General features: G+C 73.3%; 107 protein-coding genes and 2 pseudogenes (2 of these 109 running past the window's edge). 61 read left to right on the plus strand and 48 right to left on the minus strand.

The window, feature by feature from the left end; all coding sequences use genetic code 11:
- Positions 1-1,013 carry the 3' portion of an ABC transporter ATP-binding protein gene (locus ACU436_RS17065; protein ID WP_459026352.1) on the plus strand. The gene continues 748 nt to the left of window position 1, outside the view, so only the last 1,013 of its 1,761 coding nucleotides appear in the window; its start codon lies off the left edge, out of view; it ends in the stop codon at positions 1,011-1,013.
- 4 nt (positions 1,014-1,017) lie between these two features.
- Here ACU436_RS17065 and ACU436_RS17070 read toward each other — a convergent pair whose 3' ends face one another.
- Complete coding sequence (locus tag ACU436_RS17070) at positions 1,018-1,149, minus strand: DUF6766 family protein (RefSeq protein ID WP_459026353.1); 132 nt, start codon at positions 1,147-1,149, stop codon at positions 1,018-1,020.
- 157 nt (positions 1,150-1,306) lie between these two features.
- Here ACU436_RS17070 and ACU436_RS17075 point away from each other — a divergent pair, with 157 nt between their 5' ends.
- From ACU436_RS17075 to ACU436_RS17085, 3 genes are all read left to right on the plus strand, one after another.
- Positions 1,307-2,608 carry a phosphodiester glycosidase family protein gene (locus ACU436_RS17075; protein ID WP_459026355.1) on the plus strand — a complete coding sequence of 434 codons (1,302 nt, stop codon included), beginning with the start codon at positions 1,307-1,309 and terminating at the stop codon, positions 2,606-2,608.
- On the plus strand, positions 2,563-3,039 hold the full coding sequence (locus ACU436_RS17080; protein WP_459026356.1) for a hypothetical protein: 477 nt from the start codon (positions 2,563-2,565) through the stop codon (positions 3,037-3,039). The genes ACU436_RS17075 and ACU436_RS17080 overlap by 46 nt, the downstream gene beginning before the upstream one ends.
- A gap of 117 nt (positions 3,040-3,156) precedes the next feature.
- Positions 3,157-4,248, plus strand: a complete 1,092-nt coding sequence (locus ACU436_RS17085) for a hypothetical protein (protein ID WP_459026358.1) — start codon at positions 3,157-3,159, stop codon at positions 4,246-4,248.
- Between the two features lie 80 nt (positions 4,249-4,328).
- Here ACU436_RS17085 and ACU436_RS17090 read toward each other — a convergent pair whose 3' ends face one another.
- Entirely contained in the window at positions 4,329-5,285 is a 957-nt protein-coding gene (locus tag ACU436_RS17090) for a LysR family transcriptional regulator (RefSeq protein WP_459026359.1), read from the minus strand.
- 51 nt (positions 5,286-5,336) lie between these two features.
- Between ACU436_RS17090 and ACU436_RS17095 the strand changes: the two genes are divergently transcribed.
- Positions 5,337-5,513, plus strand: coding sequence for a hypothetical protein (locus tag ACU436_RS17095; RefSeq protein WP_459026361.1), 177 nt, complete (start codon positions 5,337-5,339; stop codon positions 5,511-5,513).
- A 7-nt stretch (positions 5,514-5,520) separates the two neighbouring features.
- Here ACU436_RS17095 and ACU436_RS17100 read toward each other — a convergent pair whose 3' ends face one another.
- Positions 5,521-8,079: a PEP/pyruvate-binding domain-containing protein gene (locus ACU436_RS17100; protein WP_459026362.1), complete on the minus strand. Its 2,559-nt coding sequence runs from the start codon at positions 8,077-8,079 to the stop codon at positions 5,521-5,523.
- A gap of 107 nt (positions 8,080-8,186) precedes the next feature.
- On the opposite strand from ACU436_RS17100, the gene ACU436_RS17105 reads away from it, so the two are divergent.
- A complete protein-coding gene (locus tag ACU436_RS17105; protein WP_459026363.1) occupies positions 8,187-8,486 on the plus strand; it encodes an MMPL family transporter in 300 nt (99 codons plus the stop codon).
- A 58-nt stretch (positions 8,487-8,544) separates the two neighbouring features.
- Complete coding sequence (gene hutH / locus ACU436_RS17110) at positions 8,545-10,092, plus strand: histidine ammonia-lyase (RefSeq protein ID WP_459026364.1); 1,548 nt, start codon at positions 8,545-8,547, stop codon at positions 10,090-10,092.
- A 1-nt stretch (position 10,093) separates the two neighbouring features.
- Here the strand turns inward: hutH and ACU436_RS17115 are convergent, their stop codons facing one another.
- Positions 10,094-11,572 carry an MFS transporter gene (locus ACU436_RS17115; RefSeq protein ID WP_459026366.1) on the minus strand — a complete coding sequence of 493 codons (1,479 nt, stop codon included), beginning with the start codon at positions 11,570-11,572 and terminating at the stop codon, positions 10,094-10,096.
- 85 nt (positions 11,573-11,657) lie between these two features.
- Between ACU436_RS17115 and ACU436_RS17120 the strand changes: the two genes are divergently transcribed.
- On the plus strand, positions 11,658-12,233 hold the full coding sequence (locus tag ACU436_RS17120; RefSeq protein ID WP_459026367.1) for a TetR/AcrR family transcriptional regulator: 576 nt from the start codon (positions 11,658-11,660) through the stop codon (positions 12,231-12,233).
- Positions 12,234-12,347: 114 nt separating this feature from the next.
- Positions 12,348-12,677 carry a hypothetical protein gene (locus tag ACU436_RS17125; RefSeq protein ID WP_459026369.1) on the plus strand — a complete coding sequence of 110 codons (330 nt, stop codon included), beginning with the start codon at positions 12,348-12,350 and terminating at the stop codon, positions 12,675-12,677.
- Position 12,678: 1 nt separating this feature from the next.
- Here ACU436_RS17125 and ACU436_RS17130 read toward each other — a convergent pair whose 3' ends face one another.
- Positions 12,679-13,821: an acyl-CoA dehydrogenase family protein gene (locus tag ACU436_RS17130; protein WP_459026371.1), complete on the minus strand. Its 1,143-nt coding sequence runs from the start codon at positions 13,819-13,821 to the stop codon at positions 12,679-12,681.
- A gap of 59 nt (positions 13,822-13,880) precedes the next feature.
- Between ACU436_RS17130 and ACU436_RS17135 the strand changes: the two genes are divergently transcribed.
- Positions 13,881-14,462: a TetR/AcrR family transcriptional regulator gene (locus ACU436_RS17135; protein WP_459026373.1), complete on the plus strand. Its 582-nt coding sequence runs from the start codon at positions 13,881-13,883 to the stop codon at positions 14,460-14,462.
- Here the strand turns inward: ACU436_RS17135 and ACU436_RS17140 are convergent.
- Positions 14,411-15,847, minus strand: a complete 1,437-nt coding sequence (locus tag ACU436_RS17140; RefSeq protein WP_459026375.1) for an MFS transporter — start codon at positions 15,845-15,847, stop codon at positions 14,411-14,413. The two genes, ACU436_RS17135 and ACU436_RS17140, sit on opposite strands and share 52 nt — an antisense overlap.
- 86 nt (positions 15,848-15,933) lie before the next feature.
- Between ACU436_RS17140 and ACU436_RS17145 the strand changes: the two genes are divergently transcribed.
- Positions 15,934-16,824, plus strand: coding sequence for a LysR family transcriptional regulator (locus tag ACU436_RS17145; RefSeq protein WP_459026376.1), 891 nt, complete (start codon positions 15,934-15,936; stop codon positions 16,822-16,824).
- A gap of 7 nt (positions 16,825-16,831) precedes the next feature.
- Here the strand turns inward: ACU436_RS17145 and ACU436_RS17150 are convergent, their stop codons facing one another.
- Complete coding sequence (locus ACU436_RS17150) at positions 16,832-17,341, minus strand: YbaK/EbsC family protein (protein ID WP_459026378.1); 510 nt, start codon at positions 17,339-17,341, stop codon at positions 16,832-16,834.
- A gap of 80 nt (positions 17,342-17,421) precedes the next feature.
- Between ACU436_RS17150 and ACU436_RS17155 the strand changes: the two genes are divergently transcribed.
- Positions 17,422-18,336 carry a LysR family transcriptional regulator gene (locus ACU436_RS17155; RefSeq protein WP_459026380.1) on the plus strand — a complete coding sequence of 305 codons (915 nt, stop codon included), beginning with the start codon at positions 17,422-17,424 and terminating at the stop codon, positions 18,334-18,336.
- On the opposite strand, the gene ilvA is transcribed toward ACU436_RS17155, so the two are convergent.
- From ilvA to ACU436_RS17180, 5 genes are all read right to left on the minus strand, one after another.
- The gene (gene ilvA / locus ACU436_RS17160; RefSeq protein WP_459026382.1) at positions 18,337-19,602 is read right to left on the minus strand and encodes a threonine ammonia-lyase IlvA; all 1,266 of its coding nucleotides are present in this window, start codon (positions 19,600-19,602) and stop codon (positions 18,337-18,339) included.
- A 42-nt stretch (positions 19,603-19,644) separates the two neighbouring features.
- On the minus strand, positions 19,645-19,917 hold the full coding sequence (locus tag ACU436_RS17165; RefSeq protein ID WP_459026384.1) for a hypothetical protein: 273 nt from the start codon (positions 19,915-19,917) through the stop codon (positions 19,645-19,647).
- 41 nt (positions 19,918-19,958) lie between these two features.
- Positions 19,959-20,966, minus strand: coding sequence for a Gfo/Idh/MocA family protein (locus ACU436_RS17170; RefSeq protein ID WP_459026386.1), 1,008 nt, complete (start codon positions 20,964-20,966; stop codon positions 19,959-19,961).
- Positions 20,967-21,065: 99 nt separating this feature from the next.
- Complete coding sequence (locus ACU436_RS17175) at positions 21,066-21,407, minus strand: UBP-type zinc finger domain-containing protein (RefSeq protein ID WP_459026388.1); 342 nt, start codon at positions 21,405-21,407, stop codon at positions 21,066-21,068.
- Entirely contained in the window at positions 21,404-22,642 is a 1,239-nt protein-coding gene (locus tag ACU436_RS17180; RefSeq protein ID WP_459026390.1) for an MFS transporter, read from the minus strand. Before ACU436_RS17180 ends, ACU436_RS17175 begins: the two co-directional genes overlap by 4 nt.
- 88 nt (positions 22,643-22,730) lie before the next feature.
- Here ACU436_RS17180 and ACU436_RS17185 point away from each other — a divergent pair, with 88 nt between their 5' ends.
- Complete coding sequence (locus ACU436_RS17185; RefSeq protein ID WP_459026392.1) at positions 22,731-23,600, plus strand: LysR family transcriptional regulator; 870 nt, start codon at positions 22,731-22,733, stop codon at positions 23,598-23,600.
- Here the strand turns inward: ACU436_RS17185 and ACU436_RS17190 are convergent.
- The 5 genes from ACU436_RS17190 to ACU436_RS17210 all read right to left on the minus strand — a co-directional run bounded on the left by ACU436_RS17190 (position 23,589) and on the right by ACU436_RS17210 (position 30,495).
- Positions 23,589-25,190, minus strand: coding sequence for a dipeptide ABC transporter ATP-binding protein (locus ACU436_RS17190; RefSeq protein WP_459026394.1), 1,602 nt, complete (start codon positions 25,188-25,190; stop codon positions 23,589-23,591). The two genes, ACU436_RS17185 and ACU436_RS17190, sit on opposite strands and share 12 nt — an antisense overlap.
- Positions 25,187-26,920 (minus strand): gamma-glutamyltransferase family protein, encoded by a 1,734-nt coding sequence (locus ACU436_RS17195; RefSeq protein WP_459027027.1) that lies wholly within the window; start codon positions 26,918-26,920, stop codon positions 25,187-25,189. Before ACU436_RS17195 ends, ACU436_RS17190 begins: the two co-directional genes overlap by 4 nt.
- Before the next feature lie 76 nt (positions 26,921-26,996).
- Entirely contained in the window at positions 26,997-27,878 is an 882-nt protein-coding gene (locus ACU436_RS17200; RefSeq protein ID WP_459026396.1) for an ABC transporter permease, read from the minus strand.
- Entirely contained in the window at positions 27,878-28,837 is a 960-nt protein-coding gene (locus ACU436_RS17205) for an ABC transporter permease (RefSeq protein ID WP_459026398.1), read from the minus strand. Before ACU436_RS17205 ends, ACU436_RS17200 begins: the two co-directional genes overlap by 1 nt.
- Positions 28,837-30,495 (minus strand): ABC transporter substrate-binding protein, encoded by a 1,659-nt coding sequence (locus ACU436_RS17210; RefSeq protein WP_459026399.1) that lies wholly within the window; start codon positions 30,493-30,495, stop codon positions 28,837-28,839. The genes ACU436_RS17205 and ACU436_RS17210 overlap by 1 nt, the downstream gene beginning before the upstream one ends.
- A 286-nt stretch (positions 30,496-30,781) precedes the next feature.
- Here ACU436_RS17210 and ACU436_RS17215 point away from each other — a divergent pair.
- Positions 30,782-30,835 (plus strand): annotated as a pseudogene (locus ACU436_RS17215) (hypothetical protein); the annotation flags it as partial.
- A gap of 157 nt (positions 30,836-30,992) precedes the next feature.
- Here ACU436_RS17215 and ACU436_RS17220 read toward each other — a convergent pair.
- Together ACU436_RS17220 and ACU436_RS17225 are read right to left on the minus strand one after the other, a co-directional pair.
- Positions 30,993-31,685, minus strand: coding sequence for a LuxR C-terminal-related transcriptional regulator (locus tag ACU436_RS17220; RefSeq protein ID WP_459026400.1), 693 nt, complete (start codon positions 31,683-31,685; stop codon positions 30,993-30,995).
- A gap of 30 nt (positions 31,686-31,715) precedes the next feature.
- Positions 31,716-32,789 carry a LacI family DNA-binding transcriptional regulator gene (locus ACU436_RS17225; protein ID WP_459026403.1) on the minus strand — a complete coding sequence of 358 codons (1,074 nt, stop codon included), beginning with the start codon at positions 32,787-32,789 and terminating at the stop codon, positions 31,716-31,718.
- A gap of 1,737 nt (positions 32,790-34,526) precedes the next feature.
- On the opposite strand from ACU436_RS17225, the gene ACU436_RS17230 reads away from it, so the two are divergent.
- The 7 genes from ACU436_RS17230 to ACU436_RS17260 all read left to right on the plus strand — a co-directional run bounded on the left by ACU436_RS17230 (position 34,527) and on the right by ACU436_RS17260 (position 42,352).
- Positions 34,527-36,305, plus strand: coding sequence for a reverse transcriptase/maturase family protein (locus tag ACU436_RS17230; protein WP_459026405.1), 1,779 nt, complete (start codon positions 34,527-34,529; stop codon positions 36,303-36,305).
- 298 nt (positions 36,306-36,603) lie between these two features.
- A complete protein-coding gene (locus ACU436_RS17235) occupies positions 36,604-37,800 on the plus strand; it encodes an MFS transporter (RefSeq protein ID WP_459026407.1) in 1,197 nt (398 codons plus the stop codon).
- Positions 37,801-37,856: 56 nt separating this feature from the next.
- Positions 37,857-39,335 (plus strand): aldehyde dehydrogenase family protein, encoded by a 1,479-nt coding sequence (locus ACU436_RS17240; RefSeq protein ID WP_459026409.1) that lies wholly within the window; start codon positions 37,857-37,859, stop codon positions 39,333-39,335.
- The gene (locus tag ACU436_RS17245; protein WP_459026411.1) at positions 39,332-40,888 is read left to right on the plus strand and encodes a GMC family oxidoreductase; all 1,557 of its coding nucleotides are present in this window, start codon (positions 39,332-39,334) and stop codon (positions 40,886-40,888) included. Before ACU436_RS17240 ends, ACU436_RS17245 begins: the two co-directional genes overlap by 4 nt.
- 30 nt (positions 40,889-40,918) lie before the next feature.
- Complete coding sequence (locus ACU436_RS17250) at positions 40,919-41,356, plus strand: MarR family winged helix-turn-helix transcriptional regulator (protein WP_459026413.1); 438 nt, start codon at positions 40,919-40,921, stop codon at positions 41,354-41,356.
- A 31-nt stretch (positions 41,357-41,387) separates the two neighbouring features.
- Positions 41,388-41,852 carry a hypothetical protein gene (locus ACU436_RS17255; RefSeq protein ID WP_459026415.1) on the plus strand — a complete coding sequence of 155 codons (465 nt, stop codon included), beginning with the start codon at positions 41,388-41,390 and terminating at the stop codon, positions 41,850-41,852.
- Positions 41,853-42,019: 167 nt separating this feature from the next.
- Entirely contained in the window at positions 42,020-42,352 is a 333-nt protein-coding gene (locus ACU436_RS17260) for a hypothetical protein (protein WP_459026417.1), read from the plus strand.
- 77 nt (positions 42,353-42,429) lie between these two features.
- Here the strand turns inward: ACU436_RS17260 and ACU436_RS17265 are convergent, their stop codons facing one another.
- The 3 genes from ACU436_RS17265 to ACU436_RS17275 all read right to left on the minus strand — a co-directional run bounded on the left by ACU436_RS17265 (position 42,430) and on the right by ACU436_RS17275 (position 48,428).
- The gene (locus ACU436_RS17265) at positions 42,430-45,597 is read right to left on the minus strand and encodes a BTAD domain-containing putative transcriptional regulator (RefSeq protein WP_459026418.1); all 3,168 of its coding nucleotides are present in this window, start codon (positions 45,595-45,597) and stop codon (positions 42,430-42,432) included.
- Positions 45,598-45,633: 36 nt separating this feature from the next.
- Positions 45,634-47,673, minus strand: a complete 2,040-nt coding sequence (betT, locus tag ACU436_RS17270) for a choline BCCT transporter BetT (RefSeq protein ID WP_459026420.1) — start codon at positions 47,671-47,673, stop codon at positions 45,634-45,636.
- Positions 47,674-47,945: 272 nt separating this feature from the next.
- A complete protein-coding gene (locus ACU436_RS17275; RefSeq protein WP_459026422.1) occupies positions 47,946-48,428 on the minus strand; it encodes a MarR family winged helix-turn-helix transcriptional regulator in 483 nt (160 codons plus the stop codon).
- 105 nt (positions 48,429-48,533) lie between these two features.
- Here ACU436_RS17275 and ACU436_RS17280 point away from each other — a divergent pair, with 105 nt between their 5' ends.
- The 8 genes from ACU436_RS17280 (at position 48,534) to ACU436_RS17315 (ending at position 57,008) form a co-directional block, all read left to right on the plus strand.
- The gene (locus tag ACU436_RS17280) at positions 48,534-49,193 is read left to right on the plus strand and encodes an FMN-dependent NADH-azoreductase (RefSeq protein ID WP_459026424.1); all 660 of its coding nucleotides are present in this window, start codon (positions 48,534-48,536) and stop codon (positions 49,191-49,193) included.
- 56 nt (positions 49,194-49,249) lie between these two features.
- Positions 49,250-50,254: a TIGR03557 family F420-dependent LLM class oxidoreductase gene (locus tag ACU436_RS17285; RefSeq protein ID WP_459026426.1), complete on the plus strand. Its 1,005-nt coding sequence runs from the start codon at positions 49,250-49,252 to the stop codon at positions 50,252-50,254.
- Between the two features lie 132 nt (positions 50,255-50,386).
- The gene (locus ACU436_RS17290) at positions 50,387-51,391 is read left to right on the plus strand and encodes a LacI family DNA-binding transcriptional regulator (RefSeq protein ID WP_459026428.1); all 1,005 of its coding nucleotides are present in this window, start codon (positions 50,387-50,389) and stop codon (positions 51,389-51,391) included.
- Positions 51,388-52,596, plus strand: a complete 1,209-nt coding sequence (locus tag ACU436_RS17295) for an extracellular solute-binding protein (protein ID WP_459026430.1) — start codon at positions 51,388-51,390, stop codon at positions 52,594-52,596. The genes ACU436_RS17290 and ACU436_RS17295 overlap by 4 nt, the downstream gene beginning before the upstream one ends.
- A 73-nt stretch (positions 52,597-52,669) precedes the next feature.
- Positions 52,670-53,776 (plus strand): ABC transporter ATP-binding protein, encoded by a 1,107-nt coding sequence (locus ACU436_RS17300; protein WP_459026431.1) that lies wholly within the window; start codon positions 52,670-52,672, stop codon positions 53,774-53,776.
- Positions 53,777-53,870: 94 nt separating this feature from the next.
- Entirely contained in the window at positions 53,871-54,779 is a 909-nt protein-coding gene (locus tag ACU436_RS17305) for an ABC transporter permease (protein ID WP_459026433.1), read from the plus strand.
- Positions 54,779-55,633 (plus strand): ABC transporter permease, encoded by an 855-nt coding sequence (locus ACU436_RS17310; protein ID WP_459026435.1) that lies wholly within the window; start codon positions 54,779-54,781, stop codon positions 55,631-55,633. The genes ACU436_RS17305 and ACU436_RS17310 overlap by 1 nt, the downstream gene beginning before the upstream one ends.
- Before the next feature lie 133 nt (positions 55,634-55,766).
- Positions 55,767-57,008 (plus strand): ATP-binding protein, encoded by a 1,242-nt coding sequence (locus ACU436_RS17315; protein ID WP_459026437.1) that lies wholly within the window; start codon positions 55,767-55,769, stop codon positions 57,006-57,008.
- An 18-nt stretch (positions 57,009-57,026) separates the two neighbouring features.
- Here ACU436_RS17315 and ACU436_RS17320 read toward each other — a convergent pair whose 3' ends face one another.
- The gene (locus ACU436_RS17320) at positions 57,027-57,920 is read right to left on the minus strand and encodes a LysR family transcriptional regulator (protein WP_459026439.1); all 894 of its coding nucleotides are present in this window, start codon (positions 57,918-57,920) and stop codon (positions 57,027-57,029) included.
- Positions 57,921-57,992: 72 nt separating this feature from the next.
- Here ACU436_RS17320 and ACU436_RS17325 point away from each other — a divergent pair, with 72 nt between their 5' ends.
- From ACU436_RS17325 to ACU436_RS17335, 3 genes are all read left to right on the plus strand, one after another.
- Entirely contained in the window at positions 57,993-59,144 is a 1,152-nt protein-coding gene (locus ACU436_RS17325; protein WP_459026441.1) for a M24 family metallopeptidase, read from the plus strand.
- Complete coding sequence (locus ACU436_RS17330) at positions 59,144-60,328, plus strand: mandelate racemase/muconate lactonizing enzyme family protein (protein WP_459026443.1); 1,185 nt, start codon at positions 59,144-59,146, stop codon at positions 60,326-60,328. Before ACU436_RS17325 ends, ACU436_RS17330 begins: the two co-directional genes overlap by 1 nt.
- 148 nt (positions 60,329-60,476) lie before the next feature.
- Positions 60,477-61,772, plus strand: coding sequence for an acyltransferase family protein (locus ACU436_RS17335; protein ID WP_459026445.1), 1,296 nt, complete (start codon positions 60,477-60,479; stop codon positions 61,770-61,772).
- Here the strand turns inward: ACU436_RS17335 and ACU436_RS17340 are convergent.
- The 3 genes from ACU436_RS17340 to ACU436_RS17350 form a co-directional block, all read right to left on the minus strand.
- Positions 61,729-62,508 carry a helical backbone metal receptor gene (locus ACU436_RS17340; RefSeq protein WP_459026447.1) on the minus strand — a complete coding sequence of 260 codons (780 nt, stop codon included), beginning with the start codon at positions 62,506-62,508 and terminating at the stop codon, positions 61,729-61,731. The two genes, ACU436_RS17335 and ACU436_RS17340, sit on opposite strands and share 44 nt — an antisense overlap.
- A gap of 17 nt (positions 62,509-62,525) precedes the next feature.
- On the minus strand, positions 62,526-62,831 hold the full coding sequence (locus tag ACU436_RS17345) for a hypothetical protein (RefSeq protein ID WP_459026449.1): 306 nt from the start codon (positions 62,829-62,831) through the stop codon (positions 62,526-62,528).
- Positions 62,832-62,922: 91 nt separating this feature from the next.
- Positions 62,923-63,846 (minus strand): LysR substrate-binding domain-containing protein, encoded by a 924-nt coding sequence (locus ACU436_RS17350; protein WP_459026451.1) that lies wholly within the window; start codon positions 63,844-63,846, stop codon positions 62,923-62,925.
- Positions 63,847-63,914: 68 nt separating this feature from the next.
- Here ACU436_RS17350 and ACU436_RS17355 point away from each other — a divergent pair, with 68 nt between their 5' ends.
- Positions 63,915-65,132, plus strand: coding sequence for an MFS transporter (locus ACU436_RS17355; RefSeq protein ID WP_459026453.1), 1,218 nt, complete (start codon positions 63,915-63,917; stop codon positions 65,130-65,132).
- Between the two features lie 7 nt (positions 65,133-65,139).
- On the opposite strand, the gene ACU436_RS17360 is transcribed toward ACU436_RS17355, so the two are convergent.
- From ACU436_RS17360 to ACU436_RS17375, 4 genes are read right to left on the minus strand one after another with little or no spacing between them, the layout of a single operon-like run.
- Positions 65,140-66,432, minus strand: a complete 1,293-nt coding sequence (locus ACU436_RS17360; protein WP_459026455.1) for an MFS transporter — start codon at positions 66,430-66,432, stop codon at positions 65,140-65,142.
- Between the two features lies 1 nt (position 66,433).
- Positions 66,434-68,068, minus strand: coding sequence for an amidohydrolase (locus ACU436_RS17365; protein WP_459026456.1), 1,635 nt, complete (start codon positions 68,066-68,068; stop codon positions 66,434-66,436).
- 3 nt (positions 68,069-68,071) lie between these two features.
- Positions 68,072-69,745: an urease subunit alpha gene (locus tag ACU436_RS17370; RefSeq protein WP_459026458.1), complete on the minus strand. Its 1,674-nt coding sequence runs from the start codon at positions 69,743-69,745 to the stop codon at positions 68,072-68,074.
- Positions 69,742-70,320, minus strand: a complete 579-nt coding sequence (locus ACU436_RS17375; protein WP_459026460.1) for an urease subunit gamma — start codon at positions 70,318-70,320, stop codon at positions 69,742-69,744. Before ACU436_RS17375 ends, ACU436_RS17370 begins: the two co-directional genes overlap by 4 nt.
- Before the next feature lie 152 nt (positions 70,321-70,472).
- Between ACU436_RS17375 and ACU436_RS17380 the strand changes: the two genes are divergently transcribed.
- The 10 genes and pseudogenes from ACU436_RS17380 (at position 70,473) to ACU436_RS17425 (ending at position 80,103) form a co-directional block, all read left to right on the plus strand.
- Positions 70,473-71,606 carry an FAD-dependent oxidoreductase gene (locus tag ACU436_RS17380; protein ID WP_459026461.1) on the plus strand — a complete coding sequence of 378 codons (1,134 nt, stop codon included), beginning with the start codon at positions 70,473-70,475 and terminating at the stop codon, positions 71,604-71,606.
- A gap of 129 nt (positions 71,607-71,735) precedes the next feature.
- Positions 71,736-72,188 (plus strand): annotated as a pseudogene (locus ACU436_RS17385) (xanthine dehydrogenase family protein molybdopterin-binding subunit); the annotation flags it as partial.
- Positions 72,185-72,925 (plus strand): 5-oxoprolinase subunit PxpA, encoded by a 741-nt coding sequence (pxpA, locus tag ACU436_RS17390; protein ID WP_459026463.1) that lies wholly within the window; start codon positions 72,185-72,187, stop codon positions 72,923-72,925. The pseudogene ACU436_RS17385 and the gene pxpA, both read left to right, overlap by 4 nt.
- A 71-nt stretch (positions 72,926-72,996) precedes the next feature.
- Positions 72,997-73,239: an acetyl-CoA carboxylase gene (locus tag ACU436_RS17395; protein WP_459026465.1), complete on the plus strand. Its 243-nt coding sequence runs from the start codon at positions 72,997-72,999 to the stop codon at positions 73,237-73,239.
- On the plus strand, positions 73,236-74,579 hold the full coding sequence (locus ACU436_RS17400) for an acetyl-CoA carboxylase biotin carboxylase subunit (RefSeq protein WP_459026466.1): 1,344 nt from the start codon (positions 73,236-73,238) through the stop codon (positions 74,577-74,579). Before ACU436_RS17395 ends, ACU436_RS17400 begins: the two co-directional genes overlap by 4 nt.
- Positions 74,576-75,469: a 5-oxoprolinase subunit B family protein gene (locus ACU436_RS17405; protein WP_459026468.1), complete on the plus strand. Its 894-nt coding sequence runs from the start codon at positions 74,576-74,578 to the stop codon at positions 75,467-75,469. Before ACU436_RS17400 ends, ACU436_RS17405 begins: the two co-directional genes overlap by 4 nt.
- Positions 75,466-76,434: a 5-oxoprolinase subunit C family protein gene (locus ACU436_RS17410; RefSeq protein WP_459026470.1), complete on the plus strand. Its 969-nt coding sequence runs from the start codon at positions 75,466-75,468 to the stop codon at positions 76,432-76,434. Before ACU436_RS17405 ends, ACU436_RS17410 begins: the two co-directional genes overlap by 4 nt.
- A gap of 612 nt (positions 76,435-77,046) precedes the next feature.
- Positions 77,047-78,192: a PucR family transcriptional regulator gene (locus ACU436_RS17415; protein ID WP_459026472.1), complete on the plus strand. Its 1,146-nt coding sequence runs from the start codon at positions 77,047-77,049 to the stop codon at positions 78,190-78,192.
- Between the two features lie 183 nt (positions 78,193-78,375).
- A complete protein-coding gene (locus tag ACU436_RS17420; protein ID WP_459026473.1) occupies positions 78,376-78,819 on the plus strand; it encodes a DUF5709 domain-containing protein in 444 nt (147 codons plus the stop codon).
- Between the two features lie 24 nt (positions 78,820-78,843).
- Positions 78,844-80,103, plus strand: coding sequence for an aminotransferase family protein (locus ACU436_RS17425; RefSeq protein WP_459026474.1), 1,260 nt, complete (start codon positions 78,844-78,846; stop codon positions 80,101-80,103).
- Positions 80,104-80,184: 81 nt separating this feature from the next.
- Here the strand turns inward: ACU436_RS17425 and ACU436_RS17430 are convergent, their stop codons facing one another.
- Positions 80,185-81,810 carry a glycoside hydrolase family 13 protein gene (locus tag ACU436_RS17430; RefSeq protein WP_459026475.1) on the minus strand — a complete coding sequence of 542 codons (1,626 nt, stop codon included), beginning with the start codon at positions 81,808-81,810 and terminating at the stop codon, positions 80,185-80,187.
- Positions 81,811-82,191: 381 nt separating this feature from the next.
- Here ACU436_RS17430 and ACU436_RS17435 point away from each other — a divergent pair, with 381 nt between their 5' ends.
- A complete protein-coding gene (locus tag ACU436_RS17435; protein WP_459026477.1) occupies positions 82,192-84,915 on the plus strand; it encodes a DUF732 domain-containing protein in 2,724 nt (907 codons plus the stop codon).
- Positions 84,916-84,922: 7 nt separating this feature from the next.
- Here ACU436_RS17435 and ACU436_RS17440 read toward each other — a convergent pair whose 3' ends face one another.
- The 9 genes from ACU436_RS17440 to ACU436_RS17480 all read right to left on the minus strand — a co-directional run bounded on the left by ACU436_RS17440 (position 84,923) and on the right by ACU436_RS17480 (position 90,391).
- Positions 84,923-86,512, minus strand: coding sequence for an alpha/beta fold hydrolase (locus ACU436_RS17440; protein WP_459026479.1), 1,590 nt, complete (start codon positions 86,510-86,512; stop codon positions 84,923-84,925).
- Between the two features lie 193 nt (positions 86,513-86,705).
- Entirely contained in the window at positions 86,706-87,365 is a 660-nt protein-coding gene (locus ACU436_RS17445; RefSeq protein WP_459026480.1) for an alkaline shock response membrane anchor protein AmaP, read from the minus strand.
- Entirely contained in the window at positions 87,362-87,901 is a 540-nt protein-coding gene (locus ACU436_RS17450) for a DUF6286 domain-containing protein (protein ID WP_459026481.1), read from the minus strand. The genes ACU436_RS17445 and ACU436_RS17450 overlap by 4 nt, the downstream gene beginning before the upstream one ends.
- 31 nt (positions 87,902-87,932) lie before the next feature.
- Complete coding sequence (locus tag ACU436_RS17455) at positions 87,933-88,304, minus strand: Asp23/Gls24 family envelope stress response protein (RefSeq protein WP_459026483.1); 372 nt, start codon at positions 88,302-88,304, stop codon at positions 87,933-87,935.
- Positions 88,301-88,480 carry a hypothetical protein gene (locus ACU436_RS17460; RefSeq protein WP_345605492.1) on the minus strand — a complete coding sequence of 60 codons (180 nt, stop codon included), beginning with the start codon at positions 88,478-88,480 and terminating at the stop codon, positions 88,301-88,303. The genes ACU436_RS17455 and ACU436_RS17460 overlap by 4 nt, the downstream gene beginning before the upstream one ends.
- A gap of 9 nt (positions 88,481-88,489) precedes the next feature.
- Complete coding sequence (locus tag ACU436_RS17465) at positions 88,490-88,729, minus strand: hypothetical protein (RefSeq protein ID WP_459026485.1); 240 nt, start codon at positions 88,727-88,729, stop codon at positions 88,490-88,492.
- Entirely contained in the window at positions 88,726-89,052 is a 327-nt protein-coding gene (locus ACU436_RS17470; RefSeq protein ID WP_459026487.1) for a hypothetical protein, read from the minus strand. Before ACU436_RS17470 ends, ACU436_RS17465 begins: the two co-directional genes overlap by 4 nt.
- A gap of 26 nt (positions 89,053-89,078) precedes the next feature.
- On the minus strand, positions 89,079-89,561 hold the full coding sequence (locus ACU436_RS17475; protein ID WP_459026489.1) for an Asp23/Gls24 family envelope stress response protein: 483 nt from the start codon (positions 89,559-89,561) through the stop codon (positions 89,079-89,081).
- 107 nt (positions 89,562-89,668) lie between these two features.
- On the minus strand, positions 89,669-90,391 hold the full coding sequence (locus ACU436_RS17480) for a pyrimidine reductase family protein (RefSeq protein WP_459026490.1): 723 nt from the start codon (positions 90,389-90,391) through the stop codon (positions 89,669-89,671).
- A gap of 16 nt (positions 90,392-90,407) precedes the next feature.
- Between ACU436_RS17480 and ACU436_RS17485 the strand changes: the two genes are divergently transcribed.
- From ACU436_RS17485 to ACU436_RS17500, 4 genes are all read left to right on the plus strand, one after another.
- Positions 90,408-91,499, plus strand: a complete 1,092-nt coding sequence (locus ACU436_RS17485; protein WP_459026492.1) for a FecCD family ABC transporter permease — start codon at positions 90,408-90,410, stop codon at positions 91,497-91,499.
- Positions 91,499-92,587, plus strand: a complete 1,089-nt coding sequence (locus ACU436_RS17490) for a FecCD family ABC transporter permease (protein ID WP_459026494.1) — start codon at positions 91,499-91,501, stop codon at positions 92,585-92,587. The genes ACU436_RS17485 and ACU436_RS17490 overlap by 1 nt, the downstream gene beginning before the upstream one ends.
- Positions 92,584-93,429: an ABC transporter ATP-binding protein gene (locus ACU436_RS17495; protein ID WP_459026496.1), complete on the plus strand. Its 846-nt coding sequence runs from the start codon at positions 92,584-92,586 to the stop codon at positions 93,427-93,429. Before ACU436_RS17490 ends, ACU436_RS17495 begins: the two co-directional genes overlap by 4 nt.
- 64 nt (positions 93,430-93,493) lie before the next feature.
- Positions 93,494-94,291 (plus strand): Uma2 family endonuclease, encoded by a 798-nt coding sequence (locus ACU436_RS17500; protein WP_459026498.1) that lies wholly within the window; start codon positions 93,494-93,496, stop codon positions 94,289-94,291.
- 190 nt (positions 94,292-94,481) lie between these two features.
- On the opposite strand, the gene ACU436_RS17505 is transcribed toward ACU436_RS17500, so the two are convergent.
- From ACU436_RS17505 to tgmA, 3 genes are read right to left on the minus strand one after another with little or no spacing between them, the layout of a single operon-like run.
- Entirely contained in the window at positions 94,482-95,648 is a 1,167-nt protein-coding gene (locus ACU436_RS17505; RefSeq protein ID WP_459026500.1) for a methyltransferase domain-containing protein, read from the minus strand.
- Positions 95,645-96,601 (minus strand): ATP-grasp ribosomal peptide maturase, encoded by a 957-nt coding sequence (gene tgmB, locus ACU436_RS17510; RefSeq protein WP_459026502.1) that lies wholly within the window; start codon positions 96,599-96,601, stop codon positions 95,645-95,647. Before tgmB ends, ACU436_RS17505 begins: the two co-directional genes overlap by 4 nt.
- 3 nt (positions 96,602-96,604) lie before the next feature.
- Positions 96,605-96,925, minus strand: coding sequence for a putative ATP-grasp-modified RiPP (tgmA, locus tag ACU436_RS17515; protein ID WP_459026503.1), 321 nt, complete (start codon positions 96,923-96,925; stop codon positions 96,605-96,607).
- 670 nt (positions 96,926-97,595) lie between these two features.
- Here tgmA and ACU436_RS17520 point away from each other — a divergent pair.
- Positions 97,596-98,708: a helix-turn-helix domain-containing protein gene (locus tag ACU436_RS17520; RefSeq protein ID WP_459026504.1), complete on the plus strand. Its 1,113-nt coding sequence runs from the start codon at positions 97,596-97,598 to the stop codon at positions 98,706-98,708.
- A gap of 96 nt (positions 98,709-98,804) precedes the next feature.
- On the opposite strand, the gene ACU436_RS17525 is transcribed toward ACU436_RS17520, so the two are convergent.
- Entirely contained in the window at positions 98,805-99,032 is a 228-nt protein-coding gene (locus ACU436_RS17525; protein WP_459026505.1) for a hypothetical protein, read from the minus strand.
- Between the two features lie 296 nt (positions 99,033-99,328).
- Here ACU436_RS17525 and ACU436_RS17530 point away from each other — a divergent pair, with 296 nt between their 5' ends.
- On the plus strand, positions 99,329-99,529 hold the full coding sequence (locus ACU436_RS17530; protein WP_459026507.1) for a hypothetical protein: 201 nt from the start codon (positions 99,329-99,331) through the stop codon (positions 99,527-99,529).
- Here ACU436_RS17530 and ACU436_RS17535 read toward each other — a convergent pair.
- Positions 99,503-99,931 carry a hypothetical protein gene (locus ACU436_RS17535; RefSeq protein WP_459026509.1) on the minus strand — a complete coding sequence of 143 codons (429 nt, stop codon included), beginning with the start codon at positions 99,929-99,931 and terminating at the stop codon, positions 99,503-99,505. The two genes, ACU436_RS17530 and ACU436_RS17535, sit on opposite strands and share 27 nt — an antisense overlap.
- A gap of 173 nt (positions 99,932-100,104) precedes the next feature.
- Here ACU436_RS17535 and ACU436_RS17540 point away from each other — a divergent pair, with 173 nt between their 5' ends.
- The 4 genes from ACU436_RS17540 to ACU436_RS17555 are packed head-to-tail and all read left to right on the plus strand — an operon-like array spanning position 100,105 to position 104,338.
- Positions 100,105-101,424, plus strand: a complete 1,320-nt coding sequence (locus ACU436_RS17540) for an MFS transporter (RefSeq protein ID WP_459026510.1) — start codon at positions 100,105-100,107, stop codon at positions 101,422-101,424.
- Complete coding sequence (locus ACU436_RS17545) at positions 101,421-102,311, plus strand: dihydrodipicolinate synthase family protein (protein ID WP_459026512.1); 891 nt, start codon at positions 101,421-101,423, stop codon at positions 102,309-102,311. Before ACU436_RS17540 ends, ACU436_RS17545 begins: the two co-directional genes overlap by 4 nt.
- Before the next feature lie 11 nt (positions 102,312-102,322).
- On the plus strand, positions 102,323-103,444 hold the full coding sequence (locus tag ACU436_RS17550) for a mandelate racemase/muconate lactonizing enzyme family protein (protein ID WP_459026514.1): 1,122 nt from the start codon (positions 102,323-102,325) through the stop codon (positions 103,442-103,444).
- 48 nt (positions 103,445-103,492) lie between these two features.
- Positions 103,493-104,338 carry a PPK2 family polyphosphate kinase gene (locus ACU436_RS17555; RefSeq protein ID WP_459026516.1) on the plus strand — a complete coding sequence of 282 codons (846 nt, stop codon included), beginning with the start codon at positions 103,493-103,495 and terminating at the stop codon, positions 104,336-104,338.
- Positions 104,339-104,453: 115 nt separating this feature from the next.
- On the opposite strand, the gene ACU436_RS17560 is transcribed toward ACU436_RS17555, so the two are convergent.
- A complete protein-coding gene (locus ACU436_RS17560) occupies positions 104,454-105,596 on the minus strand; it encodes an acyl-CoA dehydrogenase family protein (protein ID WP_459026518.1) in 1,143 nt (380 codons plus the stop codon).
- A gap of 116 nt (positions 105,597-105,712) precedes the next feature.
- Between ACU436_RS17560 and ACU436_RS17565 the strand changes: the two genes are divergently transcribed.
- The 6 genes from ACU436_RS17565 to ACU436_RS17590 all read left to right on the plus strand — a co-directional run bounded on the left by ACU436_RS17565 (position 105,713) and on the right by ACU436_RS17590 (position 112,499).
- Complete coding sequence (locus ACU436_RS17565; protein ID WP_459027029.1) at positions 105,713-106,726, plus strand: alpha/beta hydrolase; 1,014 nt, start codon at positions 105,713-105,715, stop codon at positions 106,724-106,726.
- 97 nt (positions 106,727-106,823) lie between these two features.
- Complete coding sequence (locus tag ACU436_RS17570) at positions 106,824-108,167, plus strand: FAD-binding oxidoreductase (RefSeq protein WP_459026520.1); 1,344 nt, start codon at positions 106,824-106,826, stop codon at positions 108,165-108,167.
- 13 nt (positions 108,168-108,180) lie between these two features.
- Positions 108,181-109,407, plus strand: coding sequence for a class I SAM-dependent methyltransferase (locus tag ACU436_RS17575; protein ID WP_459026522.1), 1,227 nt, complete (start codon positions 108,181-108,183; stop codon positions 109,405-109,407).
- Positions 109,408-109,434: 27 nt separating this feature from the next.
- Positions 109,435-110,829 carry a WS/DGAT/MGAT family O-acyltransferase gene (locus tag ACU436_RS17580; protein WP_459026524.1) on the plus strand — a complete coding sequence of 465 codons (1,395 nt, stop codon included), beginning with the start codon at positions 109,435-109,437 and terminating at the stop codon, positions 110,827-110,829.
- 23 nt (positions 110,830-110,852) lie between these two features.
- The gene (locus ACU436_RS17585) at positions 110,853-111,512 is read left to right on the plus strand and encodes a GNAT family N-acetyltransferase (protein WP_459026526.1); all 660 of its coding nucleotides are present in this window, start codon (positions 110,853-110,855) and stop codon (positions 111,510-111,512) included.
- Between the two features lie 60 nt (positions 111,513-111,572).
- The gene (locus ACU436_RS17590; RefSeq protein WP_459026528.1) at positions 111,573-112,499 is read left to right on the plus strand and encodes a GNAT family N-acetyltransferase; all 927 of its coding nucleotides are present in this window, start codon (positions 111,573-111,575) and stop codon (positions 112,497-112,499) included.
- A 2-nt stretch (positions 112,500-112,501) separates the two neighbouring features.
- Here the strand turns inward: ACU436_RS17590 and ACU436_RS17595 are convergent, their stop codons facing one another.
- Positions 112,502-113,329: a fructosamine kinase family protein gene (locus ACU436_RS17595; protein ID WP_459026530.1), complete on the minus strand. Its 828-nt coding sequence runs from the start codon at positions 113,327-113,329 to the stop codon at positions 112,502-112,504.
- The gene (locus ACU436_RS17600) at positions 113,326-113,805 is read right to left on the minus strand and encodes a low molecular weight protein-tyrosine-phosphatase (RefSeq protein ID WP_459027031.1); all 480 of its coding nucleotides are present in this window, start codon (positions 113,803-113,805) and stop codon (positions 113,326-113,328) included. Before ACU436_RS17600 ends, ACU436_RS17595 begins: the two co-directional genes overlap by 4 nt.
- 123 nt (positions 113,806-113,928) lie before the next feature.
- On the opposite strand from ACU436_RS17600, the gene cobC reads away from it, so the two are divergent.
- Positions 113,929-114,007: the 5' end (the start) of an Rv2231c family pyridoxal phosphate-dependent protein CobC gene (cobC, locus tag ACU436_RS17605; protein ID WP_459026531.1), read on the plus strand. It continues 1,025 nt past the right edge of the window; only the first 79 of its 1,104 coding nucleotides appear in the window; the start codon lies at positions 113,929-113,931; its stop codon lies off the right edge, out of view.

The raw sequence follows: 114,007 nt of genomic DNA on the forward strand, positions 1-114,007 counted from the left end.
GGTCCGGGATCCAGCTGGCGATCATCCTGATCCTCGGCGTCGGCGCGTGGCGCGTGGAGCTCGGACTGTTCGAGGTCTCCACGTTGATCGCGTTCCTGCTCTACGCGTTCGGGCTGATGGAGCCGATCATGGAGCTCAGCCAGAACCTCACGGCGCTCCAGGCCGGCATCGCCGCGGCCAAGCGCATCCGGCAGGTCGAGGGGCTCGAGCAGGAGCCGGCCGGGGGAGCGGTGGCGAACGCCGAGCTCCGGCGGGCGGTCCCGGGGCCAGTGCTGGAGCTGCGCGGCGTCACGGCCGCCTACGGCCCGGGCCGCGTCCCCGCCGTGCAGGACGTCGACCTCGTGGTGCCGGCGCGCGGCCACACCGCGATCGTCGGCCCGTCGGGCGCGGGCAAGACCACACTGTTCGCCCTGTTCCTGCGGTTCCTCGAACCGCAGGCTGGCGAGATCCGGCTCGCCGGACGCCCGTACCGCGAGCAGACGCCCGACGAGGTGCGCGCCCGCCTCGCATACGTCGAGCAGGAGACGCCGGTCGTTCCCGGCACGATCGCCGACAACCTGCGCTTCACCCACCCCGACGCCACGGACGACGAGCTGTGGGCGGCGCTCGAGGGCGTGCGGCTGCGGGAGGCGGTGGAGCAGCTCGACGGCGGGCTCGACGCGCAGCTGACCGCGTCGTCACTCTCCGGGGGCCAGCGGCAGCGCATCGCGCTCGCCCGCGCGCTCGTGCGCACGCCGGAGGTGCTCCTGCTGGACGAGGCCACCGCGCAGGTCGACGGGCTCACCGAGGCCGCGGTGCACGACGCGATCCGGGAGCAGGCCCGCATCGGCGCTGTGGTCACCGTGGCGCACCGGCTCTCCACCGTGGTCGATGCCGACACGATCGTCGTGATGGAAGGTGCCCGCGTCCGGGCCCGCGGCACCCACGACGAGCTGCTGGCCTCCGACGACCTGTACTGCAACCTCGTCGCGGCCCTGCGCGTCGACCGGCAGCCGGTGTCAGTCGTGGGATGAGGGGTCAGCCGCTCTCGCTCGTGTCCCCGGGTGCCGAGCCGACCGGCTTCGACCCGGGCGAGCCGTGCTCGCGCAGGTAGGTCGCGAGCACGGTCATGGACCCCACGGCGAGCAGGGACGCCCTGGACACGTGCATGATCGGTGCCACCACGCGCGGGCCGTGGGAAACCGCGGCGCTCACCGGATCGGATGCCGTCTGGGACTCCTGAGGGTGAACCGCGCCGTGGCGAGCCGCCTCCCGCGCGGCCGTCCATGATCCCATCCGCAGCAACGGGATGGGGGGGTGACCTGCGGTGTTGGCAGCGGTTCTCGCCGCGGTGCTGGTCTTCAGCACCGGCATCGGCGAACCGCCGCCGCCCGGGAACGGTGCCGAGCGAGCACTCGCCGAGCTGGGCGCGCGGACCCAGCTCGCCCGCGGCGTCACGCACCGCGGGCTCAGCACGAGCGCGGCGGCCGGTGCGGTGCTGGGCGACGTCGTCGAGGTCGACCTCACCGATCCCACCGTGCGCGCCGGCCTGCTCATGCCGGAGGCGATCGCGGCCCGCAGGCCAGTTGCGGAGATGGCTGACCGCGCCGGAGCCACCGCGGCGATCAACGGTGACTTCTTCGACATCGGCCGCACCGACGCACCGGCCGGCCCCGCGGTGGCCGAGGGCCGCCCGCTGAAGGCCGCGGTGCCACCCGGGCGCCGGATGGGTCCCGTCGTACCCGGCGCCGAGATCGACTACGTCTTCACCGTCGGAACCGACCGGGTGGCCCGCATCGACCGCCTGCGGCTCGAGGCGCGGGCGAGCGGGCCGTCGGAGACGCACGAGATCGTCGCGCTCAACCAGTACGCCGTGCCGGAGAACGGGATCGGCATCTTCACGCCCGCCTGGGGCGACGTCGACCGGTCCCGCACGCTGTGCGGCACCGACGCCGACCGCAACGCGCCGTGCGCGGACGAGCAGGCCGAGGTGCTGGTGCGCGACGGCGTCGTCGCCGAGTCCGGGAAGCCCGGCGGCGGCCGGATCCCCGGCGGCGAGCTCACGCTGACCGGGCGGGACGACGGCGCCGCCGCGGTGCGGTCGCTGGAGGTCGGGGACCGCGTCGACGTCGAGTACGAGCTGGTCCCGCAGAGCGGGCACACACCGGAGTTCGCCGTCGGCGGCAGCCCGATCCTGCTCGACGGCACCCCGGTGGCCGGCCTCGACGACGGCGAGCGCGCGCCCCGCAGCGCGGCCGGAGCCAGCGAGGACGGGCGCCGGATGTGGCTGCTGACCCTCGACGGGCGCCAGTCGGACAGCATCGGCGCCACCCTGCACGAGCTCGCGAAGCTGCTGCGCGAGATGGGTGTGGACGACGCCGTCAACCTCGACGGCGGTGGCTCGTCGACGCTCGTGCTCCGCGACCCGGGTGCCACCGCGGTGACGGTCGTCAACGATCCGTCGGGCCCGTCCCCGCGCGACGTGCCCAACGGGATCGGGATCTACACCGGATCGAGCGAGCTGGCCTTCAGGCCTACCGGGTACATGTCGTTGACGAGGGGTGGAGGTGAACGAGGGTGTCCATGCGAGCGTCGAGTCGCACCGAACCGGTCCGGGCCGTGGGCATGACCTGGCAGCGCGCCCGGTCGCGTTCTGAGGACCGCGCGGCGCGGCTGCTGCAGGCCGCCGAGCGGGACGCCGAGGCGGCCGCCACCCGCTACCGCGCGCTGAAGGAGGCGGCTGCCGCCCCGACGTCCGGGGAGGGTGCATGGCGGCCGATGCCCAGCTGGCAGCAGATGCTGCTGCTCGTCGTCGGCGGTGGAATCCTGACGGGGCTGCTCATGATGTGGCTGCTCACGACGGCCTACCTCGGCCCTCTCGCGCTGCTCGCCCTTCCCGCCGGTGCGGGTCTGGTGGCCGGCCTCATCGCGCTGCGCCGGCGCAGGCTGCCGCCGGCGGCCCCGCGGCGTCGCCCCCTCGTGGTGGACCTGGTGCGTGCCGCCCAGGAGATGCACGAGGCCGAGGCCGCGCTGCAGCGGATGCGCCAGGAGTGCTCCTGACCGGTGGCACTGGACGGGGACTGGACACGATGAGTTAGATTCACCCCGCACGAATGCCCCGTTCGGGCCCTGACCATCACCCGGTCAGGCGTCTCCGCTCCCCGGGAGAGTGCAAGGGTGGACACGCACGGTAACGAATCGGCAACGCCGGGCGCCTCTCGGTCCCGGCGTTCGCGCCGCGACGGAGTCAGCGTCGAGTCGCTGACGAGCCGCGATCCGGGTGGCGACGCCGGCCGCCCCGCGGGCGCCCACCGGCGCGGGCCCACGCGAGGCATCGCACCGGCCCCGCTGCTCGCCGCCACCGCCGTGGCCGGTGCCGCCGCGGCCAGCGTCTCCTCCGTGGTCGTGCTGTCCACCGGCGGCGCACCCGTCGACCTCGTGCACGGCGACGTGCAGGAGGCCGGGAACGTCACCGACGACCGGTACCCGCGCCTGTTCGCCGCCGACGACGCCGACGCGGGCGCGGGCGCCGACCACGACGTGACGGACGGCAGCCGCATCGCCGCGCTCGCGCAGCTCGCCGCAGGCGCCCCCACCGTGCTCGCCTCCGCCGCGTTCCCGCAGGTCCTCCCCGGCGCCACGCAGCCGCTCGCGGCCGCGCCCGCGGCGGCCCCGCTGCCCGTCACGCCGCCCGCGCCCGTCAGCGACCCGACGATCGCGCCGACGAGCACGCCCGGCAACGACCACCACTCCTCGTCCGGGTCCGACCACGACTCCGGCGGGGACCACCACTCCGGCAACGATCACTCCGACGGCGATCACTCGGACAACGACCACTCCGACCACGACTCGCACCCGGATCCCACCCCGACGCCCGATCCGGACCCCAGCGACCCGCCGACCCAGGATCCTGACGACCCGCCCACGCAGGATCCCGACGACCCGCCCACGCAGGATCCCGACGACCCGCCGACCCAGGACCCCGATGACCCGAACCCGCCGGACGACGGCGGCGCGGGTGACGGCGGATCCGACGGTGGCGGCGGTTCCGATGACGGTGGTGGCTCGCACGACGGTGGTGGCGGTTCCGGCGACGGTGGCGGTTCCCACGACGGTGGTGGTTCCGGCGACGGTGGTGGTTCCGGCGATGGTGGTGGTTCCGGCGATGGTGGCGGTTCCCACGATGGTGGCGGCTCCGGTGATGGTGGTGGTTCGGGCGACGGCGGTTCCGGCGGAAGCGGCGGCTCGGACGGCGGAAAGCGCGGCTAGCAGGACCCGCAGGGGTTCAGGAATGTGGCTTTCCTGTCCTCCACGTTCAGGAATGTGGCTTTCCTGAACTTCTGGGTGCCTCAGCTCGCCGGCCGGATCCGGGGCGCGGCCGCTGTGGCCGCAGCGGTCGCCAGCGCGTCGAGACCGGCCGCGATGTGCGGCTGGGCCCGGCTGGCGCGGCGGGTGCAGGTGAGCAGGCGACGGTGTGGGGTCGCCGGGCCGGCGAGCGGCACCGCCATCACGGGCAGCTCGGCCGGGACGCGCACGAGCCGCGGCTTGAGACAGACCCCCAGCCCGCAGGCGACCATCGTGGCGACCGCCGGCCAGTCCATGGCCTCGTGCGCGACCTTCGGGGTGAAGCCCGCCGCGGCGCAGGCGGCCGCGCTGATCTCCTGGTGGTCGCACGTGCCGGGCCTCGGCAGGATCCACGCCTCGTGCGCGGCGTCCTCAAGCGCCACGGGGCCGGCGCCCGCCAGCGGGTGGTCGCGCCGCACGAGGAGGTCGAGGGGCTCGTCGAGCAGCGGCTCCTGCTCGAAGCGCGGGTCGTCGAGCGGGGGACCGCCCTGGTTCGGGAGCGTCACGGCGATGTCGATCTCGCCGGTCAGCAGCTGGCCGAACGCCGAGGCCGTCTCCACCTCCATGACCCGGACGGTGAGGCCGGGCTCCCGCCCGCGCAGGTGCTCCACGGCGGGGACGACCAGTGTCCGCAGGCTGGAGGTGAACCCCGCCAGCCGCAGGGTGGCGGGGACGCGGCCGGTCCCGGCCTGCAGGTCGGCGCGGGCGGCCTCCCACCTGGCGGCGATCTCGTCGGCATGGCCGAGCAGCCTGATCGCGGCCGGGGTGAGCCGGACGCGGCGGCCGTCGGGCTCGAGCAGCGGGACGTCCAGATCGTGGGCGAGCTGACGCAGCTGCTGCGAGACGGCCGACGGCGTGAGGTGCAGCGAGCCCGCGGCGGCCGTGATCGTGCCGAGCTGGTGCACGACGCGGAGGACGTGCAGGCGGCGCAGGTCGAACATGTAGCAGGATTGTACGGTCACCTGAAAGAACGTGAAATGGACCTGACGGGTCGGCTGGGCCACCCTGGACGGATGGAACGCCCAGCCCACGACGTCTGCCCGGTCTGCGGGTGGCCCACCACCGAGCCCTACCAGGTGGTCTCGCGGCACCGCACGTCCGAGGGAATGATCGTCTGGAGCAGGTGCGCGTGCGGGAGCCTGCAGGTTCACAGGGACGACACACTGGTGCTCCGCGCCGCCCGGCCCTGAAGCCGCGTTATGGCTCCATACTGCTGATCGTTACTACGCCTGCTGCTCCGTCCACCGTCAGCGTCTCGCCTGTTCTGATCCTCGTCGTTGCTCCTGGTACGCCTACCACCGCTGGGATGCCGTACTCGCGCGCCACCACCGCGCCGTGGGAGTTGGGGCCGCCCATCTCCATCACGAGCCCGCCCGCCGTGAGGAACAGCGGGGTCCAGCCGGGGTCGGTGGACGGGGCCACGAGGATCTCGCCGGGCTCCAGGCGGGCGCCGACCGGGTCGAGCACCACCCGGGCCGGGGCGGTGACGGTGCCGGCGGATGCGGCGGTTCCGACGAGCGCGCCCTCGTCCCCGGCGCCGGGGCGGGCGACCGCCTCCGGCTCCGTGCCGTCCGACAGCAGCACCCGTGGGACGTGCCGGCGGCGCAGCTCGCGGTCGTACTCCGCGCGGCGGGCAGCGACGAGACTCCGCTGGTCGGTGCCGGCGAGGGCGGCGCGGACTTCGGCGAGGTCGAGGAAGAACACGTCGTCCGGGTGCTCGAGCGGCCCGCGGGCGGCGAGTTCGGTGCCGACCGCCGTCAGCAGCGCCCTGGCGTGCGCGAAGATCCGGATGAGGTAGTCCTTGTGCTCCTCGCGCAGCCCGGCGAGGCGGCGCACCCGGTCCAGGGCGAATCCCAAGGCGGCGGCGCGCAGTCGCGAGCGGGTCCGCACCCGGGCGACCGCGGCGGTGACGGCCGCGCCGGCCGCCTCCGCGCCCCGGGCGAACACGGCGTCCGGGGCGAGCGAGGGGTCGTCGAGGCGCAGGTAGTTGGCCAGCACGCCGAGCACGTGCGTGGGGTCCTCCGACCAGCGCGGCATGCCGATGTCGATCTCGGCGACCGCGCGGTGGCCGTGCCGCAGGAGGAATGCGGCCAGGCCGCTCTGCAGCGCGGGCGGCAGCAGGCCGCCCCGGTAGCGGCGGGCCAGCTCGTCGGGTGGGGTGTCGCGCAGCGCGCGGGCGGCCGCCGGGTCGCCGCGCAGCTTGCGGGCGAGCGTCCAGAGCCGCAGGTCCATCTCGGTGGTGCTGTTGTGCGGCAACGACCGCAGCACCTCGTGCACCGCGGCGGTCTCCAGGTCGTGGCCCGCGATCTTCCGGGCGGCTCCGAGCATGACGAAGCCGGCGCCGGCGGCGGGCACCGTCAAGGGCAGTACCGGGAAGGCCTGGCGCAGCACGTGCATCGCGCGCTCGAGCCGCTCGTCGGCCGTGAGCCCCGGGGGCGCGGACGTGAGCGCGCGCACCTTGTCGCCGACGCGTTCGACGCGCCGCCGCGCGGCATCGGGCCGCAGCAGCGCCAGCCCCAACAGCACCGGCACCCGGAAGCGGGCCAGCGTGCGCAGCAGCCGGTGGACGAACGGCACCCAGGACGTGGTCGTGAGCGACAGCCGCGGGTCGTCGAGCAGCCCGCGCAGGACGACGGCGGAGCGTGACTCCATGACGTCGAGGATCCGCGGGAGGATCGCGCGCCCCGGCGCGCTGCGCAGGGCGGGTGTGACGTCGATGAACGCGCGCCCGCCGGCCGTCCGGAAGGCGGGCGGGCCGCCGACCGGGTCGGCGACCGGCGCGCCGAACGCGAGCGTGGACGCGGTGGAGGCGAGTACCCGGAACCCGGACAGGCCCATCGGCGTGACCGGCCGGGTGAGGCCCTGGGCCAGGCTCGCGCAGAACAGGACCCGCAACCCGTCGCCGGACGGGGGCGGCAGCGGGTGGAGCGTGGTGATCGGGCGCGCCTGGGTGAGCCACAGCTCGCCGCCGCCGTCGAGCGCCCACTCGATGTCCTGCGGTGCGCCGAAGTGGGCCTCCACCCGCCGCCCGACGTCGGCGAGCACGGTGGCCTGGGCCTCGGTGAGGCAGGGCCCGGCCGGGTCGGTGACCACCACCTGCTCGACGCCGCCGGCGTCGACGACGATGTGGTCGGGGTTCACGGCGCCGGACACCACGGCCTCGCCGAGGCCGGGGCTCGCGTCGATCACGGCCCGGTCGCGGGTGCCGGTGACCGGGTCGGCCGTGAACAGGACGCCGGCCACCTGCGCGTCGACCATCCGTTGCACGACCACCGCGATCTGGACGTCCCCGTGGTCGATGCCCTGCGTCTCCCGGTAGCTCACCGCGCGTTCGGACCACAGGGAGGCCCAGCACCGGCGCACGGCGTCCAGCACGGCGTCGGCGCCGACGACGTTCAGGTAGGTGTCCTGCTGACCGGCGAAGCTCGCCCACGGCAGGTCCTCGGCGGTGGCGGAGGAGCGCACGGCCACCGGGACGTCGACGCCCAGTCCCGTGTACGCCGCCCGGACGGCCTCGGCAACCGGTGTGGGCAGCTCCGCGGCGGCGAGTGCGCCCGCCGCGCGCTGCGGGTGGGAGAGGTCGAGGTCGAGGTCGGCCGCCACACCTGCGTACGCGGCGGTGGTGACGGCGAATCCCGGCGGCACCGGGAAGCCGGCGGCGATCAGCTCCCCGAGGTTCGCGGCCTTGCCGCCCACCGACGGGAGCGTTTGCGCGTCGAGGCTCTTCAGTGCGACGACGAGGTCCGCGCTGGCCATGAGCGCACGGTAGCCGGGTTCGGCGGATAACTCAACATCTGATGAATATCGACTGGACGATGCGAGCTGCTGCTCGTAATCTTGGAAATGCGAGAGCTTGCTCGTATTTGTCGGGCGACGTCGCCCGCTCCGTGCCGCTGGTCACGGCCGCGGCGCTCCTCCTCGCCGCGTCCTTCGCGGTGTACGCCACCAGCGAGGTGACGATCCTGCAGCAGCTGGGGATCGGCATGGCGCTCTCGGTGCTGGTGGACGCCACGGTGATCCGCGGCGTGCTCGTCCCGGCCGCGATGCGGCTCGCCGGGAGCGCCAACTGGTGGGCGCCCGCGCCGCTGCGCCGCCTGCACGAGCGGGTCGGACTGCGGGAGGACGCAACGCGGTTCCAGCCAGCAGGAATTCGCGCAGCGTGATCGGGCTTTCCACGGGTGGCCGCTGGTGACGAGGGGTCGATGGGTGTCAGATTGTGAGATGCTCCCACCGGCTCCCCTCGTCATCGGCCTCGTTCCGCTCACCCAGCGGGAGGTCGTCGCGGTCGCCCGGGACGGCGTACCGGTCGTCCTCTCGACGGATGCGCTCGCGGAGATCGCGGCGAGCCGCAAGGTGATCGAGTCGCTCGCCGACGACGTGGAACCGCACTACGGCGTCTCCACCGGGTTCGGGGCGCTCGCCGTGCGCCACATCCCGGCCGAGCGGCGGGTCCAGCTGCAGCGCAGCCTCGTCCGCTCCCACGCGGCCGGGAACGGTCCCGAGGTCGAGCGCGAGGTGATCCGGGCACTGATGGTGCTGCGGCTCGCGACGCTGGCCACCGGCCGCACCGGCGTGCGCACCGAGACCGCCGTGGCGTACGCGGAGATGCTGTCCGCCGGCATCACCCCGGTCGTGCACGAGTACGGCTCGCTCGGGTGCTCGGGTGACCTCGCCCCGCTGGCGCACTGCGCCCTCGCGCTCATGGGGGAGGGTGAGGTCCGCGACGCCGGCGGGGTGCTGCGACCGGCGTCCGATGCGCTCGCCGCCGCCGGGATCGCGCCGGTGGAGCTGGCCGAGAAGGAAGGGCTCGCGCTGATCAACGGCACGAGCGGGATGCTCGGCATGCTGCTCCTGGCCTCCGTGGACCTGCATCGGCTCCTCGCCACCGCCGACCTCGCCGCCGCGATGAGCGTCGAGGGGCTCCTCGGTACCGACGCGGTGTTCGCGGCGGACCTGCAGGCGCTGCGCCCGCACCCGGGACAGGCCGACAGCGCCGCCAACCTCCGCGCGCTCCTCGCGGGCTCGGCGATCATGGCCGGGCACCGCACGGACGCCACCACGCGCGTACAGGACGCCTACTCGCTGCGCTGCGCCCCGCAGGTGCACGGTGCCGCCCGCGACACGCTCGCCCACGCCGACGCGGTCGCCGGGCGGGAGCTGGCCGCCGCCGTCGACAACCCCGTCGTCACCCCGGACGGGCGGGTGGAGAGCAACGGCAACTTCCACGGCGCCCCGCTCGGCTACGTGCTGGACTTCCTCGCGATCGCCGTCGCGGACCTCGCCTCGATCAGCGAGCGGCGCACCGACCGGTTCCTCGACGTGGCCCGCAACCAGGGGCTGTCGCCGTTCCTCGCCGACGACCCTGGCGTCGACTCCGGGCACATGATCGCCCAGTACACGCAGGCGGGCATCGTGTCGGAGCTGAAGCGGCTCGCAGCGCCCTCGTCGGTCGACTCGATCCCGTCCAGCGCGATGCAGGAGGACCACGTCGCGATGGGCTGGGCGGCGGCCCGCAAGCTGCGCCGGGCCGTCGACGGGCTCACGCGGGTGGTCGCGATCGAGCTGCTCACCGGGGCCCGGGCCCTCGACCTGCGGGCCCCGTACGCGCCGGCTCCCGCCACCGGTGCGGCGCGCGACCGCCTGCGTGCGGCCGTCGCCGGCCCCGGCCCCGACCGCCGGCTCGCCCCGGAGATCGAGGAGGCCGTCCGGCTGGTGGCGTCGGGCGAGCTGCTCGCTGCGGCGGAGTCGGTCACGGGCCCGCTGCGCTGACTCACGACCGCCGGAGGCGGACCGTCACCACCGCTGCCGTGATCGCCAGCAGCGCCGCCATCACCGTCGCCGCCGTCGTGAAGCCCGAGGTGAAGGCGCGCTGCGCGTCGACGATCAGCGCGTCGGCGAGCGCGTCGGGGAGCGCCTCGGCTGCGGTGATCGCGCTGCTCAGGGTCTCGGTCGCGCCCGGCGGTAGCTCGCCGGGCGCGAACTCGCCGCGGTAGACCGCAGCCGCGATGCTGCCGAGGACGGCGATGCCCAGCGCGCCCCCGAGCTCGCTGCCCACCTCGCTCAACCCGGCCGCGGCGCCCGCGCGGTGCGGCGGGGCGGCGCCGACGATCAGGTCGATGGCCAGCGGCACGAGCATCCCGGTGCCGAGCGTCACCACGGAGTAGGCGGCCATCATCACCGCTGCCGCGGTGTCGACCTCGACCTGGGCGACGAGGAGGAAGCCGACCGCGGCGACGAGGAGCGCGGCGCCGGCGAGCACCGCGGGGCGCACCCACCCGACGAGCGTCGTGGTCAGGACGATGCCGACTCCGGTGGCGGCGACGGTCGGCAGCTGCCACAGCGCGGCGGTGAACGGCCGGATCCCCAGCACGACCTGCAGGTACTGGACGGCGAGGTAACCGAGCCCGGCGCTGCCGAGGATCATCACGACGTAGCCGCCGAACGCCGCGCTGAACCCGCCCTCGCGGAAGAGCCGGACGTCGACCATCGGGTCGGGCAGCCGCAGCTGCCGCCGGACGAACAGCGCGCCGACCGCGAGCCCCGCGAGGACCGCGGGCCATCCGCTGCCCCCCGAGTGCACGAGCTCCTTCACCCCGTGCACGACCAGCAGGACCGCCGCGATCGACAGCAGGGCGCTGACGAGGTCGAACCGGCCACCGTCCGGATCGCGCGACTCGGTCAGGAGGACCGGCCCGAGCGCCAGCAACATGGCCATGACCGGCAGGTTGATCAAGAAGACCGAGCCCCACCAGAAGTGTTCGAGCAGCAGCCCCCCGACGATCGGGCCGGCCGCGATCCCGCCGGTGAACGCCCCGGCCCAGATCCCGATCGCGACCCGGCGCTGCGCGGCGTCGCTGAACATGCCGCGCAGCAGCGCGAGGGTCGACGGGGCGAGCGTCGCGCCGCCGATGCCGAGCAGCGCCCGCGCCAGGATGAGGAGCTCGGCGGTGGGGGCGTAGGCGGCGAGCACGGAGGCGGCCCCGAACGCGGTGGCCCCGATGAGCAACAGCCTGCGGCGGCCGATCCGGTCACCGAGCGCGCCCATCGCCAGCAGCAGACCGGCCATGAGGAACCCGTAGGCATCCATGATCCACAACAGCTGGGGGCCGGTCGGGGCGAGGTCGGCGGCGAGCCACGGGGCCGCCATGAACAGCACGGAGAGGTCCATCGAGGCCAGCAGTGCCGGGAGCGTCAGCACGGCGAGGCCGAGCCACTCCCGGTGCCCGGCTCGGGGGTCGGTGCGAGTCACGGGGGCGAATGGTACGGACGTCAAGGACGTACGTCTATGACGGTCGTCAAGGACGTGTGTCCCATGAGTCGACTACCCTGCGCGCATGGGGAATCGCGAGGCGCTCCTGGCCGGGGCGAAGCGCTGCATCGTCGAGAAGGGGTACGCCCACACGACGGCGCGCGACATCGTGGCCGCATCCGGCACCAACCTGGCGTCCATCGGCTACCACTTCGGCTCCAAGGACAACCTGCTCGACGCGGCCATCCTCGACTCGTTCGACGACTGGGACGACGACATCGAGGCGGCGCTGCGCGACCACCCGGACGGTCCGGCCGCCGACCGCCTCGCCGCGTTCCTCGACGTCCTGGTCGACAAGGTGCGCACCGACCGCGCGGTCGTGGCGGCGAGCGTGCAGTGGGTGGCGCAGATCGAGTTCTCCACCACGGTGCGCGCGGAGCTGGCGCAGGCCTACACCCGAGCGCGGCGGGGGTTCGCGGCGATGCTGCTCGGCATCGCGGACGACGAGGTCGACGACGGCACGGCCCGCCGGGTCGGCTCCCTCGGGCTGGCCCTGGTCAACGGCCTGGTGCTGCAGGTCCTCGTCGACGCCGAGCGAGCGCCGTCGGGGCCGGACATCGCGGCCGCGCTACGTGCGCTCGTCCCGGCCGCCGCCCGGTGAGCCGCCGCGGCCGTGGCGAGTTCCCGCCATCGACCGGGTTATCGAGCCCCTTTCTGATCTGATTCGGCGCGCCGGGTGCGACCGGCCTGGATCGACGAGACCCGGAAGGTGGCCGTGAGACACATCTCGCTGCGCAGGTGGGCGGTGCTTGCCGCATCGACGCTGGCACTCGCGGGTGCGGGGGTCGGACTGGCCGGCCCCGCCGCCGCGGACGCGGACTGCTCGGCGGACCGCGTCAACGACCAGCTGATCGTCGCCGGCTGTCACAACATGTACGCGGGTCAGGAGGTCCGGGTCGTCGGCAGGTGCCGGGGCACGATCGTCTTCCCCTACCAGATCTCCGGACCGTGGAAGTCGCGCAACGGCAACCTGAGCAACGCGCGTTGCTCGTTCCCGACCGATCACGTCGAGGACTGGCGGTACGAGCTCCGCACGCACGTCTGAGCTAGCGGCCGGCCATCGAGCGCGCGATCACGAGCCGCTGGATCTGGTTGGTGCCCTCGAAGATCTGCATGACCTTGGCCTCGCGCATGTAGCGCTCCACCGGGAAGTCGCGGGTGTAGCCGTAGCCGCCGAGCACCTGCACGGCATCGGTGGTGACCTTCATCGCCGCGTCCGTGGCCACCAGCTTGGCCACGCTCGCGGCGCGCCCGTACCCGCGGCCGGCGTCGCGGCGGCGGGCGGCGTCGAGGTAGGTGGCCCGGGCGGAGTCGACGGCGGCGGCCATGTCGGCGAGCAGGAAGCCCAGGCCCTGGTGGTCGATGATCCGGCGGCCGAACGCGGTGCGCTCGTTCGCGTACGCGGTGGCGGTGTCGAGGGCGGCCTGCGCGACGCCGGTGGCGACGGCGGCGATGCCGAGGCGTCCGGAGTCGAGGGCGGCGAACGCGATCTGCAGGCCCTGGCCCTCGGCGCCGATCAGCCGGTCGGCGTCGAGCACGGCGCCGTCCCAGTGCGCGGCGGTGGTGGGGATCGCGTGCAGGCCCATCTTCTCCTCGGGCCGGCCGAAGGAGAGCCCGTCGACCTGCCCCGGGGCGAGGAAGCAGGAGACGCCACCGGTGCCCGGCGCGGTGCGCGCGAACAGCGCGTAGCAGCCGGCCCGGCCGCCGTGGGTGATCCAGGCCTTGGTGCCGGTGATCCGGTAGCCCGCGGGGACGCGTTCGGCCTTGCACGCGAGCGCCGCCGCGTCCGAGCCCGCCTGCGGCTCGGACAGGCTGTAGGCGCCCACCACCTCGCCGGCGAGCATGTCGGGCAGCCGGTGCTGCCGCTGCTCGGGTGTGCCGAACGTCGCGACCGGGAAGCAGGCGAGCCCGTGCACGCTCACGGCGACGGCCACGGCGGCCCAGCGCGCGGCGAGCTCCTCGAGGACCTGCAGGTAGACCTCGTACGGCTGGGCCCCGCCGCCGTGCTCCTCGGGGTAGGGGAGCCCGAGCAGGCCGGCCGCGCCGAGCGTGGCGAAGAGCCCTTCGGGGTAGGTCTCGGCCCGCTCGTGTTCCTCGACGCGCGGGCCGAGCTCCTTGTCGGCGATCTCGCGGGCGAGCGCGAGCAGGTCCTCGGCTTCGGTGGTGGGCAGCAGGCGCTCGACGGCCATGGCCGCTCCCTTATATCGGTACTGAGATAGACACGTCAGTACCGGATAGAATAACCGATATGGGCGTGGTGCGGCGTGGAGTCGTCCGTCGGGAGGAGCTCTTCGACGCCCTCCTCGCGTTGCTGCTGGCCGAGGGCTTCGCCCACCTGACCCTCGACGACGTCGCCGCCCGCCTGCACTGCTCGAAGCGCACGCTGTACGCGCTGGCGAGCAGCAAGGAACAGCTGGTCCGTGCCGCGGTGGTGCACTTCTTCCGCGGAGCCACCGAGCGGGTCGAGGCCGTCGTCACCGCACGCGCCGACGCCGCGGAGCGGGTGGGCGCGTACCTGCACGCCGTCGCCACCGAGCTCGCGCCCGCCTCCGCGCGGTTCTTCGACGACGTCGCCGCGTTTCCCCCGGCTGCCGAGGTGTACGAGCGCAACACCCGCGCCGCGGCGGCCCGCGTGCAGCAGCTCGTGGCCGACGGCGTCGCGGCGGGCGCCTTCTGCGACGTGCACACCGGCTTCGTCGCCGACGTCGTGACGTCGGTGATGGTGCGCATCCAGCAGCGGCAGGTCGCGGCGTCCACCGGCCTGGACGACGCGGAGGCCTACTCGCGCCTCGCCGAGCTGCTCCTGCACGGGCTGGCCACGCGCGGCTGACGCGGCACCCCGAGCCACGCCACGAGACCGCCCAGCACGAACATGCCCGCGCAGATCAGCACGGCCCCGTCGAAACCCGCGTCGAGCGCGGCCGGATCGTCCGCGACGTCCTGCGGCAGCCCGGCCAGCAGCGGCAACGCGGCCACGACGACGAGACCGGCGGCGCGGGCGACCCCGTTGTTGACGGCGCTGGCGATGCCGGCACGCGCGTCCGGAACGGCGCTGAGCACGGCGGTGGTGACGGGTGGGGTGATCAGCGGGATCCCGATGCCGAGCAGGGCGACGACCGGGAGCACGTCCGCCGCGTAGGACGACTGGGCGCCGATCCGGGCCGCCAGGAGCGTCGCCGCGGCACAACACAGGGAGCCGGCCGCCAACGGAACACGCGGACCGATCCGGGCCGTGATCGCGCCGGCCCGCGCCGACAACGCCAACGTCAGCCCGGTCAGCGGGAGCAGCGCCAGCCCGGCTGCCAGCGGGGTGTAGCCGACCGTGAGCTGCAACTGGATCGGCAGGAAGAAGATGAACCCGGCCAGCGCGCCGTACAGGAAGAAGCTGGCGAGGTTGGCGGCGCTGAACTGACGCGACGCGAACAGCCCCAGCGGGAGCATCGGGGCCGCGCTGCGCCGTTCGACCCCGACGAAGCCGGCGAAGGCGATCAACCCGACCGCCGCGGCGGCCCACCCCGCGGCCGCCGGCTGGATCAGCGCGTAGGTCACCCCACCGAGTCCCACCGCTGCCAGCAGCGCTCCCGCCACGTCGAACCGGTGCCCCGCCCGGCCGTCGCGGCTCTCCGGCACGTGGCGGGCCAGGAGCGCCGTGATCACGACCGCGATCGGGACGTTGACCAGGAACACCCACCGCCAGCCCGCCGCGTCCACCAGCGCACCACCGACCAGCGGGCCGGCCGCGCCGGCCATCCCGCTCATCCCGGCCCACCAGCCCACCGCCCGGGCCCGATCGGCGGGGTGGAACGACGCCTGGATCAGGGCCAGCGAACCCGGCACGATCAGCGCCCCGCCGATGCCCTGCAGGGCCCGCGCCGCGATCAGCGACTCCACGTCGGACGCGAGACCGCACAGCAGCGACGCGGCGGCGAACCACCCGACCCCGACCAGGTAGACCCGCCGCCGACCGAACCGGTCGCCCAACCCGCCGCCCAGCAGGATCAGCGCGGACAAGGTCAGCGTGAACGCGTTCACCGTCCACTGCAGCTCGGCCAGCGACGCGTCCAGGCCGTGCTGAAGCGCCGGCAGGGCCACGTTCACCACCGTCGTCTCCAGCAGCACCAACCCGGAGCCGAGCGCGGTGACGGCCAGCAACCACCTGCCGGCCGGGTCGGACAACCGGACGCCGGCCGGCACGGCACGAGCGTCGTCTGCCATGGACCGATCGTTCTGTGCCAGTTCGGCCCGATCAACGGAGGACGTCGCTACAGTCGATTCGCCAGACGAATCAATCAGGGCCGGTCATGGAGCTTGATCAGATACGCATCGCGCTGGTGCTCGGCGAGGAGTTGCACTTCGGGCGCACCGCGAGCCGGCTGCACATCTCCCAGCCCCGGGTCTCCCAGCGGCTGGTCGCGCTGGAACGCGAGCTCGGCGGAAGGCTGTTCGACCGGACCAGCCGCCGGGTCCGGCTGACCCCGCTGGGCGTGCGGTTCCGCGACGAGGTCGGCGCGGCGTACGAGCAGTTGCTCGCCGCCGGTCGATCCGTGCAGAACGCCGGCAGGCGGCTCGCGGGGGAGATCCGGATCGGGTTCACCCCCACGACCGGTGGCCGTGCGCTCGCCCGCTTCGTCCGTGCGTTCGAGCGCCGCCACCCCGACGTCTCCGTGATCCAGCGGGAAGTCTCCTTCGCGCGACCCTACGACGACCTGCGGACCGGTGAGCTCGACATCCTCCTGATGTGGCGCACGGGGGCCGCGGGCGGCGACCTCACCGAGGGGCCGGCGATCGACCGTCAGGAACGGGTGGCCGTGATGGCCGCCGACCACCCGCTGGCCGGGCGGCGGTCGATCTCGACCATGGAGGTCGACCGCTGGGTACAGATGATCAACTTCGCGCCGCCCCAGGTCCTCGACACGATCATGCCGCCGACGAACGTCGAAGGAACCCCCATCCCGCGAGTGCGGATCGAAACCCCGATCACCACGATCGCCGAGTACGTCGCCCACGTCGCGAAGGGCTCGTTCGTGCACCCCACCGTGCGCTCCCTGTCCGAGCTGGTGAACCGCGACGATCTGACGTACGTCCCGATCGACGACCTGCCGCCGGTGGACCTGTGCCTGGTCTGGTGCACGTCCCACGAGAACGCCACCGTCCGCGCTGCTGCTGCGGTCGCGGGGGCGCTGCCCTCCTAGGGTGGAGTCATCCTCGGGCATCGGCCGCGATGGGGTGTATCCGAGGCCGCGCGACGCGCTCGAAGTCCCGGGTGGCGAGGCTCATCGACCGATCGAGCCGGGCCGCGTTGAAGAAGAGACGGGGCTGGCCGAGCACGGTCGGGTCCACGACGAGTTCCACGGCCGGGTCGAGGGCGAACGGCAGGACGGTACCGGGGGCCGACCCGGCCAGGCGCTCGGTGGTCCCGGCGTCGCAGAACCCGGCGTAGCGGGCGCTGTACAGGGAAGCGACGGCCCCGAGGTCGACCTTCCGGTCGCCCGGCACCACGGCCAGGACGTACCGGCGGATCTTCCGGTCGACCCGCACCAGGAGCATCAGGCACTTCGCGGCCTGCTCCAGCGGGTGGCCCCGCAGGGCGCTCACCACGTCGGTGGTCCCGACCGCGGCGTGGTCGATGAGTTCGTAGTCGGCGCCGGCCGCATCGAGCATGGCGACGAGTCGCGAGTACGTGCCGGTCTCCGTCGGGGCGTCTGTCACGCGGCCAGTCTGCGCGCGACCAATTCTGTAGCCAAGGAGCATCATCTACATTCGCAATTCAGTTTCCCTACACTCCGTTCATGGACGCCCGCCAGCTGAGGATCTTGCGTGAGCTCGGCGAGCTGGGGAGCGTCAGCGCTGTCGCGGCCGCCCTCCACATCACCCCGTCGGCCGTCTCCCAGCAGCTGAAGGCGTTGCAGCGCAGCGCCGCGGTCCCCCTGACGCGACGAGCAGGCCGCTTCCTCCGCCTGACGGAGGCGGGTGAGCGGCTGTCACTCGCGGGCGCCGAGGTCGAGACGGCACTCGCCCGCGCCCGCGAGATCGCGCAGGCACTGGGGGAGGATCCACAGGGCACGGTGCACGTCTCGGCGTTCAACAGCGCGGCCATGGCGTTCTTCCCGCCACTCGTGGCGGCCTTCCCCGCCGGCGCCGCCGTCGAGGTCAGGATGGCCGACGAAGACGTCGCCCAGGCGGAGTTCCCCAAGCTCACCTCGACCTACGACGTCGTACTGGCGCACCGCTTCGCCCACACGCCACCGTGGCCGGCTTCGGTCCACGGGGTAGCGCTCGTCGAGGAACCACTCGACGTGGCGCTGCCCATCGACCACCCGCTCGCCGACGAGGCGCGGATCACCGCCCGCCGGGCCGCTGCCGAGCCGTGGATCACCACCCACGCCGGGTTCCCGGTCGGCGCGATCGTCGACGCCCTGTCGGCGGTCACCGGTCACCCGGTCGACGTGGTCCATCGCGTCAACGAGTTCACCGTGGCCGGCGAGCTGGTCCGGGCCGGGGCAGGCATCGCTCTGATGCCTCGCTGGACCTCGCCCGGACCTCCGGGGGTCGTGCTCCGGCCACTCGACGGCGTCCGGTCCGTCCGGCACATCGACGCGCTGGTACGGCCGGAGAACATCGCCCGGCCCGCCGTCCGCGCCGTCCTCGACACCCTGCGCGACACGGGCCACCGGCTCCGCGCAGGATCGGTCCGGACGCCCTAGTCACACCAGGAAGCGGTACGCCGTGGTCCCCGGGGCGACGTGCTGGATCTTCAGCGGGCTGGCCTCCATGCGCTTCCACAGCGGCTCGTAGCCGTCGCGGTGGGCCAGCTCGATGCCGACGAGCGCGGCGCCGGTCTCGCGGTTGTCCCGCTTGACGTACTCGAACAGCACGACGTCGTCGTCCGGGCCGAGGACCTCGTCGAGGAACCGCCGCAGCGCGCCCGGCTCCTGCGGGAACTCCACGAGGAAGTAGTGCTTCAGGCCGCGGTGCACGAGCGAGCGCTCGATCACCTCGGCGTAGCGGCTCACGTCGTTGTTGCCGCCCGAGAGCAGGCAGACGACGGTGGCGCCGGCTTCCAGCTCGATCCCGTCGAGCGCGGCGGCGGCGAGCGCCCCCGCGGGCTCCGCGATGATCCCGTCGACCTGGTAGAGGTCGAGCATCTCCGTGCAGACGCGGCCCTCGGCCACCGTCATGAGCTCGGCGCCGCTGTCGCGCACCAGCGGGTAGCTCACGTCGCCGACGCGGCGCACCGCGGCACCGTCGACGAACGAGTCGAGCTCGGGCAGCGCGACGGGCTCGCCCGCGGCCAGCGCGGCCGTCATGCTCGCGGCGCCCGCCGGTTCCACCCCGATGATCCGGACCTGCGGGTACCGCGCGGCGAGGAAACCCCCGACCCCGGCGAGCAGGCCGCCCCCGCCCACCGGCACCACGACGACGTCCGGCGGGCCGTCCAGCTGGGCGACGATCTCCGCGGCCACCGTGCCCTGCCCGGCGATCGTGCGCAGGTCGTCGAAGGCCGGGACGACGGTGGCCCCGGTGCGGTCCGCGTGCTCGGCGGCCGCCGCGGCGGCCTCGTCGTAGGTGTCGCCGCCGACCACCAGCTCCACAGCATCGCCGCCGAGCGCGGTGATCCGCTCCCGCTTCTGCCGCGGCGTGGTGCGCGGCACGTGCACGCGGCCGCGGATGCCCAGCCGGCGGCAGGCGTACGCGACGCCCTGGCCGTGGTTGCCCGCGCTCGCGCACACCGCTCCGGCCGCCCGCTCCTCCGCGTCGAGCTGGGCCAGCAGGTTGTACGCGCCCCGCAGCTTGTACGAGCGCCCGACCTGCAGGTCCTCCCGTTTCAGCCAGACCTGCGCACCGGTGCCGGCCGAGAGCCGGTCGCTCGGCCGCAGCGGGGTCGGGAGGGCAACGCCTTCGAGCCGTGCGGCGGCGGCGCCGACGGCGTCGGCGAGGGTGCGGGCGTGCGGAGCCGTGCGGGAGACCACCCATCGATACTGCACCCGCCGGGCGCCGCGGCCCGATCCGGGTCACCGGCGCTCGAGGATCTCCAGGATCCGGTCGAGCTTCGTGCCGTGCCCGGCGAGGGTGGCGGTGTGCCCATCCTGGGTGGCCGCGAGCTCGTCGAGCCGGTTGCCCTGGCGGTCGACGATCGCCGCCAGCCGGCGGACCTGGGTGCTGACCTCGTCGAGCCGGTCGCCCTGGTGTCGCTGGGTGTCCGTGATCGTGTCGAGCTTCTCGTAGATCGCCAGCACGTCGTCGGTCAGCCGGCGGATCTTCCGGTCCTCCGGCGCGGCGGTCACGGGGGAGAGCGTAGCGGGCCCCCGACCGCCGCGGACCGGGTTCAGGAAACCGGTGCGCTACGTGGCCGCACGTCGAATCCCGCGGCCCGGTAGCAGTCGTCGAGCAGCTCGGCGGTGGCCACGGCGTCGTCGGCGTCCGTCGGCACCGGCGCCCCGTCCCGGACGGCGGCGGCGAACGCCTCCAGCTGGTAGGCGTACGACGGGCGCAGGCCCGGCCGCTCCTCCCGCTCGACGCCGCCCGCCGTGACCCACACCCGGTCGTCGCGGTGGGGGAGCACGAAGTTCGCGGCGCGCACCTCGCCCGCGTCTGCGACGAGGCGGGCCGTCATCCGCAGCTCCTCGGCGGCCATCGAGCTGTGCAGCACACCGGTGGCCCCGCCGGGGAACGCGAGGTCGGCGCGCACCCACTCGTCCACACCCGGATGCCCGGCGCGCTCGCGGCCCTCGGCGCCGGTGACCCGCGGGGCGCCGCCCGCGAACCGGCCCAGCATCCGGTGCAGGTGGATGCCGTAGCAGCCGACGTCCATCAGCCCGCCGCCCGCGAGCGGGAGCGACCAGCGCGGGTCCCCGTCCGGCGGGGGAGCGATCTCCATGTGCACCTCGACGTGGCGCAGCTCGCCGATCTCGCCGGAGCCCACGACCTCCAGGAGCCGCTGGGCCACCGGGTGGTACAGGTAGTGGAAGGCCTCCATGAACACCAGGCCCGTCCCCGCGGCGGCATCGCGCACCTCCCGGGCCTCGCCCGCGTCGCTCGCCGAGGGCTTCTCCGTGAGCACGTGCTTGCCCGCGGCCAGCGCGGCGACGTTCCACGGGCCGTGCAGCCCGTTGGCGAGCGGGTTGTAGACCGCCTCCACCTCGGGGTCGGCGAGCACGTCGGCGTAGGAGCCGAGCACCCGCTCGACGCCGTGGTCGGCGGCGAAGGTCTCGGCCCGGCCGCGGTCGCGGGCCGCGACGGCGACGAGCCGGGCCCCGGTGAGCTGTGCGGGGGCGACGATGGCGTTGACGGCGATGCGCGAAGCGCCGAGCACTCCGATCCGAAGAGGTTCCACGGGGACGATCCTGCCCTGCCGGGGCCCCCGGATTGCACCATGGCCACCTTCCTGCAGCGAGGTTGCGTGAAGGTGGCCATGCTGCAATCGCGGGACGGCTCAGTGGATGTGGGCGCGCCAGTCCTCCGGGACCCGGCCCGCGGGGCCCGGGACCGGCTGGTCCTCCGGGCGGTGCTGGGGGCCCGCCAGGTCGGGTCCCTCCCGCAGCGTTCCGGCGCGGTAGTCCCAGAACCAGCTCTCGCCCGGCTCGAAGCTGCGGACGAGCGGGTGCCCGGTGGCGCGGAAGTGCGCGGTGGCGTGCTGGGCGGGTGAGCTGTCGCAGCAGCCGACGTGGCCGCACTGGGCGCACCGGCGCAGGTGCACCCACCAGCCGCCGTTCTGGTCGCACTCGCTGCAGCCGGCCCCGCTGGGCGCGGCCGTGGGGTCGATCCCGTCCGTCATGAGCCCATCATGGCGCTTCCGGTGCGCGCGGTGGCGATCCGCCAGCCCGCGAACGCCAGCGCGAGCAGCAGCACGCCGCCGAACGCGGACAGCGCGACCGTCACCGGGAGGCTCTGCGCGGCGAGGCCGAGCCCGACGACCGGCACGGTGAGCCCGACGTACGCGGCGAGGAAGAGTGCGGCCGCGCTCTCCCCGCGCCGGTTCGCTGCCGCGGTGGCGAGCACGGTGGACATGCTGCCCTTGAACGTGATGCCGGCGCCTGCGCCCGCGATGGCGCCCCCGGTGAGGAACAGCGCGAGGACTGCCAGGTGCACGGCGAGGACGAGGACGACCACCCCGGCCGCCGTGACGGTGAGGCCGATGCCCAGCTGCCGGCGGGCGGTCATCCGGTGCAGCGGGATCTGGGCCGCGGCGCCGGAGCCGAAGGCCAGCAGCGCGGCGAGGCCGCCCAGGATGGGGCTCCCGCGGTGGAAAAGCGTGCTCATCACGATGGCGGCCAGCGAGCTGAACAGCCCGAAGACCGCGAACGCGACGATCGAGGCGGCCGCGGCTCCGACGAACGTCTGCCGGTGTTCGGGCGCCACGGCGGTGCGCTGCGGCCGGTACGGGGGAAGCGGGTCGGGCCGCTGCACGGTCTCCGGGACCACCGCGAGCGCGGCCAGCCCGATCGCCAGCAGCAGGACCGAGACCATGAACGGGACGCGGAGCGGCGAGGTCGTGGACACGGCGAGCAGGCCGGAGATCAGCGGGCCGAGGCCGAGGCCGCCCATGTTGGCCGCCGTGGCGACCACTTCGGCGCGCCGCAGGCCCTGGCCGGGGCGGGCCCGCCCGTTGAGGTCGGCCAGGTGAGCGGTGGCGGTCGCGGTGACGAGCCCGACGCTCATCCCGGACAGCACGCGCCCGGCGACGAGCGCGGGCAGGGCGGCCGAGGCGGCGAAGGTCGTGCTCGACGCGATGCCGAGCACCAGGCCCAGCGCGAGCACCCGCCTGCGGCCGATCCAGTCCGAGACGTGGCCGCCGATGAACAGGGCGGCGACCACGCCGACCGCGTAGACGGCGAACACCATCGTGACGACCAGCGCTCCGAAGCCGTCCTCGCGCTGGTAGAGCGGGTACAGCGGGGTCGGGAGCGTCGACGAGGCCATCGTGACCGTGAACAGGTACGTGATCAGCCAGAAGCCGCGGTCGTGGCGGCGGCTCGGGAGCTGCGCCGCCGCCACGTGAGAGATCTGCACCCCGCTACCAACATGCGGCGAGAAGGCCAGCTTCCCTGGTCTGCGCGATGATAGGAGATCTCAGTTATCTCTTCTGGAGATGGATGCCGTGGAGCTCAGGCAGATGCAGGTGATCGTCGCCGTGGCCGAGGCGGGCGGGTTCTCGGCGGCGGGCAGGCGGCTGCGGCTCGTGCAGTCGGCGGTGTCGACGACGGTGCGCGCGGTCGAGCGGGAGCTCGACGTGCCGCTGTTCGACCGGTCGACGCACCGCGTCGTCCCGACCGCGGCCGGGGAGGCGTTCGTGGCGGCGGCCCGCACGGCCCTGTCCGCCGCCGACCAGGTGCACGCCGCCGTCGCCGCGGCGCGGGGGGTGCTGCGCGGCCGGGTCACGCTGGGCGTCATGCAGGGCCTGCTGGGCGGGCTCCCGCCGGCGATCGCCGCGCTGCGCCACGCGCATCCCGGGGTGGTGGTGCGGCTGCGCCAGGCGCCGCCGGACGAGATCGTCGACGCGGTCCGGGAGGGCGCCGTCGACCTGGCCGTCATCGCGCTGGCCAGGCGGCCGCGCGGCCTGGCCGGCGTCGAGCTGATGCGGGACCGGATGGTCGCGCTCGTCGGCCCGCACTCGGACCTGCCGGCCGCGCCGGTGACCCTGTCCGAGCTGTCGCGGCATCCGTTCGTCGACATCGCCGCGGGCTGGGCCATCCGGCAGGTGGTCGACCGCGCCTTCCGCGCCGCCGGGGTGGACCGGGCCGGCGTGTTCGAGACGAACGACATCCTGGCGGCCGCCGAGCTGGTCCGAACCGACCTCGGGGTCACGGTCTTCCCGGCCACGCTGGCCGCTGGGTTCCCCGACCTGCGCACCGTCGCCATCCGCAACGCCCCGACCTGGACCGTCCGGGTCGTGCACCGCCGGGGCCCGCTCGTGCCCGCCACGGCCGCGCTCCTCGAGCATCTCGAACGCGCCGCCTCACGCCGGTAGCGCGGCCCCGGGGATCGCGGCGAGCAGCGCGCGCGTGTACTCGTCCTGCGGGTCGTCGAAGACCTCGTCCGTCCTGCCGCGTTCGACGATCCGGCCGTGCCGCATCACCAGCACGTCGTGGGCGACGACGCGCACCACCGCGAGGTCGTGGGTGATGAACAGGTAGGACAGGCCGAGGTCGCGCTGCAGTTGGGTGAGCAGTTCGAGGATCTGGTCCTGGACGATGACGTCGAGCGCGGACACGGCCTCGTCGCAGATCACGAGCTTCGGCCGCAGCGCGAGCGCCCTGGCGATCGCCACGCGCTGCCGCTGCCCGCCCGAGAGCTCCACGGGGTGGCGCTGGGCGGCGGCGCGGGGGAGCGCGACGTGGTCGAGCAGCTCGGCCACCCGCTTCCGGCGGTCCGCGGTGTCACCGATGCCGAACACGCGCAGCGGCTCGTCGATCAGCCGTTCCACGGGCAGCACCGGGTCGAGGGAGCCGTAGGGGTCCTGGAACACCGGCTGCATGTCGCGCCGGATCGCCCGCCGGCCCGGCCGGTCGGCCCCGCGGAAGGTGCGCCCCGCGATGGCGACGTGCCCGGACGTCGGCTGCTCCAACCCCAGCGCCAGCCGCGCGATCGTCGTCTTGCCCGAGCCGGACTCGCCGACGAGCGCGGTGGTGGTGCCCTCGGGCACGGTGAACGACACCCGGTCGACCGCGCGCAACGGCTCCCGCTGACCGCGCACCCGGTAGGTCTTGACGAGGTCGGTGACCTCGAGCGCGGGCACCGGGTCGGCCGCGGGCGGCGGCGCCGGGGCGGCCCGGGACCGCGTGGTCACCGACGGGGCCGCCGCGACCAGCCGCCGGGTGTACTCGTGCTGCGGGTCGCGCAGGATCCGCGCCGCGGGGCCGGTCTCGACCACCCGGCCCTGCCACATCACCACGACGTCGTCGGCCCGTTCCGCGGCGAGGCCGAGGTCGTGCGTGATGAGCAGCATCGCCGTGTCGTGCGCGGTGGTGAGCCGCTGCAGGTGGTCGAGGATCTGCCGCTGCACGGTGACGTCCAGCGCGGACGTCGGCTCGTCGGCGATGAGCAGCTGCGGCTCGCAGGCCAGCGCGATGGCGATGAGCACGCGCTGGCGCATCCCGCCGGAGAACTCGTGCGGGTACTGCCGGGCCCGCCGGGCCGCGTCGGGGATGCCCGCCTCGGTCATCAGCCCGACGGCCCGCTCCCGCGCCGCGCGGCCGCGCGCGATGCCGTGCATCACGAGGGTCTCGGCGATCTGCCGCCCGACACGGGCCACCGGGTTGAGGTTCGACATCGGGTCCTGCGGAACCAGGCCGATCTGACGTCCGCGGAGGCGGCGCAGCCGCCGCTCGCCGGCCGTGGTGACGTCCTCGCCGCCGAACTCGATCGTCCCGGCCGTGACGCGCCCGGTGCCGGGCAGCAGACCGATCGCGGCGGCCGCGGTGGTCGACTTCCCCGACCCCGACTCGCCCACGACCGCCACCCGCTGCCCGCGCCGCACCGTGAGGTCCACGCCGTGCACCACGGTCGCGGAGCCGTAGGAGACCTCGAGACCGGAGATGCGCAGCAGCGGAGTGGTCATCGGCCTGCCGCGTAGCCCTGCGCGCCGCGCGGGTTGGCGGCCGCGGACAGCACGCCGGTCTCCGGGTCGCGCCCGACGCTGGACAGCCGACCGAGCTCCCAGTCACCGGCCCGGGTGATCTCGTGCCCGCGCCGTTCCAGCTCCGCGATGACGTCGTCGCCGAGCCGGTCCTCCACCACGGCGCCGGCGGGGGTCCAGGTGCGCGGCCAGAACGATCCGGGCATCGAGGTCGTGTGCATGGCCGGGGCGTCGATGGCCTGCTGCGGCGAGTACCCGCCCGCGAGCGTACGCAGGAGGTAGAGCAGCTGCCACTGGTCCTGCTGGTCGCCACCGGGGGAGCCCAGCGCGGCCACCGGCTTCCCGTCGCGCAGCAGCAGCGTGGGGGTGAGCGTGGTGCGTGGCCGCTCGCCCGGCGTGAGCGACGACGGCGCTCCCTCCTCGAGCCAGGTCATCTGCAGCCGGGAACCGAGGCAGAACCCGAGCTCGGGGATCGTCGGCGAGGACTGCAGCCAGCCCCCGGACGGCGTGACGGCGACGATGTTGCCCCAGCGGTCCACGACGTCGACGTGGCAGGTGTCGCCGCGGGTCTCCCCGGACAGCACGACGGTGGGCTCGCCGACGCCGGCCGCCGCCCTCTCGTCGGGTTCGGTGACGAGCGGGGGCAGGAACGGCTCGCGCCCGCCGGGGCGGCCGGGACGGAACTCGCGCGAGGCGTCCTTGCCGATCAGCTCGCGGCGCTCCCGCGCGTACTCCGGCGACAGCAGCACGTCGAGCACGCCGTCGGCGATGGCGTCGCCGTAGTGGGCGTCTCGGTCGGCGAGGGCGAGCTTGAGCGCTTCGAGGACGTTGTGCGCGCCGTCGGCGGTGGACGGGTCGATGGCCTCGTCGGGGAGGCCGTCGAGGATCGTGAGCGCCTGCAGCAGGACCGGGCCCTGGCCCCACGGGCCGGTCTTGGCCACGGTCGTGCCGCGGAACTCGGCGGTGACGGCGGGCTCGAACGACCCGGAGAACGCCGCGAAGTCGGCCACCTCGATGACGGCGGCGTGGTCGGTGCCGGACGAGTGCCGGTGCGGGTTCCGCAGGAACTCGACGGCCTCCCGGGCGACGAACCCCTCCTTCCACTCCCGGCGGGCCGCCTCGATCCGCCCCCGCCGGTCGGTGGCGCCGGAGCCGGCCTCGAGCAGCCGTTCCAGGGTGCGGGCGTAGGCCGGGAGCCGGATGATCTCGCCTGCGCGCGGCGGGCGGCCGTTCGGCATCCACAGCTGCGCCGACGTCTTCCAGTGCTCGGTGAAGAGCTCGGCGACCGTTTCGATCGTGGTGCCCACGCGGCCGACCACGGGGTGCCCGTCGCGGGCGTAGCCGATCGCGAAGGCGAGGACGTCGGCGAGCTCCCACGTGCCGCGCTCGGCGAGCAGGACGAGCCAGGCGTCCACCGAGCCGGGCACGGCGGCGGCGAGCCCACCGGCGCCGGGTACGAGGTCGAGTCCCTCGCCCTTGTAGTGCGCGATCGTGGCCCCGGCCGGCGCCGGGCCCTGCCCCATGAGGACCGTCGGGGCCGGGTCGTCGGCGGTGGCGAACACGCCGGTGAGGTCGCCGCCCGGGCCGTTGAGGTGCGGCTCGACGACGTGCAGCACGAACCCGGCCGCGGTGGCGGCGTCGAACGCGTTGCCGCCGCGCTCCAGGACGGCCTGGGCGGTGGCGGTGGCGAGCCAGTGCGTGGTGGCCGACATGCCGAACGTGCCCGCCAAGGTGGGGCGGGTGGTGAAGGCGGGGGGCGGGACGAAGCTCAAGGCGGGTCCTCTCATCTCACCGGCGTGAGCCGGGGCTCAGCACGTCGCGCAGCGCGTCGCCGAACAGGTTGAAGGCCAGGCAGATCACGACGATCGCGAGGCCGGGGAAGAACGCCGCGTACGGCGCGCGGACGATGTACTGCTGAGCATCCGACAGCATGATGCCCAGGCTGGGGCTCGGCGGCTGGATCCCGAGCCCGAGGAACGACAGCAGCGCCTCGCCGATCACGGCGACCGGCATGATCACCGTGGCCTGCACGATGATCGACGACATCGCGTTGGGCAGCACGTGCGTGGCGAGGATCCGCGCGCCCGAGGCGTCCATCGCGGCGGCGGCCAGCACGAACTCGTGGCCCTTGAGCCGCAGCGTCTCGGCCCGCACCACACGGATCATGGTCGGCACCTGCGCGAGGCCGAGCGCGATCGCCGCGTTCGTCAGGCTGGCGCCGTTGATCGCGGCGAGTCCGACCGCGACGATGAGGAACGGGAACGCGAGCAGCAGGTCGGTGAGCCGCGACACGAGCGCGTCGAGCCGGCGCCAGTACCCGGCGAGGAGCCCGAGCGGGGTGCCCACCACGATCGCGAGCGCCACGGCGAGCACGCCGACCTGGAGCGACGCCCGCGTGCCGTACAGGATGCGGGAGAGAATGTCGCGGCCGAGGTCGTCGGTGCCCAGCGGGAACCCGATCGTCCGCGGCAGCTGGAACGGCGTCTCGAAGTGCACCTCGTCGGGCGGGTACGGCGCGATCCACGGGGCGAGCAGCGCCGCGAGCACCACGACGAGCAGCAGTCCGCCACCCACGACCCCGAGCCGGTGGTGCAGCAGCCCGCTGAGGATGCGGCCGCGACGGCTGCCCAGCTCGTCGTCGGTGGCGATCTCCGGCGTGACCAGTGCCATCAGGCGTTCCCTCCCCCTGCGACCCGGATCCGCGGGTCGATCACCGAGTACAGGACGTCGACGGCGAGGTTGATGAGGATGTAGGCGAGCGTCACCACCAGCACGACCCCCTGGATCACGGGGTAGTCGCGCGTGAACACGCTGTCGAGGGTGAGCTTCCCGAAGCCCGGCAGGGCGAAGATCCGCTCCGTGACGACCGCGCCGGAGATCAGCCCGCCCAGCTGCAGCCCGACGATCGTCACGACGACGATCAGGCTGTTGCGCATGGCGTAGCGGACGAGCACGGTGCCGCGCGACGCGCCCTTCGCCCGTGCGGTGCGCACGTAGTCGGCGGCCAGCGCGTCGATCATCGAGGAGCGGGTCTGGCGCATCACGATCGCCGCGAGGCCGGTGCCGAGGATCAGCGCGGGCAGCGTCAGGTGCCACAGCGCGCGCAGCGGCTCCTCGGAGAAGGCCACGTAGCCCGACGCCGGGAACCAGCCCAGCCCGACCGCGAGGTAGAGGATCGCGAGCAGCCCGAGCCAGAAGTTCGGCACCGACAGCGACAGGAGCGACACGCCGCCGACGGCCAGGTCCGGCCAGCGGCCCCGGTACGCGGCCGCGAGCGCGCCCGCGGCCATCCCGAACACGACGGCGATCACGATCGCGTAGAGCGAGAGCCACGCCGTGACCGGCAGCGTCGTGGCGATCAGCTCGGTGACGGGCGTGCCGGTGCGCACCGAGTCGCCGAAGTCGCCGGTGAGCGCGTTGCCCAGGAACCGGAGGTACTGCATGACGATCGACTCGTCGAGCCCGAGCTCCGCGCGGATGGCGGCCAGGCGTTCGGGGGTGGCCTCCTCACCCGCCATCGCGAGCGCCGGGTCGCCGGGCAGCGCCCGCACGCCGGCGAACACCACGACCGAGGCCAGCACCAGGGTGATCAGCCCCTGGCCGAACCGGGTCAGCAGGTAGCGGGCCATCAGTCGCCCTCCCCGGCGAGGAAGGCGGCGCGGCCGAGACGCACGACGCCGTCGGCGAAGGTGGCGATGCCCGCGACGTCGGTGGTGTACGCGGTGAGGTTGCGCTCCCGGTAGAGGTAGAGGATCGGCAGGTCGCGCTGGACGATCTCCACCACCTGGCCGTAGATCCGGGCCCGCGCGGCCTGGTCGTTCACCTGGGTCGCCTCGCGGAGCAGCCGGTCCACTTCGGGGTTGCTGTAGCCGGCGACGTTGTTGCCGGCCCCCGTGGACAGGAAGGTCGACATGTTGCTGTGCGGGTCGATGCGGCCCGACCAGCCGAGCTGCAGGACCTCGAAGTCGCCGCGGTCCTGCGTGTCGAGCAGCGTCGAGTACTCCACCGGCTGGATCGTGATCTCGAAGCCGCCCGCGCGCACGCCGGCCTGCAGGGCCTGCACCAGCCGGAGCTGGTCCTGGCTGTTGCTCACCAGCATCGTGAGCGGGTACGGCGTGGGTGCGCCCGCCTCGGCGAGCAGCTGCCGCGCGCGGGCCGGGTCGTACGGCGGGCAGGCCTCGCTCTCCGGCGTCGAGTACGGGCTCGCGGGCGAGATCGGCGAGCACGCCGGCTCGAACCAGTTGTTGAACACGGCGTTGACCAGCGTGGTCCGGTCCACCGACAGCGCGAACGCCTGCCGCACCCGGGGGTCGGACGCGACCGGCGTGTCGATCCGCCCGGGCGGCTCTCCCACGCCGTCGGTGTTGCCGAGGTTGAACGTCACCCCCTGGTAGCCCAGCGAACCGATCTGGAGGATGCCGATCCCGCGCTCCTGCTGCAGCGCGTCGATGTCCTGCGGGGAGATCCGGTCGGCCACCTGGACGTCGCCGGAGCGGAGGTTGGCGGCGCGGATGTTCGCGTCCGTCATGATCCGGTAGGTGATCGAGTCGAGGTGGACCTGGTCGGCGTCGTAGTAGTTCGGGTCGCGCACCACCGTGATCGACGTCTGCGGCACGCGTTCGGCGAACCGGAACGGCCCGACGCACACCGGGCCGTCGCCGAAGTCGGGACCCAGCTCCGCGAGCGCCGCCGGCGACATGATCATTCCGGCCCGGTCGGCGAGCGAAGCGGTCAGCGGCGCGAACGGCCGCTCGTAGTGGACCACCACCGTGGCGGGATCCGCGACCTCGATGCCGGCGATCGGGCCCATCTCGCTCTTGCGGGCCGAGTCCTCCAGCGTCAGGTGCCGCTGCAGGGTCGTGGCCACCGCGGCCGCGTCGAACGGCGTGCCGTCGCCGAAGGAGATCCCCGTGCGCACCGGGATCGTGACCGTCAGGCCGTCGGCCGAGACCGTCGGCAGCGCCGTGGCCAGCTGCGGGACGAGCTCGCCCTCGGCGTCGATGTCGTAGAGCTTCTCGCAGATCGCGTTCATGACGTAGCGCGTGTAGAGCGACGACGACGTGGTCGGGTCGAGCCGGTCCGGCTCGTTGGACAGGGCCATCACCAGCTCGCCGCCCTCGCGGACCGGGCGGCCGTCGAACGTCACACCGGGGACGTCGGGCCGGGGCGGGGCGGGCACGACCGGCTGCACCGGGATGCAGGCGGCGAGCGCGATCGCCAGCACGCCGCCGACGGCAACGGCGGCCGCGCGCTGGAGGGTGTGGGGCACGGGCGGTCCCTTCAGCATGGTCTGTGGATATCAGATGTATACAGAATGGCGGCGGAGGGCAAGGGCTACGCCGAACGGTCCTGGTGTGACCGTCACTGCACCCCCGATGAGCGCCGGCGCCGGGAGCAGTCGTACCTGGTGTGAACCGCCAGCTCGTGCATCACCGACTACCTCGACCGCGTCCACAAGTACGTCGTGTCGTCCACGATGACCGACCCGCAGTGGGACAACTCCACGGTCCTCTCCGGCGACCCCCGTCACGGAGGTGCGGGCGCTCAAGGAAAGGCCCGGCCAGGACATCGTCGTGACCGGGAGCATCACCTTGTGCCACACCCTCGTCCGGGCCGGGCTCGTGGACGAGTACCGGCTCTTCGTCTACCCCTTCGTCCTGGGGCGCGGGCGCAGGCTCTCGACGGCTACGAGCAGCCTGCGCTCCGGCTGCTCGAGGCGAAGGCGTTCCGCGGTGGGGTCACGTAATCGCGCTACGCGGCGTGAAGATCGTCGAGCCCCTGTACTCAGATCCGGGACTCGCCGGGGCGGGGTGTGGGACTCGGCGTGTCGAGATGGGGGATTCGCTGCGCGGGCATCGGGAGGTCGGCGGGCGGCAGGTCGTCCAGCAGCCCGGCGCGGCCGGCGAGGGCGGCCGCCTCGGTCCGGCTCGCGACGCCGAGGGTCCGCAGCAGGCCCGCGGTGAGACGTTTCACCGTGCGCTCGGAGACGTGCAGCGCCCGCGCGATCTGGGCCGTGCTGGCGCCGCCCGCGATGAGCGTCCACAGGTGTCGTTCCTTGCCGGAGAGCTGCGGGCCGGACCGGGTCGCCGACGGCCGGTTCGTGGCGCCGGTGGCGGCGAGCAGCGACGGGACGAGCCCGCCGTGCGCGCGGGTCCGCAGCAGCACACCGCCTGCGCCCGCGCCGACGAGCTCGAGGACGGTCTGGAGGCTGGGGAGGTGCCGGGCGAGCGCGAGCACCGGCAGGCGGGGCTGCACGCGGCGGATCGCCGAGAGCGCGGCGAGCGGGCCCGGCGCGGCGAGCTCGAGGTCCACGAGCGCGACGTCCGGCCGGTAGCGCCGCACCAGCGTCCCGGCCGACGCGGCGCGGTCGGTGCCGGCCACGACGCGCACGCCGCCGTCGCTCGCCGCCGGCAGCGCCGCCTCCAGGCCGCGGCGGAGCTCCGGCTGCCGATCGACGATCAGCACGCGGACCACCATGTCGTCAGGATGCCCCGGCCACCGCGATTCTCATCGTGGTGCCGACCGATCGGAGGACGGAGCCCGCCCGCTCGTGGTACCGATCCGCAGCGCGACGGGCAGCATGACGTCCGCCGGGTCGCCGCCCTCGACGAGCTCCATCGCGGCGCGGGCCGCGGCCCGGCCCTTCTCCTCGCTCGGCTGCACGACGGTGGTGAGCCGGGTCGGGGCCAGCCAGTGCAGGTCGGCGCCGTCGAAGCCGCCGACGGACAGGTCGTCGGGCACCCGCAGGCCGAGCTCGGCCGCGGCCCGCAGCACCCCCGCGGCGAGCACGTCGCTCTGGGCGATGATCGCGGTCGGCCGCCGCGCCGGGGGGACGTCGAGCAGGAGGCGCGCGGCGGCGGCGCCCTCGTCGACCGCGTTGCTCGGGGTCTCGTAGATCGGGACCGGGCCGAAGACGTCCTCGACGCCCTCGATGCGGTGCCGCACGTCGCGGTAGTGCGCCTGCGCGCGCCGCCGCGGCGTGACCGGGCCGCGGGTGCCGTCCAGCCGCAGCGGCATCGCGACGACCTCCACGCTGCGGTGCCCGAGATCGTGCAGGTGGTGGGCGAGCTCGCGGGTGCCGCGGCGATCGTCGATGTCGATCATCGCGACGCCCTCGACCGCGGGCCCCTCCACCGCCACGACCGGCACGCCGCGGGCGCGCAGCTGCCCGAGCGCCGGGTCGTCCTCGAGCCCGCAGGTGGCGAAGATGGCGGCGTCGAGCGGGATGCGCGCGATCTGGCTCGTCGACGGCCGGCCGACGTCGCCCGCGAGCAGCAGCAACCCCACGTCGTGGGCGCTGAGCACCTCGCTGATGCCGTCGAGCAGCTGCAGCGCCACCGGGTCGCGGAACGCGTAGAGCAGCCGCTCGCCGATGAACGCGCCGACGACGCCGCTGCGGCCGCGGCGCAGCGAGGCGGCGAGGGGATCGGGGCCCGCGTAGCCGAGCTCGGCGGCCGCCGCGAGCACCCGCTCCCGGGTGGCCGGCGCGACGCGGGGGCTGTCGGCGAACGCGAGCGAGGCCGTCGACGGGGACACGCCGGCCCGCGCCGCGACGGCGGCGAGCGTCGGACGGCTGGACACGCCCGAACCCTAGTACGGCAGCGGTAGATCGTGATCATGTTGCTGGTCGGCTGCGGTAGTGGCTGGTTCGGCCACTGTGTCGGTGTCGGGTCGCCGGCCCGGCTGGGTGGCAGCTCATCCGAGCGGACCTGATCGGCTGGACGGGGCCCGCACACACGGCCTTGGGCCGATGCCCGTCGATCCGCGGGGCAAGATCCGAAGTATCGGTTGCCCATGGCTGTCCACACGACCATGAACACCCGACACCTCGGATCTTGACGGGGAAGACCGCAGGTATCGGGTGCCCATGGCTGTCGCCGCAGCCATGAACAACCGATACCGCGGATCATGAACGTGACCGGCGCCTCGCGGTCGGGGCTGTCTCGTCGCGGGATCGGCTGCCGGTGGGCGCGCCGTACCCGGCTCGCAGCCGACCGCCCCACCCTGTCGACCCGGTCCCGGGCGCGGCCACTCCCGTCCGGACCCGACCTCACCCCCGCCGGTGATCCGGTTGGCACCACCACCGTCCCCCCGGGGTCACCGGGGCGGCCGTCCCCGACCTGCCGGCACGCCAGTCCCGACGAGACCGCCACTGCCGACAGCCACTCGACCTGCGGTGGTCCCGCCCGCCCCTTCTGCACTCCCCAGACACCCGGGCGACCCCACGAACAACCCCGACATCGACACCCAGCGGGCCGTGATCGGCCGGATCGGGACATCACACTCACCTATGCACGCCCGGTCCCGTATCCGCTGATCACACCCCACCCTCGGATCGCACCAGGCCGGGCGTCGGCCGGCAGCACACTCGGCGCCGACACCACAGCCTGAGCGGCCCGGGCAACGGCACCACCACCGGTCGAGTCCCACCCAGCCGCAGGATCCCATCGCCAACCGGCGTGCCAGCAGGCCGGGGACGGCCACCCGGATGACCCCCGGGGGACAGCAGTGACGCCAACCCGACCACCCCGCAAAGATGGCGGGGACCAGGCAAACCGGAGGGAACGCACCCCGGACCGGATCGAGACGAGGGCCCCACACCACGAGCCGGGTACGGCGCGCCCACCGGCAGCGAACCCCCAGGCCCGCTCCACCCGACGACCGTCCCGCATTCCCCACCCACCAACGGGACACGAAGGCAGTGGGTGTCCGGTTGCTGGCGCAGTCACGGACCGCGCCCCACCAGCGACGCTGCGCCGGGCACCATCACGAACTCCGGCTGTAGTACCTGCGCCACGAGGCGCTCTGTCGCATCCCCCGCACAGCGGGGAGAGATTGGAGGTACATCTCTGGGTCCGATGGCTTACCTGGATCCGAAAGGCGAAGGGGACCATAGCATGCCAGGAAACCAGCGAACCGTGCCCAGGCGTACGGGGCGGCTCGCTGGGGGACCCGCGTGATACGGCGAAAGCTAGACTGCCTGCATCCCAATCTCCAGAAGGTGAAAAGCCGCACCCATCGGAAAGACGTCCGAAACCGATGCCGGCCCCTGCGGCGGAGTGAGTACTTCTCCGCGGCAACCTCCGGGGACGGAGCGATGCCCAATGAGGGCATTGAAGGAGATGAGTGGGGCGCCTACGTCACGCTAGAAACGTGCAGCAGAGACGAACGTGGGATCACCTGTCGGGCGCGAGCCCCATGGTGACACAGTGCCCGTAGTAGTCGCAGGAGTCACGACCTGCCAGGGAGACGGTAACGCCGATCGCAGGGCGAAGGGGCACAGGTGATCTGGACACGACAACCCGGAAGGTATGCGAAATGCAGAACGCCGACACGGTACTCGCTGTCCTCCGTGAGCGCGGCAGGAAAGGCCTGCCGTGCACCGAACTGTATCGACAACTGTTCAACCCGCAGCTGTACCTGCTGGCCTACGGTCGCATCTACTCCAACCACGGGGCGATGACACCGGGAGCCACGCCAGAAACCGCGGACGGCATGTCCATGGAGAAGATCGACACCATCATCGAAGCGATGCGCCACGAGCGCTACCGGTTCGCTCCAGTGCGGCGGATCCACATCCCGAAACCCAACGGGAAGCTGCGTCCGCTCGGGCTGCCCACGTGGTCGGACAAACTCGTCGGCGAGGTGGTGCGCCTGCTGCTCGAGGCCTACTACGAGCCGACCTTCTCCGACCACTCGCACGGGTTCCGCCCCGGCCGGGGCTGCCACACCGCGCTGCGCGAGGTGGCCATCGGCTGGACCGGGACCACGTGGTTCGTCGAGGGAGACATCTCCGACTGCTTCGGGTCCCTCGACCACGACGTCATGGTCGAGACCCTGGCGGAGAACATCCACGACAACCGGTTCCTGCGGCTGATCCGCAACATGCTGCAAGCCGGGTACCTGGAGGACTGGCGGTGGAACGCCACGCTCAGCGGCGCGCCGCAGGGCGGCGTCGTCTCACCCATCCTGTCCAACATCTATCTGCACCGGCTGGACACGTTCGTCGAGACAGTTCTCATCCCGCAACACACCCAGGGAGTGCGCAGGAAACCCAACCGTGCGCACGAGGCGATCAGGCAGGCGGCGCATCGAGCACGCCAGCGCGGCGACCGGGCGAAAGTCCGGCAACTGCGCCAACAGATGCGCACCCTGCCCAGCCAGGATCCGAACGATCCCGGCTACCGGCGGTTGCGCTACTCCCGCTACGCCGACGATCACCTCCTGGGCTTCATCGGACCGAAAGCCGAAGCCGAGCAGATCAAAGATCAGCTGGCGGCGTTCCTGCGTGACGAACTCAAGCTGGAGATGTCCGCCGACAAGACACTGATCACGCACGCCCGCACCCAGGCAGCGCGATACCTCGGCTACGAGATCATCACCCAGCACGCCGACGACCGGATCACCCGGGGCCGAAGAATGGTCAACGGGACGATCGGGTTGCGGGTGCCCCGTGATGTGATCAAGGCGAAATGCGTCCCCTACCTGCGCCGCGGCAAACCCGAGGCCAGGACGGCCCTGCACAACCTCGACGACTACGACATCGTCGCGACCTACGGGGCCGAATACCGGGGCATCGTCCAGTACTACCTGCTCGCCACCGATGTCTGGCGATTCACCCGGCTCCATTGGGTCGCCGAGACCTCACTGCTCAAAACGCTGGCCGCCAAGCACGAGTCCACCGTGTCCAAGATCGCGGCCAAACACAAGGCCACGATCGAGACTCCACACGGACCGCGGACCTGCTCCGAAGCCCGCATCGAGCGCCCCGGCAAGCAGCCACTGGTCGCACGGTTCGGCGGGATACCCCTCGCACGGGAACGCAACGCGGTCCTCACCGACCGCGACCCGGCCCGACCGGTCACCTACACCCGCAAGGAGCTCATCAACCGACTCCGCCGCGGCAGGTGCGAGCTCTGCCACGAACCGGACAAGGTGCAGGTGCACCAGGTCCGCAAGCTGGCCCAGCTCCCCACCGGTCCAGGCCAACCACCGTGGGCGGCCGTCATGGCCAGGATGCGGCGCAAGACCCTCATCGTCTGCCGCCCCTGCCACGACATCATCCACCACGGACCACCCGTCGCGAACGCGGCATAGATCACTGGAGAGCCTCGTGCATCGAAAGATGCCCGCGGGGTTCGGAGGGGAGCCGCGCGGCAAGGGACCTACACAGGCACCTCGCCGCGCGGCTTACCCGGTTAGACGCCCATCAGATCAGCACCGTGGCGCCGTACTGCTGTTCTGGACGTCCGAAAACAGCAGTACGGCGCCATGACGCGTACCGCCGCCGGCTCCCGCTCAGTGGTGCCGCGGTGTGAGCAGAACCCGGTTGAGCCTGTCGTGCGTGTCCCGTAACCTCGGATCGAATCGATTCGACAGACCGATGGGAGCCGATGTGTCCACGACAGGGGCGCTGCCCTCCGCCCGCCTGCTGAGGGCGCGCACGGCCGTGGTCATCGCCTTCATCGCCGCGGGCCTCGCGTTCTCGTCGTTCATCGCGCGCACGCCCGCGCTGCGCGACGCACTCGGCCTGTCCACCGCGCAGCTCGGGCTGCTCCTGCTCTGCATGTCGGGTGGGGCCGTCGCCGGGCTGCCGCTGTCCGGCCCGCTCGTGCACCGCCTCGGCCCCGGCCGCGCGGTGCTCGCGGGCGCGCTGTCGATGACGGTCGGGCTCGCGCTGCTCGCCGTCGGCATGTCCACCGCGCTCGTCCCGGTCGCCGCGCTCGGCCTGGTCGCGTCCGGCCTCGGCACCGGTGTGTGGGACGTCGCGATGAACGTCGAGGGCGCCGACGTCGAGCGCAGGCTCGGCCGCTCCCTCATGCCCCGGCTGCACGCCGGGTTCAGCCTCGGCACGGTGGCGGGCGCGGGGATCGGCGCGACCTGCTCGGCGCTGGGCATCCCGCTCGCCGCCCAGCTGGTCGGCGTCGTGGTGCTGCTCCCGCTCGTCGTCACGCCCGCGGTGCGGCAGTTCCTGCCGGTGCCGGAGGCGGCGCCCGACGAGCCCAGGTCGGGGTCGGGCGTACTCGCCGCATGGCGGGAGCCACGGACGCTCGTCGTCGGGCTCATGGTGCTCGCGTTCGCGTTCACCGAGGGCTCGGCCAACGACTGGGTCGCCATCGCGATGGTCGACGGCCACGGCACGAGCGAGACGCTCGGTGCGATCGCGTTCGGGTTCTTCGTGGCCGCCATGACCGCGGGCCGGATGGCGGGCGGCACGGCCCTGGACCGCTTCGGTCGGGTCGTCGTGGTGCGCGCCACCGCGGTCGTCGCGCTCGCCGGCCTCCTGCTGATGCTGCTCGGCGGGTCCGTGCCCGTCGCGCTCGCCGGCGCCCTCCTGTGGGGGATCGGGGCGTCGCTCGGCTTCCCCGTCGGCATGAGCGCCGCCGCCGACGACCCGGCCCGCGCCGCCGCCCGCGTCTCGGTGGTCAGCTCGATCGGCTACACCGCGTTCATCGCGGGCCCGCCGCTCATCGGCCTCCTCGGCGAGCACGCCGGCATCCTGCGGGCCTTGTTCGTCGTGCTCGGCGCGCTGCTGCTGGGGCTGCTGGCGGCGGGTGCATCCCGCCCGTTGACTGCAGATTCCCGGAACTGACCTGCGGGAAAGCCGCTTCCGCTTGACGCCGGGCCGTTCCCGAGGACGATCGGCGGGTGCCCAGCCTTTACATCGACGGGAACTGGACATCCGGGTCCGGCGGCCCCGCCGAGGTCGTCAACCCGTACGACGCCGGTGTGATCGAGATGGTCGACCAGGCCGGCCCGGACGACGTCGAGCGCGCGGTCGCCGCGGCGCGCGCGGCGTTCGACACCGGTCCGTGGCCGCACACGCCGGCCGCGGAGCGCGGTGCACTCCTGCGCCGCGTCGCGGACCTGCTGGTGCGCGACAAGGAGGAGATCGCCCGCACCGAGACCCTCGACACCGGCAAGACGCTGGTCGAGAGCCGTATCGACGTCGACGACGTCACGGCGGTCTTCCGCTACTACGCCGACCTCGCCGGCAAGGATGCGGGCCGGCTCGTCGACACCGGCAACCCGGCCGTCGTGAGCCGGGTCGTGCACGAGCCGGTGGGTGTCTGCGCGCTGATCACGCCGTGGAACTACCCGCTGCTGCAGCTGTCGTGGAAGGTCGCGCCCGCGCTGGCGGCCGGGAACACCGTGGTGATCAAGCCGAGCGAGGTCACCCCGCTCACGTCCGTGCAGCTCGTGCGGCTGGTGGAGGAGGCGGGCGCGCCGCCGGGCGTGGTCAACATCCTGCTCGGCGACGGCCGGTCGGTCGGCGCCCCGCTCACCGAGCACGCGGGCGTCGACATGGTCAGCTTCACCGGCGGTCTCGCCACCGGCCAGGCGATCGTGCGGGCGGGCGCGGGCACCGTGAAGCGGGTGGCGGTGGAGCTGGGCGGCAAGAACCCCAACATCGTCTTCGCGGACACGGACTTCGAGACCGTCGTCGACAACGCGCTCACCGCCGTCTTCCTGCACGCGGGCCAGGTCTGCTCGGCCGGCGCGCGGCTGATCGTCGAGGACGCGCTGCACGACGACCTGGTCGCCGAGCTCGGCAGGCGGGCCGACCGGATCCGGCTGGGCAACGGCATGGACGAGGGCACCGAGTCGGGCCCGATCGTGTCGGCCGCCCAGCGGGCGAAGATCGAGGACTTCGTGGCGTCGGCGCACGCCGAGGGCGCCCGGCTGGTGGCCGGCGGGCGCCGGCCGGAGGAACCGGACCTGCAGAAGGGCTTCTTCTACCGGCCCACCGTGTTCGCCGACTGCCGGCGCGACATGCGGGTGATCCGCGAGGAGACCTTCGGCCCGATCCTCACCGTCGAGCGCTTCCGCACCGAGGAGGAGGCGATCGCGCTCGGCAACGACACCGAGTACGGGCTGTCCGGTGGGGTCTGGACCGGGGACGCCGGGCGCGGCGAGCGGGTGGCCCGCGCGCTGCGGCACGGCACCGTGTGGATCAACGACTTCGGCCCGTACGTGCCCGGGGCGGAGTGGGGCGGCTTCAAGCGCTCGGGCAACGGGCGCGAGCTCGGACCGACCGGGCTGGCCGAGTACCAGGAGCACAAGCACATCTGGCACAACACCTCGCCGGGCCCGGCCGGGTGGTTCGGGCGCGGGGAGGCGCGGTGACCAGCGGGACGTTCGACTACGTCGTCGTCGGAGGTGGGTCCTCGGGCTGTGCGCTCGCCGCGCGGCTCTCCGAGGACCCGGACGTCACGGTGTGCCTGCTGGAGGCCGGCCCGTCCGACGTCGACGACCCGGCGATCCTGCGGCTCTCCGACTGGATGGCGCTGCTCGACTCCGGCTACGACTGGGACTACCTGGTGGAGCCGCAGGAGCGGGGCAACAGCTTCCTGCGCCACGCCCGCGGGAAGGTGCTCGGCGGGTGTTCGTCGCACAACTCGTGCATCGCGTTCTGGACCCCCCGCGAGGACCTCGACGAGTGGGCGGCGAGCGGCTGCGAGGGCTGGAGCGCCGACGAGTGCTGGCCGCTGATCGCACGCCTGGAGAACAACGACGGCCCCTGGGAGGGCCACGGCCGCACCGGGCCGGTCACGATCATGCAGGTCCCGCCGGACGACCCGTGCGGCGTCGCGCTGCTCGAGGCCGCGGCCGCGGTCGGGCTGCCGACCGTCCGCTTCAACGACGGCGCGACGGTCTGCGAGGGCGCCGGGTTCTTCCAGATCAACCGCGAGCCGGACGGCACGCGCGCCTCGGCGTCGCACGCCTACCTGCACCCGATCATGGGGAAGCGGCCGAACCTGGAGGTGCGCACCGGCGCGTGGTCCTCACGGGTGCTGTTCGACGGCAGGCGCGCCACCGTCGTCGAGTACCAGCAGGACATCGGGCCGGGCCGCCGGACGGTCGCGGCCCGCCGCGAGGTGGTGCTCAGCGCAGGTGCGATCGACACCCCGAAGCTGCTGATGCTCTCGGGCATCGGCCCCGCACAGCACCTGCGCGAGTTCGGGATCGAGGTGCGCGTCGACGCACCGGGGGTCGGGGCGAACCTGGACGACCACGTCGAGGGCCTGGTGATGTGGGAGTCGGCCCGGCCGATGGTCACCACGTCCACGCAGTGGTGGGAGATCGGGCTGTTCACCCGCACCCGCGCCGGCCTCGACCGGCCGGACCTGATGATGCACTACGGGTCGGTGCCGTTCGACCTGAACACCGTGCGCTGGGGCTACCCGACCACCGACAACGGGTTCTGCCTCACCCCGAACGTCACGCGCGGGCGGTCCCGGGGCACGGTGCGGCTGCGCAGCCGGGACTTCCGCGACCGGGCACGCGTCGACCCGCGCTACTTCACCGACCCGGAGGGCCACGACATGCGGGTCATGACCGAGGGGGTGCGGCTGGCGCGCCGCATCGCCGAGCAGGCGGCGCTGAAGGAGTGGGTGGCCCGCGAGCTCACGCCCGGCCCGGACGCGGTCACCGACGACGAACTGGCCGACTACATCGCGAAGACCCACAACACCGTCTACCACCCGGCCGGCACCGCGAAGATGGGCCCGGCAGGCGACCCGGCTGCGGTCGTGGACCCGCAACTGCGGGTGCGCGGCGTCGACGGGCTGCGTCTGGCGGACGCGTCGGTCCTCCCGTTCCTCCCGGCGATCAACCCGAACATCACCTGCATGATGGTCGGGGAGAAGGCGAGCGACCTGCTGCGTGCCACGCGCTGACCGGCGGACGGGACCGGGGAGACTCGCACCGTGAGCACGGAACAGGCACCGCCGACCAGCCCGTCCGTCGTGTTGCTCACCGTCGCGCACCGGATCGAGACCACGCTCGGTGCCGCGCTCGCCCCGCTCGGCCTGACCGTGAGCCGGCTCGGGCTGCTCGGGCACATCTCGGGCGTCCCCGGTGCGTCGTTCAGCGACCTCGCACGGATGTCGGGGATCAGCGTCCAGAGCGTGCACGCCGCGGTGAAGGCGCTGGTCGCCGCCGGTCTCGTCCGGGACAGCACGGCGCGGGCCGGCGCCGCGTCCACCATCGAGCTCACCCCGGAGGGCGCCCGCCTGCTGCGCGAGGCCATGAGCGCGGTGGACGTGGTCGACGCGCAGCTCTTCGGCCCGGACGCGGACCCGGCGCTCCGGAAGGTCGGCGAGGCGGTCCGAGCTGCCTTCAGGGATCCTGAAGGTGCCTGTTAGGCTTCAGGCAGGCTGAAGCTGGGGAGGCATTGTGGAGGGTCTGCTGCTGTCGGTGCACGTGCTCGCGGGCATCGTCTTCGTCGGGGGCTCGGCCGTGGCGGCCAGCCTGTTCCCGCGGTACGCGCCGGTCGCGGCGTCGGTCCCGGCCGGGGCGCCCGCCGCCGGGCCGGTGGGGGAGCGCAACCACGCCGTGGCCCTGGTGCTGCACCGCATCACGCGCGTGTACGGCCTCCTCGGCATCGTCGTTCCGGTCGTCGGGATCGCGCTCGCGATGACCCAGGGCCGCATGGCGGAGATCTGGCTCAACATCGCGATGCTCCTCACCGCGGCCGCCGGCCTGCTGCTGGCGCTGGTGATCTACCCGAGGCAGAAGGCCGCGCTGGCCGAGCCGGACGGCGGCGCGCGGCTGCGCTCGCTCGCCATGTACGCCGGGATCTACAACCTGCTGTGGGCGGTCGTCGTGGTGCTGATGATCGTGCGACCGGGGGCGGACTGACGCTCCCGTCGCCACGTATCTCGGTTCGATCGCGGCCGGGTCGAATCATCGTTCGTGAAACGAACGGCTGAGATGCTCTCAGAATATCCGTAACGCCGACTTCGAGCGTCACGATAGGCAGATACGCGCCATCCGCGGGGGGTGACGTGGTGAATACGGGGGAATTCATGCGCAAGATTGCGGTGCTGCTCGGCGTGCTCGCGACGATGTTTCTCGCCGCCGGAGTGGCAGCGGCGCAGCCGCGCACCAGCTACGAGGTCAGTGGCACCTGGACGCTCGAGGACGTGCACGGACGCAAGACCATCGTGCCGCGCATCGAGGACGATGTCGTCGAGGTCCGGTGCCAGGGGGACGACCAGGTGCGGGGATACCGGGTCAGCGACCCGGAGCGCGCCTCGTGGGAAGGCATCACCACCGACGGCAGCGCGGTCCAGGTCCAGCCGGACTTCCACGAGATCGGGCAGAACCTGACGCTGACGGTGAGCTGCCGGCTGCGCTGAAGTTCACGGTGAAATGCGCGGGCGGTGCCTTCCGCGAGAAGGCGTCGCCCGCGCGGTGCGTTCCCGGAAAATCGTGCTCACGCCGATCGTGAGGCTGCACCGGACGGCAATGCGGCGACGAGCTCGCCGGGATCCGTGACGGCGCCGCGGGCGAGCTCCTCGGCGAACGCGGCCTCGCCGAGCGTTTCCGTGGCCGCCGCCGCGATCCGGTCGACGTCGCCGCGCTCGGCCGGCGGCAGGGGTGCGCCGACGCCCTCCCGCGCCGCGGCGGCCGCCCCGAGCAGCCGGGCGGCGTGCCGGGGTGCCCCGGCGAGGGTGGCGGCCCCGGCGAGCCCTTCCAGCGCGAGGGCGAGCGCGCGGGGGTCGCCGCCGTCCCGGGCGATGGCGTACCCGGCGAGCTGGTGCCGCAGCGCGTCCCCGGCGTCGGTACGCAACTCCGCGACGAACCCCAGCTCCGCGTGGATCAGGGTGGTGGCGCGCTCGGCGCCGGCGCCGACGTGCCAGGCGAGCACCTCCCGCAGGTGTCGCTCGGCGGCGTCGAGCCGGCCGGTGCGTCGCTCGCCGAGGGCGAGACCGGTGAGGGCGTAGATCCGGCCGGGCGCGAAGCCGTGGGCGACCGCCGTCTCCACGGCGCGCCGGTGCAGGTCCTCGGCCTCGGTGAACCGCCGCTCCAGCAGGGCGACCCGGCCCAGCCAGGACAGCTGGTAGGAGACCTCCGCCCACAGGCCGAGCTCCTCGGCCATCCGCAGGCCGGCGCGATGCTGCTCGGCGGCGTCGGCGTAGTTGCCGGCGCGCTCGGCGAGGGCGCCGAGCGCGAACGTGGCCTGCACCTGGCCCCAGCGGTCGCCCACCTCGCGGAACAGCTCGGCGGCCCGTTGGGCCTGCTCGGCTGTGCCGGCGTAGAAGGTCTGACCGACGCGGTCGGCCAGCGCCGCCGCGGTGCCCCACCGGTCGCCCAGCGCCTCGAAGGTCTCGAGCGCGGCGCACGTGAGCGGCGCGGCCCGGTGGTCGGCCACGGTGGTGAGCGCGTAGCCGAGGAACCACTGGGCGCGGGCCCTGGCCACCGGGTCGGTGACGGCGGGGACGTCGAGCGCACCGTCGGTGGGCGGCTCGCCGTCGAGGACGCGCAGCGCGGTGAGCCAGGCCGCGGCCTGCGCCCGGAGCCCGGCCGGCGCCGCCCCGGGCCCGGCGAGTGCCGCGCGCAGCGACCGGACCGCCTCGCCGGTGCGCCCCCGAAGGAACCAGTACCAGCACAGGGCCTGCACGAGCCGCAACGCCTGCTCGGCGCCGTCGGCCTGCCGCACGAGGTGGTCGACGGCGGCACGCAGGTTGGCCGCCTCCGCGTCGAGCCGCTCCAGCCAGCTCCGCTGGTCGGCGCCGCGCAGCTCCGGCTCGGCCCGCTCCGCGAACGCGAGGAAGCGGGCGCTGTGGCGCTGCCGGACGCGTTCGAGCTCGCCGACCTCGGCCATGCGCTCGAGCCCGTACGCCGCCACCGTCTCCAGCAGCCGGAACCGCGGGGCCTGGGCGACCACCAGGGAACGGTCGACGAGCCGGGTGAGCAGGTCGAGGACCTCGCCGGGCCGCACGTCCTCGCCCGAGCAGACCGCCTCGGCCGCCTCCAGGTCGCAGCCCTCGGGGTGCACGGCGAGGCGCCGCAGCACGACCTGCTCGCCGGGGGTGAGCAGCTCCCAGCTCCAGTCGACCACCGCGCGCAGGGTGCGCTGCCGGTCGGGTGCGTCGCGCGGGCCGCCGGCCAGCAGCGCGAACCGGTCGTCGAGCCGCGCCAGCACCCCGTGCACGCCGAGCGCCCGCACCCGCCCCGCGGCGAGCTCGAGCGCGAGCGGCAGGCCGTCGAGCCGCCGGCAGATCGCCGCGACCGCGGGTGCGGTGCCGGCGTCGAGGACGAACCCGGGTGCTGCCGCCGCGGCGCGCGCCACGAACAGCCGCGCCGCGCTGGACGCGCGCACCGCGTCGAGGTCCCCGGTGGCCGCCGGCGGATCCAGCGGTGGGACCTCGTGGAGCACCTCGCCCGCCAACCCGAGCGGTTCGCGGCTGGTGGCGAGTACCCGCAGGCCGGGTACCGCCCGCAGCAACCTCGCGGCGACCGGGGCGACGGTGTCGACGACGTGCTCGCAGTTGTCGAGCACCAGGAGCACCGGCGAGCCGGGGAGCGCCTCCGCGATCCGCTCCTCGAGGTCGCCGGAGTCGCGGAGCCCGAGCGCGGCCGCAACGGCGGCGACGACCCGGTGCTCGGCCGGGCTCCCGCCCTCGGGGCACACCTGCCGGTCGAGCCCGGCGAGCTCGACGAGGCATGCGGCGGGCTGCTCGCGGGTGACCGCCACCGCCAGGCTCGTCTTGCCGACGCCGCCCGGCCCGGTGAGCGTGACGAGCCGGGCCGCGCGGAGCTGCTCGTGCACCCGGGCCACGGCGTCCTCGCGGCCGACCAGCTCGGTGAGCGGGGCCGCGATCGATGGCCGCGGGCGCGCGGGCGGCCCCTGCAGCGCGGGGTCCTGCGCGAGGATCGCGCGCTGCACGGCGGTGAGCTCGGGACCGGGTTCGAGGCCGAGTTCGGCGACGAGCGCGGCGCGCAGCTCGGTGAACCCGGCGAGGGCTTCACCCTGCCGCCCGGCGCGGTAGAGCGCACGCATGTGCAGGCCGCGCAGCCGCTCCCGCAGCGGGTGGCGGGCCACGAGCTGCCCCAGCTCGGCGACGAGCGGACCCAGCTCCGCACCGCCCAGCGCGAGCAGCGCGTCGGCGCGTTCCTCCTCGGCGGCCAGCCGCTCCTCGTCCAGGCGCGCCGCGGCCGCTACGGCGAACGGCTCGTCGCGGACGTCGGCAAGAGCCGGGCCGCGCCAGATCGCCAGCGCGTCGGAGAGGACGGCGGCCCGCTCGCCCGCGTCGGGGGTCTCCCGGGCCCGGGCGGTGAGCGCGCGGAACCGGTGGGCGTCGAGCGCGCCGGACCCGAGGCGGAGCAGGTACCCCGGTGGCTCGCGGACCACGAGGTCGCGCCCGCCGGCTCGTTCCAGCGTGCGCCGCAGCTGCGAGACCTTGGTCTGCAGCGTGTTCAGCGGGTTGCCGGGCTCCTGCCCGCCCCACAGGTGCTCCACCAGCCGATCGGAGGCCACCAGGCGGCCCTCGTGTACGAGGAGGTCGGCCAGCAGCGCGCGGACCTTCCGCTCCGGCACCCGCACCGGCGAGCCGTCGCCGGCCCACACGGCGACCGACCCGAGCACCCCGAAACGCACACCGGCCACGTTAGCCACTCCGGCATCGCCGTCACCTCAGGTGCCGACCTGCTGGATCCGGATGAACTCGAGATGCCGCTCGTACTGGTCGAGGACGTCGTCGGTCAGCTGCTCCTGCGTGTAGTCCATGACGTCGTAGCCCTGCCCGCCATCGCGCAGGTGGACCTCGAGCTGGCAATAGGTGTCCGTGCCCTTCGGGACGACCCGCCCGCCGTAGACCGGCATCGGAACCTCGCGTAGCCGGATCTGGTACCGGAACGGGCTCTCCTCTCCCATGTCGGCCACGAGCTCCACGAAGGTTCCGCCGTCCTCGTCGCGGTCCTGCCGCGCCCGCGCGTCCACCCCCCGCTCCTCGAGACACGTGGCCACTTCCGCCATGGCGGGCAGCGCCACGCCCGTCAGGAACTCCTCGGCGCGCTCCCGGCCGGGGAACGACAGCACGCGGTCGAGCCTGCGCCGCCAGCCCGGGACGTCGGCCCGGTGCCCGTCGGAGACCACCCGGCCGGACAGCGACGACAGCAGGCTGCGCTGGTGGCTCTCCACCTGCAGGGCTTCCATCCGAAGTGCCCGGAACAGGCCGAACATCACCAGCACCAACACGAACGCGAACGGCAGCCCCATGATGATGGTGGCGTTCTGCAGGGCGGGCACACCCCCGACGACGAGCATTCCGACGGTGAGCAGGCCGGTGGCCACCGCCCAGAAGATGCGAACCCACGGTGCGCCGTCCGACTTCGCGCTCGGCAGGTGGGAGGTCAGGTTGGCCATCACCAACGCGGCCGAGTCGGCGGAGGTCACGTAGAAGAGCAGGCCGACGAAGGTGGCGATGGAGGCGATGAACGCGACCGCCGGGTACCGGGCGAGGAGCTCGTAGAAGCCCTGTGCGTTGTTCTCCACCGTGTTCTCCCCGAACGCGGTGTCGCCGTCGCGGATGACGTCGATCGCACTGTTCCCGAAGATCGAGATCCACATCACGATGTAGGAGAACGGGATGATCAGCGTCCCGGTCACGAACTGGCGGATGGTGCGTCCGCGCGAGATCCGGGCCAGGAACAGCCCGACGAACGACGCCCACGCGATCCACCACGCCCAGAAGAACAGCGTCCACGTGTTGAGCCAGTCGACCGGCCGGTCGTAGGCGAACGTCTGCAGCGTCATCCCGGGGAACGAGCTGACGAAGTCGCCGACGTTCTGCACGAGCCCGTTCAGCAGGAACACGGTGTCACCCGCGACCAGGAGGTAGAGGGCCAGCCCGATCGCGAGCAGCACGTTGAGCTCGGACAGCAGCCTGATGCCCCGGTCGACACCGCTGACCGCCGATACCGTCGCCATCACGACCGCGACGGCCACCAGGCCGACCTGTGCCGCCGTGCCCTCGGGGATCCCGAAGAGGAAGTACAGCCCGTAGTTGAGCAGCACGACGCCGATGCCGAGCGATGCAGCGACCCCGAAGATGGTGCCGAGCACGGCGGCGAGGTCGACGGCGTTGCCGATTCCACCGTGGATCCGCTTCCCGAACACCGGGTACAGCGCGGACCGGATGGCGAGCGGCAGGTGCCTGCGATAAGCGAAGTAGCCCAGCGCCATGCCCATCAGCGCGTACATCCCCCAGCCGCTGATCCCGTAGTGGAACAGGGTCCATACGGTCGCCTCCTCGGCCGCTTGCAGGGTGCCGCCCTCACCTCGGGGCGGGGCGAGGTACTGCGTGACCGGCTCGACGACGGCGAAGAACATCAGGTCGGTACCGATACCGGCCGCGAAGAGCATCGACGCCCAGGCGAACGTGCTGAACTCCGGACGCGAATGCTCGGGCCCGAGCCTGGTCCTCCCGAACCGGGACGCGCCGACGAAGATCACGAAGATCAGGATGACCGTCGAGAGCAGGATGTAGAACCAGCCGAACCATTCCGAGATCCATGCCACCAGCACGCCGATCGTGTCGGCGGCGGCTGCCGGGGCGACGATCGCCCAGAGCGCCACGACGAGCGTCAGAGCGGCCGAGCCGTAGAAGACCACGGGCTTGATCCGGGTGCTGGCCTCCGGACCTGTCGATGTTTCAGCCTGGCTCCCGTTCATCGAGCCTCCCCGTTCCGCCAATGCCACAGCCGGCCGTCACGACGGGACGACCTCGATCGGCGCAGCTTCTCACGTCCGGCGTCGGCTGCGAAGAGTTCTCCTCGCGTCGCTTCCGGCTGCCGCGGATCCATGGTCATGTCGACACCACAGGTGCTCGACCAGGGGACGAACCCGCTGCCGACCGCGGCCGGCCTCGGGACCCCGCAGGCTCGAGCGGGTCGTGCCCGAGCGACATCAGCCGGTGCCACCATCCGGACTGCCCCGCCGAGGCCTCAGCAGCTGGTCTCGATCTCCTCGGCCGCCTGGCACGCGTCGGAGCGCTCGTCGCCGGTGGCGACGGCGAGGCGCTGCAGCAGCGTGCGGAGCGTGTCGCGCTCGGAGGGGTCCAGCGGCCCGAGGATGTGGTCCTCGACCCGGCGCAGCCTGCGTTCGACGTCGCACAGCCGGGCCCTGCCGTCCTCGGTGAGCACGACGCGCCGGGCGCGGCGGTCGGCGGGGTCGGGCTTGCGCTCGACCAGCCCGGCCTTCTCTAGGTCGTCGAGGAGGTAGGTCATCACCGTGCGGTCGACGCCGAGGCGCTGGGCCATCGCCAGCTGGCTGCCGGCGTCGCCGCGGGCCGCCGAGGAGAGGACCTGGTAGCCGCGGGGACCGCCGGGGACGTCGGCCACCGCCTCCGCGGCGATCCGCAGGTAGGAGCGGGTGACGGTGCCCAGCGCCCAGCCGAGGTCGGACTCGACGTTCGAGGGGCTGGTCACAGGGCGATGGTACCGGGAATGTGGCGTGGGAGACGCTCTGTTGACACGATCGTCTGCATCACAGACGATCTGAAGGACAGCTTGCGTTCCCCTGGAAGGACCCCGATGACCCTGTTCCGACTGGACAGCAGCATCCGCCGCGAGGGCTCGGTGACCCGCGAGGTCGCCGACAGCCTCGAGCGGTCCTGGATCGCGCACCACCCGGACGATTCCGTCGTCCGCCGCGACCTCGGGGCGAACCCGTTGCCGTCGGACGCCTGGCCCACCGCGGCCACGGCGCAGCACCTGCCGGAGGACCAGCAGACGCCGGAGCAACGCGCCGCGCTCGCCCTCGCCGGCGAGCTGGCCGACGAGCTCGTCTCCGCGGACGCCGCCGTGATCGGCGTTCCGCTCTACAACTTCGGCATCTCGCAGCACATCAAGACCTGGATCGACCTGCTGCTCACCTCCCCGCAGCTGCGGCCGGGCGGGGACACGAGCCCGCTGGCCGGCCGTCCGGTCACGCTGGTGATCGCCCGCGGCGGCGGGTACGGGGAAGGCACGCCGCGCGAGGGCTGGGACCACGCCACCCCCTACCTGCGACGCATCTTCGAGGACGTCTTCCACGCCGACCTCACCGTCGTCGAGTGCGAGCTGACCCTCGCCGACGTCAACCCGGCCATGGCCGAGCTGCGCGAGACGGCGGCGGCCCTGCGCGTCCGCGCCCACGAGCACGCCGTCGAGACCGGCCGCGCGATGGCGCAGCGCCTGAGCAGCGTCGCGTAGGAACCCCGTCCGCGGGTATCGCTCCTCCCACCACTCCCGAAGCGAGAGGACGGACGATGGTCGCCTTCGGCTACTCCCTGCTCTGCGAGCAGCGTGGACCGCGCGAGCTGGTGTCCGACGCCGTCGGGGCCGAGGACGCCGGGTTCGACTTCGCGGTGATCAGCGACCACTGCTTCCCCTGGCTCGACAGCCAGGGACACGCACCGCACGCATGGCCTGTGCTGGGGGCGGTGGCCGCCGCCACCGAGCGGATCCCGCTGATGACGTACGTGACGTGCCCGATCATGCGCTACCACCCCGTCGTGGTGGCGCAGAAGGCGGCGACGGTGGCGCTGCTCGCGGGCGAGGGGCGCTTCTGCCTCGGGTTGGGGTCGGGGGAGAACCTCAACGAACACGTGGTGGGAGCGGGCTGGCCGCCGGTGAACGTGCGCCACGAGATGCTCGGCGAGGCCGTCGAGATCATCGGAGAGCTGTTCACCGGCGGCTACGTCAACCGCAGCGGGACGCACTACCGCGTCGACTCGGCGAAGCTGTGGGACTGCCCCGAGGCCGGTGTGCCGATCGCCGTCGCGGTGTCGGGGGAGCAGTCCGTCGAGGCGTTCGCGCCGGTGGCCGACGCGATGATCGCCGTCGAGCCGCTCCCGGAGCTGGTGGGCGGCTTCGACGCCGCCGCGGGCACCACGCTGCCCAAGATCGGCCAGCAGCCGATCTGCTGGGGGCCGAGCCGCGACACGGCGGTCGCCCGCGCGCACGACCAGTTCCGCTGGTTCGCGGGCGGCTGGAAGGTCAACGCCGAGCTGCCAGGCACGGCGGGCTTCGCCGCGGCCACCCGGTTCGTGAAACCCGACGACGTCGCCGGTGCCATCCCCTGCGGGCCGGACGTCGCGGCGCACGTCGATGCGGTGCGCCCGTACGTCGATGCCGGGTTCACCCACGTCGCCCTCGTCCAGGTGGGCGGCGACACCCAGCCCGACTACCTGACCTTCGCCGAGCGCGCGCTGCTCCCGGCCCTCCGCGAGGAGTTCGGCAAGTCCGACGTCCCGCCGATCCGCGTCCGCTGACTGGAAAGGATTGCAGTTCGTTACACAGGTCGCTGACCGCTGAGATCGAGTCTCGTGCACGCTAGGGGTTGACGCCGTCCGCAAACGGTTTCAGACTTCCGCACGCAACGGCGGACCAACGACGGGGGACTCGTGGCAGCGACGATCCGCGACGTCGCCCTCGCGGCGGGCGTGTCGCAGGCGACGGTGTCGCGCGCGCTGTCGATGCCCGACCTGGTGCGCCCGGCCACGCGGGCCCGCGTGGAGGCGGCGGCGCGGGATCTGGGCTACCGGCCCAACCGGGCCGCCCGCGGCCTGATCACCGGCCGCACCGGCAACCTCGGCCTGATCGTCCCCGACCTGTCGAACCCGTTCTTCGCCGCGGTGGTGAAGGGCGTGCAGGCCGCGGCGCGGGCGGCGGACCACTCGGTGTTCATCGCGGACACCGACGAGGAGGCCGGCGTCGAGGCCGACCTGCTCCGGGCGCTGGCCAAGCAGGTCGACGGCCTGATCCTCTGCTCGCCGCGCGCCCCCGACGACGAGCTCGCCGCCGTCGACTCGGACACCACGGTCGTGCTGATGAACCGCATGGCGGGCGATCGGCCGAGCGTCACCGTCGACAACGCCGACGGCATGCGGCAGGCCCTCGATCACCTGGTGGCGCTGGGGCACCGCCGCGTCGCGTTCGTCGCGGGCCCCCGCACGTCGTGGTCCAACACGCAGCGGGAGAAGGGCCTGCACCGCACGGCCGAGCCGGGTGACGTCGACCTGGTGCACCTCGGCCACTTCCCGCCGCAGTTCGAGGGTGGCGTCGCGGCGGCCGACCTCGCGGTCGCGTCCGGGGCCACGGCCGTGATCGCCTACAACGACCTGGTGGCGCTCGGCCTGCTCAGCCGCCTCGGCGCCCGCGGCATCCCGGTGCCGGCGGCGATGAGCGTGGTCGGCTGTGACGACATCGGCATGTCGGCCATGAGCCACCCCGCGCTCACCACGGTCTCCGTCCCCAAACGCGCGGCAGGCCGGGCCACCGTCGGGTTGCTGCTGTCGCTGCTCGACGCGGGCGCGGACGGGAGCCCGATGCACCGCGAACTGCCCACCCAGCTCATCGTGCGCGGCACCACGGAGGTCGCGCCCCCGACGAAGGGAACCACCCGATGACCGTGCAATGGCGCAGGGCACTCATGGCGGGCGGGATCGGCGCGATCCTGCTGCTGTCCGGCTGCGGTGCCCCGGAGAAACCGGGCAGCACCGAGGTGCCGGCGGGCCAGGTGCCGGACAAGCCGTCCGCGCCGGTGACGCTCAACATCCTCGACGTGGCCGGCAACCTCCAGCTCACACAGGGGATGATCGACGACTTCGTGGCGAAGAACCCGGACATCGTCTCCCGGGTGACCACGGAGAAGGCGGCGGCTCCCGAGATGGCCGGCAAGGTCAAGGCGCAGCAGGACGCCGGCCGGCTCGGCATCGACATGGTGCTCACCGGCACCGACGGCCTCTCCGCCGGCACCGAGCAGGGGCTGTTCACCCCGCTGCTGCCGCAGTTCGCCGACCGGCTCTCGGGCATGGACTCCTACCTGGAGCCCGCGGCCGCGATGCAGGAGCTGGCCGCGGACCAGGGCGTGGTCGTCACCTACTACCCGTCCGGGCCGCTCATCGAGTACGCGCCGGACCGGGTGCCCACCCCGCCGAAGACCGCGCAGGAGCTGCTCGCCTACGCGCAGGCCAACCCCGGCAAGGTCGGCTACGCGCGCCCGTCCAACTCGGGGCCGGGTCGCACCTTCCTGATGGGCCTCCCGTACATCCTCGGTGACTCGGACCCGAAGGACCCGGTGAACGGGTGGGACAAGACCTGGGCCTACCTGGCCGAGCTCGACAAGACCATCACGTCCTACCCGTCGGGCACGTCGGACACGATGAAGAACCTGGCCAACGGCACGTACGACATCATCGTCAGCACCACCGGCTGGGACATCAACCCGCGGGCGCTGGGCACCGTGCCCGCCGAGTACCAGGTCGGCACGCTCGAGGGGTTCACCTGGGTCACCGACGCGCACTACGCCGCGATCCCGAAGGGCGTCTCCGCCGACAAGCAGGCCGCCCTGCTGGCGCTGATCCAGTTCATGCTCACCCCCGAGGAGCAGGCGAAGGCCTATGACACGGGCTACTTCTACCCGGGACCGGCCGTGGACGGCGTCACCCTGGACATGGCGCCGCCGGAGTCGCAGCAGGTGATCCGGCAGTTCGGGCGGCCCGAGTACGACGCGCTGATCGCGGACAACCCCAAGGCCACCCCGCTCGAGACGAAGGACATGGTCGCGGCGTTCGACCGCTGGGACCGGGAGATCGGTGGGGGCAACTCGTGACCGAGCTTGCGAGGTCACCATTCAACACAGCACACCATGTCGCGTCCACGACGAGCGTCTGCGAGGAGGGGACGTGACAGCTGAGTTCAAGGAGCTGCGGCTGGACGGGGTCGGGCGGCGGTTCTCCGGCAAGGACGCGCTCGCCGACCTCGACCTGACGATCCGGGCGGGCGAGTTCATCGCCCTGCTCGGGCCGTCGGGGTGCGGCAAGTCGACGGCGCTCAACTGCCTCGCCGGGCTGCTGCCGCTCACCTCGGGCAGCATCTGGCAGGACGACAGGCGGATCGACGTCCTGCCGCCCGAGAAGCGCGGGTTCGGGATGGTGTTCCAGAACTACGCCCTCTTCCCGCACATGTCGGTGCGCCGCAACATCGCTTTCGGGCTGCAGATGCGCCGCCTGCCGAAGGCGGAGGTCGCGCGCCGCACCGAGGAGGCGATCCGGCTCGTCCAGCTCGAGGAGCACGTCGCCAAGCTGCCCGGCCAGCTCTCGGGCGGGCAGCAGCAGCGGGTGGCGATCGCCCGGGCCGTCGTGCTGGAGCCGTCGCTGGTGCTGATGGACGAGCCCCTGTCCAACCTGGACGCCAAGCTGCGGCTGGAGATGCGCACCGAGATCCGCAGGCTCCACCAGTCGCTCGGGCTCACCACCGTCTACGTCACGCACGACCAGGAGGAGGCGCTGTCGCTGGCCGACCGGCTCGTCGTGTTGCGGGCGGGCCGGGTGCAGCAGGTCGGCACGCCCGAGGAGCTGCACGCCCGGCCGGCCAACTGGCACGTCGCCGACTTCATGGGTTTCCGCAACATGATCGAGATGACGGCGGTGCGGGCATCCGGGGACGAGGTGGTGCTCGAGGGTGAGGGCATGCGGCTCGTGGGCACCGCGATGTCGCCGGTCGAGGCCGGCGCGGAGGTCGTCGCGGCCGTGCGGCCGGAGGACGTGCGCGTGGTCGCGGCTGACGCGGAGAACCGGATCGCCGCCACCGTCGACGTGGTCGAGTACCAGGGCCGCGAGCTGGCGGTCGAGGCGCGCACCGACACCGGCCGCGCCCTCCACCTGCGCACCGACCAGCGCCTCGCCCCGGACGACGCGGTGACGCTGGGCGTGTCCCCGGATCGATTGCTGGTGTATCCGAGGGAGGCCGCGGAACCGGCCCCGCCGGAACTGGCGGAGGCGACGCGATGAGGCCGCCGCACTGCCCGAACCGCAGCAAGGTGGCTTTGCTCCGGTTCGACCGGAGTAAAGCCACCTTGCTGCAGACGGAGCCGGGGGGTGGCCTGTGACCGCCACCCTCGAGCGCGGCGAGCGCGCCGCGCAGGCGCCTGCCTTGCGGCACCGGCTCGCCGAGCGCGGGGTGGACCGGCAGCTGTGGCTGCTCGCCCCGGCCGTGCTGTTCGTCGTCCTGCTGTTCCTCTACCCGTTCCTCTACGGGCTGCAGCTCTCGTTCGCGCCGGAGGAGGGCGGGCCGCTCGCGAGTTACGCGGCGTTCTTCTCCGACCCGTACCAGCGCGGCACGATCTGGATCACGCTCGGGCTCTCGCTGCCGGCGGCCCTGCTCAACGTGCTGGCGTCGGTGCCGATCGCGTACCGGATGCGGGGGCGTTTCCGCGGCAAGCGGCTGCTCACCACCGTGCTCGTCGTGCCGATCACGCTGGGCACCGTGCTCACCGCACAGGGCCTGCTCAACTTCCTCGGGCCGGCCGGCTGGTTCAACAAGGTCTTCACGGGCCTCGGCGCGGACGAGCCGGCGCGGCTGGTCGGCAACTACTGGGGCGTGTTCTTCTCGCTGGTGATCACCGGGTTCCCGTTCGCGTTCCTGCTGATCCTGTCCTACCTGTCCGGCATCGACCCGACGCTGGAGCGGGCGGCGGCCACCCTCGGCGCCGACTGGAAGGCCCGCTTCCGCCACATCACGCTGCCGCTGCTCGCACCGGGGCTGGCCACCACCTTCTGCCTGGCGTTCGTGCTGGCGTTCAGCGTGTTCCCGTCGGCCGTGCTGGTCGGCAACCCGGCGGGCGAGACCCGTGTGCTCGCGCTCGCCGCGTACCAGGCCGCCTACGAGCAGTACGACTACTCGCTCGCCTCGGCGATCGCGATGGTGATGGGGGCGGTGGAGCTGATCGTCATCGCCGTGGTGCTGCTGTGGCGGTCGCGGCTCTACACCGGCACGACGGGAGGGAAGGGCTGATGGCCACCGTCGTTCCCGCGCGGCGCCGGATCGTCGCGAGCCCCGGGGCCTGGCTCATATGGGGTGTCGTCGCGTTCTTCCTGGTCAACCTGGCAGGCGTGGTCGGGTCGGTGCTGGTCAGCTCGTTCGGCACGCAGTGGTTCGGCACCTGGCTGCCGGAGGGCTTCACGACGAGCTGGTACGCCAGGGCGTGGCAGGAGTTCCACCTCTTCGACGTCGTCCTCGTCACGCTCCAGATCTCGCTGCTGGTCGTGGCGATCTCGGTGCTGATCGGGGTGCCCGCCTCCTACGTGCTGGCCCGGCGCTCCTTCCCCGGCAAGAACCTCGTGTACTTCGCGTTCCTGCTGCCGATCCTCATGCCGCCGATCACCTACGGCATCCCGCTCGCCACCGTGCTCTACAAGTACGGGTTCGCCGGGAACATGTCCGGTGTGGTGCTGGCGAACCTGGTGCCGTCGGTGCCGTTCGTGATCCTCACGATGACCCCGTTCATCGAGCAGATCAACCCGAGCATCGAGTCGGCGGCCCGGATGTGCGGTGCGGGCATGCGGGCGCTGTTCCTGCGTGTGCTCGGCCCCCTGCTCGTCCCGGGGATCCTGGCGGCGTCGATCCTGGTACTGGTCCGGACGGTCGGGATGTTCGAGCTGACGTTCCTGACGGCCGGCCCCGACTCCCAGACCCTGGTGGTGGCGCTGTACTACTCGATGTCGGCGGCCGGGATCAGGGCCCAGCAGTCGGTGGACGCCATGGCCGTGATCTACACGAGCACGATGCTCGTCCTCCTGGTGATCGCCCTGCGCTACGTGAACCCGACGCAGCTGGTGGCGAGGGTGAAGGAGGCGCCGGAGCCCTGAACGTGCGGTGTCGCGGAACGCAGGTCTGCTTGACGCGGATCGCATGGCCACCGAGCGCGGATCGCAGATCATACGGTCGCGGATTGCAGGATAGGAGACCGCGAATCGCAGAGCGGGCTGCTATCCTGAGGACGTGTACCGGCACCGTTCACTGATCGGGCCCCTCCGCGAGGCACTGGCCGACACCCCGGTCGTCGTGGTTGCCGGTCCGCGGCAGGCAGGCAAGAGCACCCTTGCCGAGCACGTCGTCGCCGATGCCGAGGGGGCCTGGCTCACCCTCGACGACGCGGCCGTTCTCGACGCCGCGCGCAAGGATCCCGTCGGGTTCATCAGCGGGCGAAGCGGGCTGGTCGGCATCGACGAGGCCCAGCGCGTACCGGAGCTGTTGCTCGCGGTGAAGGCGGAGGTCGACCGGGAGCGGCGGGCGGGCCGGTTCCTGCTCACCGGCTCCACCCGCCTTCTCGGCGCTCCCAAGCTCGCCGACTCCCTGGCCGGACGGATGGAAGCGCTCACGCTGTGGCCGTTCACCCAGGCAGAGCTCGATGACGGTGGACGGGTGGTGCCGGGCCTGATCGACCGAGCTTTCAGCGATGAGCTCGCCGGGGTGCGCCCGCCTGCCGTGACGAAGTCCGAGGTGCTGGAGCGGGCGACGGCAGGCGGCTTCATCCCGGCCCTGGAGCGAACCGGTCGACGGCGCACTGCGTGGTACGACAGCTACGTCGAGGGCGTCATCGACCGTGAGGTACGCACCGTCACGGACGCTACGTACCTGCGGGAGCTACCGAGGCTCCTGCGGCTGTGCGCGGCCCGGACGTCGGGTGAGCTCAACATCGCCGACCTGGCGCGCGACATCGGGCTGTCCCGTCCCACCACCGACAGCTACCTTGCGCACCTCGAAGGTGTCTTCCTCGTTCAAACCATCCCCGCGTGGTCCACCAACCTGACTTCGCGGGTCGTGCACCGGCCCAAGGTGACGGTCACGGACACCGGTCTCGCCGCGCGGCTGCTCGGCGGCCGCCTCCGTGCTGATGCGGAGCTCGCAGGGCGTCTTGTCGAGACGTTCGTCGTGGGCGAGTTGCGAGCCCAGGCCGAGTGGTCGTCCACCCGACCGAGCCTCTTCCACTTTCGAGACCGCGATGGCGCAGAGGTCGATCTCGTTCTGGAGTCCGGCGACGGTCGGGTGGTCGGAATCGAGGTCAAGGCCGGTGCCACCATCCGAGCGGACGACCTTCGTGGACTACGTCTTCTGGAACAGCGCATGGGCGGAGACTTCGCGGCAGGCCTGGTGCTGTGCACAGCGCCGGCGCCCAGCCATCTGGGCGGCCGTCAATGGATCATGCCTATTTCGGCACTATGGAGCCACAACGCTGGCTGAAGGGCCCCCAGAACAGCGCTATGGCTCCATAGTGCTGCGGAGCTCGGCTGCTACGGCGGCAATTGTGGGGTTGCCTCTGCTGCCTCTTCTGGTTATCAACGAGACCTTGCGGGTCAGTGGAGGGGTCGTCACCTCGCGTAGCTGGACGTCGGCCGACAGGGCCTCCGTGGCCAGCCTCGGGAGCAGCGCCACCCCGAGGCCGGCGGCCACCAGCGCGACGATCACCGTGTAGTCGTCGCTCGAGTAGTCGACGGTGGGCTCGAAGCCCGCAAGGCCGCACGCCCGGTCCAGCACGGCACGCAGGGCGGTGTCGCTGTGCGGGGCGATCCAGGCGTCGTCGCGCAGCATCGCGAGCGACACCTGCTCCGGTGCCTCGCGCCCGGCGGGGAGGGCCACGAGCAATGGCTCGGTGAACAGCGCGTCGACGTCGACGCCGGGGTCGGCCACGCGCGGGAGGAGCGAGTACTCGTAGACGAGCGCGAGGTCGATCCGGCCGGAGCGGACCGCCGCCACCGCCTCGTCGGTCTCCAGCTCGGAGAGGATCACCCGCAGGTCCGGGTGCTCGGCGCGGCAGCGCGCGATCGCGGCCGGGACGAACGCCGCCGCCGCGGTGGGGAACGCTGCGAGCCGCGCCGTGCCGCTCACCGAACCGGCGAGGCCCGCGAGCGCCGCCTCGGCGGCCTCCAGTGCGGCCAGCACAAGTCCCGCGTGCTCGACGAGCACGCGGGCGGCCGCGGTGAGCGCCACCCGCCGGCCCTCGCGCACCAGCAGCGGCATGCACACCTCGCGCTCGAGCAGGGCGAGCTGCTGCGACACCCCCGACGGCGTGTAGCCGCACGCCTCCGCGGTGGCGGCGATCGTCCCCCGGCCCGCGAGCTCCCGCAGCAGCCGCAGGCGGCGTGGTTCCAACATGAAGTGATGCTACCGATCATCGGAACAAACCTTCACTTGTTGTGAACGCCGCACCGGCCGCACCCTGCACTTGTGACGATCACGGCTCCACTGGTGACCCCGCCGCAGGACCCCGAGCGGCGGGCCCGCACCACCTCGCTGCGCGCCGCGATGGCGGCCCGCGGGCTCGTCGCCGTCGCGCTGACGAGCCCGGAGAACGTCTACTACCTGTTGGGCCTCGACCACCTCGGCTACTTCGCCTTCACGATGCTGGTGCTGCCGGCCGAGGGTGACCCGGTGCTCGTGACGCGGGAGATGGAGCGCGCGACGGTGCTGGCCCAGGTGCCCGACGTCCGGCACGTCACGTTCGCCGACGGCGAGGACCCCGCGGACGCGGCGGTCCGCGCGCTCGCGCACCTCGTGCCGGGCGGCGGGACCGTGGGCGTCGAGGGCCGCGGGTCGTTCCTGCCCCCCGCCGTGCTCGACGGGCTGCGGGCCGCGCTGCCTGGGCTGGCATGGACGGACTGCACCGGCCTCCTCGCGTCGGCCCGGGCCGTGCAGTCGGCGACCGAGACGGGGTGGGCGCGGCGGGCGGCGGGGGTGTCCGACGCCGCGATGCGTGCGGGGATCGCCGCCGCGCGGCCGGACGCGGTCGAGCGCGCCGTGGCCGCGGCGACGTACCACGCGATGATCTCGGCCGGGGGCGAGTCGCCCGGCTTCGTCCCGCTGATCCGCCCCGTCGCGATGCTCGGGCAGGAGCACGTCACCTGGGGGGATCGGGAGCTGCGGCCCGGTCAGGGGCTGTTCCTGGAGCTGTCGGGCTGCGTGCGGCGCTACCACGCGCCGCTGTCGCGCACGGTCTACCCCGGGTACGCGCCAGCGGAGGCGGTGGAGGCCGCCGGGTCCGCGCTCGCCGGGCTCGCCGCCGCCCGCACGGCGCTGGGGCCGGGGGTCCGCACCGGCGACGTCTTCGCCGCCTGGCAGCGTGCGGTGGGCGGGATGCCGCGGCGGCACCACTGCGGCTACCTGGTCGGGATCGGTTACCCGCCGAGCTGGGTGGGCGGCCCGGAGGTGCTCGGCATCCGGCCCGGCGGCGACGTCGAGGTGCTCGCAGGGATGGTCTTCCACCTCATGTCGTGGGTCGAGCGGCCGGTCGGGCACGTCGTGTCCGACACGGCCCTCGTGACCGATCACGGGTGCGAGCTGCTGACGACGGTCGCGCGCGAGCTCACGGTGGTGGCCTGATGCGGATCACCGGCCTGCGCACCACCCCGGTCGCCGTCCCGTTCCGCAGCGACGAGATCTGGGCGTTCGGCCGGCGCCGCGGGCAGGTCAGCGTCCTGCTCGAGCTGGAGACCGACGAGGGCGTCGTCGGGATCGGCGAGGCGGCGACCTACCCGTCGGCCGACATCGTGCTCGCCGTGTTCGAGAGCCTGGAGCCGCTGGTCGTCGGCGCCGACCCGCTGCGCATCGAGCAGCTCGTCCGGCGCATCGACGTGGTCGGCACGTGGCACCACGTCGGCGCGAGCAGCCCGGCGATCGCCGCGGTGGAGATGGCGTGCTGGGACATCGCGGGCAAGGTCTGCGGGCAGCCGCTGGTGAACCTCTTCGGCGGCCGGTTCCGCGACAGCGTCGAGTTCTTCTGGTACGTGGCCCGGGCCGACCCCGACGAGGTCGCCGAGGAGGGCCGCCGGGCCACGAAGGCCGGGTTCTCCACCTGCTACCTCAAGGTCGGCGCCGACGACCCGCGCCGGGACGTCGAGCGCGTCGCCGCCCTGCGCGACGGGGCCGGGCCGGGGGCGCGGATCCGGGTGGACGCCAACGAGGCGTGGTCGCCGGGCTCGGCCGTGCGGGTGATCCGGGAGCTCGCCCGCTACGACCTCGAGCTCGTCGAGCAGCCGGTCTCCGGGCGCAACCTCGACGAGATGGCCTACGTCCGCCGGCGGATCGACGTGCCGCTGCTCGCCAACGAGGCGTCCTGGACCCGGCACGCCCAGCTCGCCGTGATCCGCGCCGGGGCCGCCGACGTGATCTCGGTGGACAACCAGATGGACGGCGGTCTCGCGAACCTGCGCCGCTCCGCAGGGATGTGCGAGACGGCCGGGCTGCCGGTCGTCAAGCACAGCCTCGGCGAGCTGGGCGTGGCCCTCGCCGCGGCCGTGCACGCGCTCGCGGCCACGCCGAACGCCCGACCCGCGCACCAGGCCTACGGTGCCCTGCTCACCGACGACGTCGTCGCGGGGTTCGGCGGCGCGGCCACGAACTACACCGGCGGCCGGCTCACCGTGCCGTCCGGACCGGGGCTGGGCGTCGCGCTGGACCGCGACCGGGTGGAACGCTACGCGGAGCTGTACCGGCGCGAGGGCGCGGGCTTCGGCTTCCACGACCGGGAGGGCATCCACGCCGCGGCGGCGTTGCCGAAGTTCTGATGCGCGCTCGCACACCAACATGCGCGCTCGCACACCAACTGCAGTTGGTGTGCCAGCGCCGAAGTTGGTGTGTGACGGCCGTCTCGACCTGCGCACCTGCGTAGTCTCCCTGATCCGCCGCCGGGCCTGGCCCGGAAGCCTTGTCGCCATGACGAACGCACCGACGGCCCCCTCGACGCCGGCCCGGCTCGCCGCCGCCACCCCGCTCGACCGCGACCGGTACGCCGACCTGCTCCGGCTGTTCTCGATCGGCATGGTCGTGCTCGGGCACTGGGTGGTCGCCCTGCTCACGGTGCACGGCGCGGGCTCGGTCGGCACCTCGATGCCGCTCCAGCTGTCGACCTGGGTGTGGCAGGTGATGGCGCTGTTCTTCTTCGTCGGCGGGTTCGCGCACGCCCGGGCGCTGCGCCACCGGCCGAGCACCGGTCGGTTCGTCCGGGCGCGGGCGTCGCGGCTGCTGCCGCCTGCCCTGGTCATGCTGGCGGTCTGGACGCCGCTGGCGATGCTGATGCAGGTCACCGGGCTCACCACCGGCGAGTTCGCCGTCGGCCTGCAGCTGATCACGGTGCCGCTGTGGTTCCTCGGTGTGTACCTGGTGATCGTGCTGGCGGCGCCGGCGATGATGCGGCTGCACCTGCGGTTCGGGCTGTGGCCGGTCGTGGGAACGCTCGCGGTCGCCGTCGCGGCCGTCGACGCCCTCGCGCTGAGCACCGGCACACCGCTGGTCGGTTTCGCGAACTACGTGTTCGTCTGGCTGGCGGTGCACCAGCTGGGCTACGGCTACGCGGACGGGACGCTGCAGCGCGGCGGTCGCCGCCTGGCGGGTCGGCTCGCCTGCGGCGGGCTGGCCGGCGCGGCGCTGCTGGTCTTCGGCACCTCGGCGTACCCGGTGCTGATGGTCGGGCTGCCCGGCAACGACGCGTCGAACTCGGCGCCGCCCAACCTCGCGCTGCTGGCGCAGAGCCTCTTCCTGGTCGGCACCGCGCTGCTGCTGCGCCGGGCGGGCACCGCGCTGATGGATCGGCCGGGGGCGTGGTTCGTGGTGGCCACGGGCAACTCGGTGATCATGACGGTGTTCTGCTGGCACCTCACCGCCTGCTACCTGGTGCAGGGCGTGCTGCTGGTGGCCGGGGCGCGGCTGCCGGCCGCCGACACCCCGCTGTGGTTCGCGGGGCTGGCGGGCTGGCTGATCGCGTGCTCGGCGGCCTGCGTCGGCATCGTCGCGCTGTTCCGCCGGTTCGAGCGCCCGCCGGCGGCGCTGGTGCGCGGCTCGGTCGGGACGCCGGCTGTGGTCGCCGGCACGCTCGCCTCGGCGGTTGGCCTGTTCGTGGTGTCGAAGGTCGGGCTCGACGGGCTCGTGACCGGGCAGGGCTTCCCCGGCGCCGCGGCGCTGCCGCTCGTCATGGTCGTTGCCGGTGTGCTCGCCCTCCGCCGCACCCGGTGAGCGCGGCCGGGAGGGTGCGGGCCGCCTCCGCCAGGCTCGGGCCGTACCAGGTCAGGAGGCGGCCGCTGACCAGGGCCGCCGGCACGCCGGGGAAGGCCTCCGGGCCGTCGTCGGCGGTGAAGAGGTACGGCTCGTCGGGCAGCACCACGAGGTCGTGGGCGGGCAGGCGGTCCGGGTCGATCCGCGGGTAGCGCTCCTCGGCGTCGGCGAGCACGTTGTCGACGCCGAGGCGGGCGAGCACCGCGCCGGTGAACGTGTCGCGCCCCACCGCCATCCACGGCCGGCGCCAGATCGGCACGACCGCGCGGCGCCGCACGGCCGGCTCGGGCAGCGCCCGCCATGCCGCCTCGGCCTCGTCCAGCCAGCCCGGCCGGTCGAGGCCGCACGCGGCCACCATCCGGGCCAGGGAGCCGAACGCGCCGTCGAGCGTGCGGACGTCGGTGACCCACACGGCGAGGCCGGCGGCCCGCAGCGCGTCGAGATCGCCCGCCCGGTTCTCCTCCTGGTTGGCGACGACGAGGTCGGGCGCGAGCGCGACGATCGCGTCGACGTCCGGGTTCTTCGTGCCGCGCACCCGCGCGACGTCGAGGTCGGGCGGGTGGGTGCACCAGTCGGTGGCCCCGACGAGGAGCCCGGGCGCGGTGGCCGCGACGGCCTCGGTGAGCGAGGGCACGATCGAGACGACCCGCTCCACCCGAGGGGGGAGCGGGACGTCGAGTCCGAGGTCGTCGTGCATCGGGAAACCGTAGGCGTTCAGAACTCGCTCGCGAAGGTGCACGCCCGGTCGGCCTTGGGCGCGCTCAGCCCGGCCTTGACCAGCGACGGGAAGCACAGCTGCTGCACGGCGAACTCCTCGCTCGCCCCCTTGTTGCACGCGTCGACGACCTTCGGGCCGACGAGGACGCCCTCGCGGCGCAGGTAGTCGACGCAGTGCAGCTGGTCGGCGGAGGCCGGGGCGGCGGTGGCGAGGGGGATCGTCACGGCCGCCACGACCACGCCCAGTGCGGCGACGACGCTGCGCGCTCGGATGCGGATGGACCGGCGGGTCGTTGCGAACATGGGAGCAACGGTCGCAGGGCCGCACCCGGCGCCTGTAGTGCCGGGAATCACCGGCGGATGTGTCAGGTGTAGGGCACGGCGATGACAACCGTCACCGCGCCATGGCGAGCAGCGCCGGCCCGGAGCGGCGCAGGAAGTCGCGGAACACGCGCACGGCCGGGCCCGCCGGCCGGTCGGCCACCCAGACGAGCCCGACCGTGCGGCTGGTCCGCGGCTCGGTGACAGGCAGCTCGACCACCCCCGGCGTGACGTGCGACGAGGGGGCGAGCAGCGCCACCCCGAGCCCGGCACCGACGAGGCCGCGCAGCGTCTCGCCGTCCTCTCCCTCGAACGCCATCCGCGGGACGAAGCCGGCCTCCCGGCACCACGCCTCGGTGAGGCTGCGCAGCCCGAACCCCGGCCGGTAGCCCACGAACTGGGCACCGGCCGCGGCCGCGAGCGGTATCCCGTCCCGGTAGGTCGCGGCGAGCGGGTGGTCGGGCGGCACCACGAGCCGCAGCTCCTGCTCGTACATCGGCGCGCTCACGAGCGTGGGGTCGGTGGGCAGCGGCGAGATGACGCACACGTCCAGCTCGCCGGCCCGCAGCCGCTCCATGATCGCGTCGTTGCCGCCCTGCGCCAGGTCGAACCGCACGTCGGGGTGTGTTCGGCGGAACTCGCGCAGCATCCGTGGCACCGCCTCCGCGCCGAACGTGTGGAGGAAGCCGAGTGCCACCCGGCCGCGCACCGCGTCGGCGTCGGTGACGATCTCGCGGGCCGCGGCGTCGAGCTCGGCCACGGCCCGCTCGGTGTGCTTCAGCAGCGTGCGGCCCGCGCGGGTGAGCCGCACGGCGCGGCCGGCGCGGACGAACAGCGCCACCCCCAGGTCGTGTTCGAGGCGGGCGATACCGCGGCTGAGCGTGCTCTGGGGCACTCCGATCGCGTCGGCGGCCTGGGTCATGTGCTCGGTGCGGGCGACGGCGGTGAACTGCCGCAGCCGGGGTGCCAGGGCGGCCAGTAGCTCGGACTCATCCACTTCCTCATCGTATGGCGCGCAGAGATGCATTGGACGCATCGAAGGGCGGCTGCCTACGGTGATCGGCGATGACGACGACCGTGCCGGCGGCCACCGGCCACGAGCGGGGCACGCGCGCCTACCGGCGCCTCGGTGCCGCGATGTGGTGTGCGGGCCTGGCGACGTTCGTGCTGGTCTACTGCGTGCAGGCGCTCCTGCCGATCCTCGCGGCCGAGTTCGACGTGTCCTCGTCGGTGGCGAGCCTCGCGCTGTCGGCCACCACCGGGACGCTCGCGCTCGCGATCGTCCCGCTCTCCGCCGTGGCCGAGTCGTGGGGCCGGACCCGGGTGATGACGACCGCCCTCGCGGCGTCCGCCGTGCTGGGCGTGCTCGCCCCGCTCGCGCCGACGTTCGGCGCGCTCGTCGCGGTGCGGGCACTGCAGGGCGTCGCGCTCGCCGCCCTGCCCGCACTGGCGATGGCGCACGTGACGCGCGAGGTCGCGCCGCGCTGGCTCGGCGGTGCGCTGGGCCTGCTCATCGCGGGCAACACGATCGGCGGCCTGTCCGGGCGGATCATCTCCGGGGCCGTCGCCGACCTGGCCGGCTGGCGCCTCGCACTGGCCGTGATCGGCGGTCTCTCGCTGCTCTGCACGGTGGCGTTCCGGCTGCTGCTGCCGCCGGAGGCGGCCCCGGCGGCGCCGCGCGTACGCCTGCGGGAGCTGGGTGGACCGCTGCGCGCGCAGCTGGCCGATCCGGGCCTGCGATGCCTCTTCGGCATCTCGTTCCTGCTGATGGGCGCGTTCGTCACCGTGTACAACTACCTGGGCTTCCGGCTGCTGCTGCCGCCGTTCGGGCTGCCGTCGGCACTGGTCGGGCTGGTCTTCCTCGGCTACCTCGCGGGCACGTGGGCGTCCACGGCGGCGGGCCGCCTCGGTGACCGGTGGGGCCGGCGTCGCGTGCTCTGGGCCACGGTGCTCGTCGCCGTGGCCGGGGCCTGGGTGATGCTGCCCGACCTGCTGCCCACGGTGCTGGCGGGGCTGCTGGTGCTGACCGTCGGCTTCTTCGCCGCCCACTCGGTGGCCAGCGGCTGGGTGGGCAGGCGCGCCTCGACGCTGCCCGCCGGCTCGCCGGCCGTGGCGGCTTCGCTGTACCTGTTCGGCTACTACCTGGGCAACAGCGTGGGCGGCGCGGTGGGCGGGGTGGCGTACGACCACGGCGGCTGGCTGGGCGTGGTGCTGTACGTGACGGTGCTGCTGGCGGGGGCCCTGACCCTGTCGCTGCTGCTCCGCCGGCTGCCGCCCGAATGAGCCGTGGCTACCGGGACACCACCTCGTCGCGGGACAGGGAGATGCGCGGGGCGAGGGCGCCGGAGCCGGCCGTGATGAGCGCGATGACCACCAGCAGGAGCGCCGCCGACCAGGACCGGCCGTCGCTGACGGTCAGCAGCGCCGTGGCGAGCAGCGGGACGAACCCGCTCACCACGCCCGCGACGTTGGACGAGAGCGCCACCCCGCTGTAGCGCAGCCGCGCCGGGAAGAGGTCGGTGAGCAGCGCCCCGGACACCGCGTACGGGATCGAGAGGCAGGCGACGGCGAGCGTCACGCCGATGATCACGAGCGCCGGGTGGGTGGTGTCGATCATCCAGAACGTGGGGAACGCGACCAGCGCCGAGACGACCCCGCCGATCAGCGTGATGTGCCCCGCCCCGAAGCGTTCCGCCAACCGCCCGCCCACGACGAGCACGACGATCTCGACGGCGGCCGCGACGAGCGTGGCGGTGAGCAGCAGCGACCGCGGCATGCCGAGGCTCGCCGTGCCGTAGCTGATCACGAACGTGGTGATCAGGTAGAAGCCGCCGATCCCGAGGAACGCGGACCCGGCGCCCACCATCAGCTGCGGGAACGCGTTGCGGAACACCTGGGTGACGGGGGAGCTCGCGACCTCGTCCTCTTTCAGCAGCTGCTCGAAGAGCGGCGACTCCTCGACCCGCCGCCGGATCCACAGCGCGATGTAGAGCAGCGGGAACGCCAGCAGGAACGGCAACCTCCAGCCCCAGGAGTCGAAGCTCTCCGCAGGCAACAGCGAGACCAGCAGGAACGCGCCGGACGACAGCAGCGTGCCGATCGGCGAGCCGATCTGCGGCATCGCGGCGTAGCGGCCGCGGCGCTCCTTCGGGGCGTGCTCGACGGCGAGCGTGACCGCGCCGCCCCACTCCCCGCCGACGGCGACGCCCTGCAGCAGCCGCAGGAGCGTGAGCAGCACCGGCGCGGCGACGCCGATGGAGAAGTAGGTGGGCAGGAGCCCGATGGCGCCGGTGACGAACCCGATCATGGTGACGGTGACGAGCAGGCACTTGCGGCGGCCGATCCGGTCGCCGAGGTGGCCGAACAGCACGGCGCCGAGCGGGCGCGCGAGGAACCCGACCGCGAACGATGCGAACGCGCCTGCGGTCGCGACGATCACGTCGTCGCTCGCGAAGTACAGCCGGTTGAACACCAGCGATGCGGCGGTGCCGAAGAGGAAGAAGTCGTACCACTCCAGCGCGGTGCCCACGAACGCGCCGAACGCGACCTTGCGCGCCTCGGCTTCGGTGACGGTGACGGCCATGTCATCCCTCCTGGTCGAGCTTCTCGGCGCCGTGGACGCAGCGCCCTCCGACGAACGTCGCGACGACGCCGACGTCGCCGATCCGTTCCGGATCGACCGTCGTGACGTCGTCGGTGAGCAGCACGAAGTCGGCGAGCTTGCCCGGGGTGAGGCTCCCGCGCTCCCGTTCCTCGCCGGCGACCCAGGCCGTGTCGAGGGTGTACGCGCGCAGCGCGGTGGTGGCGTCGACGCGCTCCTCCGGGCCGATCACGGCGCCGGACGCGGTGCGGCGCAGCACCATCGACCGCATGCCCAGCAGCGGCGCCCCGGCCGCGACCGGGCGGTCGGAGCTGCCCGGCACCTGCAGCCCGGCGTGCAGGAAGCTCGCGTGCCGGTACAGCCCGGCGGCCCGGTCCGGCCCGACCGCCGCGGCCATCGTGTCGCCGATCTCGTGCAGGAACCGCGGCTGCGGCACCGGCGTGACGCCCAGCTCCGCCATGCGCGCGACCTGCTCGGGCGAGGTGACGGCGGCGTGCTCGATGCGCGGCCGGGCGTCCGGGCGCGGGTGCGCGCGCTGCATCTCGGCGAAGGCGTCGAGGGCCAGGTCGATCGCGCGGTCGCCGATCGCGTGCGCCGCGATCCGCCAGCCTGCCGCGTGGGCGCCGAGGATGCGGGAGCGCATGAGCGCGGGGTCGTCCTGGAAGTAGCCGTGCGAGTGCCGGTCGCAGAAGTTCTCGTGCATCGCCGCGGTGCGGGCGACGAGCGAACCGTCGAGGAAGATCTTCATCGGCCCGACGCGCAGCCGGTCGTCGCCGAAGCCGGTGCGGATACCGAGGTCCAGCCCGATCCCGTCCGGGTCGGTCGCGTGCCCGGCCACCGGGTGCAGCACGTCGGCGACCGGCATCAGCTGTACGCGCACGGTGAGCACGCCGGTGTCACGGGCCCGCTGGTAGGCGGCGAGCTCGCGCGGGGAGCGGCCGACCCAGCCGCCGCCGATGCCGCACTCGGTGACGTGGGTGAGCCCCTCCGTCGCGTACACGGCGGACGCGTTGCCGATCGCGCGGGCGAGGTCGTCGGTGGCGTAGGGGACGAGCAGCGCGCCCACCAGGTTCTGCGCCTGCTCCTCGAGGGTGCCCGTCGGGTCGCCGGACCCGTCGCGCACCACGACCCCGCCCTCGGGCACGACCGCGGTGCCGTCGAGCACGCCGATGCGGTCGAGCACGGGGCTGTTCACCGTGGTCACGTGGCCGGACCGGTGCTTGAGCACCACCGGTCGCCCGCCGGCGACCCGGTCCAGCCCCCGGCGGTGCGGGTGCCCGCCGATCGCGGTGTCGTCGTAGCCGGCGCCGACCACGAACGCGTCCGGGCCGAGGGTGGCCGCGCGCTCCGCGACGCGGTCGTAGAGGGTCGCGAGGTCGGACAGGCCCGTGAGGTCGACCTCGTCGAGCGACGAGCCGAACCACGCCATGTGGTTGTGCGCGTCGCCGAACCCGGGCACGAGCGCGGCGCCCTGCGCGTCGATCTCGGTCCTCCCGCGCAGGCCGTCGGCGTCGAGGGCGAGAACCCGGCCGTGGTGCACGGCGAGCGTGCGGGCGCGCGGCCGCGCGTCGTCCACCGTGACGACGGCGGCGTTGCGGACGAGCAGGTCGATCTCCATTCCTCACCCCAGGTGGTGGAGCCGCGTGAGCGGGAGCGTGGCGGACCGGTGCAGCGGGACCTCGCGGCCGTCGACGCGCACCGGGATCGGCTCGGGCGCCACCTCGACCTGCGGGGTGGCGGTGTTGTGGAGCATGTCGGCGCAGGTGAGCCCGCGGCTGTCGGCGACGGTGGAGTAGGTGCGCCCGGCCGGGAGCGCCGCGGTGTCGGCCTGCCCGGACACGAACACGTGGGCCAGCCGGGCGGGTGCGGCGCCGTGCCCGCCGTAGAACGCGCGCATCCGCCGCGGCTGCGTGAGCCGGGTGGAGCCGGAGCCCGAGCCGGCCGCGCCCCAGGCCACGAACCCGGACTTGATCACCAGCTCGGGCTGGGCGCCGAACCAGGCCGGGTTCCACAGCACGATGTCGGCGAGCCGGCCCGGCCGCAGCGAGCCGACGTGCGCCGCCATCCCGTGCGCCACGGCGGCGTTGTGCGTGAGCTTGGCCAGGTAGCGCAGCACGCGCGCGTTGTTCGCGACATCGGGGCCGGTCTCCCCGGCGAGCTCTGCCTGCACCGACGCGAGCTGCCACGTGCGGCGCGCGGTCTCCGCGATGCGGCCCATGCCGAGCGCGTCGGAGTTGACGATGCTGATCGCGCCCTGGTCGTGCAGCCGGTTCTCGGCCGAGATCGCGTGCTCGCGGATCCGGCTCGCGGCGATCGCGGCGTCGCTCGGCACGTGCGCGTGACCGCGGTGCACGGTGAGCGTCATCGGGTGCAGCTCCGCCACCGTGGACGGCGTGAGCGGCAGCGTCGGCGTCGTCGAGCTGGTCAGGACGTTGGGCCGGGAGACGATCGAGAGCAGGTCGGGGTGCCCGCCACCGCCCTCCACGTGGTAGGCGTGCACGGTGCGGCCGCCGACCGCGTCGAGGGTGTCGGCGAGGTAGCCGGACTCGTTCAGCGTGTCGGTGTGCAGGGCCACCGGCAGGTCGGCGGCCTCGGCCACGCCCAGGCAGGTGTCGATCACGTCCGGGGTGGCGCCCCAGTCCTCGTGCACCTTGAACCCGCCGCAGCCCGCCAGCACCGCCTCCTCCAGCAGCGCCGCCGAGGTGGACGACCCGCGCGCGAGGAACGCGGCGTTCACCGGCACGTCGGCCCAGCCCGCGATGAGCGAGTGCAGGTTGTGGCGGGGGTTCGCGCCGACGTCCCACACCCCGCCGATGCCCATCCCGACGATCGTCGTGACCCCCGCGGAGAGCGCGGCGGCGGCGAGGTCGGCGTTGGACAGGTGCACGTGCGAGTCGACGATGCCGGGCGTCGCGAGCATGCCCTCGCCGGTGATCATCGCGGTGTGCGCGTCGACCTCGAGGTCCACGCCGTCGAGGACGTCCGGGTTGCCGGCGCGCCCGACGCCCACGACCCGGCCGTCCTTGATCCCGATGTTCGTCTTGCGGATCCCGAGCACCGGGTCGAGCAGCACGACGCCGAGCACGATCATGTCCAGCGCCGACGACCGGTCGGCCGCGCTCTCCACGAGCGCACCGTGCCGCGCGGTCTTGCCGCAGCCGCCGAGCACCTCCTCGCCGGGTTCGGTGTCGTCGGCCTCCACCTCGACCCACAGCCCGGTGTCGGCGAGCCGGATCCGGTCGCCGGTGGTGGGGCCGTAGCGGCGCGCGTAGTCGGCGCGGTCGATCGCGGTCATGCCGTGCCCCCGATCCGCACGACGGCGACCTCCCGCTCGGCGCCGGGTTCCACCCGCAGCGCCGTGCCCGCCGGGACGTCGAGCCGGTAGCGGCCCTCCGGTGGGAGCGCGACTCGCAACGCGGGGTTGAGCCGGTCCAGCGGCACGTGCGAGGAGACCCAGATCGGCAGGTGCCCGGTGTTGCGCAGCACGGCGGTGGCCCGCTCCCGGCCGGGGGCGAGCTCGACGTCCCCGGCGGCCACGCGCACCGCGCCCGGACCGTCGGCGGGCGGCGGCCCGAACGGCGCGTCCACGTGCACCAGCACCGAGCCGTGCGGGAACAGCGCCTCCACCTGCAGGGCGGGCACCGCCGCCGGGACCCCGTCGACGAGCCGGCCGGGCCCGATCAGCTCGCGAGCCCTCGCGACGACCTCCTCGTAGGGCAGGCCGTCCCAGGCGAGCTCGCAGATCTCGTCGCAGACGAGCGCCACGGCCTCGGGCGCACCCAGGAGGGCGCCCCGGGCGAGGCGGCGCCGGGCGAGGTCGGCACCTGCGGCGAGCAGCAGTCGCTCGTGTTCGCGGGGAGTCAGGTGCATCGCCCCTCCGGGGTCGGCATCGGGACAGCATGGTGCCCGCTCCTGCGGCGGGAAAGCCGAATGCCCCACCAGATCCGCCCCGCAAACTGTGCAGATGCACAATCTTGTCGATCGTATGACTCAATCAATCGGATGAGTGATAACCTGGCGGCGTGACCCGGATCCTGATCAGTGGTGCCGGCATCGGTGGGTTGGCGCTCGCGCAGGCGCTGCGTCGGGGCGGCCTGGACGTGGCGGTGTACGAGCGGGATCCGTCGCCGCAGCCCCGCAACCAGGGCTACCGCATCCACATCGACGGCGACGGCAACGCCGCTCTGGCCGCGTGCCTGCCGCCGGAGGTCCTCCGGCTGGTGCGGCGGACGAGCGGCGTCAGCGGCGACCTGGTGGCGGGCTACACCGACCAGCTGGAACAGGTGATGGCGCAGACGTTCCCGATCGCCGGCGACGACCGGATCACCTGCGTCGACCGCTACACGTTCCGGCAGGGCCTGCTCACCGGGATGGCCGGCGCCGTCCACTTCGGCCGGACGGTGACCGGCTACGAGGTCCTGTCGTCGGGGCGGGTGCGCGTGCACTTCGCCGAGGGCGGCACCGCCGAGGGGGATGTCCTGGTCGGCGCGGACGGCATCGGTTCGGCGGTGCGCCGCCGCCTGCTCCCGCACGCCACGGTGCGCGACCTCGGGATCCGCTGCCTGTACGGGCGGATGGCGCTCGGCCCGGACACCGACCCGCTGGTGCCGGCCGACCTCGACCGCGGCTTCTCCTGGGTGGCGGACCGCACGGGCTACGGCGCCGGGTTCGCGCCGCTCCGGTTCCGCACCCCGCCGGGGAACGGCGCGTCCGACTACCTCATGACGGTCCTGACGGCCACCCCCGAACGCCTCGGCGTGCCGGACGAGAAGCTTCACCGGATGGCACCGGAGGAGATCTGGGGCCTGACCGTCGAGGCCACCGCCGCCTGGCACCCCGCGGTCCGGGGGCTCTTCGCGCACGCGGACCCCGCCACGTTCTTCCCGATCACGATCCGGGCCGGTGAGCGCGTCGACCCGTGGGAGCCCGGCCCGGTCACGCTGCTCGGCGACGCGATCCACACCATGCCGCCCACCGGTGGGGTGGGCGCGAACACCGCGCTGCGGGATGCGCAGACCCTCGCCGAGGAGCTGCTCGGGGGCGGGTCGCCCGTCGAGGCGGTGGCGGCGTACGAGCGGGTGATGCTCCCGCGCGGCTTCGAGGTGGTCGACAGCTCGCTGCAGATGGCCGCGCAGTTCTTCGGGACGCGCACCTGACGCGGCCCTGCGGCCCACTTCACACACCCAACACCGGCTTCACATAAGGCCGGCCTTATGTGAAGCCGGTCCGGGGTGTGTGAAGTCTCCGCCACCAAGGCCCGCGCGATCGCCGCGCACCTGCTCGAGGCGGCCGAGGTCGACACGCAGACCGGGCGCGTCGAGATCCGCCGCCACGTGGCCGTGGACGACTGCGGCCCGATCGTCAACCCGGCGATCGTCGAGGGCCAGCCGCACGGCGGCATCGCCCAGGGCGTGGCGCAGGCGCTCTACGAGGAGGCCGTCTACGACGCCGAGGGCAACCCGAGGACCGGCACGCTCGCCGAGTACCACCTCCCGAGCGCGGTGGACCTGCCGAGCTTCACCCTCGACCAGACCGTCACCCCGTCCCCGACCAACCCGATGGGGGTGAAGGGGATCGGCGAGTCGGGCACGATCGGCTCGTCACCCGCCGTGGTGAACGCGGTGATCGACGCCGTCGCCCACCTCGGGGTCACGCACCTCGACATGCCGGTCACCCCGGAGAAGGTCTGGCGGGCGATCGGGGGTGCGCGCAAGACTGCCGGGACGACCACGAAATGAACGGAGGGCCGGGCATGGTGGCGATCAACTGCGACATGGGCGAGGCCTTCGGCATCTACCGGTGCGGTGACGACGAGGGGCTGATGCCCTGGATCACCCTCGCCAACGTGGCCTGCGGCTTCCACGCATCCGATCCACGGGTGATGCGGCGGACGGTCGCGCTGGCCAAGGAGCGCGGCGTGCGGGTGGGCGCCCACCCGTCGCTGCCCGACCGCGAGGGCTTCGGGCGCCGCGAGATGAAGATGGACCGCGACGAGCTCACCGCGGCCGTGATCTACCAGGTCGGGGCGCTCGCCGGCTTCCTGCGCGAGCAGGGCATGGAGCTGAACCACATCAAGCCGCACGGTTCGCTGTACGGGATGGCCGCCCGGGACGAGGAGGTCGCCGCGGCCGTCGCCGACGCGGCCGCCGTGTTCGGCGTGCCGCTGATGGGCATGTCGGGCACGGTGCACGAACGGGTCTGGGGGCCGAGCCCCGGCGGGTTCCTGTCCGAGTACTACGCCGACCTCGACTACCGCCCGGACGGGTCGCTGATCATCACCCGGGAGCACGCCGCGTTCGACCCGGGGTCGTCGGCGCGGAAGGCGGTGCGCGCGGTCACCGACGGCGTCGCCACCGCCGTCGACGGCACCGAGATCCCGGTGCGCGCCGACTGCGTCTGCGTGCACTCCGACACCCCCAACGCCGTCGACCTCGCGAAGGCGGTCCACGAAGCCCTGCGTCCCCACCTCAACTGAGCCGTGAGTGGATACGAGTGCTCCAGCGCTCGTATCCACTCACGACCCCTTGTGATCTGAGAGGAGCCCGAGTGACCCGCCACGAGGTCGTCTCACCCATCCCCGGTGTCTTCTACCGCCGGCCCGACCCGGACAGCGACGTGTACGCGAAGGAGGGCCAGAGCATCGGGGCCGACGACACCGTCTGTCTGGTCGAGGTCATGAAGTCGTTCCACCCGGTGCCGGCCGGTGCCGCGGGCACGATCGTCGAGTTCCTCGTCGAGAACGAGGACGTCGTGGACGCGGGCCAGGCGGTCGCGGTGATCGAAGCGTGAAGCGCCTCCTCGTCGCGAACCGCGGTGAGATCGCGGTGCGGATCATCCGCGCCGCGCGCGACCTCGGGATCCCCACGGTGGCGGTGCACAGCACGGCCGACGCCGAGGCACGCCACGTCCGGCTCGCCGACGCGGCGGTGGAGATCGGGCCGCCGCAGGCGAACAAGAGCTACCTGGTGGTCGACGCGATCGTCGAGGCGGCGCGCTCGGCGGGCGCCGACGCGGTGCACCCCGGCTACGGGTTCCTGTCCGAGCGGGCCGCGTTCGCGGCGGCTGTGGCGGACGCCGGGCTCGCGTTCGTCGGGCCGGACGCCGCGGTGATCGACCAGATGGGCGACAAGGTCCGGGCCCGCCAGGTGGCCGCGGCCGCGGGGGTGCCGACGGTGCCGGGCACGCCCGGCGGGGTCGAGGACGTGGCCGCGGCCGTGGCGGCCGCCGCCGACATCGGCTATCCGATCATGCTCAAGGCGGCCGCCGGCGGTGGCGGGCGCGGCATCCGGGTCGTCGAGGACGAGGCCGGGCTGCGCGAGGCGTTCCCGGCCGCGTCGGGTGAGGCGGCGAGCGCGTTCGGCGACGGGCGGATGTACCTGGAGCGCTTCGTGCGCCGGGCCCGGCACGTCGAGGTGCAGGTGCTGGGCGACGGCACCGACGCCGTGCACCTGTTCGAGCGGGAGTGCTCGTTGCAGCGGCGGCGGCAGAAGGTGGTGGAGGAGGCGCTCTCGCCGGGCATCGACGCGGGGGTGCGCGAGGCGATGACGGCCGCGGCCGCGCGGCTCTCCCGCGAGGTCGGTTACCGCAGCGCCGGCACCGTCGAGTTCCTGGTGGACGACGAGACGCACGAGTTCTTCTTCATCGAGATGAACACCCGCATCCAGGTGGAGCACCCGACCACCGAGCTCGTCACCGGCGTCGACCTGGTCACCGAGCAGCTGCGGATCGCGGCGGGCGAGCGGCTTCGCCACGCGCAGGAGGACATCACCGCCCGCGGGTGGGCGATCGAGTTCCGGCTGAACGCCGAGGACCCGGCGCGCGGCTTCCTGCCCTCGCCGGGGAAGGTCGGGCGGGTGGAGCTGCCGGCCGGGCCGTGGGTGCGGGTCGACACCTGGCTGGAGCCCGACGTCACCGTCCCGCCGTTCTACGACTCGCTGCTCGCGAAGGTCGTCGTGTGGGGCGAGGACCGGGAGTCGGCCATCCGCCGCTCCCGCCGGGCGCTCGCGGAGTTCGCCGTCGAGGGCGTCGCGACGACGGCCGGGCTGCACACCGAGATCCTCGACCAGGAGTGGTTCGGTGCGGGGCAGTTCCACACCGGGACGCTGGAGCAGTGGTGGGAGGACGCATGACAGCGACGACCGGCGTGGCGCCGGCCCGCTACAGCTGGGGTGGCGACGAGTTCGTCTTCGTCGAGCTGGCCGAGGACATGAGCCTGCAGGCCAACTTCCGGGCGATGGCCATCACGAAGAAGCTCTCCGACGCGCGGCCGGGCGGCGTGCTGGAGATCTGCCCGGCGAACGCCTCCTACCAGGTGCGGTTCGACCCGGACGTGCTGGATCCGGCCGAGCTGCTCGCGCTGCTGCGGGACCTGGAGCAGCAGGTCGGCGACGCCCACGAGCTCGCGCTGTCCACCCGGGTGCTGGAGATCCCGGTGCTCTACCGCGACCCGTGGACCACCGAGACCCTCATGCGGTTCCGCGACCGCCACCAGGACCCGGACGCCACCGACATCGAGTACGCGACCCGGATCAACGGCTTCTCGTCGGTCGAGGACTTCATCGCCGCCCACTCCGGCTCGCCCTGGTTCACCTCGATGGTCGGCTTCGTCGCCGGGCTGCCGTTCAAGTACCAGATGGTGCCGAGGGAACGGCAGATCATCGTGCCGAAGTACCTGCGCCCGCGGACCGACACCCCGAAGCAGACCGTCGGCTACGGCGGCTGCTTCTCCTGCATCTACTCGGTGCGCGGTGCGGGCGGGTACCAGATGTTCGGCATCACGCCGGCCCCGATCTACGACCCGTCGCAGACCCTGCCGGACTTCACCGACTTCATGGTGCTGTTCCGCCCGGCCGACATCGTGAAGTTCACCCCCGTCGACCGGGAGCGCTACGACGAGCTCCTCGCGGACGTGGAGGCCGGCACGTTCCGCGTCACGGCGCGACCCGTCGACTTCCACCTGCAGTCGTTCCTCGACGACCCCGACGGCTACAACGCGCGGCTACTGGAGGTCCTGAAGTGATCGAGGTCGTCAAGCCGGGGCTGTCCACCACCGTGCAGGACGCCGGCCGCACCGGCTACTACCACCTGGGCATCCCGCCGTCGGGTGCGCTCGACCAGCACTCGCTGCGTGCGGCGAACCTGCTCGTCGGCAACCCCGCGGGCGCCGCGGCGCTCGAGGCCGTCTACATGGGCCCGGAGCTCGCGTTCACCGCCGACGCCGTGGTGGCCGTCGCGGGCGCGAGCATGGTGCCGAAGGTGAACGGGGAGGAGCGTCCGAACTGGGAGTCGTTCCCGGTGTCCGCGGGTGACGTGCTGAGCTTCGCCTACCTCACCGCGGGGGCGCGGGCGTACGTCGCGGTCGCGGGCGGGATCGACGTCCCCGAGGTGCTGGGCAGCCGCTCGACCTACGCCCTCGGCGCGCTCGGCGGCCTGTCCGGGAGGCCGATCGCGGTGGGCGACCGGCTGCCGGTGGGGCCCGCGCCCGGAGCGGCGCCCGGCCGGAGCGTGCCCGCCGACCTGCGGCCGAACCTGTCGAAGGACGTCGAGGTGCGGGTCGTGATGGGCCTCTACGACCACCGCCTCACCGCCGCGGGCCGCGCGACCTTCCTCGACACCACCTGGGACCTCACACCGGTGGCCGACCGCATCGGGTTCCGCTACGCGGGACCCGAGCTGGAGACGGTGCCGCGCGAGCCCCCGTTCGGGGCCGGGCAGGACCCGTCGAACATCGTGGACGCGCCGTACCCGATCGGCTCGATCCAGGTGCCCGGCAGCGTCGAGCCGATCATCCTGCACCGCGACGCCGTCTCCGGCGGCGGCTACATGATGATCGCGACCGTTGTCTCGGGCGACCTCGACGTCGTCGGCCAGTCGGCGCCGAAGACCCGCACGCGGTTCGTCGAGGTGGACCTGGACGGCGCCCTGGCCGCGAGGTCCGACCACCGCAAACGCACGCGCCGCCTGGCGGAGGCGCTGGCCGGCTGAGGGCCTGCTCGGTCGGGCCCTGTGGGGCCGCGGGTTGGTGGGGTTGGCGCGATTTCCAGGTGCGTCTCGCGTTGGCCTGTCGGAGATGTGATGCGGTCGGCCCCGCCGCGCTGTCGTGGACTCGCCCCGGGTACGCGCGTGGGCATGTGGCGCGTTGCGCGCTGCGGTGACGGGCGGGGCCGGCTGGAGGACTACCGATCGCGTGGGCGCTCTGCGAGATGCTCGTCGTGCCTCCCGGCCCTGGGTACGAGCACTCACCTCGGGTGCTCGTCGACCGCGTGTGGTCACCTAGCGATCGAGGTGCGACCCGAGCATGATCGTCGCGAGATCGCGTTCAGCGCCCTGGCCGGGGCGATCCGGCGCAGTTCGGAGCGATCATGCGGCCTTGATCGCTGCGAGACCACGGTTCGCGTCCTCGTGGGGGCGGTTCCCCGCATCTCGGATGGATCACCAGCCGCGGATCCGCGCGAGCCCCGGCCAGGAAGCGTTCCAGTTGGACGAGCGGCACTCTCGTCCCGCTCCGTCGCACGCCATGCTTGTCTGAGCTCAGTGGAATGAAAGCGCCATTCGTGCGGTGTGGCTCGCTGCGGAACGCGGCCCTAGCGTGTGCGGGTGCAGCAGCTGCGGGACGGCGCCCGGTGGACCACCCTCGTCGGGCGGCTGCGCGCGGATGCGGATGCACTCGTCGCCTCGTTCGTCGGCCGCGTGCGGGCGATCGGCCCGTACGGGCGCGGGGTCGTGCCCGACGAGGTCCTCGAGGCCGACGCCGACCGCACCTTCGACTACCTGCTGCGCCGGATCGCCGGGCAGCCCGTTCCGGAGCGGCTGCTGGACATCGGGCCGTCGATCGGCCGGGACCGGGCGCGGCGGGGAGTCCCGCTGAACGACCTGCTCACGGCGGTGCGGCTGGACTTCCGCGTGCTCTGGGCGGGCCTGCGCGAGCGGGCCGAGCCCGCGGACGAGGCGCTGCTCGTGTCCCGCGTCGAGGACGTCTGGGCGGCCGTCGAGGACTACTCGACGCAGATCCAGGTGAGCTACCAGGCCGAGGCGGCGCTGCTCGCGCGGGAGCGGCAGGGGGAGCGCACGATGCTGGTGGCCTCCCTGCTCGCCGGCGGTGATCCCGACCCGGAGGAGGTGGAGCGGCTGGCCGTGGCGCTCGACGTGGACGTCGACGCCGACCTGCTCGTCGCGGCGGCCTCGGCCGCGGCCGGGCCGGCGCTGCGCCGCGTCGCCGACCGGCTCGGCGCCGACGGCCGGATGGTGCACGTGCAGTCCACGGGCAGGCACGTCGTGCTGATCGCGCGCTGGGAGGGCGGGACGGGCGCCCCGGTGCGGGCCGCGCTCGCCGGGGTGCCGTGCGGGGTGGGCCCGGTCGCTCACGGTCTCGCCCGCGTGCCGCGCAGCGCCCGGATCGCCGGCGAGCTCGTCGAGGTATCCCCGGGGACGGACGGCCCGCGCGGGCTCGCCGACGCCTGGCTCCCCCTCGCGGCAGCCCGCCTGTCCGACACCGCCGCGGACCTCGTCGAGGTGGAGCTGGCCGGCCTCACCGACGTGCCGCCGAGGGAGCGGGAGCGGCTGCTGGCCGCGGTGCGCGCCTACGCCGCCACCGGGTCCGTGGCGCAGGTCGCGGCCCGGCTGTACTGCCACCGCAACACGGTGGTCAACCGCCTGCGCCGGTTCGCCGAGCTGACCGGGCGCGACGTCACCATGCCGGCCGACGCCGCCGTGGTGCTCCTCGCCCTGGAGTGCCTCCCGTGAGCGTGCCACCCTGGTGTCCCGGGTCGAAGATCCACCACATATCTCGACGGCCCAGCTTCCCGCTGAGCGCACCGGCGATCCGCCCGAGGATGCCCATACAACGCGGCGGCCCGCCGGCACACCCAGCAGAAACCTGGATCCGCCGATATATGCACCGGACCTCCGACCCGGGACACTAGCGCCATGGATCCCGAGAACCGCTCGGACGAGGACGACTCCGGAGTCCTCGAACCCGAGGACAGCCTGGACGACCGCGGCGTCGGCGACGTGCTCGACGAGGGCTGGTCGCCGGTCGAGAAGCCGCTGGCGAGCACCGGGTGGGGCACCACGGCCCGTGAAGAGGCCGACGGCGAGCCGCTCGACGGGCGGCTCGCCCGCGAGCTGCCCGACGCCGCGCAGTGGCTGGGCGACGATCTCGGCGATGCCTCCGACACCGACGGCGAGCTGCTCGACGACGAGGTCGGCGACGTGCGGGCCGGCCGCCTCGTCTCCGCGAACGGCGCGTTCGGCGACGACTTCGACGACGACGAGGAGCTGTACGCGGTCGACGCCGGGATCGACGGGGGCGCGGCGTCGGCGGAGGAGGCCGCGGTGCACGTCGTGTCGGAGGAGCGGAGGCTCGACTAGCCCCCGACGCGTAACGTCACCGCCATGAGTGACGCGACCGACACCGCTTTCTGGCATCCGTTCGCCGCGATGGGCACCGTCCGCCACGGCGAGTTCGTGGTCACGCGCGGCGAGGACGTCTGGCTCTGGGACGAGTCCGGGCGCCGCTACCTGGACGCCACCGCGAGCCTGTGGTGCGTCAACGTCGGCCACGGGCGCGCCGAGATCGCCGAGGCCGTGGCGGCGCAGATGCGCGAGCTCGCGACGTACCAGACGTTCGCCGACGTCGCGAACCGCCCGGCGCTGGAGCTCACCCGCAGGCTCGCCGGCCTGGCGCCCGTGCCCGGGGCGAAGATCTTCCTGGTGAACGGCGGCGGCGAGGCGGTCGACACCGCCGCGAAGATCGCCCGCGAGCACTTCGCCCGCACCGGGCAGCCCGAGCGCACGGTGCTGATCAGCCGGCGCAACGGCTACCACGGCACCCACGGCTTCGGCACCGCGCTCGCCGGCATCCCCGCCAACCGGCTCGCCGCCCCGTTCGTGCCCGACGTCGTGCAGGTGGAGTGGGACGACCCGGAGGCGCTCGAGGCCGAGATCGAGCGGACCGGGCCGGGGCGCGTGGCGGCGTTCTTCGTCGAGCCGGTGATCGGCGCCGGTGGCGTGCTTCCCCCGCCGCCCGGCTACATCGAGCGGGTGCGCGAGATCTGCACGCGGCACGGCGTGCTGCTCGTCATCGACAGCGTGATCTGCGGGTTCGGCCGGCTCGGTGACTGGTTCGGCGTCGACCGGTTCGGGATCGTGCCCGACCTCGTCACGTTCGCGAAGGGCGTCACCAGCGGGTACGTGCCGCTGGCCGGGGTGGTCGCGCACGAGCGGGTGGCCGAGCCGTTCTTCGCGGACGGGGCCGCCCCGTTCCGGCACGGCTCCACCTACTCCGGCCACCCGACGGCCTGCGCCGCCGCCCTCGCCAACCTCGACGTGATGGAGAACGAGGAGCTGCTCAAGCGGGCCGACGGGCTGGAGCTCCCGCTCCACGAGGCCGTGCAGTCCCTCACCGACCACCCCCTGGTCGTCGAGGCCCGCGGCGGCACCGGCGTGCTCGCCGCGGTCGAGCTCGACCCGGAGCGGCTGGCCGCGAACCCGGGGCTGCCGGCCGCGGTGGCCGCCGGGGCCCGCGAGCGCGGGGTGCTGGTGCGGCCGATGGTCTCCGCCGTCGCGGTGTCGCCGCCGCTCACCCTGGCCGAGGAGCACATCGACCTGATCACCGAAGCCCTGCGCGGCGGCCTGGACGACGCGGCGCGGTAGCCGAGGCGCTCACACACCAACAGTGGTGCCGGCACACGAACTGCAGTTGGTGTGTGAGCGCCGATGTTGGTGTGTGAGCCGTCAGGTGGACGGTTCGAGCCAGGCCGTCGTGTCGGCCGGGAGCGTCCCGTCCGGCAGCGGTGCGCTGGAGACGATCACCCGGCCCGCCGGCAGCGGCACCGGGGCCTCGCCGAAGTTCGTGATGCAGGTCCAGCCGCCCGGACGGCTGAACTCGACGACGTCGTCCGGGGCGTCCACCGCCCACTCCAGGCCCTCCTCCGTCTGCAGCCGGCGACGCTCCGCGAGCGCCCGGCGGTAGAGGGCGAGGGTTGAGGCCTCGTCCGCCTCCTCGCGCTCGACCGACAGCTCGGCGAAGCCCGCGGGCTGGGGGAGGTGGGCGGGGCCGGCGCCGAAGCCGAACGAGGGGCCCGTGGCGGTCCACGGGAGCGGCACGCGGCAGCCGTCGCGGCCCTTCTTGGTATGGCCGGACCGGATCCACGTGGGGTCCTGCAGGACCTCCGGCGGCAGATCGGCCACCTCGGGGAGCCCGAGCTCCTCGCCCTGGTAGAGGTAGGTGGAGCCGGGGAGCGCGAGGGCCAGGAGGGTGGCGGCGCGGGCCCGGCGCAGGCCGAGCCCGGCGTCCGCGGGCGGGTTCGTGCCGTTCCCGAGGAGCCACGCCTTGAGGTCGGTGCCCGTGGGCAGCGCGTACCGGGTGGCGTGCCGCACGACGTCGTGGTTGGAGAACACCCACGTCGACGACGTGCCCGCCGACCGGGAGAGCGCCAGGTTCTCTTCGATGATCTTCCGGAACTCGGTGGCGTCCCACGAGGCGAGCAGCAGGTCGAAGTTGAAGGCCTGGCCGAGGCCCTCCGGGGAGGCGTAGCGGGCCCGGCGGTGGGCCGAGCGCACCCACGCCTCGGCCACGGCCGTGCGCGGCGGGTCGTAGCGGTCGAAGAGCTCCCGCCACCCCTTGTAGATCTCGTGCACCGCGTCGCGGTCGAGCAGCCGGTGCACGCCGTCGGGGAGGTCATCGGCGTCCAGCTCGGCCTGGGTGGGGAGCGGCGGGGTGAGGTCCTTGGCGAGCGCGTTGGCCACGTCGACCCGGAAGCCGTCGACGCCGCGGTCGGCCCAGAACCGCAGGGTCTGCAGGAAGTCCTCGCGGACCTCCGGGTTGTCCCAGTTCAGGTCGGGCTGCTCGGGCGCGAACATGTGCAGGTACCACTGCCCGTCACCCACCGGCTCCCACGCCCGCCCGCCGAAGGAGGCCGTCCAGTCGCTCGGCGGGCGCTCGCCGAGCGGGCCCTCGCCACGGCGGAAGACGTAGCGGTCGCGCTCCGGCGAGCCGGGCGCGGCCGCGAGCGCGGCGCGGAACCATTCATGCCGGTCGGAGGTGTGGTTGGGGACGATGTCGACGATCAGCCGGATGCCGGCCGCCTTCAGCGCCCCGACCATCTCGTCGAACTGCGCGAGCGTGCCGATCTTGGGATCGACGGCGCGGTGGTCGTCCACGTCGTAGCCGCCGTCCGCGAGTGCGGAGGGGTAGAAGGGCGAGAGCCACACCGCGTCGACGCCGAGTTCCTGCAGGTACCCGGCGCGGCTCGTGATCCCCGGCAGGTCGCCGATGCCGTCACCGTTCGCGTCGGCGAAGCTGCGGGGATAGATCTGGTAGACGACGGCCTGCCGCCACCACGCCGCTGGTTCCGGCACGGGCACTCCTTTTGTTCAGGTGTTAAATCTAAGCTCGGTTCCGAAGATAGGCAGCTGTCCGCACGGGATCAAGCGCGCGTGAGTTCACCCGATCCGGGCGCTGCTCCGTCCGGTCGTATGGCGTACGGCCGAACAGTCGCACCGCCTGTGTGCGCCGGCCTCGACCGGGGTGACCGGACGTGACGAGTGAGGTACACGCCGCGTGACCTGCGCATACTTGGTGTGACCGACCTCACTTGGGGGTGTGGCGTGACGCGGGCGACCGCGCCTTACCCGTGACCCGCTCGTTGTACAGACACGGCAAGAACGTGATCTGGGGGACGGGAGCGTGCTATGGCCGGTGAGGCGGTGACTGGGCGATACAACGCAGCCAGGCATGCCGTGGCCGACGAGGGGGAGGCGCGGCGGCACCCAGCCTCCGACGACCGGTCCCTGGTCGACCGGTTGTTGGCGGGAGGCGGCGAGGACCAACCCTTCGACTGGGGGTGGGGCGACCCGGCGGCCGGCGACGCCGTCCCGGACCGGGAGCCGATGCATGACATCCCCGAGCTCTGGGACGAGCGCTCCGGCGACCCCGGCGAGAAGCACTTCCCGACACCGCGCCTGCACGGCGACAGCTCCCTCGGCGACGGCCCGGCCGACGACCGCGGCGCCGACGATCGGGACTGGTCCGACCGCGGCCGGGACGACCTGGGCAGCGACGACTGGGGTGCTCCCGCGCCGGAGCTCGGGGACCCGCGTCCCGCCGGTCCCCGTTCGGGTTCCGGCTTCTTCGAAGAGCCCGCACCCGGCGACCGTTCGCCCGAGGACCGCCGGTTCGACGATCAGCGGTTCGCCGGGAGGGGGCTCGACGGCGACCCGCTCGACGCCCTCTCGACCGGACGCGTCCGCGCCGCGCCGGGCCCGTTCGGCGACGACACGCCGGACCCGGACACGTCGGAGCGGGATCCGCTGCACGATGGGCCCATGGACGGTGATCATGCCGGGACCCGGCGGGTCCCGCTGGATCGCGAGCGGCTCGACCGGTCGCCGCTGGCGCCACCCCTCCCGGACCGCGTCGCGTTCGACGGGATCGGCCGTGAGGCGGAGGACGGCGGCCGCGCCGACCGCGACCCCGAACCGTCACACCACGTGCTGCTGGGCCGGGAACCACTGAACCACGGCGCGCCGGAGAGCGACCCGCAGGCCCCCGAACCCGGGGAGCGGAAGCTCGTTGACGCCGACCCGCGGCTGCGCCGCTGGGCCGATCGCAACCGGCCGAGCGGTCCGGCCCGCGACGGTGACGAGCGCCCGGCCGCGCCGGCCCCGTTCGCCGACGAACACGCGGGCCCCGACCCGTTCGCCGCGGATCCGGGCGGTTCCGACCGGGGCGGTGCGCCCGAGGGCGGTGCCGATGCGTTCGGCTGGGACCAGTCCGGCCAGGATCGGTTCGGCCAGGACCGGCTCGGTCCGGATCGGTTCGGCCAGGACCAGTCCGGGCAGGACCGGTTCGGCCAGGACCGGTTCGGCCACGACGGGTTCGGTCCGGATCGGTTCGGCCAGGACCAGTCCCGCCGGGACCAGTCTGGCCAGGACGGGTTCGGCCCGGATCGGTTCGGCTCGGACCAGTCCGGCCAGGACCGGTTCGGCCCGGACCAGTCCGGCCAGGACCGGTTCGGCCAGGACCAGTCCGGCCAGGACCGGTTCGGCCAGGACCAGTCCGGCCAGGACCGGTTCGGCCAGGACCAGTCCGGCCAGGACCGGTTCGGCCAGGACCAGTTCGGGGCCGACCTGGTCGGTCCCGATGGTCGCGACCGTCCGGATGCGGCAGCGGGCCAGGGTGCCGCGGACCTGTTCGACGACCCGCTCGCGGAGAGCGCCCGCACCGGGCGCATCGAGATCGCCGACGCGGAGGCTCCGCGTCCGCGGCAGGAACCGCCGAGCGATCCGGCCGGCCCGTTCGACCAGGGGCCGGCGCCGGAGCCCACCACCGTGTTCGGCGCGGTTGCCCCGGCCGGCCCGGCTCGGCGCGGTGCGCCGGAGGAACCTGCGGCTCCGGTGGAGGAGTACACGGCCCGTCGTCGCGCCGCCGAGCAGGCCGCCGCGTCCGCGGAGGAAGCGGCTGCGTCGGCGGCCGAACGCGCCTCCGCCGCAATCGCCGCCGCGGCCCGCGCGGCCGAGGAGGCGGAGGAGGCTGCGGAGACCGCGGCCACGGCCGCCGCGAAGGCCAACGAGGCGGCCGAGGCCGAGGTCCGCGCGATCGCCGACTCCGTCGCCCGCGGTGAGGCCGCCGGCAGGCAGAACGGGCGCGCGGAGGTGCCCGAACCGCCGACGCAGGCCGTGCCGCTGATCGCGCCGGCCCGCGCGCCCGGCAGGCGGCCGCCTCCGCGCCGCCCGGCGGGGCCCCCGCCGCGTGGTGCCCGGCCGGACGAGCCCGGCCGTTCCGGCGGGCCCCCGCCCCGCGCTGAGCACCGGAACGGCCCGGTGCGCGACAGCGCGGTTCCCGGCGGCACGGACGGGGAGGCCACCGCCGTGCTGACCGGGCTGGACGCGTTGCGCGACCCCGTGCGTCCCCGGGGCCCGGAACCGGGGCCCGCGGAGGTGACCACCGTCACCCGGCGTCGGCCGTCCGCCGAGCCCGTGCTCCCGGCGGACGAGGTCGACGCCTCCGACGACGCGGAGCACGACGACGAGCCCGAGGAGCAGGGGCTGGTCGATCGGCTCAGGTCACGGCCCGTCGTCGCCGCCGTCGGTGTGGGGGCGGTGCTCGTGCTGGCCGCGATCGTCGCGTTCTTCACGACCTCGGAGCCCGAGGCGGCGCCCGCCGCCGAGGCGGCCCCGGCGGCCCTGAGCGCCCCGGTGGTGCCGCAGCCCGAGCCGCCGGCACCGGCCATCGACCCGCACAGCCAGAACGCGGTCGCCTTCCTCACCGCGCTGCGCGACGGCGACATCCCCACGAGCAGCAGCGGCCAGGCCGAGACCGAGGCGGCCGCCGCGATCTGCACCCAGCTCGACCAGGGGGCCGACGAGGCCCAGCTCGCGCGGTCGGTGCCTGCGGTGCTGCCGGACGTCACCCGGAGCCAGGCGAGCGATGTCGTGGAGTTCGCCCAGAAGCTCTACTGCTGAGCGGCGATCAGGGCGGGCAGAGGGTGCCGGAGTCGGGCACCACGCCGTCGAGCAGCATGCCGTCCACGAGACCGGAGATGCACGGGGTGCGCGGGTAGGCCCCGGTGCCCGCGCCCTGCCAGCTGACGAAGCGGGCCGTGGCCAGGGAGTCGGCCGTGCGCCGGGAGCCGTCGAGCGCGCCGCGCGGGTCGGCGGCCGTGCCGATCACGAGGATCGGCGGTGCGGCCTCGGCCTGCCCGGCGAGCGGGGCCGCGCGCCCGGTGGGCCACGGTGCGCACGCCAGCAGCCGCAGCGCGAACGTCGAGCCGAACGTCGGGTACGCGACGGTCCAGCGCTGCGCGACCTCGCCGATCTCACCGGGGGCGAGGCGCCGCTGGGTGTCGTTGCAGCTGGTGGCGAGCATCCCGTCGAACAGGCCCCGCGGGCCGGTCAGCGGCGCGAGGATCGTCAGCAGCGGGACCGGGTCGCCCGCGTTCGCCGCGGCGAGGGCCGCCGCGAGCCTGGGCCAGTGGCGCGGCTCGCCCAGGTCGGACAGCAGTGCGGTGACGGTGGCGCCCGCGGTGAGCCGGGTGCCGTCGGTGGCGAGCAGCGGCCGGCGTTGAAGCTGCCCGAGGAGGGCGGCGATCGTGGCGCGCGGGTCGGCGCCAAGGGGGCAGTCGGGGCGCGCCGAGCAGAACACCCCGAACGCGCCGAGGGCGGCTTCGGCGGCGGCGGCGCGGCTGTCGGTGAGGTCGGGCTCGTCCTGCGTGGGGTGCGGCGGCCCGTCGAGGACCAGCCGGCCGACGGAGCGCGGCGCCGACCTGGCCCACATGGCGAGCGCGGCGGCGCCGTCGCCCACACCGACGGCGGAGAGCCGCTGCACGCCGAGGGCGGCGCGCAGCAGTTCGACGTCGGCGGCCGATGCGGCGGTGCGGTAGCTGGCGAGACCCCCGTCGAGCGTGAGGTTGCACTCCTGGACGACCGCCCGTGCGCGTTCGAGGAGCGTGGCGAGGTCCGACTCGCCGATGGAGTCGGCGTCGGCGTCGACGAGCGCCGCGCGGGCGTTCTCCGGCGCGCAGTGCAGGATGTCCTCGCCCGCGCCGCGGCGGTCGAGGCCGATGAGCGTGTAGCGGTGCAGCAGGGCGGGGTCGACCTGCCCGGAGAGGATCGCCGCGTGCCGCGTGGACGGCTCGCGGGTGCTGTCGCCGAGCACCAGCAGCGGTGGCCGGTCGGCGGGCGCCCCGGCCTCCCCGACGCGGGTGACCCCGAGCGTGACGGCGCCGAGTGACGGCTGGTCGGGGTCGGCGGGCACGGTGAGCTCGCCGCAGTCGACCTGGACCTGGCGGTCGGCGGGCAGCGGGTCCACGAGCGTGACGAGGGTGTCCTCGGTGCACTCGAAGAACGGGATGCTGGCTTCCTGCGGCTCCGGGTCCGGGAGCTCCGGCACCGCGCTGGGGGTGGGGGAACCGGGCGCCACCGGGACGTTCTCGCCGCGCACGGCCACCGGCGGACGTTGCGAGGGCCCCACCGTGCACGCGGCCAGCACGGCGACGAGCCCGAGCAGCGCCACCAGGCGGGGGAGAGCCGCCCCGACCGCGTGACGCGGTGGTCCTGCCAACGGTGCCCTCCCGGTCGTGCTGGATCCGGGAACATCGTGCCGCACGGTCGGTGTGAGGGAGGTGAACGGATCGAGCGTCAGGAGTGTGCCGCAGGCCCCGGCCGTAGCGAGCGGCGGCCAGGTGGAGCCCGCGCAAGGCGGAGTAGGAGGCCGATACCGGGTTGCATACCCAACGGACTTCCGGCGGGGGACACTAGGCGACCCGGGGTCCGGGTTGGAGGTGGTCGAGCTCGAGCCGCACGGCCGCGGGGAGGTCGGCGAGGCCGAGGGCGGAGCGGGCCGTGGTGAGCACTTCGGAGTCGAGCCGGGCGAGCACGTCGCGGACGTCGGCGTCGTCGGCGAGCCAGAGCGTGACGCGTACGGCGGGGGCGGCCTCGGTGCCCACCAGGCGGGCCCGGGCGCGGCCGACCCCGGGCAGGGCCGCGGCCTGCGCGGCGACGGCCTCCGCCGCGGCTGCGGCGCTCACGACGATGGAGGTGTCCGGGCCGCCGTCGTGCGGGCCGGCGTCGATCACGAGGTCGGGTCGGCGCTCCGGGCGGAGGGCGTGCGCCGCCCAGACGAGCCCGAGCACGGCGAGCAGCAGGCCCCCGACGATCGCGACGAAGCGGGCGACCATCGGCTGTGTGCGGAGCGCGTCGACGATCATCGGGTCGATGAGCGGCCGGCTCGCGCGGGCGGTGCCGAAGATCCCGTAACACAGGAGCGCGACGAGGCAGCCTGCGATGAGCAGTAGGAGCCCGACCAGCACGGCGAGCGTGCGCTCTCCTGCCGTGGAGCGTGCGATCGCCGCGGCGGCCCGGCGGCGCAGCACGGTCGCGCCTGCGGTCGTCTTCCGCGGGTCCGGGGCGGTCATCGCGGCCCCCTCCGGTCCTGCACCGTCACGGTCACCCGCGGACGGTGGTGCAGCGGTATCTCGTCGAGCAGGTTCTCCACGCGGGCGCGCACGCTGTCCGCGAGCTCGGGCCCGGCGTCGTTCCACGCCTGCGCGGCCACCGCCACCCGCCGCCGGGACGCGGTCACGGACGCGGCGGCCACGTCGTCCGCGGCGCGCACGCGGCGGCCGACGAGGCGTGCGAGCATCCGGGGCGAGGCGGTGACGGTGATCTCGGGGGCCGGCGCGTCGACCGCGATGTCGTGGCGCCGGGCCAGCAGCCCGATGAGCACGAGCAGCAGCCCGAGGACCGCGACACCGATCGCGATGCCCGGCACCGGGGCGTCGGTCCAGGCCGTCCGCCCGAGCGCCGCGTACCAGTCCGGCCACGGTACGACGAGCCCGCCGGTCCCGGCCGGCCGCACCGACGCCGCCACGACCTCGAGGAGCACCAGCACCCCGACCAGGGCGACGGCCAGGCCCAGCAGCGGGGCGAGCACCCGCAGCAGCACGCGCACGGCGTTCCTCCTCGTGATGGTCAGGGCATGTCTAGTGCAACCGGGCGGCCGCCGGGCGTGCCGAACGCAGCCCGGCGACCGTCACGGTCAGGGCGCGCACGCGGTGCCCGGCGATGCGTGCGAGCTCCTCGCCCACCTTGGCCCGCACGGCCGCGACGACGGTGCGCACGGGGGCGGGGTACTGGAGCGTGAGCTCGAGCCGGACGTCGACGGTGGGCGGATCGCCGGACCCGGTGGTGATGCGCGCGCTCGCCCCGGCCTCGCCGATGTCGATGCCGGCGAGGCGACGCTCGTGGCGCAGGGTGCCGGGCACCTGGTCCGCGGCGTGCTCGACGATCTTGCGCAGTACGGCGGGATGGATCTCCAGCCGGCCACGCTCCTCGACGGCCGGGAGCGTGGTCACCGGTCGCGGCCCCGTCCGAGCAGGGCGTTGAGGTCGAGCTGGCCGTCGAGGGCGCGCCCGACGAGCAGGCCGATCGCGCCGAGGACCAGCACGATCAGGAAAGCGCCGAGGCCGCCGAACGCCCCGGCCAGGCCGAGGGCGAGGCCTGCCAGCAGGCCGGTCTGGGTGGCATTCATCCGGTTCTCCTAAAGGACTCTCTGGTTGCGGCGGCGGCGCCAGGTGCGGATCAGCGCGACGCCCACCCGCACGGGGAACGGCAGCGGCCCCACCACCTCGACCGGTCGGTCGAAGCGGGGGTCGTCGACCGGCGGCTCCGCGTCGCGGAACCGGGCGAGCCCGGCGGCGAACACCTCCGGGTCGCCCCCGCGGTCCGGGTGGTTCTCGCGGACGAAGGCCCGGTAGGCGGCCCGCTCCTCCTCGTTCACGGCGGCTCGTCCGGCAGGGCCGTCTCGTCGGGCAGGACGATGTCGGCGATGGTGATGTCGACGGCCGCGCCGCCGCAGAGCCTGGACACCAGGCTGCGCAGCGACCGCACCACGTCGGGGATCGGCCGGTCGGCGTGGACCACGACGGCGACCTCGACGGGTTCGTCGCCCTCGCCGATGCGGACGCCGAGCAGCTTGCGACCCGGCAGGTAGGTGGTGACCGAGCCGTAGATGCCGCCGTGGAGGCCGGCCACCGCGGGGTGGGCGGCGACCGCGGCGGCCACCCGTTCGGCCGGCGCGACCGGGTCGGGTGGGCTCGGCACGACGGTCATCCTCCTGGTGGGAGCCGTCACTCGACCCGCGCGGACTGCACGGGCGGCATCGCGTCCTCTTCGATGGCCATGGGCAGGTGGATGTCGTTGACCGCGATGTTGACCTCGATCACCTCGAGCCCGGTCATCCGCTCGACCGCGGTGATCACGTTGCGGCGCACGGCCCGCGCCAGCTCGACGATCGACGCGCCGTACTCGACGACGATGTCGAGGTCGATCGCGGCCTGCTTCTCGCCGACCTCGACCTGCACGCCCGAGATGTTGGTGGCGCCGGTGCCCCCGCCCGGAATCCGCTCGCGGATCGCGCCGAAGGCCCGGGAGACACCGCCGCCCATCGAGTGCACGCCGGAGATCTCCCGGGCGGCGATGCCGGCGATCTTCTGGACGACCGAGGCGGCGATCGTGGTCTTGCCCTGCGAGGTGTCGTCGGCGAGCCGGGCCGGCGACGAGACGGTGGTGGTGGGTGTCGTCGTCGTGGGAGTCGCGGTGCTCTCGCTCATGGGGTAGATCCTTCTCCATCGGCTCTTCGCCCGCGCGCAGGATGGCGAGCGCGCCGGAAGAGTGTTCGCCAGTGGGACGCGGATTCCCGATCCACCCTCCCGCGAAGTCACTCGATCGGCGTAGCGCGACGGTAGCGGAGCAGGAGGGCGCCGTCCTCGTGCAGTGCATCGGCGAGCTCCAGCCGGTGCAGGTGCTCGCCCGCCGGACCGGCGGCGATCCGGCCGGCGCGACCGCCGACGAGCAGGGGTGCCACCGTGAGGCACAGCTCGTCGACCGCGTCGGCCGCCACGAGCTCGCCGAACAGGGTGGGCCCTCCCTCGCAGAGCACGCGGTGCAGGCCCCGCCGGGCGAGCTCACCGAGGACGACGCCCGGCGTGAGCCCGTCGAGCGCGACGACGTCGGCGCCCGCAGCGGCGAGCCGGTCCCGCCGCTCGGCCGGCGCGGCGGCGAGGGTGAGGACGATCGGCGGCACGCGGGTGTCGGTGAACAGCCTGCCCGCCGGATCGAGCCGGGCCGAGCCGGTGACGACCGCGATCGGTGGCGGCGTGTCCCGGCCGATGGTGGGCCTGCGGGCGCCGCGGTAGTCCTCGGCGCGGGCCGTGCCGGCGCCGACGAGGATCACGTCCGCGAGCCGGCGCAGCAGCCGGAACACCCGCCGGTCGGCGGGCGAGCTCAGCGCATCGGAGCGGCCGCCGGCCGACACCGCGCCGTCGGCGCTCGCCACGTAGACGGCGCGCACGTACGGCGCGCCCAGGTCGTCGGGGTAGGCGTAGCGCGCCGCGAGCCCGTCATCGTCGAGATCACCATCGGCCGGCAGCAGCGGTCGCACCAGGCGATCCCAGCACATGCGTGGCAAGACCCACTATTTAGTGAAGGCCAGCCTCACCTATGGTGTGACCGTGTTGACGACGCCGGCCGCCCCCGCGCCCGCGGTCGGGGGGTTGCGCAGGCGCCGGCTCGGCGGGCTCGTCCTGCTCGCGGTCGTCCTGGTGGCGGCCTGCCTCGCGAGCATCGCCGTCGGCGCCAAGGCGATCCCGCTGGACGGCGTGTTCCACGCCCTCTTCACGCCCACGGGCACCGAGGACGACATCGTCGTGCGCGCGCTGCGGATGCCGCGCACGCTGCTCGGCGTGCTCGCGGGCGGTGCGCTCGGCCTCGCCGGAGCGCTGATCCAGGGGCACACCCGCAACCCGCTCGCCGACCCGGGGCTCCTCGGTGTGAACAACGGGGCGGCGTTCTTCGTGGTCATCGGGATCTACGCGTTCGGCGTCACGAACCTCTTCGGCTACGTCTGGTTCGCCTTCGCCGGGGCGCTCGTCGCGAGCGTCGCCGTGTTCGTGCTCGGGTCGGTCTCCCGCGGCGGGCCCACCCCGGTCACGCTGGCGCTGGCGGGCGCGGCCGTGTCGGCGCTGCTCGCGGCGCTCACGTCGGCCGTGATCCTGATCGACGTCCAGACCCTCGACGCCTACCGCTTCTGGGCCGTGGGATCGCTCGCCGGGCGCGAGGTCGAGATCGCCGGGCAGGTGCAGTGGTTCCTGCTCACGGGCGCGCTCATCGGGTTCGCGAGCGCCCCCGCCTTGAACGCGCTGTCGCTCGGGGACGACGTCGCCCGCTCCCTCGGGCACTCCGTGCGCCGCACCCGCACGATGGGCATCGTCGCGATCACCCTGCTGGCCGGGTCGGCCACGGCGGCGTGCGGGCCGATCGCGTTCGTCGGCCTCGTCGTCCCGCACATCGTCCGGTCGTTCACCGGGCCGGACTACCGGTGGCTGCTGCCCGCGTCGGCGCTCGCCGGGTCCGCGCTGCTGCTCGTCGCCGACGTGATCGGCCGCGTGGTCGTGCGCCCGGGCGAGCTGCAGGTCGGGATCGTGCTGGCGCTGATCGGCGGCCCGTTCTTCATCTGGCTCGTCCGCCGCCGCAAGATGGTGTCGATCTGATGGCCGTCCTGGAGAAGGCGCCCGCGCGCGTGCCGGGCCGGCCCGCGCTGCGGCTGCGGCGCGTGTCGATCGTGTGGCGGCCGCGGTACCTGATCGTGCTCGCGGTCGGCATCGCCGCGCTCGTCCTCGGCATGGCCGCGAACATCGGCCGCGGCGAGTACCCGATCAGCATCCCCGAGGTGCTCGCGGTGCTGTTCGGCGGCGGTGACTCCGGGCAGCAGTTCATCATCCTGGAGCTGCGGCTGCCCCGGTCGCTCACCGGCGCGCTCGTCGGCGCGGCCCTCGCCGTGGCCGGGGCCATCACGCAGTCGATCGCGCGCAACCCGCTCGCCAGCCCGGACATGATCGGACTCACCGCCGGCGCCAGCGCCGCCGCGGTCTTCGTGATCGTGGTCGGAGGCGGCTTCGGCGCGGTCGGCGGGTTCCTCGCGTCCGCGGGCCTCCCGATGGCCGCCCTCATCGGCGGCCTGCTCACCGCCGCGTTGATCTACGGGCTGGCCTGGCGCCGTGGCGTGCACGGGTTCCGGCTGGTGCTGGTCGGCATCGGGTTGCAGGCGATGCTGCTGGCGATCGTGCACTGGCTGCTCGTCGTGGCCGAGGTGTTCGAGGCGGCCCGGGCCTACGTGTGGCTCAACGGCAGCCTCAACGCGCGCGGCTGGGAGCACGTCGTGCCCGTGTCGGTCGCGCTCGCCGTGCTGCTGCCGGCCGCGTTCCTGCTGGCGCACGTCCTCGGCGCGCTGCAGTACGGCGACGACACCGCCCGCGGCCTCGGCGTCCCCGTCAACCGCGCGCGCTCGCTGCTGCTCCTCGTCGCCGTCGGGCTGGCGTCGGTGGCCACGGCGAGCGCCGGGCCGATCGCGTTCGTGGCGCTCGTCTCGCCGCAGATCGCCCAGCGCCTCGTCGGGGGTGCGCGCCCGCCGATCGGGATGTCGCTCGTCGTCGGCGCGGCGCTCACCGTGATCTCCGACGTCGTCGCGCGCACCGCGTTCGGCGCCACCGAACTGCCGGTCGGCATCGTCACCGCCGTCCTCGGCGCGCCCTACCTGCTCTACCTGCTCGCCCGTTACGGCCGGGAGGCCCGTGCATGACGCCCCTCACCCAGACCGAAGAGTCCGACGCCGGCACCGTCACGTCCGCCGTCCGGCTGCGGGCCGAGCACGTCCGGCTGGCCTACGGCGACCGCACCGTCGTGGAAGGGCTGGACCTCGACGTCGTCGCCGGCACGATCACGGCCGTGATCGGGCCCAACGGGTGCGGCAAGTCCACCCTCCTGCGGGCGCTGGGGCGGCTGCTCCGGCCGACCGCCGGCCAGGTCCTGCTCGACGGCAGGCGCATCGACCGGATGCCCACCCGTGAGGTCGCCAGGATCCTCGGCCTGCTGCCGCAGGCACCCACGGCGCCGGAGGGGCTCACCGTCGCCGACCTGGTGGCGCGCGGCCGGCACCCGCACCAGGCCTGGTACCGGCAGTGGTCGGCCGACGACGAGGAGGCCGTGGCCCAGGCCCTCGAGTGGACGGGCATCGCCGACCTCGCCGAGCGTCCCGTCGACGAGCTGTCCGGCGGCCAGCGCCAGCGGGCGTGGATCTCGATGGCGCTCGCCCAGGGCACCGACCTGCTCCTGCTCGACGAGCCAACCACGTTCCTCGACCTCGCCCACCAGGTCGACGTGCTGGACCTGGTCCGGCGGCTGCACCAGGAGGCGGGCCGCACCGTCGTCATGGTGCTGCACGACCTCAACCTCGCGGCCCGCTACGCCGACCGGCTCATCGCCATGCGGGACGGCCGGATCGTCGCCGCGGGCGAGCCGGCCGAGGTCGTCACCGAGTCGATGCTCGCCGAGGTCTTCGGGCTCGCCGCCCGGGTGATCCCCGACCCGGTGGCCGGTACGCCGCTGGTCGTGCCGATCAGCGGTCACGCTCCGTCGTCCTGAGGTCTCCCTGTGTCACGTGTCACCATGTGACCTGCGCCGCGGGAACGAGCGATAGGAGGTCACGGTGGACAGCCAGTCGTTGACCGACTTTTCGGTGTTCGACCACGAGGGCCCCTGGACCGAGGCCGCCTACCTCGCCCTGAAGCACGACGGCCGCGTCGAGGTGGTCGACGGTACGCTGATCATCGGCCCGGGGCCGCATCCGCGGCGCATCCGGGCGATCGAGCACCTGCGGGAGGCCGTGGCGTCGGCGCTTCCGGACGGGCTGGTCGTGCGTGGTCCGGTGCCGCTGCGCCTCGGCCCGGACTGCCTGCTCGTGCCGGACCTGATCGTCACGTCGGCCCCGCCGTCGGCCGGCGCGGACGACGCCCAGGAGGCCGACGGCAGCGGCGCGGACCCGGCGGGCGAGGAGGCCGTGGCGGAGCAGGCGGATGACCTGGACACCGCGGTCCTCGAGACCACGGTTCTCGAACCCGCCGTCCTCGACGCCGCCGCGGCCCTGATGGTGATCGAGGTGGTCGGCAGCGACCACGGCGCCACCGACCGCAGCTTCAAGCTGCAGCTGTACTCCCGCAGCCGCATCCCGTACTCGGTGCTGGTCGACCACGACGGCCCGTTCGCCGTCGCCGACATGATCATCGGTGGCCGCTACCACGAGTACGCCCGCGCCGCAGGCGACGAGGACCTGCTGATCGAGGAGCCGTTCCGGCTCCAGCTCGACCTCGCGGAGATCGCCGCGCCGGAGCCCGCCGCGCCCGCGGAGGCGCCGGTGGATCCGGCAGAGGCGTCCGCGCCGACCCAGGCCATCCCCGTGGTGCCCAGCGAGGAGCCGGACGGGCCCACGCGGCCGGTCACCGCCTGAGGCCACCGCACCCCCCTTCCGGGCCGGTGCACCCGGCTGCGCCCACGCCGCCCGGCGACGGGTGGTAGGTCTATCACGCATATGGCCTAATGGGGCCTTGAGCAGGGCGTATGCCACGGGAAAGCCGTTTCCGCCCACGTGCGGAACGGCCCGCCCCGTGGGGAGGCGGGCCCCTTCTCACAAGACTCGTTCAGTCGGTGGGCAGCTCCCACGCGTGCGCGCCGTCCGGGCTGTCCAACCACACGCGGTGGGACCCGTCCGACGTGACCGTGAGCCCGAGCCGATCCCACCCGGGCCGCCCGAGTGCCTCCCACTCGGCATGGGTGGCTTCAAACGCGGTCCAGACGGCCGTGGAGCCCCCTTCGCGCACCTCGTGGTGTCCGTCCTCATCCGGCTGCATCCGCACCGCACACCACGATCCGTCGTCGCCGGTGAACACCGCCCACTCTGGCCCGCCGCCGGTGAACCCCATATAGCCGAACCCAAGTTGGCCCGGGAGCCGTGCGCTGGCCAGCAACCACGCAATCGGCGCAGTCCATGGGGTCGGGTCGAGCGGCGTGAACGACCGTGCCCCATCCTCGGGGTTCGCCGTCGCCACGCTGATCCCTCCGGTCGGAGCCCCGTCACGGTCCCTGATGCGCATGAACCCGGCCCAATGCGGGAGGAAGCGACCCTCCAACCGGTCCGACTCGCGACGCAGCAACACGAGGTTCCCGGCATGGCTGCCACGCTTGACGTCCACCAGCACAAGCCCGCCCTGGCGCACTTGTTCAGCCCATGCCCACGGCACCACGGACACAGAACAGGTGGCGATGACCCTGTCGTACGGGCCATGCTCCGGCAGCCCGTGGGCGCCGTCGAGCGCCGCCAGGGTCGGCACGTAGCCAAGTTGCGCGAGCCTCTCCCGTGCCAAGCCGACCAGATCGGCCCCGATGTCGACGCTGAACACGCGCTCATCGCCGAGCCGGTGAGAGATCAGCCCGGCGTTGTATCCGGTACCCGTCCCGATCTCCAGGACACGGTGCCCGTCGTGCACGTCGAGCACAGCGAGCATCTCCACCATGAGCGACGGCTGCGAGGAAGAAGACACCGTGACACGGGCACCATTCGCGGTCCGAGCCACCGCAGTCACCAACGGCTTGTTCTCGTACACCGCATCCAACCACCCGCCGTCATCGGCGGTGGTCTCCGACCATTCCCCGTCGGGCCGTTGCCGGTAGAAGCGGGGCACGAACACATGGCGGGGAACCGCCTCGACGGCGGCCCGCCACGCCGGATCATTCAGCACGCCACGATCGGCTAGCTGCTGCGCGAGCCCTCGGGCGCGCGTTCGCCACTCGACTTCGCTGATCGTCATTGCGTCGACTCCTCGGAAAGCAGGTCGGCGATCGTCTCGGTGATCGGCGCACCAACGGCGTCCTCGATCCACCCGTACTGTCCACCCGGATTGCACTCCAAAAACACCCACCGCCCGTCCGGTCGAATCACGAAATCGAACGCCCCGTAGGCGAGCCCGAGCGAGGCGCAGTAAGCCACGACACCGGCAGCAACATGGGCGGGCGGTACGATCGGCTCATACCGCAACGCGGCGTAGTCATTTCGCCAGTCCAGGTAGCTCGCCTCGTTGCCCGCGTGGATCGCGGCGGCGAACACCCGGTCACCGACCACGAACACCCGCGACTCGAACGCCTTCGGCACCCACCGCTGGAACTGGTGCGCGGTGTGCTCGACCCCGCGCAGATCGGTGAGGTCGGCGGCGTTCAGTCGGAGGGTGAACGTGGTCTTGCGGCCACCGGCCTCCACGATCGCCGGTGCCCCGAGCGCCTTCGTCACCGTCGCACCACCTCCGGCGAACCGGCGCACCGTCTCGGCCCGGTTCGTGACCAGTGTCTCCGGCACGTCCAACCCACACCGCGCGGCGACCGCCAGCTGCACCGGCTTGTACGAGGCATCGGCGTTGCGATTCGGGTGGTTCACCCATCGCACCGGCAGGGAAGCGAGCATCCCACCGAGCCCGAGTTTCGCTTCCCCCATGGCCCAATGCCGCTCCGTCGCCGACAACTCCGGCGGGAACTGGAACGCGGAAGGGCTGCGATACCAAATCGACCGCAGCCCCTCCAACGCGACGGCCCGATCCCCGACGTGCAATGCGCCATGCCACCGCCCACCACGAAACTCGGCGTCGACGCCTGCCCGCTGCGGGAACCACCCCGTGTCCATGCGCACGATCGAAACTCCGCGTTTTTCCAGTACCGTCACCATGTAGTCGGCGGTGATGTCAAGTTCCGGCGCGAGGACGAGGACCGTCATTTCTCAGTCGTTGTTCCAGTCCTCGGCCGACGGCGGATCCTCGCCGTCGGTGCTTTGCGTGGTGTTCGCGGTCGGCGGTTTCGCCGCGATCAGCGGCAGACCGGACTCAGCATCCACCGCGATTTGCTGATCCCCGTCGTACCGCCATGCCGGAATCACTGTTCCAGGTCCGACGGGACGAGCCCTGCGCAAACCCCACGGCCGCACCCCAACCGGCGACGGCCCATCCTCGCGCCGCTCGGTGAACGTCGACCCGCACAACGCGAACTGCGCGCTCGTCGGCGCGAACGGGTCACCCGTGAATTCTTCGACCGTTACTGACATTCGATCCCCTTCCCCTTCTCCTGCGCGAACACTGTTGTGCACGTTCCCTTTGGGTTGGTCGGGCGCCGTGCGGTGCGGTCACGACGACGCCCGACCTTGCGCATGTGCAGGTGGCCCGTGATCCGGGCACGCCACCACCGCAGCCACCACGCGGTATCCGAGCGGTCCCGCCACGGAACAGCACCGTGGTTCCCAAGGTCGCCCCACGAGTAGCTCACAGGCCGAGCACTCGGGGCGTAGTAGCCACCCGCTGCGCGGCGGAAGCGAGGCTGTAGACGTTGCACGGCCACCGGTCCGCCGACCTGGTCTGCCACCGGCATGCCAAGCACCGGCCGTCCCGGTCCGGGACATGCGCGGCAAGCAGGACCTGCCACACCTCCCGCATCGGGGCCAACGCGGCAGCGGTCTCGCTCGGGGCGGCACCTGCGCTGTCGGAACCGGTTCTGTTCATGGTCAACCCCGCTGCGGTGGTCCACCATCGAGTGATCATCGCGTGCGGGTCCCCTCCTCTGTGTCCTCGTGGACGCCTCGACCCCTGATTGATCTCGGGCCACACCGACCGGACCCGAGGTGATCGGCCGCCGGGCTCGCCCTACTCGGGTAGCGTGGAGTAGCCGGGCCATCACGGGAACCAGCCGGGCGTCTACCGTCGTCTACAGGTGGTGGGTCCTTGTCCGACCTCGGCGCGAAGCTCCGCACGGCCCGCGAGGCCGCCGGGGTGAGCCTCGCTGCCGTCGCCGCCCGCACCCACTACAGCAAGGCGCTCCTCGGGCACCTGGAGACCGGACACCGCGCGGTCAAACCGGAACACGTCACCGCCTACTCACGAGCCCTCGGGGTCTCGATCGAGCATCTCTACGGGCCGTCCGACGACCCGCTGAGGGTCGCCCACGAGTGGCTGGTTGCAGATACTCCCGTGACGATCCAGACCTCCGCCGGTCGGCGGGTCGGCGCGAGCCTCGCGGCCGACCTCGAACAGCGGGTAATCGAGCTTCGTCATCTCGATGACGTGATCGGCGGGAAAGATCTCTTCCCCCTCGTGCGGAAGGAACTCGCCGACGCTCGGTCCGTCGTGCAGGAGGCGAGCTACTCCGACGAGACGGGCCGCCGCCTGCTCATCGTCGTCGGTGAACTCGCGCAACTCGCGGGATGGGTCGCCAGCGATGCCGGACAGTACGTTGAAGCGGAGCGCATCTACCTGTCCGGCGTCATGGCGGCGCGGGCCGCCGGTGATCATGTGCTTGCCGGTCAGCTCCTGTCGTCGCTGAGTTACCAGGCTACGAACGTCGCCGATCCGGCCGATGCCGCGCTTCTCGCGCGTTCTGCCGTCGCCGGCGCCCGGAACGCGACTCCCACTGTGCGCGCGCTGCTCCTCGAACGCGTCGCATGGGCGAGTGCCCGCTCACGTGACCGGGACGGCGCCCGACGCGCGCTTGACGCGGTCGACGACTCGTACACGGCAAGATCTCCGGGCATCGAAGAACCCGAATGGGTCTACTGGCTCGATCGAAACGAGATCGACGTCATGGCCGGTCGGTGCCTCATCGAACTTGGCGACCCCGTGAGCGCCGAGCCCTTGCTGTCCAACGCGATTGCGGGATACGCAGCCGAGCATGCCCGAGAGGTTGCGCTGTACCGGACATGGCTCGCGGAGTCCTACGCCCGCGCCGGAATGCTCGACGCCGCCCAGAACACCATTAGTCGCGCTCGGACTTCAGCAAACAGGGTGCACTCCGCCAGGCTGGAACGCCGTGTCCTTGAGGTTGAGCGCCTGTTGCCGTAAACGGTCACGCCGACCCGACCCGACCCGACCCGACCCGACCCGGCCCACGCCCGCCGTGGAGGGAACAGCGGCGAAGGCCAGGCGGCGTCCGCTGGTTCAGCCGTCAACTCCTCTAGTCCTGTGCAGGGCGTTCTGATGCTTGTCGAGCATGCTCGACAGCCGGTTCATCGCCTGCACCTTGCTGCCGTCCTCTGCCGCCTGGTGGCGCAGCTCGCAGTACACCGCGAGCACCGCACGAACGAGCGGTTCGCTCAAGCCGTACCTTCTGGCGAACTCCTCGTGCTTCCTACCCGCATCGCGCCAGTTCGCCCCGTCCATCTGCATCGTCAATCCCTTCGACCGGCGGACCCTGTGACCCACCCGAGCCACGTCCTCGCCACCCTCAGCGCGCGCGTTACAGCCGGGAGCGCTGCGCCCTCACATCGACCGTGACACTGAACCCCACACCGCAGCGACTCAATGACCGGCGTGATATCGACCAGAATGCACGACATGAGCGCACTACTCGACAATGGGCCACACACCGTCGTGATCTATCCGGAAGAAACGGTCACCGACTCGCTCGGCAACCCGGTGAAGCGGCCCAGCAGCGTCGGCATCATCGTGGCCGACTGCCCACGATGCCGAATAGCAGCAGCCGCGACAACAACACCAACCATGTGCGCGCCGACTACCAGCTCATTGCTCGTGCGCTGCCGCTCGGACCATTCGCACGCATTGAATGGAACAACCGCAGCTTCTTCGTGCTCGACGGACCGCATCACCACAAAGCAAGCATCACGACCGAACACGTTTCAGTAGCGTTGCGTGAGGAACGATGAGAATCGTGACGACCGCCGAGACTCGCCGACCGACACCGTCACAGAGGGTGGCGGGTACCCCATGATCAACAACACCTCGACCGCCTCGTGATAGCGGCTCCGGCCGGGCGGCACCCTGAAATCTCCCCAATGGCATTTTTCGCGCCATTCAATGCGGAGTAATGGAGGCGGTCGTGAGTAATCAGGACTTGGGTCCCGATGCGGAAATTTGTTCTCGGCGTAGACGTGCGCCTCGCTCCACGCGCGCTGACGCACGATGGTGCGGCAGGCGGCGCACTGCCGGTCGACACCGAGCTTCTTACCGGTCTTGTCGTAGGACTGCCGCACGAAGATGCACGCGCGCAGCGTCGTGATCGCGTCGAACTCAGAGTCGACGTCGGTGGGGGCGAGTGTTGCTGTCATATGTGTCATGGCGCCACTACCCGGCGACGGGGTGCGCCGCGCGAAACGGGTCGCGTGAGCGGCGCGGGGCAGCCGTGCGCTGCGACGAGGTGCGCGGCCGGCGTCGGATCTTGACGGTCGGCGCCGGCCCGACATACCGTCAGGCGTCATATATGAGATACGAGGAGACGCCGATGTCGCTGAGCGCCGAGGAAACTCGAGACCCATCCGCTGCACGCCGGCGCAGCCGCTTCCGGTGGACGATCGTCGGCTTCTCCGCGCTCGGTCTGACGATCGCCTACCTCGACCGGTCCGCGTTGAGCGTGGCCCTCCCGTTCATGACCCGTGAGTTCGAGATCAGCCCGGCCGTGCAGGGCGTGGTGCTCTCGGCGTTCTTCTGGAGCTACGCGGTCTTCCAGGTGCCGTCGGGCTGGCTGCTCGACCGGGTCGGCCCGCGGGTCGTCTACCCGGTCGCGGTGGGCTGGTGGTCGATCTGGACGGCGCTCACCGCGTTCGCGGGCGGCGTCGGCAGCCTGATCGTCTTCCGGATCGGGCTCGGCATCGGCGAGGCCCCGGTGCAGCCGGCGAACGTCAAGGTCGTCTCCAAGTGGTTCCCGCGCAGCGAGCGGGCGTTCGCCTCCAGCCTGTTCGACATGGGGCAGCAGATCGGCGTGGCGCTCTCCGTCCCGGTGGTCACGCTTCTCGCGGTCTCGGTCGGCTGGCGGGCCGTCTTCATCGTCATCGGGGCGATCGGCCTGCTGTGGATCCTCGGGTGGCTGCGCGTCTACCGTTCCCCGGAGCACCACCCGCGGGTCGACGCGGCCGAGCTCGCGCACATCCGCGCGGACCAGGCCGAGATGGTGGCCGAGGAGTCGCGCGGGTCCCGCGAGTGGCTGCCGCTCCTGCGCAACGGGCAGATCTGGGCGCTCATGACCGGGTACGTGTTCCGCTCCCTCGCCGGCGCCTTCTTCCTCACCTGGTACCCGAGCTACCTCCTCGACGATCGGGGGTTCTCGGAGGCCGACTTCGGAATGGTCGGGGCGATCCCGGCGGTCATCGGCATCGGGTCGACCGTGCTCGGCGGGGTCGTGTCCGACCGCATGCTCGCCTCGGGGATCTCCACGAACATCGCGCGGAAGGCCCCGATCATCACGGGGCTCGGGATCAGCGCGTGCATCGCGTTCACGCCCTTCGTCGAGAGCAACGTCGTCGTCATGATCCTGCTGACGGTGAGCAGCGCGGCCCACTCGTTCGCAGGTGCCGCGATCCTCAGCCTGCCCGCGGAGGTGGCACCGTCGCCGGACGTGGTGGGCTCGATCGCCGGCTTCCAGAACCTCGGCTCGCAGCTGGGCAGCATCATCAGCCCGATCGCCATCGGGCTGTTCCTGGCGTTCAGCGGCGGCTCCTACCTCGGGCCGCTCGTGTTCGCCGGTGCGAGCTGCATCATCAGTGCCTTGATCTACGGGCTGTGGGTCCAGATCAAGCCCATCCACACCGTCGAGGAGAGCAAGTGACCGACCTGGTGGAGCGCCTGGCGACCGCGGTCGTCATCCCGGCCACACCGTTCGCCGCGGACGGCACCGTCGACGCGGGCTGCTACGCGGCGCTCGTCACGCGGCTGCTCGACGCCGGCGTCACCGCCGTCACACCGAACGGCAACACCGGCGAGTTCTACGCGCTGACCCCGCAGGAGCGGCGGCTCGTGCTCGAGACCTGCGCCGGCGTCGCCGCCGGCCGTGCGGTCGTGGTGGCCGGGGTCGGCTTCGACGTGCAGACCGCGGCGGCGGACGCGCGGGCGGCGCGAGACGCCGGTGCGCACGCGATCATGATCCACCAGCCGGTGCACCCGTACGTCTCCCCGGCGGGGTGGGTGGACTACAACGCCGCCGTCGCCGCGGCGGTCCCGGAGCTCGGGGTGCTGCCGTACCTCAAGAGCCGGGCGATCACCGGCGGGCACATCGCCGAGCTCGCCGAGCGTGCGCCGAACGTGATCGGGCTGAAGTACTCGGTGGACGACCCGGTGCACTTCGCCGCGGTCCGCGCCGACGCGGGCGGCGACCGGCTGCTCTGGATCGCCGGGCTCGCCGAGCCGTACGCGCCGGCGTACTGGCAGGCGGGTGCGCGCGGGTTCACCTCCGGGCTGGCGAACGTCGCGCCGCGGGTGACCCTGGACCTGCTGGCGGCCCTGCGGTCGGGGGACGGGGTGCAGGAGGCCTGGCTCCGGACGCGCCGGTTCGAGGAGCTGCGGGCCCGCGACGGCGCCGCCGACAACGTGGCCGTCGTCAAGGAGGCGCTGCACCAGCGCGGGCTCTGCCGGCGCGACGTGCGGCCGCCCGGTCACGTCCTCGGGCCGGAGAAGGCCCGCGAGGTGGCCGCCGCGATCGCGGGGTGGTCGGAATGATCATCTCACGCATGGAGACGTTCATGCAGCGGGTCGGCAACCGCCCCCGGCTGCTCGTCAAGATCACCACGGACGGCGGGGTCGTCGGCTGGGCCGAGGCGTACAACCACGGCCCGGACCGGGCGCTCGTACCGCTCCTGGAGTACCTGTTCGCGCAGATCGAGGGCATGGACGCGCGCCGGGTCTCCTACGTCAACCAGTACCTGCTGCAGTCGTCGCGCTTCCCGCCGGGGGCGCTCGGGCTCGCCGCGATCGCGGCGATCGACCACGCGCTGTGGGACATCGCAGGCAAGGCCGCGGGGCTGCCCGTGTACCAGCTGCTCGGCGGGGCGGTGCGCGACCGGGTGCGGGTCTACGCCGGGGTGTACTCCGCCCCCGACGTGCCGCAGCTGGCCGAGCGCACCGCCGAGCTGCACGAGCGGTACGGCTTCACCGCGTTCAAGCTCAGCCCGTACCGCGGTGACATCCACGCCACCCGCTGGGGCACGGTCTGCCGGGAGCTCGGCGACTGGTTCGCCCGGACCCGCGAGCGGCTGCCGGACGCCTGGGAGTTCGCCTTCGACGCGCACGCGTGCATCTGGGAGCCGTGGCAGGCCGTCCAGCTCGCCGCCGCCCTCGCCCCGAACGAGCCGCTGTTCCTCGAGGAACCGATCCGCCCCGAGCACGTGCCGGCCTGGGCACGGATCCGCAGCGAGATGCGGGTGCCGCTCGCGACGGGCGAGTCGCTCTACACCCCGGGCGAGTTCCTCGCGCTGCTCACGGCCCAGGGCGCGGACATCGTGCAGCCCGACATCTGCGTCGTCGGCGGCCTCACCCAGATGCGCAAGATCGCGGTGCTCGCCGAGGCGCACTACGTCGGCGTCGCCCCGCACAACCCGATGGGGCCGTTGGCGACGGCCGCGAACCTGCACTTCGCGGCGGCCACCACCAACTTCGACATCCTGGAGTACAAGCCCGACGACACGACCTGGTGCGTCGACCCCTACCTGCCGGTGGACGGGCACCTGCAGCTGCGCCCCGACCGGCCCGGGTGGGGGGTGGAGATCGACGAGTCGGCGCTCGCACACGACGACTACGTCCACTGGGAGCGGCGCGTGCCGCGGCGCCCGGACGGGTCGACGGCGTACATGTGAGCTGCGCGCATCGCATCCGGCTCCCCGCCGGGCGGATAGTCTCGGGGCATGGGGAAGACCGTGCGCGAGACGTTCCGGGTGCCCGCCGAGCTGGACCTCGCCGCCGTCGCCCCACGGGCCAAGCCGATCGGGCCGCGGGACAAGGCCGCGGCGGCCGAGGAGATGACCGACCTCGGTGAGCGTCTCGACCAGCTGCAGGAGGCGCTCTACGCCGAGGCCACCGGCGGGAGCCCGCGCGCCCTGCTGCTCGTGCTGCAGGGGATGGACACCTCCGGCAAGGGCGGCGTGATCGGCCACGTCGGCGGCCTGGTCAACCCGCAGGGCCTGCAGATCGCCATGTTCAAGAAGCCCACCGAGGAGGAGCTCGCCCACCACTTCCTGTGGCGCGTGCGCCGGCAGGTGCCCGTGCCCGGCCGCATCGGGATCTTCGACCGCTCGCACTACGAGGACGTCCTCATCGCCCGCGTCGACTCGCTCGTGCCCGAGGACGTCTGGCGGCGCCGCTACACCGAGATCACCGAGTTCGAGGCGGAGCTCGACGCGCAGGGCGTCAGGATCGTGAAGTGCATGCTGCACATCTCGGCGAAGGAGCAGGCCGAGCGGCTCGTCGCACGCCTGGACGACCCTCAGAAGCGGTGGAAGTACAACCCCGGCGACCTCGACGCCCGCGCGAAGTGGCCCGCCTACCAGGAGGCGTACACCGAGGCCCTGCGGCGCACCGACACCGACGCGGCCCCGTGGTACGTGATCCCGTCGGACCGCAAGTGGTACCGCAACTGGGCCATCGCGGCCCTGCTCGCCGAGACCCTCGCCGACCTCGACCCGCGGTTCCCGCGGCCGGACTTCGACGTGGACGCCGAACGCGCCAAGCTGGCGGCGAGCACCGTCTCCTGAGGCCTCCTCCGCCCGGTGGTCGCTCACACACCAACACCGGTGCCGGCACACCAACTGCAGTTCGTGTGTGAGCGCCGAAGTTGGTGTGTGACGCCCCGGGGATCGGCGATCGCCGCTAGGCCAGCAGCTTCCGTCCGATGATCTCCTTCATGATCTCGTTCGTGCCGCCGAAGATCGCCTGCACGCGGGAGTCGACGAAGGCCTTCGCGATGGGGTACTCGAGCATGTAGCCGTAGCCGCCGTGCAGCTGCACGCAGCGGTCGACCACCCGTTTGAGCACGTCGCTGGCCCACCACTTGGCCTTGGCGGCGTCGGCGGCGTCGAGCCGGCCCGCGACGAGCTCGGTGATGCAGCGGTCGACGAAGGCCTGGGTGACGTCCACCTCGGTGGCGATCTCCGCCAGCTCGAAGCGGGTGTTCTGGAAGTTCGCCACCGGCCGGCCGAAGGCGGTGCGCCCCTTCGTGTACTCCACGGTGACCTCGAGCGCCCGCGCCGCCCCCGCCACGCAGCCGACCGCGATCGAGAGGCGTTCCTGCGCCAGGTTCTGCATCAGCGCGATCAGCCCGCCGCCGGGTTCGCCGAGGACGTTGGTGTCCGGCACGTGGACGTCGGTGAACGACAGCTCCGCGGTGTCCTGCGCCTTCATCCCGACCTTCTGCAGGCGGCGGCCGCGCTCGAAGCCGGCCATCCCGCGCTCGACCGCGAGCAGCGTGAAGCCGCGGCTGCCCGCGTCCGGGTCGGTGCGCGCCACCACGACGACGAGGTCGGCCATGATCCCGTTGGTGATGAACGTCTTCGCGCCGTTCAGCACCCAGCCGTCGGCGTCCCGCCGCGCGTTCGTCTGGATGCCCTGCAGGTCGGAGCCGGTGCCGGGCTCCGTCATCGCGATCGCGGTGATGATCTCGCCCGAGCAGAACCCGGGCAGCCAGCGCCGCTTCTGCCCGTCGGTGGCCAGGCGCAGCAGGTAGGGCGCCACCACGTCGTTCTGCAGCGGGAAGCCGATGCCGCTGGCGCCGGCCCGCGTCAGCTCCTCGGTGACCACGGCGTTGTAGCGGAAGTCGGGCACCCCGCCACCGCCGTACTCCTCGGGCACGTCGGTGCCCAGCAGCCCGGCCTTCCCCGCCGCGAGCCAGACGTCGCGGCTGACCTGGCCGTCACGTTCCCACTGGTCGTGGAACGGCGTGACCTCCTTGGCGATGAACGTCCGTGCCAGGTCGCGGAACGCGTCGTGTTCGGCGTCGAAGATGTCGCGCTGCATCGCCGGAGTCTCACATACCGGTCGGTAACAAGGGAACGGTCCGCAGGGCGGGCGATCGGGGGTCGGTAGCGTGTGGACACGTGGACCTCCCCGCCGCCGCGGTCAACCTCGTCGGCATGGCGCGCGGCGGGGTCGCCGACCTGCGACGGATGCCGCGGGAGCTGGTGGACGACGGGCCGCGCGGCGCCCTCTACCGGTACCTCCCGGCGCCCGGGGTCGTGCCCGCCGGCGGCGAGCCGGTGCTGCTGGTGCCTCCGCTCGGCGCCCCCGACTTCGCCTACGACCTGCGACGTGGCTGCTCGCTCGTGGAGCACCTGCTGGCCGCGGGCCGGCTCGTGTACCTGATCGACCACGGCCCGAAGTCGTTCGCCGACCGCCGCCTCGGCATGGAGCACTGGGTCGACGACGTCGTGCCGTGGGCCGCTCGGCTCACCGCGGAGGACGCCGGCCCGGACGTCCACCTGGTCGGCTGGTCGCTCGCGGGCATCTTCTGCGCGCTGGCCGTCGCGGCGGGCGCGCAGGCGGGCGAGCCCCTCCCGGTGCGGACCCTCTCGATGATCGGCAGCCCCGTCGACGTGACGGCCGTGCCGTTCGTGGCGCCACTGCGGCCGCTGGCGGTGGTGACGGGCGGGCGGGGCCTGTCGGCGGTCTACCGCGCGATCGGCAGCTTCCCCGCACCGCTCGTGAGCGCCGCGTTCCACCTGACGGCCGTCGACAAGCTGGTCACCAAGCCCCTCACGGTGCTGTCGCAGCTCGATAACCGGGACGCGCTCGCGCAGATCGAGGCCGTCGAGCACCTGATGCGCAACATGCACGGCTACCCGGGCCGGGTGTTCGGCCAGATCTACCACCTGATGCTGCGCCGCAACGACCTCGCCGACGGCGAGCTCTCGCTCGGCGGCCGCTCGATCCGGCTCGCGGCCGTGCAGGTCCCGGTGCTCGTGGTGGGCGGCCGGGACGACGTGATCGCCCCGCTGCCGGCCGTGCAGAAGGTGGTGGGGCTGCTGACCGGGGCGCCCGAGGTGCGGTTCAGCACCGCACCCGGCGGGCACCTCGGCGTGCTGACCGGCCGTGGCGCGCGAACCACCACGTGGTCGGCACTGGACGAGTTCCTCGCCGATCACGGCTGAGCCCAAGTCCCCCACACCGGGACGATCCGGACGGTGTGAGAAACGGTGCAGGTCAAAGGTTTGAGTGAGGCGAGGAGAGCGGACTAGCGTCGCTTACATGACCTTGACGCCCAGCCGGCACGACGCAGCGGTGGCCGATCTGGTCGGCCGGTACCGGGCATTGTCCCCGGACACGAGGGTGCGACTGGCCAAGAAGACCTCCAACCTGTTCCGCTTCGGCGATGCCGAGCCCACCGGCACCCTCGACGCGTCGGCGCTGGCCGGCGTGATCTCCGTCGACGACGTGGCGCGCACCGCGGACGTGCAGGGCATGACCACCTACGAGGACCTGGTCGAGGCCACCCTGCCGCACCGGCTGATGCCGCTGGTGGTGCCGCAGCTCAAGACCATCACGCTCGGTGGTGCGGTCACGGGGCTGGGCATCGAGTCCACCTCGTTCCGGCACGGGCTGCCGCACGAGTCCGTGCTGGAGATGGACGTCCTCACGCCCGGCGGCGAGATCGTCACGGCCACGCCGGACGGCGAGCACGCGGACCTCTTCGCCGGCTTCCCCAACTCCTACGGCACGCTCGGCTACGCGCTGCGGCTGAAGATCGAGCTGCAGCGCGTCTCCCCGTACGTGCGGCTCGAGCACCGCCGGGTGACCACGGCCGACCTGGCCGCCACGATCACCGAGGTGTGCGGGCCGGGCGGCCCCGACTTCGTCGACGGCACGGTCTTCGAACCGGGGGAGCAGTACCTCACGCTCGGCACGTTCAGCGAGGACCCCGGCCCGGGGGTGAGCGACTACACCGGCCAGCAGGTGTTCTACCGCTCGGTCCGCGAGCGGCGGTCCGACGTGCTCACCGTGCACGACTACATCTGGCGCTGGGACACCGACTGGTTCTGGTGCTCCCGGGCGCTGGGCGTGCAGCACCCGCTGGTGCGCCCGTTCTGGCCGCGCCGCTACCGCCGCTCGGACGTCTACCGGCGGATCGTCGCCCTCGACCGGCGCTACGGCTTCTCGCACCTCGCCCACCGCGTCACCGGTACCCCGCAGGAGGAGCCGGTGATCCAGGACGTCGAGATCCCGGTCGAGCGGCTCGCCGAGTTCCTCGACGCGTTCCACCGCGACATCGGCATCCGGCCGGTGTGGCTGTGCCCGCTGCGACTGCGGGGTGAGCGGACGTGGCCGCTCTACCCGATGCAGGCCGGCGAGCTGTACGTCAACGTCGGGTTCTGGTCGAGCGTCCCGGAGGTACCGGGGAGACCGGACGCGCACAACCGCCGGATCGAGGAGCTCGTCGCCGACCTCGGCGGCCACAAGTCGCTGTATTCCACAGTGCACTACGACGAAGGTGAGTTCTGGAAGCACTACAACGGGTCCGCCTACCGGGCGCTCAAGGAGCGTTACGACCCGCACGGCAGGCAGCCCGATCTGTATTCCAAGGTCACCAGGTGAAAAGGGGGCTGTCATGCAGGTAGCGGAGATCATCTCGGACGTCCTCGGTGCGGACGTGCCGATCCGGGTGGTGGCCTACGACGGCAGCAAGGCCGGGCCCGACCACTCCGACGTCGCGTTGAAGATCCTGACGCCGCGGGCGCTCGCCCGGCTCGCGACGGCACCGGGCACCCTCGGGCTCGCACGCGCGTACGTCACCGGCGAGATCGAGGTCGACGGCGACGTCTACGACGTGCTGAACGCCATGGCCGACCTCACGCTGCACGACCTCACCCGCAAGGAGCAGCTGCACCTCGCGCGCAGGCTGTTCCCGGTGTGGCTGCGCCACCGCCAGCCGATCCCGGACCTCGAGTACCGCCCGCCGGGCCGGCTGCACTCGAAGTTCCGCGACAGCAAGGCGATCTCGCACCACTACGACGTCTCCAACCGCTTCTACGAGTGGGTGCTGGGCCCCTCGATGGCCTACACCTGCGCGGTCTTCCCCACGAAGGACGCCACGCTCGAGGAGGCGCAGGCGGCCAAGCACGAGCTGGTGGCGCAGAAGCTGGGGCTGGAGCCGGGCATGCGCCTGCTCGACGTCGGCTGCGGCTGGGGCGGCATGGTGATGCACGCCGCCGCCGAGCACGGCGTGCAGGCGCTGGGGGTCACGCTCTCCCGCAACCAGGCCGAGTGGGCGCAGGCCGAGATCGAGCGCCGGGGGCTGTCGGACCTCGCCGAGGTGCGCCACCTCGACTACCGCGACGCCCCGGAGGCCGAGTTCGACGCGATCAGCTCGATCGGGCTCACCGAGCACATCGGCAAGGACAACCTGCCGGACTACTTCTCCTCGCTGTGCGAGCGCCTGCGACCCGGCGGCCGGCTGCTCAACCACTGCATCACGCAGCCGCGCACGCCCACCCGCAAGCTCGACGCGTTCATCGCGCGCTACGTCTTCCCGGACGGGCAGCTGGAGCCGGTCGGGCACCTGATCTCCGTCATGAACGACAGCGGGTTCGAGGTCCGCCACGAGGAGAACCTGCGCGAGCACTACGCGCTCACGCTCACCGAGTGGTGCGCCAACCTGGAGGAGCACTGGGAGGAGGCCGTCGCCGACGTCGGGCTCGGCCGGGCGCGGGTGTGGCGGCTCTACATGGCGGCCAGCCGGCTCGGGTTCGAGCGCGACAACATCCAGCTGCACCAGGTGCTCGGGGTGAAGGTGGGTGAGCGGGGGAGCTCCGGTTTCCCCCTGCGCGGCTGGTAGCGACCCCGGAGCGGGAAGAATGGCGGGGTGGTCGACCGCCTCTCCCCGCTCGACGCGTCGTTCCTGTTCGCCGAGCACCGGACGGCCGCGATGCACGTCGGCGCCGTCATGACGTTCGCGCCACCGCAGGACGGCCCGTTCGACCCGGACGCCTTCACCGCGCTCATCGGGCACCGGCTGGCGCTCGTGCCGCGGTACCGGCAGAAGGTGCGCGAGGTGCCGGGCGGGCTGGGGCTCCCGGTGTGGGTGGACGACCCGGAGTTCGACCTGGCGTTCCACGTCCGGCGCTCGGCGCTGCCCGCGCCCGGCACGGAGGAGGAGCTGCTCGACCTCGTCGGGCGGCTGCTCGCCCGGCAGCTGGACCGGTCGCGGCCGCTGTGGGAGGTCTACCTGGTCGAGGGCCTCGCCGACGGCCGGTTCGGCGTGATCACCAAGACCCACCACGCGATGGTCGACGGGCTCGCGTCGATGGACATCGGGGCGGTGCTGCTCGACCTCACCCCGCAGCCGCGCGAGACCCCCGGCGACCACTGGGAGCCCGCGCCCGAGCCGTCCGGGCTGGAGCTCGCAGCCTCCGCGGCCGCACACGCGCTGCGCAGGCCCCGCGACGTGTTCGACGTCGCCGGGCGCGCCCTCACCGACGTCCGCGAGGCCGCGTCGGTGGTCGGGAAGGCCGTGGAGGGCGTGCTCGCCGCGGGCCGCAGCGCCGCCACCGTCCGGCCGGTGCAGCCGCTCAACGCGGCCACCGGCCAGCAGCGCCGCTACGGCATGTGCCGCGCCTCGCTGGCCGAGCACCGCACCGTCCGCAAGGCGCACGGCGGCACCGTCAACGATGTCGTGCTCGCCGTGGTCACGGGCGCCCTCCGCCGCTGGCTGATCAGCCGCGGGGAGCCGCTCACGGCCGACACCGCCGTCCGCGCGATGGTGCCGGTCAGCGTGCGGGCCCGGGCCCGGGGCGGCGCGCCGGGCGGCAACAGCATCTCCGCGTACCTCGTGGACCTGCCCGTCACCGAGGACGACCCGCTCGTGCGGCTCGGAGTGCTGCGCGATGCCATGGAGGTGCACAAGCGCAGCGGGCAGGCCGTGGGTGCGGCGGCCCTGATGCGCCTGGTCGGGCTCGCGCCGCCCATCGTGCACAGCCTCGGTGCGCGGCTGGCCAACCAGTACTCCAGCAACTTCTACAACGTGCTCGTCACCAACGTGCCCGGCCCGCCCCGCCCGCTCTACGCGATGGGCGCCCGGATGCTCGACATGTTCCCGGTGGTGCCGCTCGGCGGCGGCCAGGCCGTCGCCATCGGCATCACGTCCTACACCGACGGCGTCCACTACGGCTTCACCGCCGACCGCGACGCCCTCCCCGACGTCGACGTCCTCGCCGGCTTCGTCAGCGACTCGCTGGCCGAGCTCGTCTCCCTCTCCTGATGCCGCGTGGTCTACTGCCGGGTGTGAGCGAGGACCGGCTGGTCGCCCACCTGCGCAGGTGGCTCGGCCGATGGCCCGGTACGGGCACCGGGCTCACGGTGGTCGGGTCGCCCGCCCGCGACGAGCCGGGGTGGGACGGCGGGTTGCACCGGGTCGTCGGCGTCGTGGCGGCGGGCCGCGGGGTGCTCTCGGTGCCGCCGACGGCCGTGGCCGCGGTGGTGGAGTGGCTCGACGGCGGTGGCCTCCCGGTGCGGATCCCGGACGTCGCGGGGTTGTCGGGCGACTGGTTCGACGGGGTGTTCCGCTGGTCGGACCGGCCGGCGCCGCTGCCGGACGCGGGGGAGTGGGTCGCCGCCGACCAACCGTCGGTGCCGCCCTGGTTGCGCCGGTTCGGCGGGGAGGTGCTCGTGGCCGTCGACCACGGCACCGGCGAGCACCTCGCCGGCGTCGGTATCAAGGAGCACGACGCCCACGGCCGCGAGCTCGCCGTCGTGACCGTCGAGGCGGCACGTGGGCGTGGGCTGGCCCGGCGGCTCGTGGCGCAGGCCGCCCGCCGCGTGCTCGACGAGGGCGGGGTGCCCACGTACGTGCACGCCCGGGGGAACCTGGCGTCGGCGCGCGTCGCGGCGGCCGCGGGCTTCCCCGACCGCGATTGGTCCTTTCTCGCAGTCGACCCACGGTAGTTCTCCGTTCTGGAGTAACCCCGACATCCGTTCAGCCCAGCGACACGGCATCCTGCCCCCGTGGACATCGAGGTTCGGCCGCTCGAGGCGGCCGACGTGGACGCGGCGGACGACGTCTTCCGCGACGCCTTCTCCACCGTCCTCGGCGCGGGCGTGCACCGGGACACCGAGCTCATGCGCACCCGGTTCCGGGCGGAGCACACAACGGTGGTCGCGGCGTACGTGGACGGTGCGGTGGCAGGGTCGACGGTCGTCACCCGATGGGGCAGCGTCGCCTACTTCGGCCCGGTCTCGGTGACCCCGAAGCTGTGGGGCCAGGGGATCGGCACCCGGCTCGTCGGCGCGGCCGTCGACGTGCTCGACGGGTGGGGCGCGGGGCACCAGGGCCTCTTCACGTTCGCCCAGAGCCCGCAGCACCACGGCTTCTACCAGCGGTTCGGGTTCTGGCCCCGGTTCCTCACGGCGATCATGTCGAGGCCGCTGACCGGCTCCGAACCCGAGCTCGGCTGGCGGCTGTCCGCCGTGGAGCCGGCCGACCGGCAGCCGCTCGTGGCGGGCTGCGCCGCCGTCGCCGGCTCGGTCCACCCCGGGCTGGACGTGCGTGGCGAGATCGCGGCCGTGCTCGACCAGGGCCTCGGTGATGTCGTGCTGATCGGCGAGCCGGACGCGCCGCGCGGGTTCGCCGTGTGCCATGCCGGGGCGGGCACGGAGGCGGGCAGCGGGGTGGCGTACGCCAAGTTCGCCGCGGTGCGGCCGGGGCCGGGCGCGGCGCAGGCCTTCGAGTCGCTGGTGGCGGCGTGCCAGGGGTTCGCCGCGGATGCGGGGGCCGTCCGGCTCACGCTCGGGGTGAACACCGCCCGCCACGAGGCGTACCGGCAGCTGCTCGCGGCGGGCTTCCGCACCGACAGCCCCGGCGTCACCATGCACCGCCCCAACGAGCCCGGATACGACCGCGAGGACGTGCGGCTGCTGGACGACTGGCGCTGAGGTCAGCCCGCCCGCAGCGCCGCCCGGGCGGCCGACACCGCCTGGGCCGCGTAGCCGCCGCCGAACAGCACCACGTGCACCAGCAGCGGGAAGAGCTGGTGCAACGGCACGCGCTCGCGCCATCCGGCGGCGAGCGGCGCGGCCTGGTCGTACGCGGCGATGACGGTGTGCAGGTGCGGGCAACCGAACAGGGCGAGCATCGCGAGGTCGGTCTCCCGGTGCCCGCCGTGCGCCGCCGGGTCGATCAGCACCGCTCCGGCCGGTGACCACAGCACGTTCCCGGACCAGAGGTCCCCGTGCAGCCGGGCGGGTGGCTCGGCGGGCCCGGAGAGCTCGGTCAAGCGGTTGGTCGCCGCCTCGATCTGCCCCGTCGCGTCGGCGGTCAGGGTCCCGGCGTCGCGGGCCGTGCGGAGGTAGGGCAGGACGCGATCGGCCGCGTACCACTCCGCCCAGCTCGGCGCGGGCGCGTTGCGCATGGGGGCGGCGCCGATGCGGGCGTCGGCGGGACCGCCCGGCGGCGCGGCGCCGAACGCAGGCGCGCCGGCCGCGTGGGTCCGGGCCAGCGCGCGGCCCAGCTCGTCGGCCGCCCGGGCGCTCGGGGCGGCGCCGGCGACGAGCTCGGTGACCAGCCGGCCGCCGTCCACGTCGAGCACGGCGGGCACGCGCGCGGCGTCCGCGCCGCAGAGCCAGCGCAACCCCGCCGCCTCGGCCGCGACGGCCGCGGGGTCCCCGTCCTTGACGACGACGGTCCGCCCGTCGGCGAGCCCGACGCGGGCGGCGCCGCCACCGAGCGGCACGCGATCGAGGACCGCGACCCCGAGGACCGTCACCTGTTCTCGCGCACCCACTCGACCATCCCCGGCATCGCCGCCCTGATCATCTCCAGCACGGTAGTGAAGCCGTCGTCGCCGCCGTAGTACGGGTCGGGCACCTCGGCGCCGGGCGGAGCGTCCGGGTCGAACGAGCGCAGCAGCCGTACCCGGTCCGGTTCGGGCGCGAGCGATCGCAGCGCACGTTCGTGCGAGCGGTCCAGCGCCACGACCAGGTCCGCGTCGAGCTGCTCGGCGTCCACCTGGCGCGCGACGTGCTCGACCTCGTAACCCGCGGCCAGCAGCACGGCCGCCGCGCGCTCGTCGGCGGGCGAACCGACGTGCCAGTTGCCGGTGCCCGCGCTCGACACCTGTACCTCGTCGGCCAGTCCCGCCCGCTCCAGCTCGTGGACGAACACCTTCTCCGCGATCGGCGACCGGCAGATGTTGCCGGTGCAGACGAACACGACGGAGAGCCGGTGGCGCGGATCGGTCACCACGGCAGTCTCCCTCAGCTCGGTCGATCACTCGCGCCCGGAGGCTCGCGCCGCAGCCCGCTCGCACATGAACGGTGGTGCCGGCACATGAACTGCAGTTCGTGTGTGAGCGCGGATGTTGGTGTGCGAGCACCCGGCGCGGCTGCCGCGGGAAACCGCCGCCGTAGGCTTCCCAGCATGGATCTTGCGTCCTTGCGGCATC

The organism is Pseudonocardia wallangbongensis (assembly GCF_054486945.1).

Excerpts from the sequence above, each read along its gene's own strand:
- ACU436_RS17540 (WP_459026510.1), top strand. The coding sequence starts at position 100,105 with ATGTCGCTGAGCGCCGAGGAAACTCGAGACCCATCCGCTGCACGCCGG.
- ACU436_RS17135 (WP_459026373.1), top strand. The coding sequence starts at position 13,881 with ATGGGCGTGGTGCGGCGTGGAGTCGTCCGTCGGGAGGAGCTCTTCGAC.
- ACU436_RS17525 (WP_459026505.1), bottom strand. The coding sequence starts at position 99,032 with ATGCAGATGGACGGGGCGAACTGGCGCGATGCGGGTAGGAAGCACGAG.
- ACU436_RS17370 (WP_459026458.1), bottom strand. The coding sequence starts at position 69,745 with ATGACCGCGATCGACCGCGCCGACTACGCGCGCCGCTACGGCCCCACC.
- ACU436_RS17280 (WP_459026424.1), top strand. The coding sequence starts at position 48,534 with ATGACCCTGTTCCGACTGGACAGCAGCATCCGCCGCGAGGGCTCGGTG.
- ACU436_RS17530 (WP_459026507.1), top strand. The coding sequence starts at position 99,329 with ATGCCGAATAGCAGCAGCCGCGACAACAACACCAACCATGTGCGCGCC.
- ACU436_RS17420 (WP_459026473.1), top strand. The coding sequence starts at position 78,376 with ATGGATCCCGAGAACCGCTCGGACGAGGACGACTCCGGAGTCCTCGAA.
- ACU436_RS17445 (WP_459026480.1), bottom strand. The coding sequence starts at position 87,365 with ATGACCGCCCCGGACCCGCGGAAGACGACCGCAGGCGCGACCGTGCTG.
- ACU436_RS17575 (WP_459026522.1), top strand. The coding sequence starts at position 108,181 with ATGCAGGTAGCGGAGATCATCTCGGACGTCCTCGGTGCGGACGTGCCG.
- hutH (WP_459026364.1), top strand. The coding sequence starts at position 8,545 with ATGCTCCCACCGGCTCCCCTCGTCATCGGCCTCGTTCCGCTCACCCAG.
- ACU436_RS17195 (WP_459027027.1), bottom strand. The coding sequence starts at position 26,920 with ATGTCGGCCACCACGCACTGGCTCGCCACCGCCACCGCCCAGGCCGTC.
- ACU436_RS17120 (WP_459026367.1), top strand. The coding sequence starts at position 11,658 with ATGGGGAATCGCGAGGCGCTCCTGGCCGGGGCGAAGCGCTGCATCGTC.
- pxpA (WP_459026463.1), top strand. The coding sequence starts at position 72,185 with ATGAACGGAGGGCCGGGCATGGTGGCGATCAACTGCGACATGGGCGAG.
- tgmA (WP_459026503.1), bottom strand. The coding sequence starts at position 96,925 with ATGTCAGTAACGGTCGAAGAATTCACGGGTGACCCGTTCGCGCCGACG.
- ACU436_RS17490 (WP_459026494.1), top strand. The coding sequence starts at position 91,499 with ATGGCCGTCCTGGAGAAGGCGCCCGCGCGCGTGCCGGGCCGGCCCGCG.
- ACU436_RS17295 (WP_459026430.1), top strand. The coding sequence starts at position 51,388 with ATGACCGTGCAATGGCGCAGGGCACTCATGGCGGGCGGGATCGGCGCG.
- ACU436_RS17070 (WP_459026353.1), bottom strand. The coding sequence starts at position 1,149 with ATGCACGTGTCCAGGGCGTCCCTGCTCGCCGTGGGGTCCATGACCGTG.
- ACU436_RS17310 (WP_459026435.1), top strand. The coding sequence starts at position 54,779 with ATGGCCACCGTCGTTCCCGCGCGGCGCCGGATCGTCGCGAGCCCCGGG.
- ACU436_RS17355 (WP_459026453.1), top strand. The coding sequence starts at position 63,915 with ATGACGACGACCGTGCCGGCGGCCACCGGCCACGAGCGGGGCACGCGC.
- ACU436_RS17220 (WP_459026400.1), bottom strand. The coding sequence starts at position 31,685 with ATGGTGGTCCGCGTGCTGATCGTCGATCGGCAGCCGGAGCTCCGCCGC.
- ACU436_RS17095 (WP_459026361.1), top strand. The coding sequence starts at position 5,337 with ATGGAACGCCCAGCCCACGACGTCTGCCCGGTCTGCGGGTGGCCCACC.
- ACU436_RS17340 (WP_459026447.1), bottom strand. The coding sequence starts at position 62,508 with ATGCACGACGACCTCGGACTCGACGTCCCGCTCCCCCCTCGGGTGGAG.
- betT (WP_459026420.1), bottom strand. The coding sequence starts at position 47,673 with ATGAACGGGAGCCAGGCTGAAACATCGACAGGTCCGGAGGCCAGCACC.
- ACU436_RS17425 (WP_459026474.1), top strand. The coding sequence starts at position 78,844 with ATGAGTGACGCGACCGACACCGCTTTCTGGCATCCGTTCGCCGCGATG.
- ACU436_RS17365 (WP_459026456.1), bottom strand. The coding sequence starts at position 68,068 with ATGGAGATCGACCTGCTCGTCCGCAACGCCGCCGTCGTCACGGTGGAC.
- ACU436_RS17130 (WP_459026371.1), bottom strand. The coding sequence starts at position 13,821 with ATGGCCGTCGAGCGCCTGCTGCCCACCACCGAAGCCGAGGACCTGCTC.
- ACU436_RS17140 (WP_459026375.1), bottom strand. The coding sequence starts at position 15,847 with ATGGCAGACGACGCTCGTGCCGTGCCGGCCGGCGTCCGGTTGTCCGAC.
- tgmB (WP_459026502.1), bottom strand. The coding sequence starts at position 96,601 with ATGACGGTCCTCGTCCTCGCGCCGGAACTTGACATCACCGCCGACTAC.
- ACU436_RS17495 (WP_459026496.1), top strand. The coding sequence starts at position 92,584 with ATGACGCCCCTCACCCAGACCGAAGAGTCCGACGCCGGCACCGTCACG.
- ACU436_RS17210 (WP_459026399.1), bottom strand. The coding sequence starts at position 30,495 with ATGCTGAAGGGACCGCCCGTGCCCCACACCCTCCAGCGCGCGGCCGCC.
- ACU436_RS17080 (WP_459026356.1), top strand. The coding sequence starts at position 2,563 with ATGCGAGCGTCGAGTCGCACCGAACCGGTCCGGGCCGTGGGCATGACC.
- ACU436_RS17285 (WP_459026426.1), top strand. The coding sequence starts at position 49,250 with ATGGTCGCCTTCGGCTACTCCCTGCTCTGCGAGCAGCGTGGACCGCGC.
- ACU436_RS17320 (WP_459026439.1), bottom strand. The coding sequence starts at position 57,920 with ATGTTGGAACCACGCCGCCTGCGGCTGCTGCGGGAGCTCGCGGGCCGG.
- ACU436_RS17535 (WP_459026509.1), bottom strand. The coding sequence starts at position 99,931 with ATGACAGCAACACTCGCCCCCACCGACGTCGACTCTGAGTTCGACGCG.
- ACU436_RS17460 (WP_345605492.1), bottom strand. The coding sequence starts at position 88,480 with ATGAATGCCACCCAGACCGGCCTGCTGGCAGGCCTCGCCCTCGGCCTG.
- ACU436_RS17260 (WP_459026417.1), top strand. The coding sequence starts at position 42,020 with ATGCGCAAGATTGCGGTGCTGCTCGGCGTGCTCGCGACGATGTTTCTC.
- ACU436_RS17330 (WP_459026443.1), top strand. The coding sequence starts at position 59,144 with ATGCGGATCACCGGCCTGCGCACCACCCCGGTCGCCGTCCCGTTCCGC.
- ACU436_RS17505 (WP_459026500.1), bottom strand. The coding sequence starts at position 95,648 with ATGACGATCAGCGAAGTCGAGTGGCGAACGCGCGCCCGAGGGCTCGCG.
- ACU436_RS17360 (WP_459026455.1), bottom strand. The coding sequence starts at position 66,432 with ATGGCCGTCACCGTCACCGAAGCCGAGGCGCGCAAGGTCGCGTTCGGC.
- ACU436_RS17100 (WP_459026362.1), bottom strand. The coding sequence starts at position 8,079 with ATGGCCAGCGCGGACCTCGTCGTCGCACTGAAGAGCCTCGACGCGCAA.
- ACU436_RS17155 (WP_459026380.1), top strand. The coding sequence starts at position 17,422 with ATGGACGCCCGCCAGCTGAGGATCTTGCGTGAGCTCGGCGAGCTGGGG.
- ACU436_RS17200 (WP_459026396.1), bottom strand. The coding sequence starts at position 27,878 with ATGGCACTGGTCACGCCGGAGATCGCCACCGACGACGAGCTGGGCAGC.
- ACU436_RS17190 (WP_459026394.1), bottom strand. The coding sequence starts at position 25,190 with ATGACCACTCCGCTGCTGCGCATCTCCGGTCTCGAGGTCTCCTACGGC.
- ACU436_RS17230 (WP_459026405.1), top strand. The coding sequence starts at position 34,527 with ATGCAGAACGCCGACACGGTACTCGCTGTCCTCCGTGAGCGCGGCAGG.
- ACU436_RS17205 (WP_459026398.1), bottom strand. The coding sequence starts at position 28,837 with ATGGCCCGCTACCTGCTGACCCGGTTCGGCCAGGGGCTGATCACCCTG.
- ACU436_RS17145 (WP_459026376.1), top strand. The coding sequence starts at position 15,934 with ATGGAGCTTGATCAGATACGCATCGCGCTGGTGCTCGGCGAGGAGTTG.
- ACU436_RS17560 (WP_459026518.1), bottom strand. The coding sequence starts at position 105,596 with ATGCAGCGCGACATCTTCGACGCCGAACACGACGCGTTCCGCGACCTG.
- ACU436_RS17485 (WP_459026492.1), top strand. The coding sequence starts at position 90,408 with ATGCGTGGCAAGACCCACTATTTAGTGAAGGCCAGCCTCACCTATGGT.
- ACU436_RS17550 (WP_459026514.1), top strand. The coding sequence starts at position 102,323 with ATGGAGACGTTCATGCAGCGGGTCGGCAACCGCCCCCGGCTGCTCGTC.
- ACU436_RS17345 (WP_459026449.1), bottom strand. The coding sequence starts at position 62,831 with ATGTTCGCAACGACCCGCCGGTCCATCCGCATCCGAGCGCGCAGCGTC.
- ACU436_RS17570 (WP_459026520.1), top strand. The coding sequence starts at position 106,824 with ATGACCTTGACGCCCAGCCGGCACGACGCAGCGGTGGCCGATCTGGTC.
- ACU436_RS17175 (WP_459026388.1), bottom strand. The coding sequence starts at position 21,407 with ATGACGGACGGGATCGACCCCACGGCCGCGCCCAGCGGGGCCGGCTGC.
- ACU436_RS17565 (WP_459027029.1), top strand. The coding sequence starts at position 105,713 with ATGGCGCGCGGCGGGGTCGCCGACCTGCGACGGATGCCGCGGGAGCTG.
- ACU436_RS17555 (WP_459026516.1), top strand. The coding sequence starts at position 103,493 with ATGGGGAAGACCGTGCGCGAGACGTTCCGGGTGCCCGCCGAGCTGGAC.
- ACU436_RS17375 (WP_459026460.1), bottom strand. The coding sequence starts at position 70,320 with ATGCACCTGACTCCCCGCGAACACGAGCGACTGCTGCTCGCCGCAGGT.
- ACU436_RS17405 (WP_459026468.1), top strand. The coding sequence starts at position 74,576 with ATGACAGCGACGACCGGCGTGGCGCCGGCCCGCTACAGCTGGGGTGGC.
- ACU436_RS17335 (WP_459026445.1), top strand. The coding sequence starts at position 60,477 with ATGACGAACGCACCGACGGCCCCCTCGACGCCGGCCCGGCTCGCCGCC.
- ACU436_RS17475 (WP_459026489.1), bottom strand. The coding sequence starts at position 89,561 with ATGAGCGAGAGCACCGCGACTCCCACGACGACGACACCCACCACCACC.